The sequence below is a fragment of the Paenibacillus sp. 19GGS1-52 genome (assembly GCF_022369515.1).
Taxonomy (GTDB): Bacteria; Bacillota; Bacilli; order Paenibacillales; family Paenibacillaceae; genus Paenibacillus_AQ.
Map to the genome: position 1 here is coordinate 5,363,097 of NZ_CP059724.1, position 115,343 is coordinate 5,478,439.

General features: G+C 40.6%; 100 protein-coding genes and 5 pseudogenes (2 of these 105 cut by a window edge). 15 read left to right on the top strand and 90 right to left on the bottom strand.

Features of this window, described 5'->3' with window-relative positions; translation table 11 throughout:
- Positions 1–445: the 5' portion of a TetR/AcrR family transcriptional regulator gene (locus H1230_RS24790; protein WP_239712509.1), read on the bottom strand. Its footprint begins 161 nt before the window's first position; 445 of the gene's 606 nt are visible here — the first part of the coding sequence; it begins with the start codon at positions 443–445; the stop codon falls past the left edge of the window.
- A gap of 152 nt (positions 446–597) precedes the next feature.
- Between H1230_RS24790 and H1230_RS24795 the strand changes: the two genes are divergently transcribed.
- A complete protein-coding gene (locus H1230_RS24795) occupies positions 598–771 on the top strand; it encodes a hypothetical protein (protein ID WP_239712510.1) in 174 nt (57 codons plus the stop codon).
- 108 nt (positions 772–879) lie between these two features.
- Here H1230_RS24795 and H1230_RS24800 read toward each other — a convergent pair whose 3' ends face one another.
- Together H1230_RS24800 and H1230_RS24805 are read right to left on the bottom strand one after the other, a co-directional pair.
- Positions 880–1,677: a metallophosphoesterase gene (locus tag H1230_RS24800; protein ID WP_239712511.1), complete on the bottom strand. Its 798-nt coding sequence runs from the start codon at positions 1,675–1,677 to the stop codon at positions 880–882.
- A gap of 194 nt (positions 1,678–1,871) precedes the next feature.
- The gene (locus tag H1230_RS24805) at positions 1,872–2,237 is read right to left on the bottom strand and encodes a LytR/AlgR family response regulator transcription factor (protein WP_239712512.1); all 366 of its coding nucleotides are present in this window, start codon (positions 2,235–2,237) and stop codon (positions 1,872–1,874) included.
- Between the two features lie 253 nt (positions 2,238–2,490).
- On the opposite strand from H1230_RS24805, the gene H1230_RS24810 reads away from it, so the two are divergent.
- Entirely contained in the window at positions 2,491–2,781 is a 291-nt protein-coding gene (locus H1230_RS24810) for a hypothetical protein (protein WP_239712513.1), read from the top strand.
- A 288-nt stretch (positions 2,782–3,069) separates the two neighbouring features.
- Here H1230_RS24810 and H1230_RS24815 read toward each other — a convergent pair whose 3' ends face one another.
- The 3 genes from H1230_RS24815 to H1230_RS24825 all read right to left on the bottom strand — a co-directional run bounded on the left by H1230_RS24815 (position 3,070) and on the right by H1230_RS24825 (position 5,943).
- Positions 3,070–4,353: a DUF1963 domain-containing protein gene (locus H1230_RS24815; protein WP_239712514.1), complete on the bottom strand. Its 1,284-nt coding sequence runs from the start codon at positions 4,351–4,353 to the stop codon at positions 3,070–3,072.
- Between the two features lie 100 nt (positions 4,354–4,453).
- Positions 4,454–5,161 carry a DNA alkylation repair protein gene (locus H1230_RS24820; protein WP_239712515.1) on the bottom strand — a complete coding sequence of 236 codons (708 nt, stop codon included), beginning with the start codon at positions 5,159–5,161 and terminating at the stop codon, positions 4,454–4,456.
- A gap of 296 nt (positions 5,162–5,457) precedes the next feature.
- Positions 5,458–5,943 carry a site-2 protease family protein gene (locus H1230_RS24825; RefSeq protein ID WP_239712516.1) on the bottom strand — a complete coding sequence of 162 codons (486 nt, stop codon included), beginning with the start codon at positions 5,941–5,943 and terminating at the stop codon, positions 5,458–5,460.
- Between the two features lie 460 nt (positions 5,944–6,403).
- Here H1230_RS24825 and H1230_RS24830 point away from each other — a divergent pair, with 460 nt between their 5' ends.
- Positions 6,404–8,281, top strand: a complete 1,878-nt coding sequence (locus H1230_RS24830) for an ATP-dependent DNA helicase (protein WP_239712517.1) — start codon at positions 6,404–6,406, stop codon at positions 8,279–8,281.
- Positions 8,282–8,394: 113 nt separating this feature from the next.
- Here H1230_RS24830 and H1230_RS24835 read toward each other — a convergent pair whose 3' ends face one another.
- Positions 8,395–9,654 (bottom strand): MFS transporter, encoded by a 1,260-nt coding sequence (locus H1230_RS24835; RefSeq protein WP_239712518.1) that lies wholly within the window; start codon positions 9,652–9,654, stop codon positions 8,395–8,397.
- Positions 9,651–10,895, bottom strand: coding sequence for an ATP-grasp domain-containing protein (locus tag H1230_RS24840; protein WP_239712519.1), 1,245 nt, complete (start codon positions 10,893–10,895; stop codon positions 9,651–9,653). Before H1230_RS24840 ends, H1230_RS24835 begins: the two co-directional genes overlap by 4 nt.
- 203 nt (positions 10,896–11,098) lie before the next feature.
- Between H1230_RS24840 and H1230_RS24845 the strand changes: the two genes are divergently transcribed.
- Together H1230_RS24845 and H1230_RS24850 are read left to right on the top strand one after the other, a co-directional pair.
- Complete coding sequence (locus H1230_RS24845; protein WP_239712520.1) at positions 11,099–11,656, top strand: type 2 periplasmic-binding domain-containing protein; 558 nt, start codon at positions 11,099–11,101, stop codon at positions 11,654–11,656.
- A gap of 1 nt (position 11,657) precedes the next feature.
- Positions 11,658–12,068: a DUF2000 family protein gene (locus H1230_RS24850; protein ID WP_239712521.1), complete on the top strand. Its 411-nt coding sequence runs from the start codon at positions 11,658–11,660 to the stop codon at positions 12,066–12,068.
- Positions 12,069–12,313: 245 nt separating this feature from the next.
- On the opposite strand, the gene H1230_RS24855 is transcribed toward H1230_RS24850, so the two are convergent.
- Positions 12,314–13,363: an NAD(P)-dependent alcohol dehydrogenase gene (locus H1230_RS24855; RefSeq protein ID WP_239712522.1), complete on the bottom strand. Its 1,050-nt coding sequence runs from the start codon at positions 13,361–13,363 to the stop codon at positions 12,314–12,316.
- A gap of 119 nt (positions 13,364–13,482) precedes the next feature.
- Between H1230_RS24855 and H1230_RS24860 the strand changes: the two genes are divergently transcribed.
- A complete protein-coding gene (locus tag H1230_RS24860; protein WP_239717549.1) occupies positions 13,483–13,875 on the top strand; it encodes a MerR family transcriptional regulator in 393 nt (130 codons plus the stop codon).
- A gap of 534 nt (positions 13,876–14,409) precedes the next feature.
- Here H1230_RS24860 and H1230_RS24865 read toward each other — a convergent pair.
- The gene (locus H1230_RS24865; RefSeq protein WP_239712523.1) at positions 14,410–15,129 is read right to left on the bottom strand and encodes a TetR/AcrR family transcriptional regulator; all 720 of its coding nucleotides are present in this window, start codon (positions 15,127–15,129) and stop codon (positions 14,410–14,412) included.
- A gap of 161 nt (positions 15,130–15,290) precedes the next feature.
- Here H1230_RS24865 and H1230_RS24870 point away from each other — a divergent pair, with 161 nt between their 5' ends.
- Positions 15,291–16,763, top strand: a complete 1,473-nt coding sequence (locus H1230_RS24870; protein WP_239712524.1) for a DHA2 family efflux MFS transporter permease subunit — start codon at positions 15,291–15,293, stop codon at positions 16,761–16,763.
- Positions 16,764–16,954: 191 nt separating this feature from the next.
- Here the strand turns inward: H1230_RS24870 and sigK (H1230_RS24875) are convergent.
- From sigK (H1230_RS24875) to H1230_RS24920, 10 genes and pseudogenes are all read right to left on the bottom strand, one after another.
- Positions 16,955–17,468: pseudogene (gene sigK / locus H1230_RS24875) on the bottom strand (RNA polymerase sporulation sigma factor SigK); the annotation flags it as partial.
- Positions 17,469–17,537: 69 nt separating this feature from the next.
- Positions 17,538–18,137: an ATPase gene (locus H1230_RS24880; protein WP_239712525.1), complete on the bottom strand. Its 600-nt coding sequence runs from the start codon at positions 18,135–18,137 to the stop codon at positions 17,538–17,540.
- Positions 18,130–18,306: a hypothetical protein gene (locus tag H1230_RS24885; protein ID WP_239712526.1), complete on the bottom strand. Its 177-nt coding sequence runs from the start codon at positions 18,304–18,306 to the stop codon at positions 18,130–18,132. Before H1230_RS24885 ends, H1230_RS24880 begins: the two co-directional genes overlap by 8 nt.
- A 530-nt stretch (positions 18,307–18,836) precedes the next feature.
- Positions 18,837–20,021: a TIGR02679 domain-containing protein gene (locus H1230_RS24890; protein ID WP_239712527.1), complete on the bottom strand. Its 1,185-nt coding sequence runs from the start codon at positions 20,019–20,021 to the stop codon at positions 18,837–18,839.
- On the bottom strand, positions 20,011–20,274 hold the full coding sequence (locus H1230_RS24895; protein WP_239712528.1) for a hypothetical protein: 264 nt from the start codon (positions 20,272–20,274) through the stop codon (positions 20,011–20,013). Before H1230_RS24895 ends, H1230_RS24890 begins: the two co-directional genes overlap by 11 nt.
- Before the next feature lie 120 nt (positions 20,275–20,394).
- Positions 20,395–21,114, bottom strand: coding sequence for an SDR family NAD(P)-dependent oxidoreductase (locus tag H1230_RS24900; RefSeq protein ID WP_239712529.1), 720 nt, complete (start codon positions 21,112–21,114; stop codon positions 20,395–20,397).
- Positions 21,115–21,254: 140 nt separating this feature from the next.
- Positions 21,255–22,334, bottom strand: a complete 1,080-nt coding sequence (locus tag H1230_RS24905) for an alkene reductase (protein ID WP_239712530.1) — start codon at positions 22,332–22,334, stop codon at positions 21,255–21,257.
- A gap of 49 nt (positions 22,335–22,383) precedes the next feature.
- On the bottom strand, positions 22,384–23,136 hold the full coding sequence (locus H1230_RS24910) for an SDR family NAD(P)-dependent oxidoreductase (RefSeq protein ID WP_239712531.1): 753 nt from the start codon (positions 23,134–23,136) through the stop codon (positions 22,384–22,386).
- Positions 23,137–23,277: 141 nt separating this feature from the next.
- On the bottom strand, positions 23,278–24,057 hold the full coding sequence (locus H1230_RS24915; RefSeq protein ID WP_239712532.1) for an SDR family oxidoreductase: 780 nt from the start codon (positions 24,055–24,057) through the stop codon (positions 23,278–23,280).
- A 19-nt stretch (positions 24,058–24,076) separates the two neighbouring features.
- The gene (locus tag H1230_RS24920) at positions 24,077–25,078 is read right to left on the bottom strand and encodes an NADP-dependent oxidoreductase (RefSeq protein ID WP_239712533.1); all 1,002 of its coding nucleotides are present in this window, start codon (positions 25,076–25,078) and stop codon (positions 24,077–24,079) included.
- A 145-nt stretch (positions 25,079–25,223) separates the two neighbouring features.
- Between H1230_RS24920 and H1230_RS24925 the strand changes: the two genes are divergently transcribed.
- Positions 25,224–25,814 carry a TetR/AcrR family transcriptional regulator gene (locus tag H1230_RS24925; protein ID WP_239712534.1) on the top strand — a complete coding sequence of 197 codons (591 nt, stop codon included), beginning with the start codon at positions 25,224–25,226 and terminating at the stop codon, positions 25,812–25,814.
- Positions 25,815–25,897: 83 nt separating this feature from the next.
- Here H1230_RS24925 and H1230_RS24930 read toward each other — a convergent pair.
- The 12 genes and pseudogenes from H1230_RS24930 to H1230_RS24985 all read right to left on the bottom strand — a co-directional run.
- Positions 25,898–26,162: pseudogene (locus H1230_RS24930) on the bottom strand (sigma factor); the annotation flags it as partial.
- A gap of 205 nt (positions 26,163–26,367) precedes the next feature.
- Positions 26,368–27,315, bottom strand: a complete 948-nt coding sequence (locus H1230_RS24935) for a serine hydrolase domain-containing protein (protein WP_239712535.1) — start codon at positions 27,313–27,315, stop codon at positions 26,368–26,370.
- Positions 27,316–27,697: 382 nt separating this feature from the next.
- The gene (gene sigK, locus H1230_RS24940) at positions 27,698–28,264 is read right to left on the bottom strand and encodes an RNA polymerase sporulation sigma factor SigK (RefSeq protein WP_345773445.1); all 567 of its coding nucleotides are present in this window, start codon (positions 28,262–28,264) and stop codon (positions 27,698–27,700) included.
- A gap of 9 nt (positions 28,265–28,273) precedes the next feature.
- On the bottom strand, positions 28,274–28,873 hold the full coding sequence (locus tag H1230_RS24945; RefSeq protein ID WP_239712525.1) for an ATPase: 600 nt from the start codon (positions 28,871–28,873) through the stop codon (positions 28,274–28,276).
- Positions 28,866–29,045, bottom strand: a complete 180-nt coding sequence (locus tag H1230_RS24950; RefSeq protein ID WP_239717685.1) for a hypothetical protein — start codon at positions 29,043–29,045, stop codon at positions 28,866–28,868. Before H1230_RS24950 ends, H1230_RS24945 begins: the two co-directional genes overlap by 8 nt.
- 162 nt (positions 29,046–29,207) lie before the next feature.
- Complete coding sequence (locus H1230_RS24955) at positions 29,208–29,417, bottom strand: hypothetical protein (RefSeq protein ID WP_239712536.1); 210 nt, start codon at positions 29,415–29,417, stop codon at positions 29,208–29,210.
- Positions 29,417–32,428, bottom strand: a complete 3,012-nt coding sequence (locus H1230_RS24960) for a coiled-coil domain-containing protein (RefSeq protein WP_239712537.1) — start codon at positions 32,426–32,428, stop codon at positions 29,417–29,419. Before H1230_RS24960 ends, H1230_RS24955 begins: the two co-directional genes overlap by 1 nt.
- A complete protein-coding gene (locus H1230_RS24965) occupies positions 32,428–33,102 on the bottom strand; it encodes a hypothetical protein (RefSeq protein ID WP_239712538.1) in 675 nt (224 codons plus the stop codon). The genes H1230_RS24960 and H1230_RS24965 overlap by 1 nt, the downstream gene beginning before the upstream one ends.
- A complete protein-coding gene (locus tag H1230_RS24970; RefSeq protein WP_239712539.1) occupies positions 33,086–34,540 on the bottom strand; it encodes a hypothetical protein in 1,455 nt (484 codons plus the stop codon). The genes H1230_RS24965 and H1230_RS24970 overlap by 17 nt, the downstream gene beginning before the upstream one ends.
- Positions 34,516–35,823, bottom strand: coding sequence for a DUF2399 domain-containing protein (locus H1230_RS24975; protein ID WP_239712540.1), 1,308 nt, complete (start codon positions 35,821–35,823; stop codon positions 34,516–34,518). Before H1230_RS24975 ends, H1230_RS24970 begins: the two co-directional genes overlap by 25 nt.
- Positions 35,824–35,989: 166 nt before the next feature.
- Positions 35,990–36,502, bottom strand: a pseudogene (sigK, locus tag H1230_RS24980) (RNA polymerase sporulation sigma factor SigK); the annotation flags it as partial.
- Positions 36,503–37,328: 826 nt separating this feature from the next.
- Entirely contained in the window at positions 37,329–37,742 is a 414-nt protein-coding gene (locus H1230_RS24985; RefSeq protein ID WP_239712541.1) for a MerR family transcriptional regulator, read from the bottom strand.
- A 171-nt stretch (positions 37,743–37,913) separates the two neighbouring features.
- On the opposite strand from H1230_RS24985, the gene H1230_RS24990 reads away from it, so the two are divergent.
- From H1230_RS24990 to H1230_RS25005, 3 genes are all read left to right on the top strand, one after another.
- Entirely contained in the window at positions 37,914–38,858 is a 945-nt protein-coding gene (locus H1230_RS24990; RefSeq protein ID WP_239712542.1) for an MBL fold metallo-hydrolase, read from the top strand.
- A gap of 52 nt (positions 38,859–38,910) precedes the next feature.
- Complete coding sequence (locus tag H1230_RS24995) at positions 38,911–39,888, top strand: aldo/keto reductase (RefSeq protein ID WP_239712543.1); 978 nt, start codon at positions 38,911–38,913, stop codon at positions 39,886–39,888.
- 919 nt (positions 39,889–40,807) lie between these two features.
- Complete coding sequence (locus tag H1230_RS25005; protein ID WP_239711655.1) at positions 40,808–42,166, top strand: IS4 family transposase; 1,359 nt, start codon at positions 40,808–40,810, stop codon at positions 42,164–42,166.
- A 354-nt stretch (positions 42,167–42,520) separates the two neighbouring features.
- On the opposite strand, the gene H1230_RS25010 is transcribed toward H1230_RS25005, so the two are convergent.
- The 8 genes and pseudogenes from H1230_RS25010 to H1230_RS25045 all read right to left on the bottom strand — a co-directional run bounded on the left by H1230_RS25010 (position 42,521) and on the right by H1230_RS25045 (position 53,708).
- Entirely contained in the window at positions 42,521–43,459 is a 939-nt protein-coding gene (locus H1230_RS25010; protein WP_239712544.1) for a hypothetical protein, read from the bottom strand.
- A gap of 308 nt (positions 43,460–43,767) precedes the next feature.
- Positions 43,768–44,555, bottom strand: a pseudogene (locus H1230_RS25015) (aldo/keto reductase).
- 351 nt (positions 44,556–44,906) lie between these two features.
- Entirely contained in the window at positions 44,907–45,473 is a 567-nt protein-coding gene (gene sigK / locus H1230_RS25020; RefSeq protein WP_345773446.1) for an RNA polymerase sporulation sigma factor SigK, read from the bottom strand.
- Positions 45,474–45,991: 518 nt separating this feature from the next.
- Positions 45,992–47,596, bottom strand: coding sequence for an amidohydrolase family protein (locus H1230_RS25025; protein ID WP_239712545.1), 1,605 nt, complete (start codon positions 47,594–47,596; stop codon positions 45,992–45,994).
- A 379-nt stretch (positions 47,597–47,975) separates the two neighbouring features.
- Positions 47,976–51,068, bottom strand: a complete 3,093-nt coding sequence (locus tag H1230_RS25030; protein ID WP_239712546.1) for an MMPL/RND family transporter — start codon at positions 51,066–51,068, stop codon at positions 47,976–47,978.
- A 42-nt stretch (positions 51,069–51,110) separates the two neighbouring features.
- Positions 51,111–51,431 (bottom strand): DUF4359 domain-containing protein, encoded by a 321-nt coding sequence (locus tag H1230_RS25035; RefSeq protein WP_239712547.1) that lies wholly within the window; start codon positions 51,429–51,431, stop codon positions 51,111–51,113.
- Between the two features lie 232 nt (positions 51,432–51,663).
- Positions 51,664–52,992 (bottom strand): sensor histidine kinase, encoded by a 1,329-nt coding sequence (locus H1230_RS25040; protein WP_239712548.1) that lies wholly within the window; start codon positions 52,990–52,992, stop codon positions 51,664–51,666.
- A complete protein-coding gene (locus tag H1230_RS25045; RefSeq protein ID WP_239712549.1) occupies positions 52,989–53,708 on the bottom strand; it encodes a response regulator transcription factor in 720 nt (239 codons plus the stop codon). Before H1230_RS25045 ends, H1230_RS25040 begins: the two co-directional genes overlap by 4 nt.
- A gap of 311 nt (positions 53,709–54,019) precedes the next feature.
- On the opposite strand from H1230_RS25045, the gene H1230_RS25050 reads away from it, so the two are divergent.
- Positions 54,020–55,348 carry an IS3 family transposase gene (locus tag H1230_RS25050; RefSeq protein WP_239712333.1) on the top strand — a complete coding sequence of 443 codons (1,329 nt, stop codon included), beginning with the start codon at positions 54,020–54,022 and terminating at the stop codon, positions 55,346–55,348.
- Between the two features lie 815 nt (positions 55,349–56,163).
- Here the strand turns inward: H1230_RS25050 and H1230_RS25055 are convergent.
- The 8 genes and pseudogenes from H1230_RS25055 to H1230_RS25090 all read right to left on the bottom strand — a co-directional run bounded on the left by H1230_RS25055 (position 56,164) and on the right by H1230_RS25090 (position 61,833).
- Entirely contained in the window at positions 56,164–56,727 is a 564-nt protein-coding gene (locus tag H1230_RS25055; RefSeq protein WP_239712550.1) for an SDR family NAD(P)-dependent oxidoreductase, read from the bottom strand.
- Positions 56,703–56,837, bottom strand: a complete 135-nt coding sequence (locus H1230_RS31445) for a hypothetical protein (RefSeq protein ID WP_275590963.1) — start codon at positions 56,835–56,837, stop codon at positions 56,703–56,705. Before H1230_RS31445 ends, H1230_RS25055 begins: the two co-directional genes overlap by 25 nt.
- 75 nt (positions 56,838–56,912) lie before the next feature.
- Positions 56,913–57,992, bottom strand: coding sequence for an alkene reductase (locus H1230_RS25060; protein WP_239712551.1), 1,080 nt, complete (start codon positions 57,990–57,992; stop codon positions 56,913–56,915).
- Positions 57,993–58,035: 43 nt separating this feature from the next.
- Positions 58,036–58,734 carry an SDR family oxidoreductase gene (locus tag H1230_RS25065; RefSeq protein WP_239712552.1) on the bottom strand — a complete coding sequence of 233 codons (699 nt, stop codon included), beginning with the start codon at positions 58,732–58,734 and terminating at the stop codon, positions 58,036–58,038.
- Positions 58,735–58,958: 224 nt separating this feature from the next.
- A pseudogene (locus H1230_RS31765) lies at positions 58,959–59,803 on the bottom strand (alpha/beta fold hydrolase).
- A 3-nt stretch (positions 59,804–59,806) separates the two neighbouring features.
- Positions 59,807–60,484 (bottom strand): zinc-binding dehydrogenase, encoded by a 678-nt coding sequence (locus H1230_RS25080; protein ID WP_239712555.1) that lies wholly within the window; start codon positions 60,482–60,484, stop codon positions 59,807–59,809.
- 1 nt (position 60,485) lies between these two features.
- A complete protein-coding gene (locus tag H1230_RS25085; RefSeq protein WP_239712556.1) occupies positions 60,486–60,800 on the bottom strand; it encodes an alcohol dehydrogenase catalytic domain-containing protein in 315 nt (104 codons plus the stop codon).
- 31 nt (positions 60,801–60,831) lie between these two features.
- Entirely contained in the window at positions 60,832–61,833 is a 1,002-nt protein-coding gene (locus tag H1230_RS25090) for an NADP-dependent oxidoreductase (protein ID WP_239712557.1), read from the bottom strand.
- A gap of 145 nt (positions 61,834–61,978) precedes the next feature.
- Between H1230_RS25090 and H1230_RS25095 the strand changes: the two genes are divergently transcribed.
- Positions 61,979–62,569 (top strand): TetR/AcrR family transcriptional regulator, encoded by a 591-nt coding sequence (locus tag H1230_RS25095; protein ID WP_239712558.1) that lies wholly within the window; start codon positions 61,979–61,981, stop codon positions 62,567–62,569.
- Between the two features lie 231 nt (positions 62,570–62,800).
- Here H1230_RS25095 and sigK (H1230_RS25100) read toward each other — a convergent pair whose 3' ends face one another.
- From sigK (H1230_RS25100) to H1230_RS25200, 22 genes are all read right to left on the bottom strand, one after another.
- Positions 62,801–63,364 (bottom strand): RNA polymerase sporulation sigma factor SigK, encoded by a 564-nt coding sequence (gene sigK, locus H1230_RS25100; protein ID WP_345773373.1) that lies wholly within the window; start codon positions 63,362–63,364, stop codon positions 62,801–62,803.
- Complete coding sequence (locus tag H1230_RS25105) at positions 63,282–64,952, bottom strand: recombinase family protein (RefSeq protein WP_239712559.1); 1,671 nt, start codon at positions 64,950–64,952, stop codon at positions 63,282–63,284. The genes sigK (H1230_RS25100) and H1230_RS25105 overlap by 83 nt, the downstream gene beginning before the upstream one ends.
- An 83-nt stretch (positions 64,953–65,035) precedes the next feature.
- Positions 65,036–65,257: a hypothetical protein gene (locus tag H1230_RS25110; protein WP_239712560.1), complete on the bottom strand. Its 222-nt coding sequence runs from the start codon at positions 65,255–65,257 to the stop codon at positions 65,036–65,038.
- A gap of 360 nt (positions 65,258–65,617) precedes the next feature.
- Positions 65,618–66,415: a TIGR02391 family protein gene (locus H1230_RS25115; protein ID WP_239712561.1), complete on the bottom strand. Its 798-nt coding sequence runs from the start codon at positions 66,413–66,415 to the stop codon at positions 65,618–65,620.
- Between the two features lie 80 nt (positions 66,416–66,495).
- The gene (locus tag H1230_RS25120) at positions 66,496–67,236 is read right to left on the bottom strand and encodes a hypothetical protein (RefSeq protein WP_239712562.1); all 741 of its coding nucleotides are present in this window, start codon (positions 67,234–67,236) and stop codon (positions 66,496–66,498) included.
- A gap of 34 nt (positions 67,237–67,270) precedes the next feature.
- Positions 67,271–67,435 (bottom strand): hypothetical protein, encoded by a 165-nt coding sequence (locus H1230_RS25125; protein WP_239712563.1) that lies wholly within the window; start codon positions 67,433–67,435, stop codon positions 67,271–67,273.
- Positions 67,436–67,845: 410 nt separating this feature from the next.
- Positions 67,846–68,340 (bottom strand): hypothetical protein, encoded by a 495-nt coding sequence (locus tag H1230_RS25130; protein WP_239712564.1) that lies wholly within the window; start codon positions 68,338–68,340, stop codon positions 67,846–67,848.
- A gap of 166 nt (positions 68,341–68,506) precedes the next feature.
- Positions 68,507–69,409: an ATP-binding protein gene (locus H1230_RS25135; RefSeq protein WP_239712565.1), complete on the bottom strand. Its 903-nt coding sequence runs from the start codon at positions 69,407–69,409 to the stop codon at positions 68,507–68,509.
- Positions 69,410–69,607: 198 nt separating this feature from the next.
- Positions 69,608–70,360 (bottom strand): hypothetical protein, encoded by a 753-nt coding sequence (locus tag H1230_RS25140; RefSeq protein WP_239712566.1) that lies wholly within the window; start codon positions 70,358–70,360, stop codon positions 69,608–69,610.
- A gap of 242 nt (positions 70,361–70,602) precedes the next feature.
- Positions 70,603–73,110 (bottom strand): DEAD/DEAH box helicase, encoded by a 2,508-nt coding sequence (locus tag H1230_RS25145; protein ID WP_239712567.1) that lies wholly within the window; start codon positions 73,108–73,110, stop codon positions 70,603–70,605.
- Positions 73,111–73,473: 363 nt separating this feature from the next.
- The gene (locus H1230_RS25150; RefSeq protein ID WP_239712568.1) at positions 73,474–74,556 is read right to left on the bottom strand and encodes a helix-turn-helix domain-containing protein; all 1,083 of its coding nucleotides are present in this window, start codon (positions 74,554–74,556) and stop codon (positions 73,474–73,476) included.
- Positions 74,557–74,908: 352 nt separating this feature from the next.
- Positions 74,909–76,186, bottom strand: coding sequence for a DUF6602 domain-containing protein (locus tag H1230_RS25155; protein WP_239712569.1), 1,278 nt, complete (start codon positions 76,184–76,186; stop codon positions 74,909–74,911).
- A 116-nt stretch (positions 76,187–76,302) separates the two neighbouring features.
- Complete coding sequence (locus H1230_RS25160) at positions 76,303–76,896, bottom strand: recombinase family protein (RefSeq protein WP_239712570.1); 594 nt, start codon at positions 76,894–76,896, stop codon at positions 76,303–76,305.
- Positions 76,897–77,144: 248 nt separating this feature from the next.
- A complete protein-coding gene (locus H1230_RS25165; protein WP_239712571.1) occupies positions 77,145–77,570 on the bottom strand; it encodes a hypothetical protein in 426 nt (141 codons plus the stop codon).
- Positions 77,571–77,905: 335 nt separating this feature from the next.
- Positions 77,906–78,796, bottom strand: a complete 891-nt coding sequence (locus H1230_RS25170) for a leucine-rich repeat domain-containing protein (protein WP_239712572.1) — start codon at positions 78,794–78,796, stop codon at positions 77,906–77,908.
- A 262-nt stretch (positions 78,797–79,058) separates the two neighbouring features.
- On the bottom strand, positions 79,059–82,577 hold the full coding sequence (locus H1230_RS25175) for a carboxypeptidase regulatory-like domain-containing protein (RefSeq protein WP_239717552.1): 3,519 nt from the start codon (positions 82,575–82,577) through the stop codon (positions 79,059–79,061).
- Positions 82,578–83,263: 686 nt separating this feature from the next.
- Positions 83,264–83,776 carry a DUF3990 domain-containing protein gene (locus H1230_RS25180; RefSeq protein ID WP_275590964.1) on the bottom strand — a complete coding sequence of 171 codons (513 nt, stop codon included), beginning with the start codon at positions 83,774–83,776 and terminating at the stop codon, positions 83,264–83,266.
- Positions 83,766–83,951 carry a DUF3791 domain-containing protein gene (locus H1230_RS31770; RefSeq protein WP_481857190.1) on the bottom strand — a complete coding sequence of 62 codons (186 nt, stop codon included), beginning with the start codon at positions 83,949–83,951 and terminating at the stop codon, positions 83,766–83,768. Before H1230_RS31770 ends, H1230_RS25180 begins: the two co-directional genes overlap by 11 nt.
- A gap of 92 nt (positions 83,952–84,043) precedes the next feature.
- Positions 84,044–84,427 (bottom strand): hypothetical protein, encoded by a 384-nt coding sequence (locus tag H1230_RS25185; RefSeq protein WP_481857191.1) that lies wholly within the window; start codon positions 84,425–84,427, stop codon positions 84,044–84,046.
- Between the two features lie 66 nt (positions 84,428–84,493).
- The gene (locus H1230_RS25190; protein ID WP_239712575.1) at positions 84,494–85,303 is read right to left on the bottom strand and encodes a Fic family protein; all 810 of its coding nucleotides are present in this window, start codon (positions 85,301–85,303) and stop codon (positions 84,494–84,496) included.
- Positions 85,304–85,619: 316 nt separating this feature from the next.
- A complete protein-coding gene (locus H1230_RS25195) occupies positions 85,620–86,951 on the bottom strand; it encodes a stalk domain-containing protein (RefSeq protein ID WP_239712576.1) in 1,332 nt (443 codons plus the stop codon).
- Between the two features lie 27 nt (positions 86,952–86,978).
- Positions 86,979–88,109 (bottom strand): copper amine oxidase N-terminal domain-containing protein, encoded by a 1,131-nt coding sequence (locus tag H1230_RS25200; protein WP_239712577.1) that lies wholly within the window; start codon positions 88,107–88,109, stop codon positions 86,979–86,981.
- A 364-nt stretch (positions 88,110–88,473) separates the two neighbouring features.
- Here H1230_RS25200 and H1230_RS25205 point away from each other — a divergent pair, with 364 nt between their 5' ends.
- On the top strand, positions 88,474–89,166 hold the full coding sequence (locus H1230_RS25205; RefSeq protein ID WP_239712578.1) for a helix-turn-helix domain-containing protein: 693 nt from the start codon (positions 88,474–88,476) through the stop codon (positions 89,164–89,166).
- Between the two features lie 10 nt (positions 89,167–89,176).
- On the opposite strand, the gene H1230_RS25210 is transcribed toward H1230_RS25205, so the two are convergent.
- The 12 genes from H1230_RS25210 to ltrA form a co-directional block, all read right to left on the bottom strand.
- On the bottom strand, positions 89,177–90,064 hold the full coding sequence (locus tag H1230_RS25210) for a hypothetical protein (RefSeq protein WP_239712579.1): 888 nt from the start codon (positions 90,062–90,064) through the stop codon (positions 89,177–89,179).
- Positions 90,065–90,141: 77 nt separating this feature from the next.
- Positions 90,142–90,609 (bottom strand): gamma-glutamylcyclotransferase family protein, encoded by a 468-nt coding sequence (locus H1230_RS25215; protein ID WP_239712580.1) that lies wholly within the window; start codon positions 90,607–90,609, stop codon positions 90,142–90,144.
- Between the two features lie 15 nt (positions 90,610–90,624).
- Complete coding sequence (locus tag H1230_RS25220; protein WP_239712581.1) at positions 90,625–91,635, bottom strand: amidoligase family protein; 1,011 nt, start codon at positions 91,633–91,635, stop codon at positions 90,625–90,627.
- A 223-nt stretch (positions 91,636–91,858) separates the two neighbouring features.
- Positions 91,859–92,653: a class B sortase gene (locus H1230_RS25225; RefSeq protein ID WP_239712582.1), complete on the bottom strand. Its 795-nt coding sequence runs from the start codon at positions 92,651–92,653 to the stop codon at positions 91,859–91,861.
- Positions 92,654–92,697: 44 nt separating this feature from the next.
- The gene (locus H1230_RS25230) at positions 92,698–93,444 is read right to left on the bottom strand and encodes a hypothetical protein (RefSeq protein ID WP_239712583.1); all 747 of its coding nucleotides are present in this window, start codon (positions 93,442–93,444) and stop codon (positions 92,698–92,700) included.
- Positions 93,445–93,480: 36 nt separating this feature from the next.
- Positions 93,481–94,161 (bottom strand): HNH endonuclease, encoded by a 681-nt coding sequence (locus H1230_RS25235; RefSeq protein WP_239712584.1) that lies wholly within the window; start codon positions 94,159–94,161, stop codon positions 93,481–93,483.
- A 34-nt stretch (positions 94,162–94,195) separates the two neighbouring features.
- Positions 94,196–94,738 (bottom strand): hypothetical protein, encoded by a 543-nt coding sequence (locus tag H1230_RS25240; protein ID WP_239712585.1) that lies wholly within the window; start codon positions 94,736–94,738, stop codon positions 94,196–94,198.
- A gap of 14 nt (positions 94,739–94,752) precedes the next feature.
- Positions 94,753–95,274, bottom strand: a complete 522-nt coding sequence (locus tag H1230_RS25245; protein WP_239712586.1) for a hypothetical protein — start codon at positions 95,272–95,274, stop codon at positions 94,753–94,755.
- Between the two features lie 621 nt (positions 95,275–95,895).
- Complete coding sequence (locus H1230_RS25250; protein ID WP_345773374.1) at positions 95,896–96,834, bottom strand: DNA adenine methylase; 939 nt, start codon at positions 96,832–96,834, stop codon at positions 95,896–95,898.
- Entirely contained in the window at positions 96,821–97,624 is an 804-nt protein-coding gene (locus H1230_RS25255; protein ID WP_239712588.1) for a hypothetical protein, read from the bottom strand. The genes H1230_RS25250 and H1230_RS25255 overlap by 14 nt, the downstream gene beginning before the upstream one ends.
- A 1,842-nt stretch (positions 97,625–99,466) precedes the next feature.
- Positions 99,467–104,539: a hypothetical protein gene (locus H1230_RS25260; RefSeq protein ID WP_239712589.1), complete on the bottom strand. Its 5,073-nt coding sequence runs from the start codon at positions 104,537–104,539 to the stop codon at positions 99,467–99,469.
- A gap of 180 nt (positions 104,540–104,719) precedes the next feature.
- Positions 104,720–105,982, bottom strand: a complete 1,263-nt coding sequence (gene ltrA / locus H1230_RS25265; protein ID WP_239712590.1) for a group II intron reverse transcriptase/maturase — start codon at positions 105,980–105,982, stop codon at positions 104,720–104,722.
- Between the two features lie 267 nt (positions 105,983–106,249).
- On the opposite strand from ltrA, the gene H1230_RS25270 reads away from it, so the two are divergent.
- Complete coding sequence (locus tag H1230_RS25270; protein WP_239712591.1) at positions 106,250–106,477, top strand: hypothetical protein; 228 nt, start codon at positions 106,250–106,252, stop codon at positions 106,475–106,477.
- Positions 106,478–106,589: 112 nt separating this feature from the next.
- Here H1230_RS25270 and H1230_RS25275 read toward each other — a convergent pair whose 3' ends face one another.
- The 8 genes from H1230_RS25275 to H1230_RS25310 all read right to left on the bottom strand — a co-directional run.
- The gene (locus tag H1230_RS25275; RefSeq protein ID WP_239712592.1) at positions 106,590–108,179 is read right to left on the bottom strand and encodes a copper amine oxidase N-terminal domain-containing protein; all 1,590 of its coding nucleotides are present in this window, start codon (positions 108,177–108,179) and stop codon (positions 106,590–106,592) included.
- Between the two features lie 239 nt (positions 108,180–108,418).
- On the bottom strand, positions 108,419–109,120 hold the full coding sequence (gene sigK, locus H1230_RS25280) for an RNA polymerase sporulation sigma factor SigK (protein WP_239712593.1): 702 nt from the start codon (positions 109,118–109,120) through the stop codon (positions 108,419–108,421).
- Positions 109,121–109,309: 189 nt separating this feature from the next.
- Positions 109,310–110,359 carry a hypothetical protein gene (locus tag H1230_RS25285; protein WP_239712594.1) on the bottom strand — a complete coding sequence of 350 codons (1,050 nt, stop codon included), beginning with the start codon at positions 110,357–110,359 and terminating at the stop codon, positions 109,310–109,312.
- Between the two features lie 94 nt (positions 110,360–110,453).
- Positions 110,454–112,373, bottom strand: coding sequence for an ATP-dependent nuclease (locus H1230_RS25290; protein ID WP_239712595.1), 1,920 nt, complete (start codon positions 112,371–112,373; stop codon positions 110,454–110,456).
- A 422-nt stretch (positions 112,374–112,795) separates the two neighbouring features.
- Complete coding sequence (locus tag H1230_RS25295; protein ID WP_239712596.1) at positions 112,796–113,638, bottom strand: metallophosphoesterase family protein; 843 nt, start codon at positions 113,636–113,638, stop codon at positions 112,796–112,798.
- Positions 113,639–113,722: 84 nt separating this feature from the next.
- Positions 113,723–114,178, bottom strand: coding sequence for a metallophosphoesterase (locus H1230_RS25300; protein WP_239712597.1), 456 nt, complete (start codon positions 114,176–114,178; stop codon positions 113,723–113,725).
- Positions 114,179–114,219: 41 nt separating this feature from the next.
- Positions 114,220–114,762 carry a hypothetical protein gene (locus H1230_RS25305; RefSeq protein WP_239712598.1) on the bottom strand — a complete coding sequence of 181 codons (543 nt, stop codon included), beginning with the start codon at positions 114,760–114,762 and terminating at the stop codon, positions 114,220–114,222.
- 208 nt (positions 114,763–114,970) lie between these two features.
- Positions 114,971–115,343 carry the 3' portion of a hypothetical protein gene (locus H1230_RS25310; RefSeq protein WP_239712599.1) on the bottom strand. It continues 602 nt past the right edge of the window, so 373 of the gene's 975 nt are visible here — the last part of the coding sequence; its start codon lies off the right edge, out of view; its stop codon occupies positions 114,971–114,973.

Sequence of the window (115,343 nt, forward strand, 5' to 3'; positions counted from 1 at the left end):
CTGTTGAAATGTTAGAGTCGCTTTCCCCTCTCTCCAGCCGTGCAGAAATCATTTCCGTAATCACACTTAGCAGACGATCCCTAAAGACTGTACTTTGTTTCGATGTGAGAATAACCTTGTAAAATTTCGCATGGTCCTGAATATGTTCTAGCATTTTAACTAGCATTTTCCAATATTCTTCATCTGTTGAATTTAGATTTAGCGGATTTCTATTCATTACCTGTCGTATGTCCTGAACCATCTCATCCGCCATCTTTTCCAGCATATCGGGAATATCTCGATAATGCAGATAAAAAGTTACACGGTTGATGGTGGCGCGTTCCGCCAGTCGGTTTACTGAAATTTTCTCGATATCCATTTCCTGAAGCAATTCAATAACGGCATCTTTAATCAATTGACGCGTGCGTAGTATCCGAGGATCCGTGTGAGGTGTCGTATTATTCATCCGATTCTCTCCATTCTTCTATTTTTTATAATAAATAACAATTCATGAATTTTCTTTTCTTTTTCAGAAAAACAGCACTTGATAACAAAAAAATTTCACATATTATCTAATTTATACATTGTAAATTATACAACAGAGTATGTATTAAGTCGATGCGGTATCGCAGTTACCCTTGTGATGTGCGCAGACATGATGCTGCTTCCCTGTACTTTCAGAATGCTCGTGGGTATAACGCATTGGAGTCTGGCTTGCTGATGCCCGTCACTGGTAAGCTGTTCGATAAGTATGGAACGAAATGGCTTGCCCGTATTGACCATCCGATGTGAAGCTGAAGAAGCTAATCACAGAAGAAGCCTAAGAACAGTAAAAGAAAAGCACCATTAACTAACTAAACAAAGCCAACTTACCTTAATCAGAAGGTAAGTTGGCTTTTCTTATATTACTTTCACTTGATTTACCAGGATACTGAATTGACTACCATTGATTGTCAAGGTTGCATCGTAATAACCACGACCGCTTGGGGTGCATTTATAATCCCCTGAACATCCGCATACAAAAAACTTTGTCTTTGCATAACCTGGATAAATATTAGTGAGTTTTCGATAAAATTTATGTCCATGATGAGTAAAAATAGCCAAAACTCTATCTCTGACTTTTGGAGGAATAGCCTTGAAGAACTTAGTGGTTTCCGTTTGATCTAGAACGTGGCTGGAATCTACCGTTATCCCAGCTACCTTCAAGGGCCAATGAAAATCAATAATATAATAATGTTGATCATCTAAATTTCCCAACAATTTTATACTGCTTGGACTAAACTCCCCAAGTGCACAATCTAACCAAACATACTTCACCCTACCCTGTGTTCCCGGGAAATTCATTTGGCCAGTAACAGGCCCTAAATATTGGGTGAATAAAGGTCGAGTGGATGCTTCCCAATTTCCTATCGATGCTTTATAAGGTATGCTTCCTAAAGTTTTTGTAACCGTATCTTTGAAGTCTTTGTAGTACGCATCGGCATGATTTCCATGATCAGCTCCCGCCTGTGCATTATCACCCCCAAAAATAATAAACCTTTTATTCTTGCTACTCACTACTTTTGGCAATAGATTCTTAAAAATGCTCGAACTATTCCCATATCCCACATGGCTATCGCCTACAACTGCGAAGTGAATAACCTGAGCCTTTAGCAGTGGATTCAATGTGCGTGGTTTCAATGTGCGTTGTGGTTTCATCGTGAACCCCCTTTTATGTTTTTTTAAATACATGTAGTATTTATATTCCAATAAAGGTTAACGGGTCTTAGACAAATAGCTGTGTTAGGAACATATAGATTAACCACAACACTCTAAAACGTGCTAAAAGTCAAAGCCACCCCAAACTTTGGAGTGGCTGCTTTGAGTGGATTCCATTTCATTTGTGACAAGGCTTAGTACCGCTGTTCCGCAAGTGCTCTTTGAATTGTTTTATGGAGTCTTTCTTGTATAACAGGCTTTACGATGTAGTCATAGGCATGTACATCAAATGCATCCGACGCATATTCTTTATAGGATGTCACAAATACAATCCTCATTTGCCTTCCGCTTGCTCTTAATCGTTCAGCAAACTCAAGGCCATTCTCTCTGGGCATACCAATGTCCAAAAATAGCAAATCCACATCATGATTCAGCAAATACGAAAAAGCAGCCGTGGTCTCCTGGAAGCTTCCGACGATTTCGATCTCATTTACCTTAGCGAGCATTCGGTCCATGATTACGTGCATAGCCTTCTCGTCATCAATAATAACGACCTTCAACCTACACGCCTCCTCTCGTACCCGATGATAAGCTAAGTATAACCTACGCCAATGATAGCAAAATGACAGAAAATTCTCCTCATTTTTATCATAGGCTTCAATTGTCGCAATAGCATCTATACGGAACGCTTACTGTGTAATCCTATTGATCCGCCGTAGTCCAAAATAACGCCCATTTCTCGCATAAAAGAAAGGCATGTAGTAGAATAATATCTGAGCTGTACAATATAAGTAGAAGTAAGAGGTGTTCACAATGGCTATTAGTTTCACTAAATCTGTCTTAAGCCGGTTAAATCAAGAAATCGCTGAACTTGAAGCCAGAATGTTAGAACAAAAGAAAAAAACAGACAAAGCTCTTCTTAAAATTCGCCAAATAGAGAAAGACTGTAAATTAAGCTCTTCCCCCAGTGATTTAAGCAGTAAAATGAGTCGTATCAGCAAATTAAAAGAAGACATTAAAAAGTTCAACCAGCATCAACTTGAGTTATCCAAAGAATTGGACAAAAAGAAGTTTACTCTTTCTCAGTTGCCGCCAACGGAATAACCGGGAACAGTAAATATCTAAAAGTTATCGAACCCTAAAGCAGCAGGCCAATTGGCATGCTGCTTAGTTCATTTTCACCGCTTCGCCTTATAAAACTTATGCACCCATCGAATAAGCCTGAAAATAACACCGATATATTAAATTAATTCGGACTCTTGCAAAAGCCTTTGCACGATGGTTGCGGCCTCCACCTTTAAAATATACGCTTTGGGCGCAAGCTTACTCCAATACCCGTTATTCCCATTGCTTTCGCAACAATGGCATGTGCCTCAAACTCAGTAAATGACTTTACGTCTGCTGGTAATTCACAGCTACGATCAGGCAAGCCTCGCACAGATATATATAATAAATCCCCTCGCTGAACTCAACCTGCTCCATGTCTATTTGTGCGATAAACTTCATTGTCACTGAACAGCAGGGGCAGACAGGATATTCCGCATCCTGAATCCAGGCCGGATGTCCCCCAATCTGCGTCGCAGGCGCCTCAAGCGTCCAAAACGCATGTTCATAGGTACCCATCTGCTGTTCCGATAGTTGCATGGCACGCCATGATAATTCTTCTATGTCCTTATTTTCAGGCAAAAAATCGGGAACGACATTATATTCACTCCACGAGTACCCGCCATCCAGATCCACTTTCATAAACACCGTGCCATAACAATTACAGTGCATGCAAGCTGCAATCCTTAACCGTTGGCCGGAAAGCTTCATATATTGAATCAGCGGATGCTGCAAATTGTAATCAAACAGCACTGTCAATTTGCTACCGCACCAAGGGCAGGAATACTCACTCGACTGCAGTACAACTACCGCTGAATGAGCCCGATTCATTCCACTTTCCCCTTCTGCGCATACTTTAAGAGGATAACTCTCTGGGTAATAAAGCAGCTTCTTCCTTCCGCCCGTATCTAACTCCCATCCTGCTTCGTGGGAATAGGATTCCGGAGACGTATTTAACTCCGATGCCCATTGAGGCGGATGCTGTCGCCATGTCTCGAACTGTCGAACAACCTCTTCATCGCCAATCCAGGCCAATGCAAGCAGCAAGTGATTACGGTTTGCTGAATTATACTCCAACTGATGAATGAGCTTATCGCGGATATCCTGACTCGCTTCCTTATAGAGAATACCGGGATAATACTTCCCTTTACGAAAAAAAACCTCCAGCCCCCGCTCGATGCGTGCACTTGAAAAACAAGCAAGCGACAGTAGAATGGTTTCAGCTTGGCCAAAATCATCTTCTTCCATCAATGCAATCGCGTAGGTCTCCAATCGCTCCCGATCACTTTCATTCAACTGATGATACAACTCTTGCGCGGTTTTCTGGTAGGTTATTTCGTGTTCGAGCGGGTTGTATTTCCGCGGTTTATGCATGATCTTAAGAATTTCAACTGGATCATTTACACCCGCATACAGATCAACATCTTTCCGATTTTGTTCAATATATGCCTTCTCCTCCAGCGCAAGTTTCTTCTGATGACATGGCATGCAGATTCCACCCGTTTTTAAAGCAGTGGCAGGAAGAATACTTGCCTTGCAGCCTAAGGTTTGGCAGGGCAGACGCTCGCTCATCGTACCTCTCCTATTCTGTAAAATTATTTTCAACTGGTCGGCTGCTGATTCTTCATCTCCGAGCTATCGCCCCGGAATGGACTTAAGCTGATGTCACCTCTCAACATCTTACATGCTTGCGTTTAAAACCAACCCGCCCTTTGTCGACTGCCTTTTGAATATTTTCATAAGCATGAAGAAATTTGCTTTTCCCCTTATCCTCATTGATTTCTACCGGGCCTAGCGTCCTTGCGGTCTCACACGCCTTATCATGAAGAGGCCGATAGGATACCGCAACTGTGTATAAAAAGTTGTTCATTGCGTATTTGGTCCGTTCTGGAGCAAATGAAATCGTATTTTTTACGATCTCAAGCATACCGGCAATTTTACTTTCAGCAAATTCTTCATCTGGCCGGCTGCCAAGCAGCCAGCAGTAACAACTCCAACCCGCTGACATCCTCAGCTCTTCACCGCTTGCGATCCATTTATCGGCAACTTCTTGGGCAATATCCGCTTCTGCCAAGGTTACTGCAACTACATAATCGGACAGCATAAAAAAATAAGCCGCATCCATCCATCTTTCATAATCCGCTTCCGTCATGGCATTGGGGTCGGCAATGATGCCGGCGAAATACATAGCGTCGTAGTTCCCTGTCGCGTAAAGCTGCTCAGCCAGTGGCTGATTTATTTTGGTTTTCTTGAAGATAGGCTTCATTGCGCCAGTAGCCACGCCAAAAAGCGGTTCCTGCGCGCCATTTGAGCTGTATATTTTCTTGGTTCGTTCCTTGCCGAGTGCTTCAAGCTCCTGCATAACCATCTCTACATTCATTATTTAACACTCCCTTTTTCAAAGTACTCTTCTCAAGTTATCTTAGGTAGTACTGAATAAAGAAAGTGTACTGTATGGGATTCCCTGTCGCAAGCTGAGTGTCCCTTCGGACTGCCTGAATTCTATAAATAGCATAACAATAAATTGGTGACATCAGTAATATTGTCAGAAACAATAGGCAACGCAAATAGAAATCCTCGTCAAGAGATTATAAATGTATTAAAAATTCCATTTTAGGGATTCTCATGCATAACCGGAATTCCGGAAGAATGTAGCTTCGAATACTCTGAGTGATCCTATCTTTTTCCCAAAGCCTCAAGAATTCGATACCCATCAGATGAGCGACCAGCATAAGGACCTGCTGAATATACCGTCGGAACTAATGTTACGCAAAGGTTGATGAAGTTGAACACAGCGGCTGCAAAAACTAAATTTCCGAAGAATGGTCTCAATTGAAAAGAGAGATACACAACTAGCATTGCAACAGCCAAGAAAAGTGAAACGAGTGGTCCTCCCAGTGAGATGCCAATAATTTGATTTCTTAAAAGAATTTCTCCATCATCTTTAGTAGACATACTACCGAACAATCCCCATGTTAAGTGAATTTTCAAGCGTCCTAGGCTCAATATTTCTCTTTTGCTTTGTTTATCAGAACCCATATAAACAAGCACAACCTTCTTGGTTAAACATAAGGCAGCGAAGGCATGGCCCATCTCATGAAGAAACACAGATATAGGCACCACAATTATATAGAAAACAAGCATATTTATAATGGAAAACACTGCTACCACATCTCCATGAGAACGAATTATCCCCCTGTCATTTCTACATTTAAAGGGTATGTCTTTTAAATTCTATGATTTGGAAACAAATTCCTTTAATTCAATCCATTTAGTAACGTTAATTTTAATTAGAGACCAGAATTAATCAATTAGAATTTTGTTGTCATGCCTTTTTTATAAACTTCAGATAAGACTTGGCCTAAAAAAATCATTAAGGCATTATATTATGTTCTGTCACTTGACTGTTAGGGCAGCATCGAAGATAATTACAACCTTACTAAAAACTGTATCAGGCAGATTTTGAAAAGGGGCGGTCGTCATTAGCTGGTTAAGTGATCTCTATAAATTACAGCAGCGGGAGCTAAAAAAGGACATCGAGCCCTCTTTAGTCAATGCCATCTTCCGCGGTTATGATAGATTTCCGAGGATTGGTCTTAAAGAGCGGCTCGGCCAGCAGGATATGTCTCTGGATATCGCTGAGGCTTATATCCATGGCCGTAACGCGATGATTGAAGCTGGAGTTGGCATCGGCAAGTCCTTTGCCTACCTCATTCCCAGCCTAATTATTAACCAGATCTCACAGCGGCCGGTCATTATTGCAACATCCTCCATCCAACTTTCAGAACAGATACATAAAGATCTGAGATTCATCGGAAGCCGGCTCGGATTTACAACCGTTCGCACCGTAGTCGGAAAAGGCATGGGGCAGTATGCTTGCCGGTATAGGGCAGCCGAACTGCTCAAGCCTGAGGATTCAAGCTCCGCTCTGTCCACGCTTGTCGAGCGTATTTTGAATTACGAGATTGATGAAAGAGCCGATATTAAGGGCGGAATTAGTGATGCTGTGTGGTCCAATGTTTGTGTGAATGATTGTAAATTCGAGCAATGCCACTATAAAAGCACATGTACGTTCTACGAGATGAGAGCGAAAATGAATGCCAACGCCAGTGACATGGACTTCATCATCGTAAACCAGGACCTGCTCATCCGTGATCTGATTAAGAAAAAAGAAGGAACAAAAGGGTTAATTACGGAATTGCCGTCTCTGATCGTAATTGATGAAGCGCATAATCTGGAAGCAAAGGTTAGAGATGCAAGAACGCTCGAATTCACTTCCCGGGGAACCTGCCGTATTCTGGATGACGCCTTACAGATTCTCTTCAAGCAATCCGCAGATAAGGATCTTATTCCGCAATTCAAATTATTAAAAAGATGCATCGGCCATATTTTCAAACAGGTAGAGGCGGATTTGCTGTATACAGCCAAGCAGGACAATGACCGGATAAAAGTATCGGAGATCACAGGAGTTCCGTTAACACGGGGAGCGTTGTACTTGAAAGAGTTCAGTCTCAGCCTCTCCGTCTTAACTTCCCGGCGTGAGCGGGAGATCGACAATTCTTTTGAAGCGATAAACGGACTAATAGTCCTCTTTGATGTGCTTGCCGGAGTGGAGGACAGCTATCTGATCTGGGCAAGCACTACCCAGGGGGAGAGCACCGTTAGTATCTGTCCCAAAGGCATAAGTCAGTTTCTGAAATACACCTTATTTAACGGAAAGACATCTGTTATCTTAACGTCAGCAACCCTATGCCAAGGCGGAGAAACACTGGAGGAACAATACGCTTATCTGACGCACTCCCTTGGTTACAGGGGAGATTATATGGAACGTCAGGCTTCACCGTTTGATTATGACAACCACACCATGCTGTATATTGCCAAGGACATCCCCTACTATAACCATAAGAACCGGGAAGCTTATCTTGAAGCGGCCTACAAGGAAATGCTGAGGCTATGCAATTTAACAGACGGGCGGACACTGGTCCTATTCTCAGCTAAGGAGGATATGAAGTATGTTCATGCGAAGTTAAACTCCGAGAAGCTTGCATGGGCGCTGCATGTTCAAAGAGAAGGCTCGTCCCAAGACGGGGTGATCGCTGAATTCCGGGGCAGTAAAGGCGTCCTTCTGAGTACGGGTGTATTCTGGGAAGGTGTGAATATCGAAGGTTCCGATTTGTCGCAATTAATCATTTTCCGTCTGCCTTTCCCTGTCCCTACCGATCCTGTCTATGAATATAAGGCATCTTTGGCAGAGAATCCCTTGAAAGAGGTTTTTGTACCGGACATGCTGCTTCGGTTAAGACAAGGAACCGGGCGTCTGATCCGCAGTGAAACGGACCTTGGTGTACTCAGCATACTCGATTCCCGTCTGTCCGCTGCAGCCCGCAAGGATTACCGGGATAAGGTACTGGAAGCTTTACCCTTTAAAAAGGTTACCGAGAATTTCAGGGTGCTGGAGAAGTTTGTACATGAAAAAGGGATAAAAGGTAGGGGCAAGTAGAAACAGCCGTGCCGTCCTCAAAGGGACGGTTACAGTTTCTCTTTACCCTCTAATTTCCCTCAATTAGCTTTGCGCGAATTGCTGATGGTGTAGATATTTTTTCAGGCACATTATTAGAAATCCAATTCTTCATTTACTTTTCCCCTAATTGATCTTTTTTCTAAATACAAAAGTGACAACATACATACAGAATAGATAAGACTGAAGGCTGAAATTATAAACCAAACATTCTCAATATCTATCTTATTTATAAAAATCCCCGTCAAATATGGACTTAAGGTGTATCCAAGACATCCTACAAAGAGCAGTAAGCCATTAAATCTACCTTGATGAGTATCAGGTACACGCGAAGCTATATATAGATTAATATTGGTTTGAATTAATATTTCTCCAACGGTCCAAAGAATTGTAGATAGCGCGACTATTATAAAATTAGTAGAATAGTCAAGCAATCCTAATATACCAAAGCCTAGTCCATAGAATATAGCACCTATAGCTATGGAATTTATAGCAGTTATTTTTTTTGTAATTGATAAGATGAAAGTAGTTAATATAATGACACATATAGCATTGATAGTCATAACAGTCCCATAATAGGCTGCTCCATTTTCACCAAAAGAACTATTCATTTGAATAGGGATACTGAATGATGCTTGCATATAAATGAAGTAGTTGAGAAATGATATGATAATGAAATACGCAACCAAAGGCCTTTTCAATATTATTGTTAATAATGATGAGTTATGCTGGGTATTTTGATTGTTCACACTCTCATTTTTATCTTTTACAAATACTTTGTCATCCACTACTTTAACTAAGCTAATGATTATAATCGTTGAGAGTAAAAAGACGATACTAATACTTGCGAATACAATATTTATGTAATTTTTCATAAAAAAACCAGCTGCGAGAGGTCCAACCGCTATGCCTATATTTGCTCCTAAATACATCAAAGAAAATGCAGATTTCCTTTCTTTCTCTCCCGTAGATAGTTTAATTAATAAAGAATTATAGGCGGGACGAGTAACACTAATGGAAAACATAACTATTATTAAAATATAGGCTACTGCTATTGTTCCTGACCAAATAATGCAACTCATTATTAAGATAGACGATAGAAATTGTCCACCAACTATAATTGTTTTTTTACCCATTATGTCACTAAGATATCCCCCTAATAACACACCTGGACCGCTTATCAAGGCTGCTAGTGATACAAATATTCCCGCAGATACTGCACTCATACCTAATTGTAAAGTTAGATATAAAGTAATCAAAGAAAATACAAAGTCTCCAATACTATTAATGGTACGCGCTAAGCAGAGGAAATAAATTTCTTTTGTGAGTCCCGCATAAGTTTTAACTAAATTCAACGAATCCCCTCCTCTGCCTTAACTTGAATATAAAATCGATCATACATATCTAAAAGAGTATTACTTAGATCTTCGAAAGTATCTCCTTCAACAATTGCAAAGCCTGACCTAGTCATAGTATCTTTAACATCTCCTACTTTCTGTCCAACTTGATAGGAAACATTAAAATCAATTAGACCTTTTATATCTTTAAAATCTTGTATTCCAGATATTTTTTCAATGATGCCTGCACGTGTAGGAAAACATATCATACCAGTGTAATTATTATCTGTCTGACATCTGTTAAATTCAAACACGCCTAATTCTAAATCACTGACGGCTGCAAAAAAATCAACTCCATGAGTATTTTTTATACATGGAGGCATTACCTGTGCCCCGCCAATTCTTGCACCAATTTCACCAAATACAACTTCTCCTTCAGGAGTTAGAAATAGTTCTGCATGTGTTACAGAATTATTAATACCTAGAGCAGAAATAACTTCTTTATTCACCTCTTTTATACGATCAATATATTCAATATTAGAACCTTCAGGTATGGTTATGCTTGCAGGTGGCTTATGACTTGTAGCAATTTCTAAGCAATTATACAAATACTGAGATACTGAGGAAAAAACCACGTTCCCCTTTGATACAAGAGAATCACAATGAAACTCTTTTCCATTTATAAACTCCTCAAGCAAATCCTTCTGATGTTCTTTTCTTGTATTCTCCAAGTAAGAATTCAACTCGTTTATACTAGAAATTTTAAAAGTATTAATAGTCCCAAAGCCACTTAATGGTTTTACAATTATAGGAAAACCATTCACCTCAACAAATTCCATATAATCACTAACCGACAAAGCGATTGCAGTAACAGATGTTCTAATACCTCGTTGATGCAGCATTTGTTTCATAATCCATTTATTTCGCACAGCTTCCGCTTGATTTCTTTGTAAACCTGGAATACCAAAAGTTGAGCGAATTTCTCCTCCTATTTCAATAGCATTTTCACCTGGAGTTAATAGAGCCACAATTTTATGATCCATTCTAATTTGTGCAATATGTTCTTTAATACTGTCTAGAGATTCTAAATAATCTATATATCTTATTTCATCAAAAAACTCACTGAGCACATGTTCATTTTGAAGATTATTTCGTTCAATAATCAGTATTTTTTTGTAATCAACAAATTTCTTTAATGGTTTAATAAAATTCAAAACAAACGGCAACCTAAAATCTGATATGTATACTATTGATTTCATAAATCCTCCCCATAAGTATAAAATTGGATAATTATTCATTGTATAACATTATATCTCACGTTTTTTTCGTTTTCAACGATTTGTTTTTTATATTAAATTTTAACTTAGATATATAAAATTTATTATATAAGTAATTATTTGACATTTACTTTATTTGATAATATCATCATTATCATATACATTAATAGGGAGGATATGGAAATTTGGAGACTATAAAAAGTAGATATGCTATTTTAGGTACACTAGGAGACAATGAAGGATTCTTAACATGCAGTATGCATATAGCCAAAAATCTGAATAACGCTGATACTATCGTTCCCTACCCTCTTTTTGAAGAGGCTGCCAAAGATTTAAAATCCGAAAGAATTTCTTGTTTATTAGTTCCCGGTGCATATCCTAAAATTAATAGTTTTATAATGGATTCCGAATTAGAGGTATCTGAAAGTTTTGTTAAGAAAATCCCTGCTTTAGTTCTAAGCGGTTTTGGGGGGAAATGTCCCGAAAATATTGATATTATATTTCATCATCCTGCTACTACATATTTACTATCAGAAATTACAACTAGCTATAAAGAAAATATTGCTGTATCCTCCAATCCTGAAGGTTGCAGAATGGTAATTAAAAACATAAATCGTTCCATAACGATTACCAACCAGCTTTGTGCTGACCATTATGGGCTTACAACTTACAAAGTTCTGCGAAAAGGCATAAACATGCCATGGGTATGTTTTATCAAAAGACTCAAGGAGAGAGAGCTGTAATATGAAGAGAATAGCCATTATCTTAGAAAAAAATCTTGAAATAGGTGCTGCATCAAATGTGGCTGCCTTATTAATGGGGCAGGCATCCCTTAAGGATCCAAATTTATATTCTGAAGTACCTGTTCTTGATAAAAATAACGTGCAACATGCCGGCATCAAATTTAGCACAGTAATTCTAAAAGCTGGGGAGAATCAACTTCTCAATTTAATTAAATTAATATCAGAGGATATACCTAACTTGAATAGTGTTGTGTTTTCACAAACGGGTCAATTCTTAAATAATGCTTATGATCAATATTCTTTAGAGATATCTATAAAAGAAACTGAAGAAACAAAAGTTGTTGGAGTTATTGTTTGGGGAGAAGACGAGTTAGTTCGAGCGACTACTAAGAAGTATAGTGTCCTAAAATAAAATCCGATTATATTGTGAAGAAATCTGTCTACGCTAAAGGGACACCGGTGACAGAAGCTTTGACTCGCTCTCCTGCTCTTGACGTTTTCACGTAGATTTTCAGCCGTCCGCGTAATGGACGATGCGACGTGCCTCTGGCACGTTGAACAGCAAAAAGCAACTCATCCGCAGATAAGTCACTTTTTAATGTTGTATGGCTTGAGATCAACTTCTTTACGATGCGATGTCAAAAAAGAGGATGATCCTTATTCATTCCCCATCGTACTGATATCGATTACAAACCGATAACGGACATCTGAAGCGAGTACACGTTCCCAGGCTTCATCAATCCGGTCGGCAGAAATTACCTCGATCTCAGATGCAATATTGTGTTCAGCGCAGAAATCAAGCATTTCCTGCGTTTCACGGATTCCGCCAATCATTGACCCAGCAAATGAGCGGCGGTGACCGATCAGCGAGAATACGTTAACTGCCAATGGTTCAGCGGGTGCACCGACATTGACTAAGGTACCATCCAGCGCCAGGAGCGAAAGATAGGCATCAATATTAATCTGTGCGCTTACTGTATTTATGATCAAGTCAAATGAACCGGCAAGCTGCTTAAATGTCTCCAGATCGCTAGTCGCATAATAATGGTCCGCACCTAATTGCAAACCGTCTTCCTTCTTCTTCAGTGACTGTGATAGAACAGTAACCTCAGCCCCCATGGCATGAGCGATCTTCACAGCCATGTGTCCAAGTCCTCCAAGACCTACCACAGCTACTTTTTTGCCTGGAGCGGCTCCCCAATGGCGCAGCGGTGAATAGGTTGTGATGCCAGCACACAAAAGTGGTGCAGCGGCGTCAAGCGGAATCGCATCAGGAATTCGGACCACGAAGTTTTCTGTTACAACGATGTGGGTGGAATACCCACCTTGCGTATATTTCCCATATCGGTCGATAGCTCCATAAGTGCCCGTATTTCCATTTAGGCAATACTGCTCCTCGCCTTTATGGCAATTACTGCACTCTCCACAGGAGTCAACCATACAACCTACCCCTACCCGGTCACCAATGGAATACTTTGTGACTTCGGAACCGACCTGGCTAACAATTCCGGCGATCTCATGCCCTGGAACGAGTGGATAGTTGACCGGCCCCCACTCCCCGCGGGCGGTATGAATATCCGAGTGGCAAATCCCAGCGTATTTAATCTCAATAAGAACATCGTGCGGCTGAAGATTACGGCGCTCAATGGTGGTTAGCTTGAACGGACCTTCCTGACTGAATGTAGCGCGTGCATTAACTTTTATCATAGTGTAACCTCTCTTCTAGTAATATTAATATCTGTAGTACATACTTTACAAAACATATGTTATCACTTAAAGTTAACTCTAAGTCAAGCATGAATTATAATTAAGACTGGAGATACATGATGAAGACATACTCTATAAGTGAAGTTGCAGAATACTTTGACATGACACCACATACCCTGCGTTACTATGATAAGGAAGGTCTTATGCCTTTTATAGAAAGGACTTCCAGCGGGAAACGCATTTTCAAGGAATCAGATATGGACACTTTAAAAGTAATTGAATGCCTGAAGTCATCCGGGATGCCGATTAAGGAAATTAAACATTTTATTGAGTGGTGCTCTGAGGGAGATTCAACCCTGCAGCAAAGATATGACATGTTCCTGCAGCAGAAAGCTTCCGTAGAAGCACAAATGGCAGAACTAAAAAAAACGATGGAAGTCATAGAATATAAATGTTTATATTACAAGACCGCCTTGGCTAGCGGTACAGAAGCTGTTCATAAAAAAAAATAAAAAAATTCTATCCCCTCATTTCAACTTAGTGTCTAGGACTTCCTCTAGTCCTCATTTTCATCAAACTTAAGCAGCACTTGAACATTTTAAGGGGGTGTGACGGAGAATGGCTATTCATCACGCAGCAAGGATTCACCCAAATGAATGGTAGCTTCCGGAGAATTAAGGGCGCATTCTGTGGCTTTGTTCTTTAGCAGAGCTTTCAGTTACTGGTTGTTGCTTGGGCTCTTGCGAATGGCTACGGCAATTTCTCCAACCTGAATTTCATTCCATCCCCCTGTTTGTCCCTGCCTCTTTTACGCAATGTTTTCGCCATATAATTCCCTCACTTGGATTGCCAATATTCGGTGTGTAGCTGAAAAAAGCTGATATGTGTGATCTTCAAAATAACTTAGCACTGGAAGAGCTATACGTGCCTCAACCGGTTGTTGGTGCATGGTTAATGTATTTATCATAATAAAAAACGACAGCTGGCTTAGGACCGGCTGTCGTTTTTCGTTATGATCTCGCTTATCCAAGCTTGTCACGTTAATCCTAGGAAAGCTTCTCCATGATCAGCTTATCCATGATCAGCTTATCCAAAAAGGCTTCAATGTCAGAATCATTTTCACAAATCCACTTTTCGTAAAAAATCTGGTGCTTCATCGCTTTATAGAAACCCATCAGCGCTTGCTTCAACGTCATATTTTGCATCATCAGCCACTTAGGGTCCATCAGTTTTCTTATCATTAGATCCATCTGCACTAGATAAATTTGAGTGTTGGCGATGGGATAAAACATACCAAACTCAATGCCGCTATCGAAGTAGGCGACGAGTTTTTTCTGAAATTGGTCTAAGGCTTGGGTAAGTTTGACCGACAATTGGGGATATGACCCATTTAATAAATCCTGAAGCAGTATATCCGTTAGGAAGAACGTCTGCTTAATCATCATCCTAAACACCTTGGCGAAAGATTCGTTGTAAACCTTCAGCTCTTCTTCGGACGGCTGCGATATCCTCTCAGATGACAGGTTTTGGGGAGCTTCCAGCAGGATCAGATTGGAAAGAAATTGCACATATTGTTCAAGCAGACGCCCTACAATTTCATCCTTGGAGTCAAAATATTTATACAGGGTTGCCTTGCTGATATCCATACATTTAGCCGCATCTTCCATCTTCATCTGGCTGATGCCCTGTTTTTGGATATAGGGGATCAAACGTACGAGAAGCTTTTCTCGTTTCGAGGACAACGGATCGTAATCTACCTCCGACATGTTCCAACACCTCCTGTGTTGCCAATTTCATTATAAAGCAATCCACTAATTATTTAAACCATGTATGCGAATTGAACTATTTTTACTAAAATCGTTTACTTCGTTTATAATTTGTGTTATTTTCTTTTTAAACAAATTACGAATAGTTAGGAGAGATTAACATGCCAGAAGCTTCCACAGTTAGTGAGTCCGCATCACTCCGTTCACTCATTGCTCCATTGATCGCTATTGTCGTAGGATTGTTCATGGTTATTCTAGACAGCACAGCGGTTAACGTCGCCATTCCGGTTATTGCTGAAGATTTTAAAAGCTCATTGACCCTTATTCAATGGACAATTACTGGTTATGCGCTAGCCCAGGCTTCCGTTATTCCGTTAGCTGGGTGGATGTCCGACCGGTTCGGAGCCAAGCAAATTTTTATTATTTCCATCATCTTGTTCATTGGCAGTTCGATCTTATGTTCGTTCGCGGGCTCGACCGAGATGTTGATATTCTTCCGAATCTTGCAAGGCTTGGGTGGAGGTATGGTTACTCCTATCGCCTTCGCAATGATCTACCGAATCAGTCCTGCCGAATCGGTAGGCAGGATCATGGGCATCATGGGAGTTCCAGTTCTGCTCGCACCTGCACTCGGTCCAATCGTATCCGGGTATTTGGTTGACTACGTGAGCTGGCGATGGTTGTTTCTAATCAATATTCCGGTCGGCATTGTTGGGGTTATCTTAAGCATCCTGTTACTGCCTAATCTACCGAAAAAGGCTTTTGCTCCGCTAGATTCCTTAGGATTTATGCTCGCTCCGTTAGCATTCGGTGGCCTTTCATACGGGTTAAGCGAAGGGGGAGAAGGGTGGACTACGGTGAAAACGATCACTGGTCTTACCGTAGGTGCAGTCGCTTTGATTCTGTTTGTCATCGTTGAACTCCGGAGCAAGAAGGAGCCATTGCTAGAGCTGAGAGTTTTTCGTTCCATGCAATTTACCCTTGGGATTCTGGTGCAATGGGTTTTACAACTCGCTTTGTTCGGCATGATTTTCGCTGTTCCATATTTCATGCAGCGACTTATGGGAATGAGTGCTTTTGAAGCTGGCTTCTGGTCATTGCCCCAGGCCATTGCTTCCGGTGTCATGATGCCGTTCAGCGGACGTTTGTTCGACCGGGTCGGCGCACGCCCCCTAGTGGTCGGCGGCTTGATTCTCATAACGGTTGGCGCCTATATGTTCTCCATGATCGATCCAAGCGACAGTTCGTGGACATTCCTGTTTCCACGCATACTGCTCGGACTCGGTTCTGGCATGTCTTTTATCGCCTTGAATACACACTTGATCCAAACGGCACCTAAGGAGTTGGTCGGAAGAGTCACTTCACTGACAAGTGCCGCCCAGCAAGTAGTTTCATCCTTCGCTATCGCAGGATTGACAACGTTCCTTGTCAGCCGTACCGATCATTATGCGAGCAATGGCGAGGCACCAGTGCCAAATGCGATGACGCATGCATTTCACAACACCTACCAATTACTCGCCATCATTGCAGTGGCTGGGTTATTGCTGGCAATCACATTAAAGCGTCCCGCTGCTAAGAATGCAGGCCTTACGCCTGGTGAAGCAAACAAAACACCTGTGATTGCAATAGAGTAGATATCAGGAAAAACTTATTACAAGCTGCAAGCGAAATGAACAGGAGGACTGCGCTTTGTGCGGTCTTCCTGTTTTATTGTGAAAATCGATTTGCCGCAACTTTAGAGAAATACAACTAAAAAAGCCGTCGACCCATTATGCAGACGGCGCTTTTTTGCAAATATTATTAGATTACAAGACGACTTTCTTTCCTAGTTGAAAAGTAGAAATTGAAGTGTTATCTCATGATACAGCTTCATGAGCGCCTCTTCTCAATCCGCGATACATAGCTCCGCGAGATCCCCAGTTCCTTCGCAATCTCCCGCTGCGTCCGCTCTTCTCCGCCGGTATCCAGCCAAACCGTCCGACCACAACTTCCTTCTCCCGATCATCCATAATATCCAGGTTCCGGTAGATTTTGCTCTTCTCGATCTTCAGATCTACTTCCTTAATGACATCGTCGGCTTCAGAGCCTAGAATATCAATCAGCGTGATCTCGTTCCCTTCCTTGTCCGTCCCAATCGGATCGTGCAGGGACACGTCCTTACGGGTCTTTTTAAGGGAACGGAGATGCATCAAGATCTCATTTTCGATACAACGGGCAGCAAAAGTGGCCAGTTTGGTGCCATTGTTCGGGCGATAACTCTCAATCGCCTTGATCAGTCCGATGGTGCCAATGGAGATTAGGTCCTCCATATCCTCACCAGTGTTATCGAATTTTTTGAGGTTGTAGACACGATATGATGTCAAAAAAATAAACCAATCACGATCGTTTCCGATTCGAATTGGTTATTTTTAAGTTTTGTATTTAATCTGTAATTGTTTATCGATTATTTTGACCCATTCAGGTAATTCATTTAAATAATATTTTATCCCGCTTGTATCCGCTTCAAGAATAAACTCACCATCTGCTTTACTATTATCAACAACAATTAATTGATCAATCAAGTCTAAGTGAGATACCAGATTATTCATACTTGTTACATTGCGTCTAATAATATCCTCGGTTTCAATATGATGACCACCGTTCTTTACTCGCATAGCAACACGTTCAATATTAAGCCGAACATCCCCTAGCCCCACATAAAACATAATGATTTCGAAACCTTGTTCCTTTGCATCTCTCATCTGTCGAATAACGTTACCACCCGCCAGAGTAGTTTCCACAGTGAAATCCCACTTATTTCGGATACACTCCCTGGCTATTCTTATAGCTTCTTTCCCAGCAGATACTTTACTCTTTTCAAGATGTCCATTATTAATTTTACAGGCTAGTGCATCCGGATCAATATTTACACTTACTCCAAGCCGGTCAACAATCAAGTTGCGGATTGTGCTCTTACCACTTCCATTATTACCTGCAAACACAAACATCGTTGCCTTTGTCTCATTCATGGATGAAATCCTGTTCATTCATTTTCTCGATCTTACCCGTACTATATTCTCTAACAATTTGCCCCTCATTTGTCTTATATACTATATATGTTCCATTTGCTTTAGCATCCAACTTCGCCCGGTCACCCGTTAGTCGGATCAATTTGGCAAGATCCTTCGTAAGGTCCATCAATATAGAAACACCTCATTTCCACTTATATTTCGAGTATACCACAGTACAGTGTAATTTATATCTGCTTAAGTCCGTGTGCATCGTATGAGCAATTAACCTGTAAGATTGAGAATTCAATATCTCATGCATACAGGTTGTCTACAGATTTCCACTAACACTGGTGAATGCCAGGTGTTTGTGGCTGCTCTCTGTCTCCTTAAAATTCTTCTGACGAACCGAGAGAACATGTTACTCTCAACTGTTACTTCATCGCTAGGCGAGCTTTCGTACAAAGTTTGCTTCTTCAATTTTGTCAGGCTACTATAAATTCTCTATTCATATCTAAGAGTTTCATTGCTTCTTAGCGTATTTGGTTTCATTTGAAATAATTCACTAAAAAGAAATGTAATATATGTTTTAAAGCCTCCCCCAATAAATACAGGTAAAATCGAGTAAAGATACATATCAAAGATTACAAGTTAAATTAAATTAACAATAGTTTGTTTAATTCATTTATCATCCTGATTAACAGAAAACACAGCAGACACTCATGCATAAAACTCTGCTGAGAATTGTTCCTTCATATTATTCATCATCTGAATGCCTGGAACATCAAGATCTCCGGAATAATAAATAACACAGTTTGGGTTTGCTTTAAGACACTTTTCTATAAATACTTTAGAGGCGGTTCTAGCCTGACCTATAGTACAAAGTAAAGCTGGAAAATCTGATGGCAGTTGTTCCAAAGTTAATTTGTTTAGATTAAGAAAATGAATAGTTTCATCTACTAGATAAGAAATGACAGGCGGATTTTCAATAATATACATTGACGAGTACTTTGGAAGTTGTTTCATCTCTTCAAATTCACGTAAGTTTAATGTTCGAGGAGAGATTCCAATAACTAGGTGTGGTACAAAAACATGTGAAATCGAACTAAGATCATCATCTAAAATGTCGAAATTCCTATAAATTTGACGTTCTAGCAAATAGTCTGGTATGACTGTCAAATGACTATCAACATTCTCGCCTAGCATTAGACTTTGGCTACTTATATCATTGAGAGCATTCAATAATAATCTTCCTATTACATTTGTTTTATCAAAAGCGTGTGAATCTTCGGTGACATACGCAGCGAACATAGGCAATCTAATTTTTCCAGTAGATATTCCACAAGCTTTGAACATCTCGTCTTTTCTCATTAGCAAATGCCATAGAGCGCTTATACAGGTGAATAATTCAGAACCAACATTTGCATCTCTGTCAAATGCAATACTCAAAATCCTATGACCTTTGACCTCCCCTTCCTTTAATCTTTCAAACCAATTAAATGTTTTCTGAGAAAAACATTTTTGTTCAGAATCAGAGATATTAAATTGAATAATAAAATCTTGTTCTATGCTCACAAAAAGGTTCTCCCAGGCTAAAACCTTCAAGTCCTTTTGTTCACGCTTAGTGAGCAATTGACGGCCATAATAGAGCTCTAGCAATTCAAATAGAGAAATTGAGTAACCTGCTTCTATGACCGCTTTTTCAAAGTCTGTTGCTGGAAAACGAGGCCCCTTGTATCGAACGCCAAGAAACCCCCGTAGTGCTTTTTCCTCTTCTTTAGTAGGCAGCATTTTAATGGTGCCGAATGCTCCATAGCTTTCAAACTTCTTACGATACAAATCGAAGAAGCGGCTGAAGCCGCCACTACGCCGAAAAATCTCGATTAGTTGCCACTTATCCTGCATCGCGAGAATACTCCTCTATATTTTGCTCAAGCGATAGAAGATGTTTTTCTTTGCCGTCCCAATAGTAACGTGCAACAGCGAGCACTGGAGAATCTACAGAGCGTAGAATTTGAGCAATGGAGAGTTCATCTACCGTATCGTAACACCCCCATAACACCTGGGAATTCATAATATAATCGGATTCAAAGTCGTGTACCAGTTGGAACATTTGTGCAATATTGTGAATTCCCATAACGCCTACTAAATCATGCATTGAAGTTTTCCCGTAACCTTGCATCTAGAACTGTTGTATTGCTTTGTCAAGCACTTCATTAACTTCAAATTCTTTGGTTCTTACCAATGGAATCACCTCAAGCAATTCATTATACAACGATCAGGAAATAAATTGCATGATTCCCTTGGGGAAAGTATCCTCTGCCTCTGACTTTTTCTCATATAGATTGTACCAAGCTTCCGCGACTTGATCAGGATCAAAACCTGTACCCTTCTTTATCAAAGGACTAATGGATAAATGACCAACAAATACCCCGAGAGGAAGCAAACGCTCGTGTAAATTAAGGATATAGTTTCGCAACCCTGACATGGCTATACCTGAATTCCCAAACATCGAGCTTGGAATCATTGCTGAAAGATCGCTTGTAAAAAGCAGCGCCCCTTCACCTCGTTCAGTCATTTCTGGAATGACTTGTCTTGCTGAATTAATCGCTCCAATTACAACATTGTTGAAAATTTGAAGTGCGCTCTCATCTGTCGTATCCAGAACAGATGTCGTAGATACATTTCCACTATGTGGGCTAAATTCCATGACATCTATTGTACCAAATGTATTCTTAATTTCTTGAAAAGCACTGGTAAGCTTCATTTTGTTTGTTATATCAGCAGCAAAACCCTGAGCTTCAATGCCCATCTTGTTTAGCTGCTCAGCATATTGGTCCAACTTCTCCTGTGTTCTTGAAACCATAGCGATACGGAATCCGTGTCTTCCAAAAATCTTGGCCAGTGAGAACCCCAGACCTGGTCCTGCACCGATTATGACCATTGTTTTCAATTCATATTCACCTTCTTTCAAGACAATATTAAGTTCGGCATTCAAGGTGTTTTTTTCCATAACCCGATGATTTGCAGATAAATTAATGGCGTACAATTTTTCAGTCGTACGCCATTTTTAAGCATTATTGTCCATTTGTAATATAAATGTCTGTGAAACATTGATTTTTTCGAAACAACCTATACTTAGCCCTTCTGCGATTCCAACTCTTTCAACGTAGGATAATCCGTATAACCTTTGCTTCCACCACCATAAAATGTTGCAGGATCTGCTTCATTTAATGGAGCGCCTGTTTTAAGTCGTTCCACAAAATCCGGGTTAGCCAATGACCATACCCCAATAGGTGCCAGATCAGCAAGACCACTCTCGATATCAACACCAATATTCTCCAGTCCCCGTCCAGCCCGATTGACTAACAACGGATTCGTCCACAAGGAACGAATATCTTGAAGCAATTCATCGTTTCCGAGGTGCATAATATGAAGGTAAGCTAAATTCAAATTTGCTAATTTTTGCGTCAGATAACGATAAAGATCAGGACCTTGTTCACCATCTTGAATCCCACCAAGATGGGTCCCTGGCGAAATGCGGAAGCCAGTTCTCTCTGCCCCGATCTCGTCAATGATGGCTTTGGCTACTTCAATCGCGAAGCGAGCACGATTTTCTATAGATCCACCATATTCATCCGTCCGTTTATTGGAATTTTCACCGATAAATTGGTTGATTAGATAACCATTTGCTCCATGAATTTCAACGCCGTCAGCGCCTGCTGCAATAGCAGCGGCCGCAGCTTTACGATAATCTGCAATGGTTACTTGAATCTCTTCTTTACTCAACTCACGTGGTACGGGGATATCCTGCATGCCTGTAGCCGTAAAAGTTTCTACTCCCGGTGCAATTGCAGAAGGTGCAACCGGCTGCCGATGATGAGGTGTATTGTCAGGGTGCGACACACGACCGGCATGCATTAATTGAATATAAATATATCCGCCTGCTTCATGCACGGCATCGGTAACCTTCTTCCACCCTTCAATATGCTTTTCCGTATAGATCCCAGGTGTCCTTAAGTAACCTTGACCATCATCTGAAGGTTGTGCTCCTTCACTAATAAGTAATCCCATAGATGCTCTTTGAGCATAATAAAGGGAAATGAGTTCTCCCGGTGTACCATCTTCCTCAGCTCTGCTGCGTGTCATTGGTGACATCGCTAAGCGATGTGGTAATTCCAGGTTTCCAATTTTCGTTTTACTCCATAATTTCCCCATTCTGATACTCTCCTCTTCTAATGAAGCTACACGGATATATTAATTCGATTTAAAATTCTGAAATTACTGGATAGATTTGACCTCTCAGATTGAAAACATAGTTCTGGTCCACAATACCTACCACTTCGTTGCTATCATAAAGATCCACCATGAAGCCCGCCATTTGTTTGGCAGTGTGGTACTTAGGCATGTTTGCTTTGAAATCAAATTCTTCAGCATCTATGGATTTCTTCACAAATTCCGTTTCGGTTATTGCAGGTGCTAGAACTTTCGCCTTTATTTTCGCACCTTTAAGCTCTAGTTCTTTTGCGAGCCCTTCGGTGAAGGCACTAACATAATATTTAGATGCAGAATAAGCAACACTCCCAACAGCGATGGCATATCCGAGTGCGGATGATACGTTAATTAACTGAGTTCCTTCTACATCAGCATAATCTCGCACAAATAGTGTAGAAAGGATCGTCAAGGATTCGATGTTAACACGTAACATAGTTTCAACTTTATCTAAATTCTGTTCTGCTATAAAAGAAGCTTCACCAAGCCCAGCATTGTTAATCCATGTCTCAATTTGGTATTCCTTTAAAGCGTTATACAGTGTGTAGGCCTGTTCTGTAACAGACAGGTCACTTGAACAAACAATAACATTTACATTAGGATCCATATCCTGAATTTTTGATTTGAGCTCTTCTAATTTGTCTAATCTTCTTGCTACCAAAATTAAGTTTTTGCCGCGTGCAGCAAACGCCAACGTAGCCTCATATCCTATACCTGAGCTTGCTCCTGTGATCACTGTGTACTTCATCGCTATTCTCTCCCTTTTTCTATAAGTATTGTGATTAAGAATTTGAGAATGATCATTCTAATTAAAACAAAAAAAACTACACTGTTAGATCTAACTTGCATTAGTATACCAAAACTAGAACGATCGGTAAAGAATTAATTATTAACTTTGTTCTTTAAGAATTATTTGACCCCAGGTATGCGTGATGAAATCCGGGGCGAACTTCATTGAAAAGCGCATAACTTTGGCAAAACCTGCGTTCACTCGTAGTTTGTTTTTTTCCATCCCTTTAATACCAGCATTAACAAGCTTCGCTAATGGCAAAGAGATCATCTTATTCAGGAACCCTTCATCATACGTGTCTGTGAGATTGGTTTCAGAAATAACGGGTGGGCAAAGTTCCATCACATGAATATTTTTTCCTTTGGCACGGATTTGCTCGCGTAATGCATCACTGAACATGTGGACTCCAGCCTTCGTTGCAGAATAAGTCGGTGCGTTAGCAACTGTAATATTAGCAAGCAGTGAGCTGACGTTAACAATCATTGCCTCCTGTTGCTTGGCTAACAGTGGCAACAAAGCCTTAGTGACATAGATGGTGCCGTTTAAGTTTGTAGTGATTTCTGCTGCGAGGTACTCATAGGTAATATTTTCATCAAATAAGTCAAATTCGTGCATTATACCAGCATTATTAAAAACAATATCCAGTTTCGGATAGTGTATAGCGAGTTCTTTGGCAAGCTGCTCAACGCTTGAGGGATCACTAACATCTGCCGCCATTCCAATGAGTCCCGGATTGTTCTTTACTGCTTGGTCGATGCGTTGTTGTGAACGCCCCGTAATGATCACGGTATTTCCCATCTCAAGAAAACGTTTGGCAAAAGCAAATCCAATCCCGGATGTCCCGCCTGTCACCAAGATCGTTCTATTTACTAATTTCATTCTTCATCATCTGCTCCCTTTAAAATTGGATAATGACTTTTCCTTTGGGATGACCTGTTGCAACAAAATTCAGTGCTTCGTTAATATCTTCAATGTGGAATTCTGTCGGGTCCACCGCTGGTACAATCCCGTTATCTTCAATAATCTTCGTAATTTTCTTTAATTGTTCGCCATCACTGCGCACAAAAATGAAATGATATTGAATTCTCTTTTTCTTCGCTTTGTAATCATACTTAGCTCCGGCAATGGTGAAGAGCTTTTGCTTCCAACCTGGCAAGCCCATATGCTCGGCGAAACGTTTGTTAGGGCCGGTCCGCAGAGAAAGAAGGCGACCTCCTGCTTTAATAATGGAAAGTTCATGATCAAATTCGCTTGGTCCCAACGTATCCATCACATAATCTACATTACTAAGCTGCTCCCAATAGTTTTCAGTCGTGTAATCAATATATTGGTCTGCTCCAGCCGCCATTGTCCGTTCACGCGCTTGCGGATTTCCACTAACGATGACCCTCAGACCCATGCTTTTGGCGATAGGAATGGCCATTTGGCCAAATGAACCCGAACCTCCAGGAATAAACACGCTTTCGCCAGCTTTAGCAGCTAATTGTTCATGTAACCCTTGATAAGCAGTCAATCCTGTTAATGGCGCAGCAGCACCAGTCACAAAATCCAGATTAGCAGGTAAGTGCCCGATAGCATCTGCACTAATCGCCGCGTACTCAGCAAAAGCACCGATTTTGTGTAGTGGCAGGCGTGAATAAATGGCATCGCCAACTTTAAATTCATGGACGTTCTTACCGACCTGTTCAATAACACCTGTCAGCTCGTTACCCAGTACCAACGGGAACTCATAATCCTGGATCAGCTTCACGCTCCCGGTACCAATGAGCAATTCCAAATGATTAACCGCTGCTGCCTTCACCTTGACCAAGACATCGTTATCACTTATTTCCGGGACTGGAATATCATTGACTTCTACTTTGAATCTTTTTGAATATTTGGTGATCTGTGCTGCTTTCATAATTAATGGCCTCCTTTGCACTGAATAATAAGTAACATTTATTAGTTTTTGTAACTTACACAACAAGCATAATACCGCAGGTTACAAAAGTCAACAATTGTTACTCACTATTGTATATGCTAAAATACAGGCAGGTGTATAAACGATGATTAAGGAATTTATTGAAGAAGAAAGGGTTGGCAACAAGATGGCTAAAATCACACAAGAGCTCATTATTGAAACAGCCGAGGCATTAATGGAGCGCACGGAAAAATCCGAAGTGACGCTCTCCCAAATTGCAGATGAATTAAGTATCACCCACGCAGCACTCTATAAACACTTTAAAAATAAGCAAGAGCTCTGGGCAGCCGTCTCTAAGAGCTGGTTCAACCGGATGATTTCAGAACAAATCCAAATAGAACTGACTAACTCGGCTAATCCAAAGGAATTACTCCACGATTGGCTCTGGGCATTTGCTAATGCCAAAAAACGCGCCTATAACGAGAATCCCAAGATGTTTGCCTTGAATACGCAATACGTAGATAGCAATCCTCTCGTCTTACGTGACGTTCTCTGGGATTCCTACCAAATTATTGACGGCATCATGGATTATCACGATCCCCGCTTCGAACGGGCAGAGGCGATTCTCTCCGCGTTTGCAGTGTTTAGCCTCCCGTCCTTCAAAGAATCCTGGAATTTACCAGACTACCAAGACAGGTTCGAACGTATCTGGCGTTTAATCAAACAGGGGCTTTGAATCCAAATCCCTCTAGTTGGATTCAATGAAAACCGCAAAAGAACTCTATCTACTAAAACCAAGAATGTCCAAACTGTATTGTAGCTTCGGGGAATTCTAGCTTCGACTTCTTTGATCATATCATCGGCTTCAGAGCCAAGAATATCTATCATCCAGGAATACGTCCTTGCGGGTCTTCTTTAAAGATCTAAGGTGCATCAGGATTTCATTTTCGATACAACGGGCAGCAAAAGTAGCCAGCTTCGTACCTTTGTTGGGGCGGTAACTCTAGATAGCTTTGATCAGCCCGATAGTGCTGATGGAGATGAGATCCTCCATGTCTTCGCCGGTGTTATCGAATTTTTTGAGGTTATAGACACGATATGATGTCAAAAAAATAAACCAATCACGATCGTTTCCGATTCGAATTGGTTATTTTTAAGTTTTGTATTTAATCTGTAATTGTTTATCGATTATTTTGTGACCCATTCAGGTAATTCATTTAAATAATATTTTATCCCGCTTGTATCTGCTTCAAGAATAATCTCACCATCTGCTTTACTGGTTCCCCGTTTCATTCGTTACTCATCGACTTCACCAAGAATTCCCTTACAAATTCCAAAGGTTTGATGGTATTGTCCAGTGTGCTTGTAAACACGACTACCGTTTGCAAACTTGGAATGATAATAATAAATTGTCCGTTTCTTCCCATTGCAAAGTACATCCTATTGTTCAAAGAAAAATCATCATCATTAGTATCCAGCTTTGCTACCCACCAATGAGAAGCATAGTGACCAATATATTCATAAGTTAACAAGCAGGGCTCTGTAGATTTCTTGATCCACTCTGCAGATACGATTCTCTTGCCTTTCCATATACCGTCCTGCAAGTAAAGCTGACCGAATTTGGCTAAATTATACGGATGTAACCGTAGACCATCAGAACCATAACTAATGCCTTTCGCATCCTCAAACCAACGATAATCCCCGTCTATACCTAAAGGTTTAAATAAATACTGCTCAGCAAACTCCGAAGTCTTCATACCGGTGGTTCTGGTTAATATAGCGGAAAGTACATGAGAACAACCCGAATTATAGTTCATTCGTTTTCCCGGATCATCCACTAACTCCCTGTCGAATACAAACTTTACTACATCATGGGTAAACATAGGGGGCATATAGTTCCATTCGCCGAACTCCGGCCAATCCAGCCCTACGCTCATCGTTAGCAGCTGTTCTATCGTAATGTCTTTTTTGCGCGGGTCTGCTTGATGGTTAACAATATCAGGAAAATAATGTTCCATGGTAACGTCAACCGAAGGTATAAAGCCTTTATCAATCGCTATCCCTATCAATATGGAAATGATACTTTTCGTACATGAATTAATCCTCTGTAGGTTGTCTCTAATTTTATTGCTTTTGTAATACTCATGAATTATAGTACCTTCCTTTAAAACCAGACAGCTCTTAATTTTCGCCTTCTCTACAGCCTTCATGAATTTACTCATTAATTCCATATTCATGTTGTGCTCTTCCGGTGTAGAAATAGGCCACCTATTTTTGTTTTGTATTGGTTACAACTCCCTTTTAGTTAACAAGTTGTTCCATCTCTTAGATCAAAAAGTCCCCTTCATTCTTATGTTTTCGATAAATGGAAGAGTAATTTGGTTTCTCAGCCTCTTGAGCACATCCGTTATTTCATGGCCCATCCTAGAATTCCATCCATATAAAGCGGATTTCCACGTACACCTCGTAAAATTAACTTCCTACATTTCCCTATATTAGTTTTCAATAAATTTCTGTAATATCCTTCTAATATATACCAAAAAGCAACTCATCCTGGATAAGTTGCTTTTTAGCGTTCTATTCTTATGAAATACTACTTTGTAATTATCTTTCCACTTCTCACCGCTTCACCTTATAAAACTCATGATACAGCTTCATGAGCGCCCTCTTCTCTATCCGAGACACATAACTCCGCGAAATCCCCAGCTCCTTCGCAATTTCCCGCTGCGTCCGTTCTTCCCCGCCTGTATCCAGCCCAAACCGTCCAACCACAACTTCCTTCTCCCGATCATCCAAAATATCCAGGTTGCGGTATATTTTGCTCTTCTCGATCTTCAGATCCACTTCTTTAATCACATCATCGGCTTCGGAGCCTAAGATATCTATCAGTGTAATTTCATTACCTTCCTTGTCAGTCCCAATAGGATCATGCAGAGATACATCCTTGCGTGTTTTTTTAAGGGAACGAAGATGCATGAGGATTTCATTTTCAATACAACGGGCAGCAAAAGTGGCCAGTTTGGTGCCTTTGTTGGGGCGATAACTCTCAATCGCCTTGATCAGCCCGATAGTGCTGATGGAGATGAGATCCTCCATGTCTTCACCAGTGTTATCGAATTTTTTGAGGTTGTGGACACGATATGATGTCAAAAAAATAAACCAATCACGATCGTTTCCGATTCGAATTGGTTATTTTTAAGTTTTGTATTTAATCTGTAATTGTTTATCGATTATTTTGACCCATTCAGGTAATTCATTTAAATAATATTTTATCCCGCTTGTATCCGCTTCAAGAATAAACTCACCATCTGCTTTACTATTATCAACAACAATTAATTGATCAATCAAGTCTAAGTGAGATACCAGATTATTCATACTTGTTACATTGCGTCTAATAATATCCTCGGTTTCAATATGATGACCACCGTTCTTTACTCGCATAGCAACACGTTCAATATTAAGCCGAACATCCCCTAGCCCCACATAAAACATAATGATTTCGAAACCTTGTTCCTTTGCATCTCTCATCTGTCGAATAACGTTACCACCCGCCAGAGTAGTTTCCACAGTGAAATCCCACTTATTTCGGATACACTCCCTGGCTATTCTTATAGCTTCTTTCCCAGCAGATACTTTACTCTTTTCAAGATGTCCATTATTAATTTTACAGGCTAGTGCATCCGGATCAATATTTACACTTACTCCAAGCCGGTCAACTATCAAGTTGCGGATTGTGCTCTTACCACTTCCATTATTACCTGCAAACACAAACATCGTTGCCTTTGTCTCATTCATGGATGAAATCCTGTTCATTCATTTTCTCGATCTTACCCGTACTATATTCTCTAACAATTTGCCCCTCATTTGTCTTATATACTATATATGTTCCATTTGCTTTAGCATCCAACTTCGCCCGGTCACCCGTTAGTCGGATCAATTTGGCAAGATCCTGTGTAAGTTTCATCATTTATACAAACACCTCATTTTTTCTTATAGCTCGAGTATACCACAGCAAAGCGGAATTTATATTAGCTTAAGCCTATGTTCATCACAGAACAAATCAGCCCGAAAGAATTATAATTAACAATGTTTAGCTTACTCTAACGGGCCAATCTATTCTCCCACTCCCTTATTCATGCTTTAGAATTAACCCCGTCACTTTACTCCATGGTACAGTAGGATCATGATGCACAATGTATGCTTTGGAGAACCGATTCAGGTAAGAGTTCTCATGAGACTTCGGAGACAGGATAATTAATTTCCGCTTTAGCTCGCTGGCATAGAGATCAAATACCTTTAACTTCCGTTGCTCATCTAACGCACTATCGAATTCATCCATCACAATAAAGCCGGGTGCCGTTTGCAAATTCTGTAACAAAGCGAGCGCAAACAGAAGTGAACTAAGCGACTCTTCTCCGCCAGAGACACCTTTGCCAACTCTTCCCCCCGTGCCTTCACACTGACATCCTCTAACGTACCGCGGTGCCCTTCCTTACGGGCTCTTATGAATAAATGGAACAGTACCCGTCCCTTACGATCCTCTTGCTGCTTCCAATCTATCTGCCCCTCGAATTGAAAATCACTCATATAGTTCTTGAATCGCTGTTGAATTTCAAGCACTCTCATATTAATGGTTGTCTCCAATTGATCCCTCAACGTCTCAGCCCGTTCTTGATTCTCTTCAAACAATAAGCTTGTCCGCTTATACTCATCGTGCAACCGATGAACCTCTTCTTCAATGACTTTGTAATTCTCGGGTGCTGCAGGGTCTAGACCCGATTCATACCTGGCATTATTAAATATAACTTTCCCGGACTCATACTCTTGGCGGAGCTTGGCAAGCGACTGCTGCTTCCTGATAATATTAAGTTCTGCCTCAGGCTCGCTAATCAACTCATCATAAATGAACCGTGCTGTTCCTTTGAAATTCTCAATCTCTTCGATAACCGTAAGCAGATTTATCCGGGATGCATCAAGCGCCTCATTTGTATCTTTTAATTGAACATTCATTTGCTGTAACGTACGCGTTACCTGTTCAACTTCGTCTTGATTCTTGGAAAAATTGCGGTTTTGTCGGCGTTCACTGTCTTCTGCACGATCAAGCTGTTCTTCGAGTATGGCAGATTGCTGTTTCATCGTATCCTGCTGCGCGGATAAGCTCTCGTGGTGTTTCATCTTCTGCTGCAACGTTTCATACTGTTCCTTCTGCTGCCCTAATCGCACATAAAAATCTGCTTCATGCTGCAAAATATCCTGCGTATGCTCCAGCTTGACCTGTTTCTCGATGAACTTTTTGTGCACAGCCTTTAAATCCTGAAGCTGTAGCTTCTGCTCGTCAAGATGCAGCACCTCTAGTGTATATTTCGCGACCCTTCCTTCACGCTCATGCTTCTTGGTGAGGAAAGCTTCAGATTCACGAACAGATTGAATAATCGCATGCAGTTCCTGCATAGTCTGTGTATCACTCTTAATGGAGTCTTCGATATCTGCAAGCGCTGTATTCAATTGGCTAATGTTCTTCTGAATTCCCTCTTTACGTTTCTGCAGAGCCTTCTGGCTTAGGATATAGTTCTTCTTTTCCTGAGGTCCACGAATCCCCTTCGAGTCGATCAGCAGAGCATTCTCTACGCGTATTTCTCCTGCCTGATAGAATTGCTCAACCCACCATAGAACTTTAACTGCATGCGGGAATACATCATCACTGATGCCATTTTTCACATGGATCTGAAGCTCCTGAATGTCAGTAACCGAACGATCCGGCACAATACTCCGCAGAGGAACATGATACAAATCATTCGGAGCCTGTACATGCATACCATCAAAAAATACTGTATATTTAATAGCTTCGAATTGCTCCTCTGCTGCCGGCCGGGCGGAATCGTTTAATTCGACCAGCTCATTTAAGGTATAAGCACGTACTCCATTCGCTTTGAATAGTGCAAGTGAATCCCTTTGGCGGTCCGACCATAATTTATTATGCTCAAGCTGAAGTCCCTCTTCAGTTAATTCCTGAAGCAGCTTCGCTTTCTTGTCTTGCTCATGCTTGAAATCGCGAATTCTTTGCTCTAATGCTGCAATATCCATATTCACATCATAACTGCTGTGATATTGCCATAACCGTCCCTGGTGTTCATACTCAAGTCCCTTATCCTGCTGAATCTGCGCATTCAGGATATAGCTTGAATTCATTAATTGCGCTATAACAGTCTCTGATTCCTGAATGTCTGTGTCGGCTTTCGCTAAGTCACGATTCAGTTCTTGATGCTGTAAATTAATTGCCATGAGCTGCCCCTGTACCTCATCTTCAGTACGTGTAATTCCAGACTTTTCTTGATTAAGCTCCTTCAGCTGGTTGTTCAATTCATTAATAACGTTCGTGATTTCATTTATTTCATTATTTACAAGAGATAGCTTTTCCTGCAATAAAGTGATTTCCTCATTGATCCGCTCTTTTTCCGTTTGAACCTGCGTTATTCCATAATTGATGCGCTCGGCTTGCTCCTGCAATATGTCAAGACTATCCTTCGCTGCTTCCTGGTCCACAAGCAATTGTTCTTGCTTAGCCACTAAATGCAGTTGCTCCTGCTTGTAATAGGACTCTAATTTCAGCAATGCCCCAGCGTACAGCCGGCCTCCTTCTACAAGGCGTTTGCGATTATCCTCATACCGTTCCAGCGCTACCTTCGCCATCCCCAGCCATTGCTTCTTATTGGCTACGTTAATGTCAGCTGTCCTTAGACTCTCCTGCACTTCCTTCAACTTCTCCATACTTTCTTCCCAGTTGTGCTGTACCTGATCAATACCATGCATTTCAGCAAAAATACGAAACCTCTCCTGCGGGTCCATGACCGCGAATTGATTCACCTCCTGCTGATACCAAATCAGGTAGAATAGGTCCGGATCAATTTTGTATTTGTACTGGAGATCTTTCTTGTACGTAGTGAAATTGTATTGCCGGTCACCAGAAGTATATTTAACAGTCTCATCCCACTGCTCCGGATCATCCCCCGATTGTATAATAAATTCCTTCTTGGGCGGCTGTCCCGGTTCCTGCAGAATATAAATTGAGAATTCGATAAAGGCAGGAGCATCAATGCGCATGCTCCCCTCGTTCTTAAACAGCAGCCGAATGTGAGCTTTCCACGTATCACCAGGAAGGAGATTGCGGGATTTCAGCCCTTCTATATCCACCTTGGAAGAATACAAAACAACCCCCATACAGTAAGTTATGGTAGATTTTCCAGCTCCATTCGGGCCGGTTATTAAGATATGTGACTCTTTTCCTGACAAGTCCATCATCGTTGGCTGATAATCCCGAATGCCAGTAAACCACATTTTCCAAGGTATCATTACTCTTCGTCAGTTCCTTCCTGATACAGATTATATCTTTTGAAAAACTTCAGTACTTCTTCTTTGTTTAATTGATTGGATTGACTAAACTCAACCGTACGCCGCAGAAAGGAATCCGAGAACATATTGGCGCCAATTCCAGTGATGATATATGCCTTCTCATTTGAATTTGTATCATATTCTTCAAGTGCCCCGATCTTTTTCAATTGGTCTATATTCAGAATCAAACGCTGATTAGCCTTCGTCGTCTCATGTCCTAGGGCATTTAGCAACTGATCGAATAGCGTGAACTCATGCTGCAACACTTCTTGCTGGTAAAAAATAAACAGAAGAATAGCCAGACTTTCTTTGGACAATGTACTGCGTGCCGATCTGGCAGGAACCCGCATCATTACGATAACCTGATCTCTTTTCACATCATAAATTACTTTAAAATACCGGCTTACCGCCTGATTAACCCGCATTAAAAATGAATTGAACTTCTCGTCATCATTAGATATCTTTAATTGTTTCTCGACATCGCGCCGGGATAAGCCGAAATTCCCCGCACGTATTGTTGCAGAAGACGAGAATAAAAGATTCATAAACACGATCTCTTCAGCTTCAGTCATCATGCCTTTGATTGCCTGCATGACATTAAGCGGATTTACATTTAATTCATCCGTCAAGCTCATCGTCACTCCTCTTCTGCCTGTTCACTGAAGCCTTGTTATATTTAACTACTTGATTGACATCATTCGGATTCATCCAGTCCCATTCCTTGTCATGTAGCGGGGCTAAAATACTTGAATTCTCTGCGGCTTCCTCCATTGTCAACTTCTTGCTGCCTATTAACGCAGATAAAGCTGTCAGTGCATTAATCGCATCGCCCCACTCTGCAGATGTTGCTTCAATGATTACCGTCTCCAGCGGAGCTTGCCCCACTTCCTGCATGAATATTTCAATGACGTCCGTCTCAATCATAGATTTAGTCAACAGCCATTGCGAAGCTCCCATCATATCCTCTAATTGTGCTATATCTATTTCTTCATTGATATATTCAATGTCCTGGATATCTTCCTGCATCCTGTCAACCAGAGGCTCATAGTCCTCCAGATACTGAATAGCATCACCAATGGCTGCACCTGACAGCGGTGCGGCGAATTTAACAGGCATCCACAGACCATCCATGGACTCCCCCTCGTATTCATTCTGCTCCATAAAGCTCATAATCTGATGAGCATTAGGAATGTCTGATTCTTGAGGCGGGTCATACATTTGTGTAATGAACATCCTGACTTTCTCCGGATTAATTGAGGACAAGAGCATCGTTTGCTTCATCATCGTAAATTTGAGATATTTATTAATCATCCCCATGCTCAGATTCGTGCCATCGGCAAGCGCAGAAGTTCCTGCCTGCATTAAATGACTGAGCACGAGACTGTCTTCTAACGTATGGAATTGGCGGAAACGCTCTGTCAGCTTCATCTCCAGCTCCTGCATCAACTGATGAATAATCTCTAACTGGGGCAGTGCATTACGGTCTGCCAGCATTTCTAATTCACGTTCTTTCATCAATTGTATAGCATTTTCCACGTTACGAATCATACTGGCAATTTTGTTGCCACCGGAAATACCATGATCATCATAGGCTTCGCTAAGCTCGGCATCCCGTCTGGCCTGGAATAACGATCGGCCAATATCATCATGCATGTAATAGGCTAAGGAATCATTGGCAAGTCGTATGAGCGTATCCATCATACGCTTCCCTACATCACGCATTTTTAGCTGCCTTGTTTGTTTGGATATCCAGTTATACTTCACCAGGACATTTATAATTTGTTCAACCTTTTTTTTACTTGGCGGTTCAAGATCATCAAAGCGGTTCCGATAACGAAAATATAGCGTATCTGCATTTTCAATCGATTCATCAAGTCCCAAAGCTTCTTCATTAATCAATTGAATAATACGAAGAAATCGTAAAATTTCGATAGGTGTTTGCAGAAAGTTTTGTGAGTTGAGATCATTCAGCACTCCTGATAATAGTGCAATATCCCTCAATGCCTGATGCATTTCCGGTTTTGATTCGTTCGTCTGAAAAATCGAAATTAATGGTTGATCCAGCTTCTCCAATCCTCTGCCTCCCCTAACACAATCTCTTGTTCCAATTTCATATATTGCAGCAGGCTCTCCATGCGCTGCTGGTACTCCGGCCAATTGGTTATTATCGAGTGATCAGGACAGATCCATTTACACCTCATAGCGTGTCCCATTAGCGATTGAAGCATTTCTCTTGCAATTTGCAGCCCTGCTTCATCATAGTCGCTCCAAAAGATCGTTTGGTTGATGCAACTATTCAGCAGCAATTCTCTGATGAAATGCTTGTGCGCACTTCGAAGATGACCGTCTACACATATTATCAACGATTGAGTCTCCTGTAAAAAATACGGTTCTACTGACATCCGGGTCAAAACGGCCCGATTCTCAACTAACCAGAGTGTTGTTGCTCTAGTTGAATAATGATCCTGTGAAACCGAAATATTAGTTAAGGCATGCACAGGACCTGCACGAAAATTCGACCACGTTCCTTCGAGATCTCCGGCAAAATAAACTGATGTAATTTGACCACTACTGATCATCCCTAACGTTTCCGGAGACTGACCACTTATCGTTTCCAACAGGATAAGAAACTCTAATTTATACGCATCAAATGATTTAGATCCGCCAATACCCGGATAATACTGCGAGCCAATTTCTTTCCAATCAAATATCTCTTTGTTGCTGGAAATCATGAGAAAAGCCAATAAAAAGTTTAAACCACTGATCCTTTTAGATATACTCCAATTCACAGGAAAAATAGACTGAACTCCTATATCATTTAGGCCCCACTGCAAACTACTAGACAACAATAATGCCAAATCTTTCAACTGAAGTAATCGCTCATCATGTAAGTACGTAATTCGCTCCATTTTCTGGGCTGCATTCAATTGGTAGAGTGTAACTTGATTTGTGAAATCCTGATATTCATCTTTTTGCTTATTAAGTAAATATACATATAATAAATAGCCTATACGATACTGAATTCGTTCTACAGATCTCCCATCATGTTTAAAGCGAACTTCTTTCAAAATCCATCCTTTATGAAGCCACTCAAACGTTTGTTGATTATCGTCTAGCAAGGCACGCCTTCCCACTGTCCAACTTAAAAGTTGCTGATCTGGGAGAGTTTCAACATTTGAGGAATACTCCCTGGCAACCGTAATGATCCCGACTCTTCTTATCGTTCGTGCTGTTCTTTTTACAATATCTATATCTATAAGTGAAGCTTCACCTAATACCTTAGGTATCTCTAGCTGCTCATCTTTTTTCAAAAAAGATTGGTAAATAAACGAAATAATATCTTCAAAATTTTGCATTGGAGCCTCCTACACAAAATGCAATTGTAAGCTACTTGTACAAGTATACTAGAAAGCAAGAATCCCAACGATGATTTCCTAATATTGTTAATGATACAGAAACACAAATAACCTGTAGCATTGAGACTTCACTATCTCATTCCTACAGGTTATTTTAATTTCCCAATTACCGCTTCACCTTATAAAACTCATGATACAGCTTCATGAGCGCCCTCTTCTCTATCCGAGACACATAACTCCGCGAGATCCCCAGATCCTTCGCGATCTCCCGCTACGTCCGCTCTTCCCCGCCTTTATCTAGCCCAAACCGCCCAACTACAACTTCCTTCTCCCGGTCGTCTAGAATATCCAGGTTGCGACAGATCTTGCTCTTCTCAATTTTGAGGTCGACTTCTTTGATGACATCGTCGGCCTCGGAGCCGAGGATATCTATAAGGGTTATTTCATTACCTTCCTTGTCAGTCCCAATCGGATCATGCAGAGATACATCCTTGCGTGTTTTTTTCAGGGAGCGCAGGTGCATCAAGATTTCATTCTCGATACAGCGGGCGGCAAAAGTCGCGAGCTTCGTGCCCTTGTTGGGGCGGTAGCTCTCGATAGCTTTGATTAAACCAATCGTCCCTTTGGAGATGAGATCCTCCATATCTTCACTAGTGTTATCGAATTTTTTGAGGTTGTGGACACGATTCGATGTCAAAAAAAATAAACCAATTACGATCGTCCCGATTTGAATTGGTTTACTTTGGCGATATATATTTAATCTGTAATTGTCTATCGATTATATGTGCCCATTCAGGTAATTCATTTAGATAATATTTAATCCCGCTTTTATCTGATCTAAGAATAATCTTACCATCTGCTTTACTATTATCTACAATTTCAGGATGCCCATTACTAAACCTGCGAGCGAGTGCATACTGCGTTATCAAAGCACCAATTTCCGTCACCAGCACTACTTGGTCATTCCGCTCCCTCCAGACTAACGTAAGCATGGGCTGATCTTGAGAACCGGCTGATTCAGCTTGCACGTCGCCAGCGCGTATACAGGTGCTAGAGTAGCCGGCTGTCCCACCCGATGACGCCGGTTTCGCCCGGAAGCAATTAAGTGCGCGGTGTTGCAGCAGCCGGTCATTCCCGCCCGACGTCGGTGCCGTCCGTCCAACTCCATAGCGGTCTGCCAGTCTACAACTTTATGATCTCAATCTATCTAATACTTCATTTTCCTAGTTTATCAAGACCTAAATTTAAGAAATTCAGATATAGTAAAGGGTTTCACATATTAGTCATTACTAATATGTGAAACCCTTTATGTTCAACTATAGTTCACCGTTAGTTGAACGGATGATGTATCATTTCGGCTGTTTAAAGCATCGCGAACACGTCACTAGCTTTCTGAATTTGAGCGAATTCCTCATGTAAGTTCACCAACGCATCTCGTGGATTTGCTCGGGAGAGTAATATGTCCCGTCAGGACCGAGGCGACCGAACGTAGCCCAGGCATCCCATTATCTAGTATTTACTATGTCTTCTTTCGTAAGTTCTTGGTATAGGGTAAGTTTCTCTTCGGCGAGATTAATCATGTAATCAATTTCTTGTCGCCTGGATTCCAGTCCCATCAGATGCTTCTCAAGGATTTCAATCCGCTTTTTTAAGGTAGGATTATAATTAGAAGGATTCTCCCCTTGTTGAATTTTATCCATTACACAGCCCTCACGAGTAAATTCCGTAATCTCCTCAAGCGATAAGCCCAATTTTTTTAGTTTATTTAGACATTGAATGTAGGAAACCTCGCTTTCTTTGTAGACACGTGCCCCTCCATTACTACGCTTGGGTTCATGTAGTACCCCGATTTTTTCATAATAACGTATCGTATAAGGAGTTAATCCCGTTTTTTCTGACACTTGACTTATTGTAAGCATCCGATTTCTGTCCCTCCTTTTTAAAGCTGATATTGAAAAATATTATACAGCTTTCAGTCAACTCAAAGCGAATGTTTACAATTGCCCCTAACTTCACCCTGAAAAATCTCTTGACTTCCAGTTGACTCTAACTTGTAAGTTAACTTTACTAATTGTTAAAGGGGTGCAACAATGAACAACAAATATTTCACGATTCAACAAGCATCGGAAGGAATCTGGGGGGCTATTTCGGTTCCAGGCAGCGGTTCTCTGGGGAATGCAGCAATTATTGATCTTGGGGATTTAACCGTTGTAGTGGATACAACCAACCTGCCGCAATCTGGTGCTTTCTTACGTCAAACGGCTGAACAATTAACAAACAAACCGGTTAAATATGTAGTGAATACACATTTTCATGGAGATCATGTTAACGGCAATCAGGAATTTATGAAAAGCGAATTTATATCTACCGTTTGGACAAGAGATTTGCTATCTGATATGGGCGAAGTGAATATTGATCTCATGCAACAAAACACTCAGAAGTTAATAAATAGCCTAATTCAAGTACGTTCACAACAAAGAGGTCCGCACATGCTTACCGAAATCGACTATGATCTTTCCGTGCAGAAAACCTTGTATGATGCTATCCCTTCCCTTCGAAGGGTGATACCCACGATAACTTTTGACGATAAACTAGTTATTAAAGGAACAAAGCGCACTATCGAAGTTTTATCCTACGGAGGCGGCCATTCTTTAAGCGATGCCGTTGTGTACGTTCCTGAAGAACGAACCTTGATTACTGGTGATTTAATAACCAACAAGACGATTCCGGTCATGCCACACGGTAATCCATACGCTTGGATACGCATCCTTCGGCGCATTCAAAAAGACCTCAAAGTAGATACTGTCATTCCGGGGCATGGAGATGTGTCCACTCCAGCTAGAATTCCAGAAGTCATTCGCTTTCTGGAAGAAACAATCAGTTATGTGTCTAAAGCTGCAACGAGCGGGAAATCAGAGTCTTACTGGTTGGATCAAGGCGTATTAAAAGACTATGAAGATTGGCATCTACCCCAATATTTCAGATGGAACTTTCGCTGGCTCTTCAATAGTATGCTTATTCAAAATAATAGATGAGATACAACAAGTACCACTCGTTTGCAAATGAAATATAGAAAAGAGGGTAAGTATGGAATATGTGAAGCTCGGCCGTACTGGTCTGGATGTATCCCCTATCGTACTTGGTTGCATGAGCTATGGCATTCCCGAGCGTGGAAACCATACATGGGTAATTGAGGAGACACATAGTCGCTCTTTTATTAAAAAAGCTCTGGATTTAGGCATTAATTTCTTTGACACAGCTAATATATATTCTGACGGAACAAGTGAAGAGATTTTAGGAAGAGCATTAAAAGACTTTGCGAAGAGGGATAAAGTCGTGATCGCAACCAAAGTAGGCAATCCCGTTCATACTGGACCCAATGGGCGCGGGTTGTCGCGAAAAGCAATCATGACTGAGATCGATAAAAGCTTGAAAAGACTCAACACCGACTATGTAGATCTCTATCAAATCCATAGATGGGATAGCACCACGCCGATCGAGGTAACGATGGAGGCTCTTCACGATGTTGTCAAAGCTGGAAAAGCCCGATATATTGGAGCTTCCTCCATGTATGCCTGGCAATTCCAAAGGGCGAATCACGTCGCCCAAATAAATGGTTGGACGCGATTTGTATCGATGCAGAATTACTTAAACTTACTGTATCGGGAAGAAGAACGTGAAATGCTGTCTCTATGTCAAGCAGATGGAGTGGCTGTCATACCATGGAGTCCTCTGGCTCGTGGACGATTGACTCGGAAATGGAACGAAATAAGTGAACGCTCACAGAAGGATTTCTTATTTAAAACTTTATCCTCAGCTATGGAGGAATCAGATAAAAAAGTCGTTGAAATAGTCGGTGAGATTGCAACAGAACACAACGTTCCCCCTGCTCAAATTGCACTGGCTTGGGTTATGCAGAAATCAGCCGTAACTGCTCCAATTATAGGTGCAACAAAGCTCAATCATCTTGATGATGCAGTTAAAGCGTTGGCAATCAATCTTACGCCTGAAGAAGTCGCACGTCTTGAAGCGCCTTATGTTCCTCATCCTGTGCTCGTAATCTGAGAGGAACAAGGTCATTACATCGTAGCTCTTCTCTTCGCCTCATTCAGAGGTGGAAGGGGCGGACTGTTGGAGTGTAGCTAATCTTTTTAGCTACACTTATAATCCTTCTGCCATATACTTGGCATTTCTACGATCTAACCGGTAGCTAATCAAGGTCAGCATGGTTGCGGCGATGGCAACGATTCCTCCGACCCAGGAAACATCTTACAGAGGCTTTTCGGAGTATGCAGATGTATCCCCTATCGCCGACCATTGCATCTACCAGAGGATGATGACGAGAAGACGAAGCTTGTCCATACGCTCAAAAAAATCTATGAAATGAAGACCTTCCCTGCACAGGGGTGACTCTAAAAAAGAACTCCGTAAACCCATGAATGTAGTGAGTTTTCGGAGCTCTTTTCATACTCTCATTCGATCGTCGCCGGCGGTTTGCTCATAGTTACGTAGAAGACGTGAGGCATTCTTGTCGGTGAATCGACAGTGGAATTGACAAACGTTCGCTGCGTCACATCTGAAGCTCCGAAAGTCACTTTTCCGCTTTCAAACGGCTTGCGCAACAACCCTACAAAGTCAGCAAGATTCTTAACTCCTGCTTCTTTATAATCTATCTTCCGCTCTTCAAGATAAGTGAAATACTTTTAATGCATAGCAATAAGTCTTCAGGGTATTGTTGCTTTTTCCTGTCTGATCTAGGTATTTCATCACAGTAACAACTGGAACACCTACCTCATCCAACAGTAAATATCTCTTTTTATTATCATTATCTCAACTTTCGCAGAGTCAAAATTGAGTTGACCCCAAGCTGGGGTTAAGGTGGAGTCGGTTTAAGTAAGGATCTTGCCAACATAGAAAAACACCACTTCGTTTGGTAAAGTGAGATTGTCGAGATCCACTAAACCACAGAAGAGGTGTCCCTTCTATGATAAATCAAAAGTCGTCCCTAGATCAACTCCCACCTGAAATGAGACCTGCTTTTCAAGAGCTCGGTGTGCTGAAGCATCTGAGGAATGCCGGGTTCAAAAAGACGTTTGGCTATACCTGTTCCCATCTGTTCATGCTCGTTTTTGTCTTGCTCTTTCATCAGAAGAATTGGTTTCGTCTGCTCGAAAGTGCCAAGGGTGAAGCCTTTCCTGGCAAAGATGCCGTCTATCGCTTTCTCAATCACAGCGGATTCGCTTGGCGGCGTTTCTTGTCTTCTCTAAGTAGTGACACTGTGCAGCGAGTCGAAACCTTGACCTCCGTCACGCGGACCTCCGTATTCATTGTGGATGATTCCATGTTTGAGCGGAATCGGAGCAAAGCTGTGGAATTGTTGGCTCGCTTTAAGGATCACGCGACGGGGGCTTACTATAAAGGCTTTCGCATGCTCACCTTGGGCTGGTCAGACGGTCATACGTTTCTCCCTTTGGACTTCGCCTTGCTGAGTTCCGTGAAGGCTGGACTCACCGGCATACATCCGGGAATCGACAAGCGATCCTCTGGATACAAACGCCGGAAAGAAGCTCTGCTTTCTGCTCCGCATCTGGTTTCTGAACTGCTGGATCGAGCCATTACTTCCGGGGTTTCTGCGGCTTACGTACTTATGGATAGCTGGTTCACGCATGCCCCCCTGATTCAGCGGATTATAGATCGCAAACTGCATGTGATTGGCATGGTGAAAAACGACAACAAGCGATATCTCGTTCACGGTCAACGGGTGGATCTTAAAGGTCTTTACCGAGCTGCTTTGCGCGTCGAAGGAAAGCACCGGAACCTCTTGCGTCAGATTCACACCGAACTTGTTCCTGGCATTCCAGTAGTCGTGGTCTTTGTTCGCCATCGCTCCAAGAAAAACGAGTGGCTCGCGATTCTATCGACGGATCTAACGCTGACGGCACCGGAAGTCATTCAAATCTACGCTCTTCGCTGGGACATCGAAGTCTTTTTCAAATGCGCTAAATCCTTGCTGCGCCTGCAAAAAGAGTTTCAAGGCCGCTCCTATGATTTGCTCATTAGCCATACAACGATTGTCTTTTCCCGCTATATTCTGCTGGCTTGGCAGCATCGACAAAGCACGGATCAGCGGACGCTCGGTGGACTCTTTTATTTGCTTTGCGATGAAGTCGGTACCTTGGACTGGGCCGTAGCATTACAACAATTGGTGGAATTGATGAACGAAATCGCCAATCAAGTCGGTAAGAAACTATCCGCTATGATTAAAAGTCAACTCCAGCACTGGATCTCTGCTTTGCCCAGCTACATCAAGGCCTATCTGCCGATTTCATGCTGCGAAAGTTGAGTCATTATCACAAAAATGATCTTTTTTCTTTGCAAAATCTTCACTCCCATATGATTTAATGAAAGATCAAAGTATTCGAACGACGGCACTCAAATCGATAATCTTAAAGAAGAGTCGGTTGATATCCGAATTTTCTTTTTCACATTATCTCTAGTTATTCGGAGACCAGTATAGCGTTAGTATCTGAAATGCTTTTTCCCACTTCCCAAATTTGGGGAAACCCATGCTTTTTTCCGGTATCCGATAAGAAGAATGAAACACACCAAATTAGACCATTGAAATGAAAAGTACGATAGCTGAAGCACAATCAGACGCAAATAAATAAAGGGTCACCGGACTGCCGCGGCTACCCTTCTACTGATATTTTTTGCTTCTCTCGTAACCATAAGCCTTCAGATATTCATCGTCTGTATAAAGTTCGGTGAAATTTGAATATGGGATAATAACGTTCGGTCGTAAATAGGAGTAGTTCTCTCTTATAGATTGATGAAAAAAGCCATCAATGATATTTGATAATGTTACATTCATCATCCATTTTCTTTTCTTTATTTCGATTTCTTCATCGTCAAGGCTGTCAATTTCCCATGAATTCATAAAATTCCAATCCGTATATTCGCTTATCGGAGCAATAAACTTAATAACATAACATTTATTATTCCGCTCCCAATCATAAAGTAAATTCGGTATATCGAGGAACTCTGCTAAGTTACATAAGAATTCTGGTCTTCTATTTACGTATCCACCGTAAGTCAACATATTATCATAGGAGTAGAAGCCATTTATTTGATTATCCTTATATAGTTTTCGTTCTAGCGTTTCGAGTTGTTGTTCCTTATCATCAGTTGAAAATGCATTAAATTTCTTACTTAAATCGTATGTTTTATTCTTGTGTGTAAATTTCTTCTGAACTAAATCAAACGTGATTCCAAATTGCTTTAAGTATTGATAAAACTGCGTAACTAAGGAAATGGCTTTTTGAATGTCCATCAATCCATACTTTTTAAGAGAAGCACAATCATCATTGTTAGTGGTCACATGTAATGAAGTAAGCCATAAATCTTTTTCGAGCAAAGATCTTTCATCAATATTAAATTCCTCTAGGTAGTGATTAGCAGAATAATCCTGCAAATTTAAAATAATGTACTCTTCAATTTCCCTTTCATTCTGGTTTGTAAGCTGGCTTAAGGAATATAAACTTTCCTGATAAGCTGTAATATCGTATTCAAGTTTTATACTAAGGATGGTTTCCTCTCCAATTGATTTACATTTATTGTAACACGAACTTACTTCCAATAATAAGAATTTCGTTTTTACCATCGATGCATTAAAAAGTGTGAATACCTGGTGAATCACTTGGATCACAGGGTATACTATTAATATCAAAAGATTTGACGTTTGGTTGACGTGTTGCGAACCGCTTCTAAACTCCGCAGTACGTGCCCAATGTTTCCCTGCGCGGAAATTAAAATTATGGAAAAATAATGAAATATTGAAGATTCCCTACGTTCAATTACCGTTCCCCATCGTAATCCCCCACTGAACTGCTGAATGACGTAAATCACGTATTTGTCATTATTATTTCCTACTTGGCATTCTTCGGCCTAAAATTTATAGTAGCTGAACGAACTCATGAATTCCGGATCGGCATGGGACAGGAACAAGCTCTGTTTCGTATCCTATGCTGCAATGATGATCATATCCTCTTGCTTTAATTCAAAGTCAAAAATATTAGAATTCTCAATAATCCGTTCCTTATGAACGGACTTGGGAATCGCCACGATGCCTCTTTGGGTTAACCAGCGCAGAACGACCTAAGTAACGGATTTGTTATATTTTCCGGCTATGGAGTCTAAGTCGTCATTCTGTAAGAAGTTGTTTTCCCTTCTACAAAAGGTCCCCAAGACTCGATTTGTATGTTGTTCTCCTTCATATCTGGTGTTACTTCGTTTGTGAATCATCAAATCAATCATATGATCCATTTGAAAATTACTTACCCCGACAGCTCTTATTTCCCCTTCCCGGGACAACTCTTCCATCGCGCGCCATGAGCAATATACATCGCCAAATGGTTAATGGATCAGATACAAATCCAAATAATCCCACTGGATTAGCCAATAATTTCTCAGAAGCTATTTTTGTCCGTTCATAACCGGCATTCTGAATCCAGAGTTTGTTTGTAATAAACAGCTCCTCTCTGGGAACACCGCTTCGTTTAATGGCTCTGCCAAAAGCTTCTTCGTATTGATATGCGGAAACGGTATCAACTAGATGATAGCCTGCCTTAATAGCGTTATAAACACTTTGTTCATACTCGATTGGATCAGGGATCTGGTACACACCCAAGCTGAGTATAGGTAACTAAACCAGTTGTTAAAATGAATTTCTGCATAGCTTAACCTCCAATTGAAGTTTCATGTTCTTCTATCGTTTTTTATATTTCCTAGATGAGATGTTTAAGTAACTAGCGGTAGACGCCAATTCCCTAGCAGCTCACGCCTATATTCGAGCTATAGATTCCCTCATTTTACTAATTTCGGCAATAACAATAGACCTGACAGCACAGGTCAATTCAACTCTTTTAACAGCTTGTTTTTTAAACCATGATTTACTTACTTGTTATATATGGAGCAGTTGAACAGTAGAATCATATACTTCTTTTTATGTAGTCATTATTACGGCCCTATTAAAGCAAAAAGCAACCTATCCGAAGACAAGTCGCTTTACTTTGTAATTTTGAGACTTATCTTTTCGCCTTATAAAACTCATGGTACAGCTTCATAAGCGCCCTTTTCTCAATCCGCGACACATAGCTCCGCGAGATCCCAAGCTCCTTCGCAATCTCCCGCTGCGTCCGCTCTTCCCCGCCGGTGTCCAGCCCAAACCGTCCAACCACGACTTCCTTTTCCCGATCATCCAAAATATCTAGGTTGCGGTAAATCTTACTCTTCTCAATTTTGAGGTCGACTTCTTTGATGACATCGTCGGCTTCAGAGCCAAGAATATCTATAAGTGTAATTTCATTACCTTCCTTGTCAGTCCCAATCGGATCGTGAAGTGATACATCCTTGCGGGTCTTTTTCAGCGAACGAAGATGCATTAAAATCTCATTCTCTATACAACGCGCAGCAAAAGTCGCCAGCTTCGTGCCCTTATTCGGACGATAACTCTCAATCGCCTTGATCAGGCCGATCGTACCGATCGAGATTAGATCCTCCATATCCTCACCGGTATTGTCGAATTTTTTGAGGTTATGGACACGATACGATGTCAAAAAAATAAACCAATTACGATCGTTTTCGATTCGAATTGGTTATCTTAACGTTTTGTATTTAATCTGTAATTGTTTATCGATTATTTTGACCCATTCAGGCGATTCATTAAAATAATATTTTATCCCATCTTTATTTGCTTCAAGAATAAACTCCCCATCCGCTTTACTATTATCAACAACAATTAATTGATCAATCAGGTCTAGGTGAGATACAGATTATTCATACTTGTTACATTGCGTCTAACAATTATCCTCGGTTTCAATGTGATGGCCACCGTTTTTCACACATAGAGCAACACGTTCAATATTTAGCAGAACATCCCCTAATCCCACATAAAACACAATAATTTCAAAGCCTTGTTCCTTTGCGTTTTTCAGCCCGATTTTTCAGCCCTTTTTATAGATGACATTCTATATCAGATAACTGATATTCTGCAGGCTGTACTCCGTAAGAATATAAAGATACGTTTCGGCTGCAGAATCACCAAGTATTTACACTAATACTATTTAGCGGAGTGGTACTTTCACATCCACTTCTTTACATACCATTTTTATTATTTTTTCTCAAACTTATCCTTAATCGCATTCAGTTCGTCTTTATCGTGATAGGAACCTGCACGTATAACAGAGTGAATCTTATGAAAATTTTGAACACTCTCTACTGGATTTGCATCCAGAAGTACTAAATCAGCATTCTTGCCAACTTCTACAGTGCCCATATCATCCAGGCGCCCCAGAAACTCAGCTCCGTTCAGGGTCGTCATCTGAAGAACATGAAGCGGGGAGATACCGGCTTTCTCAAGCTCGTCAAATTCCTTGTGAATAGCGTCACCTTCGCTTCCATCGGTCCCAGCCATCATTTTTACGCCTTCCAGATCGTAGGTCCTGACGAGACTTAAATATAGGTCATAGAGCCTCTGCGCAGTGGCTTCACTGCTCCCTTTGAACAGGCCGGAAAGCATGCGTATCATAGTCGGGCATTGCCATGTATTGTATTGGACATAGACATCGGCAAGCTCTTTTGCCTTTTCTTCATTATAAGTGTTAATGAAATGCGTCAGCTGCGTTTCATCTTTTGCGCCTCCAGAGGTCTTAGTCCCCCACTTTATGAATTGCTCGTTCACAAAGTTTTGAAGTCCCTTAATTCTCATGAGATGCACGAATATTGGATTTTCCATGATTGTGGTGGGAATTCCTGTTGCCTGCGCTCTTAAGGCTTTCTCGTCAGTCGAAGAAGAAATCAGAGCTCCAAAGTTGATGCCAAAGTGCTCGACACTGTGAAAACCATTTTTAGAGACTTCTTTCAAGTCCATATCGGGAAGTACGTGTCCCTCGACCGGAATACCCAGCTTGTTCGCCTCTGCTTGAATGGCATTAAAGACATCCGGCGAAACACCGCCGATTTTTATAAAGTCGGCCCCTTCTTCTTGCTGCTGACGGACAAATTTCACGGCAATCTCGGGTGTTGGTGCATTCATGGGTGTCATGATATCACCGGGCATCGTCAGCAGCGCCGGTTCGTTCGTAGAGCTGGTAAAGGCACCGGATCTCCATTCCTCGAGAAGTTCAACTGAGCCGCTCATTTGTCTGAATCCGGTTACGCCGTTGGCAAGCAGAAGAGCCAACGATTCCGAGGTGTTCTCCTCACCAATCACATGCATATGCATGTTTAGGTACCCGGGAACCACATACCTTCCGGTTGCATCAATGATCTTTGTGTCATTGTCCGCTTTGATCGTACCAGCCGGTGCAATGTCCTTGATTTTCCCATTGACGCACAGAATGCTCATATTGGAAGTTAGATTACCAGTCCGCGTATCCACAATTGTAACGTTATTCAGTAAAAGCTGATAGGAAGCGCTGGGCTGCTCCAACTTCCGCGGGGTGTAAGGTTGAATATTCGTTGAAGGCTGACCGGCAAACAGACCAGTCCATGCAACAACAATCGCTAATATCCAACAGAGCGGAACTCTCCATCCGCGCCAAAATTTCGTACTTCTCAGGAACACAAGCAAGCCAACACAGGCCGCCAAAATCAGATAAGCAAACCAGCGCTCTTTACTGCTGATCATCAACACTAGAACTATGCCGAATAAAAGCACTAATAGTAGTGAAAAACCTATTGTCTTTTGGACTTTTCTTTTTACGTTTTTTGTCATAGTATTAAACCTTTCTTTATCTCTATTTTCATATCTGCTTTATGTAGCTAAAACGAAATACTTAAATCCCGAACTTAACCAAAAAGCAATTGTAAAAAAAACAGCCAGTTGCCTGTTTTTTTTATATCAGCAATGTTCGATAAACTTTTTTTGCAGGGAACCGCATTCCTCCGGCTTGTCCAGCTACCGAAGACGCCAGATTCCGGTATAAAAATACGCCGGGATTCATATTTACTTCAAATCCACTCTTTTTAAGAAGAAATATGAAAGATGGGCGTAAATAACCTATGCCCTCCTGGGCTTATGCAGGTACAACGTGGTCGCTGATATTCTGCAGAGAAGACCGTGCTTCCAAAAGCAGGAAGCGCGGCCTTCTCATTTATTCTCTCTTCTCCCGTATGGAAATACAAGCCGGGATGAAGATCGGCAGGAATAGGGCGGCCAGCAAGAACAAAGCAATAATAACTACGGTAGCCATTTGCACCAAGGTGAGCACACCTGACGGGTACATGGCGGCGAACGTTCCCGAGAGGATCAGGACCGCAAAAAGAATGACGCCGCCCGTATGCTGCATAGCCTCATAAATGGCTTGACGGGGATTCCGGTCCTGAAGCTCCAGATATCTGCGGATCAGGAAGATGCTATAGTCTACACCCAGAGCGACGATCATAATAAAAGCAAAAAACGGGATCGTCCAGGTTAACTGGGTATGGGTTGTAAAGGCCCCGAAGATCCACTCGGTAAAGGTCAGAGCGGTGAAATATGCCATGACGAGCGAAGCAATAATGGACGCCGGAATCCAGAACGACCTGAAGATGATGATCAGGAAGACTAGAATGCTCCCCAGCATGATGAATACTGTCTTCGTAAAGTCGCCGCCCGATACCATGCTCAGATCCTGATTCTGGGAGGATATGCCTCCGACTCCAAAAACGGATCCGGCAAAGCCTGATTGCTCCGCAAGCTCAGAGAACCGCCCCTGAATGGCCGTTACGGTCTCCATCACTTGTGTCGAGTATGGGTCATCCTTCAGAATAATGCTCCATTTCACTTCATGCCTGTCATCAGACATATAGGTATCCAGCGATTTCTTGAAAGTCTCCCCGGTCCGGACTTCTTCCGGAATGAAGAAGGTACCGGCAGCCTCCGCCTGCGCTACCTCATTCAAATACCCGGTGGTCGTTGTTAAACCATCTGACACCTGCTGTAATCCATCGACACTGTCTTTGAGGCCTTTCTGCAAGGTTGGCAGATTGACGGAAAGCGAATGCAGGCCTTCGTTAAGCTGGTTCTGCCCCTGCTGAATCCGGTTCAACCCGTCCGATAAGGCTGGCATCTTCTCAACAACCCCGTTCTGGCCTTCGCTGGCCTGAGACAAGCCCTTGTACAGCGAAGCAGAGCCCGCCTCCAGCTTGTGCGAGCCTTCAGTGATCAGAGTCTGGCCCTGCTGAAGCTGCTGCATTCCCTGCCCGATAAGCTCAAGCTTGCCGTTGGCCGCACTGAATTCAATGTTCAGCTTAGTCATCCCACTGCTTAACTGCGACAATGCGTCTTGTAGCGTCGCCGAGGTCTTACGGAGCGTCAGAAAGTCATGATTCTGACTTAACTCCGCATCGGCTTGCTCCAGCCGGGCAATGGATGAATTCATCGCTCCGGCCGTGGCTTCCAGGGTATGGAGTGATTGCTGTATCTGCTCATATTGCGCGTACAAGGTACTATATCCGCCTGAGATGGCCTTCAGGTTAGCTGACAACGAGCCTGCCGAGGCGCTCAGCTTCGTCATTCTACCATTCAGCTCCTGTAGTCCCCGCTGCAGATCTGCCGCTCCGGCAGTCCCCTTGTCCATCCCGTCCGCAATCCTGCCCAGCGCTTCTACCGACTGGTTGATCCCCGCTTGAACCTGAGCAGTGCCTTCGATTAATTCCCCGGTGCGCTCCAAATCGTCCAGCGGGACAGCGCTCACTTGGTCAGCCGCGTCGGATAACCCTTGCTGAATGGTCCCGATTCCGGCATTTGCTTTGCCGATTCCTTCTTCCAGTCTGGCCGACTGGTCCGCAGTGTACAGCTCTGGAATGAGCTCACCCTTGGGCCGGGTAGCGCTGTAAACGCGCTCTACGCCTTCAACAGAGGCGAGTTGTTCGGTTACCTGGTCGACAAAAGCCAGATTCTCCGCAGAGTCCATGCTCTCCTCTGTTTGCATCACAAGTGTCGCAGGCATAGCCTGTCCGGCAGGAAAATGATCATACACGATCCGGATGCCTTTGACCGACGGATAAGCATCGCTGATTTCATCCAGAGAGTTGTAGCTGAGCTGCCCGGAATACAACAGAGAGACCGGAGCGGCGATAACCAGCGTAATCACAATTCCCAGAATCGGACGCTTCACAGCAAAGCCCGTAATCCGGGAAAAGAGTTTATTCTCGCCATGTCCGCCTGCCGCTTTGGAAGGCCAGAACAGCTTGCCGCCCAGCAGCCCCATGAATATGGGGAGAAGGGTAAACATCGCCAGCAGCAGCACCCCAACTCCAATGCCTACAGCCGAGGCGGATTTGAAAAGTTGGAATTGTGCCAGCCCCAGTACGCTGAATCCGATAAACACCGTAAGTCCGCTGTACAGTACCGTTATCCCGGCAGTTTTGTACGTATGAATGACGGCATCCCGTGTGGTCTCCCGCCTCGCCAGCTCTTCCTTAAACCTCATAAACAGGAGAATATTATAGTCCGTTCCGATACCGAACAGCACAAGCACCAGGAAGATCTGCGTGAATCCCGAGAAGGGAAAGTTCAGCTTATCCACCAACTGGGTGACGACGCCAAGCGAAACCAGAAAGGATAACGCAACCGTAAACAACGACACCAGCGGCGTAAGGGGGGACCGGAAAATCAGGATCAAGACGACAATGATGAACACTACCGCAACGCCTTCGGTTTTTTTAACCCCTTCCTGCGTAGTTGTGACGAAATCCTCCGAGATCAGCTCCGGGCCGGTAAAATAATGATCCACCCCGATATCCTGCAGCGTCTCCGTAAAATTCCCGCGTACCTCTTCTTTCGTCTGTTCCGACAGGTCCACCGAAGCAACGGCAAGGACGGTTGATCCATCCCCGGATATTAACTGCGCTTTGGCATCCGCATTATTCACATGGGACTGTAGCGAGGTGATTCCAAGCTTCTCCTTATTGTCCTCCAGCATCTGGATGCCCTGCTCAATCTCTTGCATTTGCGTAACGTTGAGCTGTCCCGTGCTTTCATTAAAAACAATTATGACCGACATGCTCTTCTCATCTTCCGGCCTGTCCGCAAGCTCTTTAAGCAAATAGCTGGCCTGCTTGGAGGAGTAGCCCTCCGGTATCGTGTTCTGCCCCTTCTCCCGGACAAGCATCCCCAGGCTCGGCATCAGCGTTATCAGCAGCACCGCCGCAGCCAGCCATGCTGCAAGAATCGGCCATTTCCACTTCAGTATCCATTTCATAGATGTGCCCCTGTCTCCTTCTCCATACTCTTTTGCTCTCTGTTAACCCGTCTGCTCCGGTTTTCCCAGCGGAATGACCATACCGAGAATCCCTATTGCCTTAATGCTCCTCCCTTGGAATTCCGTGTGAAAAATTCTGGCGACTCCGTAATCGGATGCAGTGGTGCCTTTCCGGATCATCTGTTCGCCGAACAGGGCCAGTCCCAGACTCTTCAGTGAATCTTGCCCCGCGGACCTGGAAGCAACCTTCTCCATCACCCATTGCTCATACTTTTCCTGCGTTGGCTTGGTGGTGTACAGCAGGATCGACAGCCCCAAGAGCACTGTTGCGGACACCGTCGCTATTTTCATAGACTTCTTCATATTTTCCCCTTCCAGTAAAGCGCTTTGCTTACGCTAGAGTAGCACCTATTCCTAAAGTGAATGTGAAACAAAAATAAAAAATTATAAACTGCATCAACCATCAATTTTGCCAGCGGAATAACAAGAATAGCCGTTTCAATGCCGACCTTCCTCCAACGCAAAAACTCCCTGTCCGAAGCAGACAAGGAGTGAACTCTGCAGACTCAATACCCATATCCGCAGTTAATCGTATTTACATCAGTGGAAGGATAAAACAGATTCCAAGCCCTCCCCTGGACGATGGAAAAGCGCTTATGAAACCGCCATGCCGTTCAATAATGGACTTGCAGCTGGCCAGTCCCAGCCCGCTCCCGCCCGCTTTGATCTGCCTGGATGAATCCACTGTGAAAAACTTCTGAAACAAAGAGGACAAATGCTCCTCCGGCACACCGGTCCCATTATCCTCTACAATAATGATTGCCTGTCCGTCCTGGATCTTCCCGCTCATGTAGATGTGCAGCCCTTCCCGGGCTCCATATCTTACGGCATTTCCGATCAGGTTGGCGAATACTCTTCTCAGCATGGGTTCATGGGCCCGAAAGGTCTCCCCGCCGTGCAGAGCATGGCTCCAGGTGAACCCGATATCAAGCCCCGACAGCTCTTCTTCATATTCAACAGCGGTATTCTCGAAGTACCGTTTGAAATTGACCGGGTGGAGCGCTATATCGGCGAGGATGACCTCATTTTGAGTGAAGGCCGAGAATTGCTGGACCAGTTCCGTCAGATGATGGGATTTCTTCTCAATTAACCGCAGGTAATCCCGGCGGTCCTGTTCCGTCAAGGCATCCTTGGTTAAAAGCAGCTCGACAAAGCCGTTCACTGAGGTCAGCGGCGTTTTGAAATCATGGGTAATCGCAGCTATCATATCAATCTGTTCCTTATTGGACCGCTGCAGCCGGTCCTCCATCTCACCGACATGCGCATACAGCTCCCCGATCTCGTCCCTTCGCGCTGTCGTCAGCCTTCGGGTAATTGAGGAGGGTTTAATCCCGCCCAGGCGGTTGTTGAGCCGTTCAATCGGCTTGGTAATCTGGTGATGAAGATACACGGTCAATCCCACGAAGATAATGGACAGGCAGATAAACAGAAAGATGAACACTTTGATAAAAGCGGTATCCAACTGGATATCCTCCGCCCGCAGCGGACGCCGGATGCTAAGGAGCAGTACCGTTCCCCCTTCGCTGTCACGGATCTGGTACCACTGGCGCTCACCCGCATCCTCCGTGTTGTCAGTGGAAGGCGAGGCCGCAAGCGGATGGAAGCCGGCATCGAAGAGTTCAGCCGCAAAGCCCTGTTCCCGGTTCACCTTTTCTAAATATTGTTCAATCGGGGTCAGGTCAGGGTACAGCTTCTCCACTTGGCGCTGAATGACCTCCTCCTGCCCCTGCCGCTCGCTTCTATGCTCCTTCACATTCATAATGACCCCGCCCAGGATGGAGGCCTTGATATAAATGGCCATAAGGCCGGCCAGAACCAGTACAATGATGGAGAATAGAATCGGCAGCTTGACCTTCAGCTTCATGACATCAAGCCCTCAAGAACAAATTTATAGCCCACGCCCCATACCGTTTTAATGCACTCGGCATAGGCGCCCAGTTTTTTGCGGATATTCTTGATATGCACCGTCACCGTATTCATGTCCCCATACTCATCGCCCCATACACTCTCGTAGATCTGCTCCCGGGTCAGCACCTGATTAGGACGTCCAAGCAGATAGAGAAGGATCTGAAACTCCTTCGTCGATAAGTCCAGCTTGCTGCCGCCCAGTTGCGCTTCATAGGTCACTTCATTCAATACCAGCGCGCCTTTTGTATGAATGGACGAGCTTTTGCCCGGATATTCCTCCTGTCTGCTCTCCCATTCCTTATGCATCCGTTCCATTTTGCGGAAATATGCTTTGACCCTGGAGGCCAGCTCACTGAGGCTGAAGGGCTTCGTCATATAATCATCGGCACCGATTTCAATCCCGATAATCTTATCCATTTCCCGATCCCTTGCACTAAGGAACAGAATGGGTGTGTTGTACTGTTCGCGGATGATACGGCATACCTCCAAGCCATCCTTTCCTGGCATCATAATATCCAGAATGACAAAATCTATGCCGCCCTTGTGCACAGACTCCAAAGCTTCGGAACCCGAATATGCCGGTTTGATCTCGAATTGCTCATATTTCAGCCCGTCCGCTATCAGTCTTACAATATCCCTGTCATCATCGACGACCAAAATCGTTTTTGTCATCCCTTATCTCCTTCATGAGTGCTCTACACCATATAAATTTATTATAGCGGTAATCCATAAAATAATTATAAAGTAAACCTGAAGGTTTATGAAATTGAAAGCCGCTCCCCGTTTCAATTCACTCCCCATACCGTTCATTAAGCAAAAGAACTCAGCACCAATAGTGGCTGGAAAGCCGCCGTACTGATAGGATAGTGTAGTTTTGCTCATCTTTTAGAATACACTGGTACCCATAGACTGGACACTTTAAAAAAAGGTGTTCAAGCTGTGGGTACCTTTTTGTATACTGAAAGAACAGCGGAGGGGATTAAATGAGTAAGAAGCGATTTACAGAAGAAGAACGTGAACAGATGTCAAAGAACAGATACGTCGTTAGAGTGAGTGACAAGGCGATAACCTATGCGGATGAATTTAAGCAGTTATTTATTGACCAATACATGACAGGCAAAACCCCAAGAGAGATCTTCGAAGCTCACGGATTTAACGTGAGTGTAATGGGTATGAAGCGAATCGAACAGTCTGCTGACCGCTGGAAGAAAGCCTATGAACAAGGAGGGATTGTAGGACTATCCGACTCTCGAAAGGAAGCCACTGGGCGTCCTTTGCAGCGGGAGCTATCCCCGGATGAAGTCATTGCAAAGCAAGAAGCGAGGATTAGACTGCTCGAATCTCAAGTCGATTTGTTAAAAAAGCTAGACACGAAAGAAAGGTTGCTGGTAGCCAAAGGAATGAATCTAAGCAAAACTAAGTTATTCGAACTCATTAAGAACGCTGTGGATCAAGGTCTAGGACGTATGACAGGCTACATTTGCAAGTTGCTTAACGTTTCTCGTTCGGGATACTATAGCTACTTAGGTTCCGCAGATACACGCTTGGAGCGAACTCGTTCAGATGCTAAAGCGGGAGACTACATCAAGAAGGCTTTCCACCGAAGAGGATACAAGAAGGGCTCGCGCTCTATCAAGATGGTTCTAGAGAACGAGTTTGGCATCCTTTATAACCTGAAGAAAATCCGCAGGCTTATGAAGAAATTCAACATCGTATGCCCGCATAGAAAACCTAACCCCTATAAGCGTATGGCGAAGGCTACGAAGGAACATCGGACCCTTCCAAACCGTCTGCAAAGGGATTTTAAAAAGGGTATTCCGGGTCTGGGGTTGCTTACCGACATCACCTATCTCCCGCATGGTCGCTCGGAGATCGCGTATTTATCGACCCTGCTAGATGCCTCGACGGGCGAGATCCTCTCTTACAACGTATCTAACCGGCTCACATTAGATATTGCCACGGACACGATTGACGCTCTCATGAAACAAAAACGTGTGAAGTTACACAAAGATGTCTTCATCCACTCCGATCAAGGCAGCCATTACACGAGTCCAACCTACCAAGCACTGCTGAAGAAGTATGGGATAGGTCAGTCGATGTCCAGGCGTGGGAATTGTTGGGACAATGCCCCTCAAGAATCATTCTTCGGCCATTTAAAAGATCATGTGGATCACCGCAGTTGCCGATCTTTACAAGAGCTACAGTTTGAAATTGATCGCTATATCCGTTATTACAACCACCACAGATATCAATGGGGTTTAAAAAAGATGACCCCTGTTCAATACAGGAATCACCTATTGTTAGTTTCCTAATGGTTCTAAACCACTCTTTTTTCAAGTGTCCTTGACTAAGGGTCCAGATTAGAAGCTGCACAAATCAACTACCACTGTTTCGCACCGTCAAGCATCTATTTGAGCAGCGCAACCTTATTTAGTCTGCTTAACATAGTTGGGATTTGATTTAGAAGGCATTAGAAAACACCTCAATCACATATTCTCTTAATCAAAGCAGACTATGCTATACTCAAACGTCTCGTCAATTACAATTTTCCATGTTGCCCTCGCACTAAGATCATCCATGACTTCACCTGAATTGTTATAAAGAAACTAAAACAGAGCACAGAATGTTAATTCTGTGCTCTGTTTTCTGCATATAGAATAGGGTTAGGTCAATGCATCATTATTATGTTTGGATCCGTTCCATCTCTTTCGAGTTCGTTACCCTCTTCAGCATGCGGCTAGCCAGGAATTAAAGAGAACGCCGGTACTACGGTTCCAATATGTGTGGTTAATTAAATTATATCGGTATAACTAGAAACGATGACATTGAGTGGATTCATATTCTCTGCTGACTTAAATCACTCCTCTGCATGCCTTATATCTTGAACTCAATTAAACACTTCACTATCTGCGCTCGTTCCTTCTCATGTATTTTTACAAGTTGATTTAATACAAATATATTTTGAACTACATCCTCCGTTAGAAAAAATTGTCTTTTAAAATAATTTATTTCTCTCTGATATTGGCCTTGATATTTTTCATATTTTTCATACGTATGTAAAAAAGCCCTATCGGGCTTAATGCAAATCATATATTATCATTCTGTTATATGCATGAAGATTTGCTTATTAAGATATATATTGCAAGATGCCCTTGGGAAAAGTATCCTCTACCTCTGTTCTTTTCTCATAAAGATTGTACCAAGTTTCTGCAACCTGATCAGGATCAAAACCTGTACCTTTCTTGATCAAAGGACTAATAGACAGATGTCCAACAAATACTCCAAAAGGATGTAAACGATCATGTAAATTAAGAATATAGTTTCTTAACCCAGACATAGCTATGCCTGAATTTCCAAACATGAGGCTCGGACTCATTGCCGAAAGATCGCTCGTAAAAAGAAGTGCCCATTCACCTTGTTCAGTCATGTCTGGAATGACTTGTCTTGCTGAATTGCTGGCTCCAATTACAACATTGTTGAAAATTTGAAGTGCGCTCTCATCTGTCGTATCCAGAACAGATGTCGTAGAAACATTTCCACTATGCGGGCTAAACTCCATGACATCTATTGTACCGAATGTATTCTTAATTTCCCCAAAAGCCCTGATAAGCTGCATTTTGTTTGTAATATCGGCAGCAAAACCCTGAGCTTCAATGCCCATCTTATTTAGCTGCTCAGCATATTGATCCAACTCTCCTGTGTTCTTGAAACCATAGCGATACGGAATCCATGTCTTCCAAAAGTTTTGGCCAGTGAAAAGCCCAGACCTGGTCCTGCACCGATTATAACCATTGTTTTCAATTCATATTCACCCTTATCAGTATTTAATGGCGCACAATTTTAAGTTGTACGCCATTTTTTTCATATAATCTATACTTAGCCCTTCTGAGCTTCCAATTCTTTCAATGTTGGATAGTCCGTATATCCCTTGCTTCCGATTCCGAAGAAAGTTGTAGGATCTACTTCATTTATTGGAGCTCCTGATTTAAGCCGCTCTACTAAATCCGGATTAGCTAATGACCATACACCGACAGGTACCATATCAGCCAGACCCTTATCAAGATCGATACTTAGATCTTCCAGAGCACGTCCAGCCCGATTTACTAAAAGTGGATTTGTCCAAATGGAACGAATATCCTTAAGTAGTTCTTCGTTTCCGAGATGCATCACATGGAGGTAAGCTAAATCCAGTTGAGCTAACTCTTTTACAAGATAGAGATACAGTTCAGGACCTTGTTCACCATCTTGAATCCCCCCAAGAGGTGTCCCTGGCGAAATACGGAAGCCTGTTCTATCTGCTCCAATCTCTTGGGCGACGGCTTTGGTGACTTCAATGGCAAAACGGGCACGATTCTCAATAGATCGCCCATATTCATCCGTCCGTGTGTTGGAATTTTCTCCGATGAATTGATTAATGAGATATCCATTTGCTCCGTGAATTTCAACGCCATCCGCACCGGCTTCAATAGCTGCTGCTGCTGCTTTTCGGAAATCGGAAATGGTCGTTTGAATATCCTCCTTACTTAATTCGCGCGGAACAGGTATGTCCTGCATTCCTGTGGCCGTAAACATTTGAACCCCGGGAGCAATAGCAGATGGTGCAACGGGTTGACGATGATGGGGGGTGTTGTCAGGATGCGACATGCGACCGGCATGCATTAATTGGATGTACATATATCCACCTGCTTCATGCACTGCATCCGTAACCTTCTTCCACCCTTCGATATGCTTATCCGTGTAAATGCCAGGTGACCATAAGTACCCTTGACCGTCATCGGATGGTTGTGCACCTTCTGTAATAAGGAGTCCCATCGATGCTCTTTGGGCATAATACAGGGAGCTTAATTCTCCCGGTGTACCGTCCTCTTCCGCTCTGCTGCGTGTCATTGGCGCCATCGCCAAGCGATGTGGTAATTCCAGATTTCCAATTTTCGTATTACTCCACATTTCCCCCACTTTATACACTCCTCTTTAAATTAAGTTAACATCGAAATTGTGATTACGAAAGTTGTGGGTATAACGCAGAAACGCCACCTGCAAGTCCACCTTGTATCATCCGGCTGGTATCATCAGCAAGAATTTCAAAGCTGCCTGATTCTATACCATCAATAGCTATTTTTGCGATATCAGCAGGGTTCGATTTGGGAGCATCTATACCGGTTGTCATATCTGTCTCCATAAAGCCTACATGTAATCCTGCTACTCTAACATTATGAGGATACAAGTTTAAACGTAAATCGTTCGTCAATGCCCATTCTGCAGCCTTCGCAGCTGCATAAGCACCCGCCGTTCCCGAACTAAACCAAGATAATGCGGAAAGAATATTCAAAATCGATCCTCCCCCGTTTTTTTCAATAACCGGTGCAAAAGAACGAACCATGGATAGCGTACCGAAGAAATGCGTATCAAATTCCAATTGTATTTTTTCCATATCCCCTTCCAGCAAAGATGCGCCTGTTGATGATCCTGCATTGTTGATTAAAAGCGTAACATCCTTAGCAAGGATGGCAGCTGCTGCTACCTCGTCTGGTTTTGTAACATCAAGCTTTACAGGTATAACACCTGGAATATCAAGGGTCTCCGGATTTCTTGCACCAGCATAAACTTTAGCCCCTCTAGATAGAAGTTCAAGGGTAAGCTGGCGGCCAAGACCTCTGTTTGCTCCAGTAACAAATGCTACTTGTTCAGAAATGTTCATTGTATTAGCTCCTTTTTGTTTTTGATTACAATTCTTCATAAAATTCAGTAAACTGTGACTCATTCAAGAACGATCATACTAGAATAAACACAGGCAACTATACTAATATCTTTCTAGGCTGAATCTTTGCTTCTTGCCATTCAATTCCCTCTCTGTGATTCAATATAACATATTGAGAACGATCGGTAAAGAATTTATCTAATAGTAACAACAGCCTCTTATTGTTATTTATCTAAAAATGCTAAGACTGATTTCACAAATTCATCATGATTTTGAAAAATCCCACCGTGACCGGAATCTTTATAAATAATGAGCTTGCTATTTGGAATCCGTTGAACCAAATCATCGGAGTTTGGTGTTGGTACCATTCTGTCATTGTCACCGTTTACTACAAGTGTAGGTTGCGTAATTCCTGACAAATCAGCAGGTTCTGCCATTCCCCATTCGTGGATAGCCTTGAGTTGTCTACGATATCCTTTGAAACTAATTATCTTATCTCGTGCCTCTTTGCGTTCTTTGATACGTACCAAAAATTCTTTTGCTTTCTGTTTGCCATTATCTGTTCGCGTGAAGAATAAATAGGTTTTAATATCTCTCAACGTGAAGATGGCACGCATCAAATCACGATCAGAAAGTTTCGTAACATTCTCAATGCCTTTACCACCACGAGGACCAGTTCCTGACAAAATAAGTTTACGAACAAGTCTTGGTTCGATGGCCAAGAGTTCTTGGGCAATCATCCCCCCATAGAAAATGATAAAATATCGATTTGCTCAAATCCCAATGTATGAACGAACGTCAACGCATCTCTTGCCATTTGTTCAATCGTATCTGGAACTTTCCCACTAGAAAGTCCAACACCCTTATTATCAAATGCAATGACCCAATGCTTTTTGGCAATACCATCCACTACGCGTGGATCCCAGTTGTCGAGATTAGCAGATAGATGAGTGAAAAAAATGACTGGGATACCCATTTTCTCTCCTAGTTCACGGTATGCGTAAACTGTTCCATTAGCCGTCTTAATACTTACATTTGGTGCTTCTACATATGAATAGTTTGTTGTCATAATTTATTCACCTCCATCCTCTACGTTTAACAAAACTTTCCCTTGGCTATGCCCTGTCGCAATCTTAGCAATCGCGGCATTCACTTGGTCAAAGGGGTACTCGGAATCAATCACCGGCTTAATGTTTGTTTTTTCAAGATACTGTGTGAAAGCTGCTAATTGCTGACCATTCGGCTGTACGTATAAGAAGTCATAACTTTTCTTTTGCCATTTGGCAATTCCATCAAAAGGTGCTCCCAGTAAACTGAAGAGGATTTTCTTCGCTGTTGCCAAGTCTGTGCTTTGATTAGCGAAACGGGCATTGGGACCAGCGTTTAACGACAGTAATTTACTACCGGGCTTCAGTATCTTCATTTGTTTGCTAAATTCACCAGCGCCCCGGGGATCAATAACGTAATCATAGCCTGTCAGCATGTCAGTATAGTCCTGTGTTATATAGTCGATAAACTCATCTACCCCGAGTCGCTCCGCCAAGGCACGTGCTGATCCACTACCACTAACAGTCACGAACAGTCCCTGTGACTTCGCATAAGGGACGACAATCTGACCAAATCCACCCGTACCCCCAGGGATAAATAATTTATCGCCTGGACGTGTATCTAAAATAGCTAGCGCCTGGACGATCGTCAAAGCAGACAATGGCACGGCCGCTGCTTCTTTAAAGGAAAGATGGGCTGGCATCTTAGCCACAATCTCCGCATCTACTGCGACATATTCGGCAAACCCCCATCTTATCTAGCGGTGGCATGGTGTACACGTGATCACCGACCTTAAAATCCATGACACCGGCGCCGACTTCGATCACCACTCCAGCAAGTTCGTTACCCAGAGTCAGTGGAAAGTCGTAATGATCAAACAACTTCACTTTGCCTGTAATCGCCAAGACAAGGTGTGGATCGACACCAGCTGCCATAGTCTTGATTAAAACCTGCGTAGGTGTGATCAATGGAACAGGGATACTATTGATTTGCGCTTCCAGTATTTTGGAATACCGCAAAATTTGTGCAGCCTTCATAAGGTAACTCCCCTTAAAATCGGATAATGACTTTTCCTTTAGGATGGCCTGTAGCAAGAAGCTTTAGTGCTTCATTGATATCTTCAATGTGGAATTCTGTCGGGTCCACCGCTGGTACAATTCCGTTATCCTCAATAATCTTAGTAATTTTCTTTAATTGTTCTCCATCACTGCGGACAAAGATAAAATGATATTGAACCTTCTTTTTCTTCGCTTTGTAATCATACTTAGCCCCGGCAATGCTGAAGAGCTTTTGTTTCCATCCCGGCAAGCGCATGGCTTCGGCGAAACGTTTGTTAGGACCGGTCCGCAGAGAAAGAAGACGGCCGCCTGCTTTAATAATTGAAAGTTCATGATCAAATTCGCTTGGTCCCAGTGTATCCATCACATAATCTACATCACGAAGTTGTTCCCAGTAGTTCTCCGTCGTGTAATCAATATATTGGTCTGCTCCAGCCGCCATTGTCCGTTCACGCGCTTGCGGATTTCCACTAACGATGACCCTCAGCCCCATGCTTTTGGCGATAGGAATGGCCATTTGGCCAAATGAACCCGAACCTCCAGGAATAAACACGCTTTCGCCAGCTTTAGCAGCTAATTGTTCATGTAACCCTTGATAGGCAGTCAATCCTGTTAATGGCGCAGCAGCACCAGTCACAAAATCCAGATTAGCAGGTAAGTGCCCGATAGCATCTGCACTAATCGCCGCGTACTCAGCAAAAGCACCGATTTTGTGTAGTGGCAGGCGTGAATAAATGGCATCACCAACTTTAAATTCATGGACGTTCTTACCGACCTTCTCAATAACACCCGTCAGCTCGTTACCGAGTACCAGTGGAAACTCATAATCCTGGATCAGCTTCACGCTTCCGGTAGCGATAAGCAATTCCAAATGATTAACCGCTGCTGCCTTCACCTTGACCAAGACTTCGTTATCACTTATTTCCGGGATTGGAATATCGTTGACTTCTACTTTGAACTTTTTTGAATATTTGGTGATCTGTGCTGCTTTCATAATTAATGACCTCCTTTGCACTGAATAATAAGTAACATTTATTAGTTTTTGTAACTTACACAACAAGCATAATGCCATAGGTTACAAAAGTCAACAATTGTTACTCACTATTCTATATGCTAAAATACAGGCAGGTGTATAAACAATGATTAAGGAATTTATTGAAGAAGAAAGGGTTGGCAACAAGATGGCTAAAATCACACAAGAGCTCATTATTGAAACAGCCGAGGCATTAATGGAGCGCACGGAAAAATCCGAAGTGACGCTCACCCAAATTGCAGATGAATTAGGTATCACCCACGCAGCGCTCTATAAACACTTTAAAAATAAGCAAGAGCTCTGGGCAGCAGTCTCTAAGAGCTGGTTCAACCGGATGATTTCAGAACAAATCCAAATAGATATGACTAACTCGGCTAATCCAAAGGAATTACTCCACGATTGGCTCTGGGCATTTGCTAATGCCAAAAAACGCGCCTATAACGAGAATCCCAAGATGTTTGCCTTGAATACGCAATACGTGGACAGCAATCCACTCGTATTACGTGACGTTCTCTGGGATTCCTACCAAATTATTGACGGCATCATGGATTATCACGATCCCCGCTTCGAACGGGCAGAGGCGATTCTCTCCGCGTTTGCAGTGTTTAGTCTCCCCTCTTTTAAAGATTCATGGAATTCCCCGGACTACCAGGACAGGTTTGAGCGTATCTGGCGTTTAATCAAACAGGGGCTTTGAATCCAAATCCCTCTCGTTGGATTCAAAGAAAACCGCAAAAGAACTCTATCTACTAAAACCAAGAATGTCCAAACTGTATTGTAGCTTCGGGGAATTCTAGCTTCATTGTAAATCCCTGAGTTTTCCCATAATCATCAGGGGTTCATCTAAAAAACAAAAGCAACTCATCCGCAGACAAGTCGCTTTCTATTGGCTCTATTGTTAACGAATACCGCCTTTGTAATTTTAATCTCACCGCTTCACCTTATAAAACTCATGATACAACTTCATGAGCGCCCTCTTTTCTATCCGCGACACATAACTCCGCGAGATGCCCAGCTCCTTCGCAATCTCCCTTTGCGTTCGCTCTTCCCCGCCAGTATCCAGCCCAAACCGCCCAACCACAACTTCCTTCTCTCTATCGTCCAAAATCTCCAGGTTGCGGTATATCTTGCTCTTCTCAATGTTAAGATCTACTGTAATCAGCAGATCGTCGGCTCCCGAACCTAAAATATCTATCAACGTGATTTCATTACCTTCCTTGTCCGTTCCGATCGGGTCGTGTAGGGACACATCTTTACGGGTCTTTTTCAACGATCTTAAGTGCATGAGGATTTCGTTCTCGATACAACGGGCAGCAAAAGTAGCCAGCTTGGTTCCCTTGTTGGGGCGGTAGCTTTCAATAGCCTTTATGAGTCCAATCGTCCCTATGGAGATCAAATCTTCCATATCCTCACCTGTATTGTCGAATTTTTTGAGGTTGTGAACAAACTCCCGAGTAATCAACCTCCTGATATAGCTTATCAAACAAACCAATTGACGTAATATTCACATTAATACCATCTACAGGATTCTCTGAATTATCTTCTTCAAGTGTAATGATTATTTCATCGAAAAGCATCTCTATTAATTTCCTTTTAGTTTCAAAGCTAACTTCAGTTCCATCAATGAGTTCATTTCTGAGCTTATTCACCATGAAGGTGATCTGCTCATTACTAAGCTCCTCCATTTTAAAGGACTCCATTTTGAACCGATATGATTCAATCTCTTCTTTCACAGATTGAATTTCATTAATATATCGTTTTCGATAGTTATCATAGCGTTCAACATCCGTATCAGATTCCGTCTCGAAGAATAAGGAATCCACTTTAAATAAAGCATTTTCCTTTTTTCTAAGTTCCTTCTCGAGCATATCAACCTTTTCCTTTACAACTGACAGGGAACTTTCATCTTTATTATTAATTTTTGTAATGAACTTCTCAGGTGTCATGGCAATTTCGAGAACCTGTCCCCAAATATAGTTTTCTAATACTTCGGCATTAAATGATGGAACAACACACTTATGGATTTCCGGTCCATATTTTTTTGGAGCTTTATTGGGACAACGATAACTCCGCGACTTATCTTTAATCCCTGTATCCAAATTCATTTTGGAGGAGTACGTTGTCGCATCGTAAGCTCTGCCACAGTGTCCACATTTTAATATTGATTTTAGTAAATATTCATACTTTCTATTACCTACGTGCCTGTTAGTTGTATTTTGAACTCTTTGTTTCTGAGCCATTTCCCACATATTAGAATCAATGATTGGTGGAATCTCGACCACTAACCAATCTTTTTTCTCCCTGAATTCGTATGTCTTTTTAGGTTTCCCACTTGCTGTCACTTCTCCACGAATTTTCTTAGTAGCTCTACGATTATAGTAATACTTACCAATATATAATTCAGAGGTTAATATATTTCTGATACTAGTTGCACTCCAGTTTGGACTTTCAGCACGTTTAGGCATCACTGTACCGTACAATCTTTCACCAATTTGTCTTAGGGTTAGTTTTTCCAATACATACCATTCATAAATCATTTGAACATATACTCTCTCTGTTTCATTTATTATCAATTGCCCTTCATTGTCTTTGTCATACCCAAAAGGCGCAACTCTCATTGGCATAATTTTCTTAGAGTCTCTAACCTTTGCTATCCGTCCACGCACAGTTCTTTTTCGAATTAAAGCCAGTTCATAAGCAGCGATACATGACATAACATTAAAAAATAAATTACCTTCTGGAGTATCAGCAAACTCAGCGTCTGTAAAATACAATTTCGAGCTATCTTTCTCTAACTCACGACAAACAATTAACTTGTCAGTAAGATCACGGCTGAATCGGTCAGGGTGTGTACAAATTACAGCAGTCACAATACCATCCGCTACATCTTCCCTTAGTTTTGTAAGTTCTATTCTCGTATCAATATCCTCGCCACTACTTCCTTCCTGATAGATGCGAATGTTTGAATCATAAAAGCCTAAACTGTACGCCTTCTTTTTGCATAACTGCAACTGTTCATTAGGACTGGTACCATCCAATTGACTGACAGTAGAAACACGAGTATATATAGCAATAGCCATCCCTTTAGCACCTCGTTCATAATTGAGTTGTTTGATTATAAACAAACTACGATAAGAAGTAAATACAAGATAATCCAATTGGATTATCTATTTGTATTGCTCAAGCAGTGTTCTACAACAAAATCTAAAAACTGTTCTTCCTTTACGATTAGTTGCTTTAATTCTTGTTCAGTGTATGCCTCTTTTCTAGGTACGTAAGTAAAGTGTATCTTTCCCTTCTTCTTCTTTTTAACTTTTGATTCTCGCTTACAGACAGCTGCATCCTTTTCATTTGCATTTTTTAAAGCTTTGCTATCCTTTTTCACTATGCCCACATCCTGATATGCAATTTTGAGCGAAACTCAATATCTGCATAGAAAGATGTAGTTCTCTAGCTCTCCGAATGAAAACTTCAGACCACAAATTGAAATGAAATATCCGTACCTGTTTCTTATCTCTGCATAAATAACAAAAAAAAACACCTTAACATTCTAGATGACCAGTAACTAGTCAACTCAGAACGGAAAGGTGTCTTATTTTTGGATAATGTCTCAACACTTCACATACTCTTCTATTTTTAAATTAATAATATTTTCAATAGTCTAGGTATTAATCACTCCATTGGTTTTGAAAAATAAAGTTTTGTCTTTATTCTGTTCCCCATAGATTTCAGTCCTCTGATAAGCTTAACTATTCTCAATTCTGCGCAAAACATATGATGCTAAAGTAAATAAGTCTATAGCATCCTCTTCTGACATACTCCATTCTATTTTAGCAGAATGCGCTGTAGGATTTCTAAAGGTTCCAAACAAGCCCTTAGTCAGACTGACAAATCCCTTCTGTTCACTGATCTCAGATTCCGTCTTATACCCATTTATTTTAATTAGAGGATCATTTCCCGTAAATGCTTCATCAACAAGTTTTGCTCCATCACTTACCAAACCAGTTTTATTCCTAATCATAGAAGCAATACTCTTCGTAGCTTCTAAGACTGCGTGAAAGTAGTTATTTTGAAGCAATTCAGGTTTACAGTACCTAAGGAGATGCGGGTGCAGTTTTCGAGATGCTATTTTTTCTGATAGTCTTGACACTCTAATTTCTGCTTCGCTAAGAGTGTTTGCTACCTTCACCTTGTGAAACTTCCCATCTTCTTTATACTCTAGTCCACGAAAAATTAATATTTTGTTCATCTGCTCCAGTAAATCAAGATATACATCTAATTGACCCACGTATCGGCTTGGGGCTAGAGCTTTCGTAATGAAGGATAACACACAGTTTCCTGATTGAGTCTCATTCTGCCTGTTCACGAGAGAATTATATAATCTCTTCCACTTCGTCATAAGTGGATCAGTATCCTTATATTTCAATGCCTCCAAGTAGTGCTCAATTTGAGATCCAGTAATGCCGTTGTTGGTATCGGCAATTATACGACATAACGCTTCCAGTTCTACATCTTTAAATGATCTCAAGTTTATACTTACCATAACTTCCACCTCATGCCTTCATTCTATTCAACCAAATAGATGCTAATCTTAGGCTTATCCATTCTAGTGGTAAAGGTAAATTACTTTTTCATGATTAGTATTCTCTCAAAATGTATATAGCTTTGCTTGGTAACATCGAACAAATAAACATTCGTAGGATAATGCAGATTTTCATTATCTTCTGAAAGAACAAGTTGAGTAGGTGATAATGAATACAGGACATGCAGGTACCTTTTATCTACATCCTCTGGTGTTGGTGAAACCACATACCCCCAATGTCTTTTCATATATCCCAATAAATACGTCATCGCCTTTACAAGAACACATGTTAATACAAAAAACTGAACTATACAGTATAGAATGTCTCCAACAAATTCTACTTTAGTCTTTCCTGAAGTGAAAAATGTGTCGCTAAGAACCATTGAGTATATTACAATGTTTAGAAATACAACAACGAAAATCAACCGAAGAACTTTCTTCTCAGAAATATTGTAAGGTAAACCGCTCTTCTTCTCCTTGAAATATTTCATCAAGCAAACAATACTTACTATGATAAGTCCAATCAAATAAAAAACTGCCAGAATCCCAGAAACAGCTTCGGTATACTTATAACTTTTCACCTGAAAATAAAGCGCACCTAAAATCATCCCATATACTATAAAAAGTACAATCAGCAGGATGAAGATGCAAAGAGTCTGTAAAGCCTTCTGGTGTTTAGGAACAAATAGCTTATCAAACTTACTTGAGGTTAAAGTCTTAAAAACGAAGTTTATTGCAAATATAAGAGTACTGCTCAGTAATAGCTTCAGAAAAAAATCCATGTCGATCTCCTTTTTTAACTCTATAATTAATTTATTACTTTTCCTTGCGAATACCTTTAAACTTCCCACCCGAAGTTTTCTGATCCATGATACGTCCAGTGTCTGGATCACGTTTTGCCCAGTTCCCGTTAGGAGTTTGAAATTGAGTACGTTGTTTAACTGCACCCTTACGAAATCCGCTACCTGTATTTTTAGCCATATTATTTCCACCCTTCTCATCTAAATTCTTATGATTTGTCTGCTACGAAACAGTGGTGCTCATTGTTCTCCTACTTACTCTCCTTCTCCGCTTTCTTTTTTCAAGATATGATTGATGCTGCTGTTACAATGGTTCCGTCTTTTCGGCGAATAGACTTTCGACAAATTAACATTTCACTTCTCTCCCTTTATTTTTAAATTTTGTAATATCCACACTTGAGCATTTTCCGAAAAAAGTTTATTCCAGGTATACACTCTAAATTTTTAATGAGGATTAAGATACCTTCTATTTAGTCTAGTCCTCCACCGTTTTCAAAATTAAATTTGAAAACGAAATAATAAAAAAGAGTTTGACATGGATTTCAATTTCTATTTTGAAACCCTTCTTTAGTTTAAAGGGGATTTCTCCCCTTAGAACAAGCTGCTATATACAAATTGTCTGCCGCCCTCTTCGAGCTGGTCTTCTTGCCGCTGCAACAACCTTTGATCATGAAGCTTAATAAGTTGTGTACTAACTGAGTTGTTTTTCTTACCAAGCACATCGGCAGCAGTTCTAGCTGTAATTTTCTTATGCTGATAAGCCAATTCCAAAAGTTCTCTTGAAGCATCACCGAGATCACCAATAATCTCTACTGATGTTTCAGTTTGAGCGACCAAAACCACTTCTTCGCCCTGCAAGCTCTTTCGTAAATTGTATAAATGATCTTCTTCTTCATTGAGATTAATTAAATACAAATACTTATTATGGGTTTTGGACTCTTGTAGAATCCATTTCAAAGGCTTGATGATCACTTCATCAATTCCAGACCCATTCATACCTTCTACTTGCTCCATATCATAAACCAAAATTGATCCATATGGAGCTTCTTCGATCTGCTTCATGACCTTCTGGTTCAGCGGAATCATTGATCTTCTTCCGATTAAGCTTACCTTCGTGTCAATAGCAGGAAGTAAGTTAACCTTTAGCATAATGATCCACCATTCTTATTAGATTTGAAGACCCGATTTCAATTCCGGATTTGAAATCGTCCTTTCCTCTAATTTATACCACCTCTAGAAAGATGTCAACCCCTCACACATTAATTATTATGTAATAAAATGTTCCTGGAAAATATCTCCCCTTATCTAAAAGTTCTAACCGATTTTCGTAAATACGATACATACTATCGTGAGTTCTAACATAAAACTCAGCATCTGAAGACCAACCAAATGCAGTTCTACGCACATTATTAAAGCCTTTACCCCGATCCTGCTCAGGCAAACGACTGGCTCTGGTGAAAATAGCCTTTTCAACAATCCTGTCATTTGAAGATCCAACATCAACATGATCTCTAAGAGAATCGACAATACCCCGGCCAGTATCAGAAATTGCAATCTCGACTCTGCCTGGTTGAGTACTCGTTTCTTTGTAATACTGTACGCATGAATAACATTCAGCATCACTTATTTCATCTGCATGTTCCACGGCATTCTGCGCCAATTCAGTCACAATTTCTGTAATATCTGAAATTCGATTAATATGAAGCCCTTTTCCCCTCATTATCCGTTTTATTGACCGCTCCAACTCTTCAATATCTCTATCACATCGAGAAATACGTAATTCATCAAGTTCTTTTTCTTTACGGTTACGATTTCGGTTATAGTAGTAATCCATGTTGATCATTTTCTCAAACGACAATTTCACATCTTCAGGACATGAACTTAGAAAATTCATCCGTTCTATATAACCAACAATGTCGAACTTGTCAGTTCTAGAGTCGTACTTTGGTGGTATTGTGTCTAAATAGTAAAAACGATCCAAATAGTTTAACGTGGACAGGAGAACAGTAAATCCTGCAGGCGTTAACCATTTCAATTGACCCAAATCTACCTTTAAAGGACCATATTCCATTACTTCATCAAATATATAAGCACAATTGTCCAGCCATGAGTGAATATGATAGATGTTTTTAAATTTCTCAGTGGTTTCTAACAATAGTCGCTTCTCCCAGCATTTTGGTCTGTAATCATTTCCATTTTACTCCCATTTAATAGATGGGTCAAAGACTTATTTCTAGTATTACTTTCAGTAGTTTTTATTTATAAGTAGGCAAATAATTCAAACCACTCCTTATTTCTTTCATATTATCAAGCAAACCGAGAAATATTTAGTACAAGAATACAATTTTCTCATTCACTTTTTACTGGTCTTATTACAAAATTCAAAGAACCCATTGATCTCAAATATTTCAGTAAGATCAATGATTCCATTCAATTTTTCATATTTTGCAATTTTGCTTTTTTCTTTTTCTACGAACTGCTTAAGAGCAGGTTGTAAGACTAATGAGTCCCAGTAATGCAACTGTCCCTTTGCATGAGAGAGACTATAAAAAATATCACTTTCATTAATTGGAGTAAGTGTCTCCCGTAAATGTCTAAGACTATGATAACTTGTCTCGTTAGATATGTAAGTATATTTCTCTTGATAGAATTTAGCGCGCATCTCAGAACGGGTTTGAAAGTATGCAATTAGTATACCATTATCACTAAGGTTAACTTTATACTTATTGGAAAAATGTGCACCTGAAATTATATAATCATAGTAATGTACCAACTCATGTACTATAACTGACTCTTTAAAAACTTGAGGAGCATTTCTCAACTTGGCCAAATTGATAATAATTATTGGTACACCCTTATTCACATATGCCTCACTCTGATTATAGGGAGCAATAAATGAAGCATTTGGATAACCAATGTCCTCATTGGAATGATGAACTTTCTTAGCATCAGTAATATAATCGAATGACATTAAAAAGTGAACTTTAAAGTCTCTAATATCTATAATTAGCTCTTTACATAAAAAATATGCAGCGTTTTTTATAAGATTCATAGCAGCTACTTCATCACTTGAACATATGTCCATAGAGATATTCTCATATTTCATTAGATATCTGCACTCCTTACATTTCCTCTTAGATACATAACTTCATAAATCAACTGATACTGAGAATTCCTTATAAACATCCCCCCCTATAAATCTCGGTTTAGTTTTCAATTTAGTGGCACTTACTCTACACTTATTTCTCCCCTATTATTAAATAATTTAACAATAAAATAAACACCTATCCTTTTAAGTTGATCATCGATTGATCATCAAAAAAGAAAAGGTGCCTCTTTTATAAAGTCTTACTCTTGTACATCAAAAGGAACTAAATAATGAGTACTGATACGATCATATCGAATATTTGAACTCCCAAGAAGACGATTGCATTCGGTTTCCAGATTTTCCGCATCAAGTTGTGATTCACATAAAGTAGATATTAAAATTCGAGCATCTGAAACCATTGATGCAAGCTTTTCAAATATCAGAGCATGGGATGCCCCCGCAACGGCAGAGGGCGTTGCCTGATTTTTAGGATGAACGCTTACCCTTACACATTCGTATCCTGGATATTTGCCCGTAAACCACTCAGCTGCAACAAGAAGTTGCCCATGCTGTTCTTTGGTTAGTGCATTCTTACTTTTCTTTCTACTTTTCGCCTCAATAACAAATCCTACTTTATTGGGTAACAACCAAAGCACATCTGGCCCTTCTCCCTGTATATCGTGCCTTTCAGAATTTAGTCCAATTATTACAGCTAAATCACTAAGAGCTTGCTCAAAACGATTTGCTGATGCATCAGGATGTAAATGTGAAACTATTTCCTCAAAGGATTGCATATACCCTTGGCGAAGACGATAGCCTCCTATTTGCTGGACAATAGCTTTAGCTTGTGGTCCTGGTATCGAAAGGGCTCGATATGGTGGAAGAACCCTTGGTCTAATTAGGTTTCTATTATTAGCAAAAGCCTGTCGCTGCAGATCTTGAGCTCTCTCCGAATTCCCCCATTTATCAGCGATTCGAGCGGCCAACTGCTCTATCCAACCTCGCATCTGAATGTCTAATGGTTGTCTCCCATTCACAACTTGTTCAAGCTTAGCAATTGCTTGCTCATGATACCCATCATTCCATAAATTGATCGCTTTTCTTTCAACTGCTGCTTGAATAAAATGAATACCATTTGCATCTTCTTCATCGACTAGTTCAGCAAGAGTTTCAGCATGATATTCTGTCCAATCCTTTTCTCGGTCAAAACTCCTCTGTATGGTCTGTACCAGGTCTTTTAAACTTTTCACTTCCTTACTAATCTCAATGCCCATATCAAGTTGAGCTCTGGTAGCACTGGTAAGGAATCGAAAATTAGCTTCTTTAGCAACCCAAGCTGAAATATCACTTCCAACTAATAGAACCACACAATGATCTCCAGAACCACGTGATCCTCTTCCGATACCCTGCTCAATACGTTGGGCTATCATTCGAGTTATTGTAGTCCCCCCATAAAGTGCAGATGCTCTAAAAAGCTCATAATTGGAAGTTCCAGAGGGAAGTCCACTCATAACAAGAACACGACAAGAATCACCAGGCAAATCTATTCCATCATATCGATTGGCAAAGACAACCGGACCTCTTATCTCTTCATTCTGCAATTTAACAACTAAATTTTCAACATTTTCAGAACCTTTTGCTACAGTTGCAACATCTGACCATTGTTCCGCTATTTTATCAGATGAAACAAGAACGATAGTTCCTAACTTTTTCGTATTGGCCGACCACTCAATTATCTTGTTTAGCTCTTCTCGTTTAAACTCAAACGACATTAAGTCTGGAATAAGCGTCATTCTTTCGCTTATTCCAGCCAAGGATCGAGATTGAAGAGCATTTTTCAATGAATCTGGATTTGCATCGAATGTACGAATAATCTCACTATCATCTGCTATAGTCGCAGACATATAGATTCTTCGTGGAGCTTCATAAAATGTAGGAAATGCATTAACCAAAGGAAGTATTGGGGTTATTGAAAAAGAGTTTCGGCTAATTAGTGCATGACAGAGATGAAGTTGATCCCTCAATAAAGGCCAAACCAAAGCATATTTATTGGCATCTGACCTCAATTGTTCTCTTACTGCATCTAACTGCTCATGCCACGCCCAGTAAGGAACTTCTAAAACAGAAAAATCCGAACCTGCAACTATATCTTCTAATGTTCCCAGTTTATCTGTCTCTTTAAATGATTTACGGAACAGATCTATTAGGTCTTCATAACGGGCTTTGTTATCCTTTATATTGACATCTAGGGTAAATGAATCACGAACTACTGAGAAAGCAGCATGTGCATCATCAAGAATAACTGCTGAAACCTTCTGCGGGTTAGCTTCTCCACGAATACCAAATTTACTTTTACCATGAAAAAGTGCGCTATACGTTCCTACCATAATTGCATTTCCATTAATAAAGTCGTCATTGAGAGGTTGTTTTTTTATGTAAGGAACTGCAGCAATGCCCATATCCGCCGCTTTTTCAAGTGTCTGCTGGACAAGTTGTGTGGTCGGAGTTAAATAAAGTACTGGCTCACCCGTTTCATTCATTGTCGATTGAGCTATAAGTAGACCAACTAAAGTCTTTCCGCCTCCAGTATGCAACTTAAGAACAATATCACGTTCTTCACGACGATCATACCAAGCATTAAGAATTTCTGTTTGGCTGGTGTACAGATCGTTAATTCCAGGCGGTTTTGGTAAACGTCTAAAAATTTCACAAGGATGAATTGATTTTGGTTTTGATTTTTGTGACTTTAATTTTTTGAAATCTACCACAAATACCGCTCCTTAGTGACTGGAATGAATTTCTCATTTTCCTGTTCTAATAATTGCATATTCCAGAACAAATTAAATATACTATATTCAGGAATAATCAATTCTCATACTAACCTCTCTCTACCTCAATACTAATAAATTATATAGTTCTTAACTCATAAGTATTCTATATTATAGAAAGGACTATATACCTAAAACATTTCTTCTCCACAACTCCTATAATTCGGATATTTTCTCTATCATATCATATTAATGGATGTTATTGGTATGAACAATGCCATAAACAGCTCCTAAGAATTGCTCGGAAGAGATGAGACAAACAAGAAAATAAAACAACCCCGACAATATTGTTTGAGCACAATATTACTTTTCACTGGATAGTACAGACTCACCATTTTCCACATCGATCCATTTAGTCAGATACTTTGTATCTGTAATATCTAGTACGTTCATTAACCTTAAGAGGTTTTGGCTATCTGGTGTAGTCTCGCCACTTTCCCATTTTTGATATGTGCGAACAGAAATTCCAATCATCTCTGCAACTTGTTTCTGCGAAAGTTCTGCATTACTTCTTTCATACTTTAAAGCAGATGAATCGAAATGCATTAGTTGTGGCCCTAGATATAATGGGTACCAAACATCGTTTCCTTCACTATCTTTTCCCCAGCAATTCCTACCCCAAATAGCCGTTTTCGGTGATACCTCTACATATAGATAGCCTTTCTGCTTCTTATCAACTTTCGCCCAAATCTTAGTTGCATTTTTAATTTTCACACCTACCCATCTTATAATAGGACGACCTTCTGTATCACAGGGAAAGGTTCCACTAAGCTCAAAAACGTTCCCACGACGGTAAATATATTCACTTATAAAAGTCTCTCCAAGTTCGAATATTACCGGCTCTAACCCCACCTTTTCTAGAGCATTATTGTAATCAATGATAAGACATTCTGGTGTTTTCTCGGCAAGATTCAATTGCTCAGCCAATTCCAAATAGTGGAACCAATCAAAAAACACTTGTGTTTGACACACATATCCCGTTTGATCAATTGTGTATTGAAAGATTGTGTTTAAATCCAATTTGTAGTAATAAAACAATTTTTCAAGAGAAATATATAAACGTTCTAAACATTCCTCAGAATCTTTGAAAATAGAAGGTTCTCTTATAATTCCCATTGTATATTGGCTTAGCTCTCCTATATCGCGACTATTTTCCTTTGGCTTATAGAAGTAAAAGGGAATTCTCTTAATAAAGACTTCTTTTGGTAAAGCGCAATAGGAATTTCTGTCTCCAAAATGAATAATTAGCTCCTTATGTCCCTCTCCAAGATAAGGGAATATTTCTTCACCAATTATTTCATGCCTTTCTAAATAAGAAATAAGCTTCTTATACGAATACTTATCAGTAACATACTGTTTAATAAAATCCTCATCTATTATATTCATTGGTTAACCTCCATTCTTCCTACATTTAATTTTATACGAAGATAATGAGTATTTATAGATGACAATGTATTCGTTATTAATAAGTCTATTTCACAAATAAATCCCTAGAAATTAAGGAATCCCTAAAATACCTGAATGCAAAACGACAAGTTATTCGTTAGGCAATTAATGTTTAACAGGGATTATACCCATAATATTGATCCCCACTTCAATGTAAAAAAGCCAAGCACCATGCTTGGCCGTTTTATAGTCCTCAAAGTTAAATTAGTGGTTCTTAGACAATAGCATAAGCTATCAGTCTCATCCCGATTTAAACTCATACAAAGTTACTATTGTTTATTACAAATACATTTTATTCATTTTCACCTTGCATCAGCATCATCTTGTTAACCCAATTAGTCAGTCTACCTGATTTATTTTCGGCAGCATACCACTTACCGTTAACAGTAACAACCGCACACTGATCAGTCAACAAATGAAATGTATCTTTTTCAAAAGTAGTCAGTCTCTTCCCAGAAAGACTCTTAATAAGGTCTTCTAGTCTCGCACCTTTTTGATCCAACCATTTTTGGAAGCCCGGTTCCTCTGTATTAAGCTCTTGATGTAAGCAAAGCCAATTGATTATAAACCACTCTATTTCATCAAGTTCCGCAGGCTGCCACTCAAAAAACAAAGGCTCATGATCAAGTCCTTCTTTTGGGATAAAAATATAACTTGTCTCCCAGCCTATTTTATTATCACTCTTTTTAGCCTTAGTCCGCAAAAAAGGATGAAAAGCTTCAAAATCCAGATCTTCGCCAAAGATATCATCACTAAGATTGTATCTGTAGCTTAGCTTTGTCCAAATAAACTCTAGAAGAATTAGGAACGGATTATGTGTTGTTGAACCATAGAAATTCCAATTCCCTTCTCTATCTAGTGGACTTATGTAAGGCATAGCATCCAGCTTTGCTAAAACACTATTATTACATATAATAAGATCGGGAAAGATAGTTGGACTAAAGCCCTTAATACCCGAGTTTTTTTCTATATATTTATTGAACGCTTCTCTTAGGGAAAATTCAGACGAATATCCATAATAACCAAATACTATTCTAACCGGCATCATTTCTTCTATTAACAAACTGTGATAAATCATTTGCTCATGTAAAGGCAGTTCTGTAACCTCTTCATAGTCTGGTAGTTCTTTCTGCGCTATATGTCTGAACGCATCTCTAAACGCTTTCATATTTAGAAGTTCATTGCTAGGATCAGTGATTGTGTATATTTGTCGCATTTTATTATAGGCATCTATTAAGTCATCTTGATACAAGTTTTTTTTAACTTCTAGAACTGCAATTACTTGAGAAAGCTCATATATGAACTTCCCGGTATACGGAATGGCTTCGCCTTCTCCATCTACTATCATACAGTCTATTTCATTACTAAAGGTACCTACTTCATTTCGTATTTTTCCAGACACGACCCTTATATCTAATCCTTCAAATATAGCCTTATTCAGAAGACTTGCTGTAAGTCCTTCATACATATCTCCAATTGTAGGACCATGCTTAATTATGCTGTATTTTTTCAATAATTCTTTTTCCTTGGTCATAAGAGAATTCAATAGATCGGCTACTGTTGTAATCAATTTAAATCCACCTCTCAACTGCATTATGCTTCCAGTATACTATAAAGAGAGAGCGTATGTTTGCTGAACTAATGATAATATTCTTATACTTTTTAATAGTTTTAGCTGGGCTAAATTCAGATGAAGTTTTCTGGTAATCCCCTTCTTCTTCGGAGCTCTCTTTTAAGAGTGCTCTCACTAATCCGAGTAATATCAACAACTTCTCTCATTGTGTGTGTTCTTAGCATCTCAGTGGCATAATCCATTTGTCGCTTAGTGAACTTTAGTGGCCTTCCCTCTCGATACCCCTCTTTTTGCCTAGCTATTGCTTTACCGGCCTGGGTTCTTTCAAGGATCATAGCTCTTTCAAATTCTGCAAATGCGAATAGATTGGTTAATAGCATCTTTCCGACTGGTGTATCCTCAACAAGACCCATATTCAAAATGTGTATTATTACACCTCTCCTATGCAGATTTTCAACATACCGTAACCCCTCCGTTACAGTTCTACAGAAACGGTCAAGCTTGGTAACCACTAAAATGTCTCCGGCAATTAAACCAGCAACTACGGAGTTGAATTTAGGCCGATCTTCTTTAGCTCCGCTATACTGCTCCTCGATAATAAATGCATTATTGTACCTGTTTCTAATCTCCATGCTCTGTTGCTCCAAACTATTGCCGTCGAGTTGTGTTCTTGTAGAAACCCTGCAGTAACCAATAATTTTACCCATTTACCCCCAACACCCCTTTAAAAATCATTTGATTTATGACCCCCAGTTATGACACCTGCTGAACCCGCATTATACCGTCTGGTTTTCACTACAAAAGGAAGGGGCCAAAACTCAAGAGTTATGACCCTCGCGAGTGACCCTGAATACAATACAGCAGTCCGATGTAACGGATAGTGTTCCTTTAAAGCGAAAAGCATCATTCTTGGGCTCTGCCCAATTTAGAAGATGTTGCATAACGCTTTCTCAATTCAGTAAGGCTTGCTAAGCATTCTAGTTATTTGATGCTTTAGCACGTTTGACTTATAGTGCACCAATGCTTTAGATACACCACTTTCATTCCTAGCTAAGTCAATATTATTGATAGTTTCAGCACCAAGAAACGTTTCCATTTTTAGTTCAATCTCTGAAAGAATCGCTCTAACCTCTTCAACATCTAAATTGAGGAAGGCAGCTGTTAAAATGGGGCTGCCAATCGAACAGTCGTACTTAACACATTGGCGAGAATGGTCAGGTAAAGTTTGCAAAAAGTCTTCAAACATAAAAAACTCTATAGTTCTAAGGGCATTATATTTCTGCGTTAATAATATCCTTTCTTGAATGTCAATGTGGTCGGAAAAGATCAACTCAGAATAACGTGCGTGTTGACTTTGTAAAGTAAGAAGAATCTTCAACATATCTCCCCCTTCTTGATTTATACCAAAACACTAAAACACACCTGTTTGATACCCCTTAACATAGGACTTTAACGGTGTACATCTATGTATTTTGGTCCCGCCTCTACTGTGGAAATTGAACTTATGTCCAGAAATAACTTGGGTAATTCATGCTTACAAAAAGGCAAGCAGTATAGACTCAGCGCGGAATATATACTCTTCATTTTTAGTCGATGTCATAATTCTCCGTCTCCTTCAGTCTTTATATGGAGAAAAGACACCTCTATAATACTAGGTGTCTTAAGGTATTGAATATTGCCGGTAGGCATTACACTATTTCCGCTTAATACATCAAACTACGTTCTTTTTCTACGGGCACTATAACCTTCAACGTCATGACTACTAATATGCATCCTTTCCAAGACAGTATAATCAGTAATGGGATTATGTCCCAAATAAAGTTTGTTCACCTCTGACATATGAACCAAAGAAGTAATGTCTACAATATTGTTATGACGCAAATTTAAATAATTAATATTCGGACTATTATCTCTAATAAAAGACAAATCAGATAGGCAATTATACCTTAAAGTTAAACTATAAAGACTTTGAAGACCCAACAAAGAACCAAACTCGGTGATATTGTTATGAGATAAATCCAGTTCGGCTAACCACTGACAATCGGCTAAGGGTGATACGTCATTAATATTGCAATGCGTCATGCATAAACAGGTAAGCCTGTTATGCCAAGTGGTCAACTTCTCACTTTTAGAAATTGATTCATTTTGAGTTACCGATAGTCTCCGCAGTATCTCAAGATCAGAGAAGGATACCCCATTTAAAAATAGATAAGTCATGTAGTGTAAGTCCTCTAAAAATGACCAATCATGAGTAGTACTTCCCTTCGCTACATAAAGATCACTCAAATTCGAAAACTGTCGAAGATAATCAAGGTTTCCAACAGGTACAAATAAGTAAAGCGACGAGATATGCTTAAATAACTTCAGATCCTCCTCCCATAGGCCATTCTCTGATTCAGTTACATTAAAATATAGGTTTGGTTTGTGCATATTAAACGCTGACCCATCTAGAACCCAAGGGATTGGAAGAATTTCCTCTGATGATGTACTTACAACAATACCCGTGATATTACTAATGTTCTGTGAGGTCATTATACTTTGTGACAATCCCAATTGTTTCTCAACAGCTCGTTTAAAGCCATTATCTTTAAATTCAAGATAATTCATTGATTAGATCCCCCCCCCTAATTAAAGATGTTTTAACTTTGACATAATAACTTCCTTGAAGGGAATAAAAAAGAGGTTACAGAAAAAATATATTTCTGACTTCATCACTCTAAAAAACAACATTTAGCATTTGCATAAGCTACAGAACATCAGCTTGATAAGGATTGCTCTATAAATTATTTAGATTTGCACAATTCAAATTACACCTCTAAATAAAATAAAAGGCACCTCACGATTTATGAGGTACCTCAAGACTTAGATATTATTCTGCAGGATTGACGAGGAGGAAGTTTTGTTCCTCTTCCAATGTAACCTCAGATATTTTCTGACCAATTCCTACATATAAGTTAACCTCTCTAAATTTTTTAACATCTTTAAAAACAACCTTGAAGGACTCAGCTTTCAAGTTGGAAAGATCAATAAGAGTTTCCGGTTTGGGTTTTACCCTTAACTTCTTCAATAGCACCCCCTTCTCGTCATATACCAGTACGTTCTTTCTTCTCAAATAAATTACCAGTAGAAGAATTAGTGGTACTGTTACTGTAATCGGAATAATTGGAGCTACTGGATCGCTGCTGCTAGGAGTTTCTACATTTTTAAGTGAAGGGGGCGGACTTACGGTTACGGCAGGCTTTTGAGGTATATTTTCTTTGCGCACCACAATTTCGATAACAAAATCTATCCGTTGCTTCTTCTTGGATTCTGCTAGCTCAATTGATGTAAAAACCTCTCTGTCATTTTGATACACTGCAGTATGAGTACTCCCCTGAACCACATCGTTTTGATAAACAATAACCTCTATTGCTGCATCCTCTTCAGATCTAGGGTTAGTTAAGATTACCTTGTGTTGTCCAAGCTCTACATTGTCAAATTGATATTGCCCCTTCTCATTTGTGACAGTACGCATGGGTATGGAGTACAACTCAACTGTTACCCCTCTAATCGGCTGACCAGCTTTATTAGTTACTATTCCATAAACCGTTCCATAAATCTTCGTTTGTTTGTTCTTTACCGACAGACTTGATTCTGTGGTAGAAGAAGGGGTGGAAATTGAATGTGGTAACTGTACAGGCTTTGATACTATAGGTTGAATTTCTGATTTCGGTGCCGGTGTTACTACTGTTGTGGATGTTGCCATTGCAGTGGGTGTGGGTATGGGTATGGGTATTGCTGTTGGTGCTTCTGTTGCTGTTGGTGTCGGTGTTGCTATTGGTGAAGCTGTTGCTGTCGGTGTTTGTGTCACTATTTCTGTTGGTGTTGGTGTTGGTATTGGTGTTGGTGTTGGTGTTGGTGTTGGTGTTGGTGTCGCCGTTGCTGTCGGTGTTGCTATTGGTGTCGCCGTTGCTGTCGGTGTTGCTATTGGTGTCGCCGTTGCTGTCGGTGTTGCTATTGGTGTCGCCGTTGCTGTCGGTGTTGCTATTGGTGTCGCCGTTGCTGTCGGTGTTGCTATTGGTGTCGCCGTTGCTGTCGGTGTTGCTATTGGTGTCGCCGTTGCTGTCGGTGTTGCTATTGGTGTCGCCGTTGCTGTCGGTGTTGCTAATGGAGTAGGCGATGGATTTATACTAGAGGTCGGTTCAAGATCTCTTTTCTTGTAGTGAAATGTAAGCCCTTGGAAACTATTTTGTTCAGTTAGGACAACTATTCTCGTGGCTTCACCTACTAGCGTATACCCCTCTATTACAGATTCAGCTGTATATATTTGCTCACCCAAGGAAAGGTTTGTTAATGAAACTTTTTCTTTAACTGGATTGTTGCTGCCTTCCTCTAAAAACTCTACCTTTATTCCACCCTCGATTTTAGAATACGTGAAGAAGACAGTTCTATATTCATTTCTACCCAAAGCTACATCGACTATTGAAGAAGATATTAATCGATAACCGCTTATATTCCTGCACTGGAAGATGTAATACCCCACTTCATATTGACTATATTCCGGTGAGAGTAAGTCATTACCGGTTCCGTCAACATACTTAATAGTTATGCCTCCTGTCGCTTTTACAAAATGAGCAACTGCTGTCTTGTCTGCATCCATTATTATGCTTAGTGATGAAGTATAGTAGTCCGAACCGTTCACAGTCCATTTTTCAAAATAATACCCCTGTGCAGGTGTAGCGCTTAATACCGCAACTTTTGATTCATCGAGCATCTCTATACTTCCATCTCCAGGAGTTGTAGTTCCTTCACCAATTTTGCTGACTGCTAAAGAATGTTTAGGCATCTCTATTTTTTTGTAGTAAAAGGTTATTGTTCTAGAACCAGAATCTGCTTTTACAACATCGGTAGGGTAAGTACCAAGAAATACCCCATCCTGATAAATGGATAGCTCCACTTGACCTGTACCTACAGCAATTACATTTTTAATATCATCATTAACTTTGAGAATCGTAGGATCAGAAGATATAAAGCTGTAGTTTGAAACAACATCTGGTCGAAGATAGGAATAATTACCATAATAATCCAACCAAGTGCGATACAAGAGGTCAGGCTGTGTAAAGTTGTTCTCAAATTCCACTGTCTGGTTAGTAGACTCTATCGCTTGATACCCGGGAATATTTTTTGGCGCATAAGTGAGCGGAACTCCAACAGGAGCATCATATACAATTTCACTGTCCAGCATCCTTTCACCGTCATCTACCTCTCGATAATATACACTTATTGAATTACGGGCTGTACCTTGCTTCAGTAGAAACCCATTCTGCGGATACATATCGATAAGTTGAGAAGTAAAGGGGATTTCATCTGATGCATTCCTGAGGTAATTGTAGTTTCCATAAAAATGAAAACAACTCAGTGTATTGTTTAATCCATTCAGACTAGTCAACTTGTTGTTCCCTACATTTAGCGTATATTTAACAATAGCTAAGCTATTTAGTGCACTTAGATTAGTTAGGTTGTTATATGAAAGGTTAAGCGTAGCCACTTTACTCAACTGACTAATACCAGAAATATCAACCAACTGATTATTGCTGAAATCCAAACTGAAGTCACAGGAGTTTTCATAATTGTTGATACCAATTATAAAGCGATCAAACGGAGTTAATTTATTTATGCCATTTAGATTTGTGAGTCTGTTATATTGCAGATAGAGCTTTTCCACATGTTCTAAATCCCCCAACCCCTCTATTGAGGCCAACTCATTATTATTGAGAAAAAGAGACTGTACACTCTGCAGATTCTCCAAACCATTAACATTCGTCAATATATTATGACTAATATCAATAGTTCCGACTGAGACAATTCCTTCAAGTCCATCAACCGAAGTAAGCAAGTTTCCTGACAAGTCTAGATCATAAGGAGTTATAGTTCTAGAATTAAAAATTTCCATACCGGTTAAACTCACAATTCCTTTCTCCGGTGCATTGAAAAAATAGTCCTTCAACCCGATACCCCGAAGATCCTCTTCACTTATCGTGCTGCTGAGATCTCCAGACCATCCATTCTTATTGAGCCACTCCACTACATATGCCGCTAAATTCCTGTCAGCGAAGAGTGTTTCTATTACAACTGATCTTCCTTCGTTAAAATCATTTAAAGCATCTTCCGGGGTGGTTATAGATACTGCCTTGTACACATCGTTTGTGACTGTCGGCATATTCTCGTAGACTGCTTCTGTTACCGTACGCTCCCCCGCAGGAGAACGTTGTTCACCATACAGTTTAATGCTTTGTGCCTCAGCTGATACCCCGAGAGGAACGCACAATAAAGACGCGATCAGCAAATATACGATGCGCTTTACCATTCTCTTGTTTTTTTGAGCCTTCAAATTATCCATCTCCCCCATCAATTCATTTACCGCCTATAATTAATGAAGGGGATCATGGCTTAAGTGTGGAAATGAACTCGTATCTATAGAATGTAGCTAAGATCGCAATACAAAAAACAGTTACCCCTCACGCAGCAACTGCCCTGCAAAAAGATACTACCGGTTATGCATAAGTAAACAGAACTTAAATAAGAAACTTCCCACATTGCAAGAAATACGGATGGCACCAACTCATAGAGTTCCAATCTAAAATTACATCTAGTGTTAAAGCTAACCATAAGATGACCAGAGCAATAATTATTAGTCTTACTTTTACATACAACTGAGGTTCACTCTTTTCAAATTGTACGTAGGAAACAATTAAATAAAGAAAAAACCATTTCTAAAAGAAAGATCCATGGCTAAAATGCCATGGATCTTTGATGATTCTTCCTCTGCTATCCCTCCGCGAGATTAACAGACCCAGTAGTAACTCCGGATAGATTGCTATAGCTTAATCCCCTTCTCTAAGAGAAACTCATCAGCTATATAGTAAGGGCTTTCTGACCACAACATAGTACTCCTATCACTCAATAACTCATAGGTTAGGGAAGTGTAAAACACGTTCAGCACTTCAAAATTCGGTAAGTTCAACCACTGAGCTAAAATTATGATTGTAGCCGTTACCTTTGCACGAACTGAAAAGTTGAATTTTTTAGTGTCCATTAGCCTACGCTTCCTAGAAAGGTTAAGGCCTTTATCGCTTTTTCTGAGGAAAAATAAATCTGCTCCTTAAGTTTTATAGATCCCATAAGTTCTATAAATAGCATTTTCCCGCTGATGTCAAAACCATAGATGCCTTCTTGATACCCATCTAGAAAAAATCTTGCATCGTCATCTGCTACTGGCCCTTTTACAATATCGTAATTATGGCATACCCCTCTAGTTGTTCTGCACTTTACTACAAAACCCAACCACTCAATATTTGCAGACTCGAAGACTTTAACTGATAAGTCCTCTACCCCTTCAAGTCGGTACTTGGAGACTGTGGGAGTTCCGTTTTTCTTCCTATTAGTTGCCGACTCTGCCCAAAGAATCGCCTGTTTCTTACTTGTAGTGGTGTAGAAGCCCTTTCCGAAGTCCAAGAAATCTCTTTCCTTATCTAGATCGATAACAGGCAAAAAAATATTACTTCCATGATAAAGAAAGGCGTCTGAGCTAAGTAAACTAGAGTGCATCTATATCTACCCCTCTTTCCCTTAAGACATCTTCTAACCATCCTATCAAGTAGAAATTACCTACGGTATGCAACAATTCATAGCAATCTTCTATAAGAGGTAAGAGCTTTACGCTGTTGAAAATTTCTAGTACTTTATTTCCCCTGATACCCCACGCCACTTTACACAGCTCTATGCTGTCTACTTTTTAGCTTAATATTCATTCTTCCGTACTTCGATGCCGCATAGGTCACCGTCCAGTCATATACGTTTGTTTAATTAATACACTTACACCCTATCCAATGTATTTGCCGAAGTGAAAATATTACGCATGCGAAACTCATAAGGCGACTCTACGAGTAGAACTATTCGCAATGTCCCTTTAGCATCAAGGCTGAATACTGGCTTGTCTAGGAAGTACTTAGGCTTGATTACCCACTCTGGGGGTCTTACTTTATAATCGAAGCAGATTTTGTGTACTGTTCCTGCTAGAAAGGCATAGTCTCTTTGAGTGATGTTTTCGTATTGGTCTGGTTCATCCGCTACCAGTGCAAACCGCTCTTCTGATGTTAGGGCTGGATAGTAAAAAGCATCAAGGAAGTTACCCAAATAGTGCCATAGATTGATATTTTCATTCTGATTAGACGAAAATAACTGCACCAACTCTTTCATTGTTGTCAATTTTATCTAACCTCCTGAATATTTCCAATGTATATGTCGACAAACTGCAACTGAGTGCTAGTCATCCTTCTTTCTCAAATCAAAAGACCTTGATTTTGTTATCTTCGGCTGGTATGTTAAATTATTTACCATTTGTCTGTAAGAAGACACAAACCAAGACATGTACTTTCCATAACTACCTGTATTGCAATAATTCGAAATAGCCTCAAGATAACCACTACTCTCTTCGTAGCCCGATAATAAAGGCATTACCCCACTGTTCAGCAAAGAAAGGGTTTGAACCATTCTTGCTGTCCTTTTGTTTACATCTTGAAAGTATTGCAAGTAACACAGATTGAGCTTCAGGTAGATGGCGCGTTCAAATGGATTATCGATAGTAAGGGCTGTATTCAGCAGACGATCTAACTCTTCATTTAAATAATCCTTCCCCATAGGCAGGGAATAACCACCTCCACATATTAGAATCGAATCCTCTCGTGGAATACCACAACTTGAATCAGGTAATATATCTCTTGAAAGTATTGAATGTATGTCTGATACAAGATACCTTTCTAAAGCTTTACCCCGTAATGTGAGTACAAAATTATAAGCATCCCATAAATTCAAAAGCATTTTCGCATCAGAGTACAACTTTCCTGCTGCTGTTACTCCGAGTTTAAGAAGATTTATTCCATCCACCAAGGAATACTCGTTTCCCACCAACTTAGCCGAAGAATATACAAAATCAATTCCTAACTCCTCTACATTTCGGTAATTCATAAGGAAGTCAGACAAGGGAAGTTTTAATGCCACTTCCCTAAGCTGCTTACCCTGAACTGCCGTAAACTGTGGGACTTTATTTAATCTATTTGGATCATAACTCGACAACTCAACACCCCACCTCGCAATAGTACTTTCATATACCGAGACGAAAAAAACTTCACTTATCCGTAAGTGGCAGTTCTGAAAAAAGCGAGGTTTATATAATTCTGCAAAATGTATTCATAAGGTAAACGCCTAATTTCGACTTCAGGCTTACCCGCTGTACGACAAGCATTGTCGTATCTCAAGCCAACTTTCATTAGTGTTGTTGTGCTCAGCTTATAGCACAGCACAAATGTTAACACATGTTATAATAGGGTGATTACTGTAAAAACCCAACACAAAGAACCTTGCTGAATAAACAAGGTTCTTTGTGCTTTTATTACTTTGTATCGATACTAACTATATAATTTTTCTGATCCCAAGCTACTGAAGCCCCTAAAGCCTGACTGACAAAACGTAAAGGAACAAAGGTGCTGCCCGATTTATTAACGAATGGAGCTGAGGAAAGAGACACTGCTTTTCCATTGACAAAAGCCTTCGTGCTGCCGATAGTAAGCGAGATGGTGGTGCCGTCCTCTATAATCGAGATTCCCTTTGTTTGAGCGTTGTAAGTTAGTGACGCTCCGAGCTTCTCTAACACCCCACGTAAAGGTATGAAGGTGCTGCCCGACTTAAGGATTGGCTTAGGGTTAACAGATACAATGGCTTGGTTGATTCTAACCGCAATGTTATCCGCTGAGTACTTGGTGCTGCTACCGTTTCCAGTGGCGGGAATTGTATTGGTTGGTTGCGAGTTACCTCTGTCCGGCGTGGTGGTTGAGCCTCCGGCTGAGGATGAAGCTGCTGTGGTGAAAGACCAAGTCTGGTTGAATGTCTGCCCTTGAAAAGTACCGTAACTAGGAGTAAACGAAACCGAAGCGGTGTACGTCTCGTTACTTTTAAGTTCGTTTTTAGGGATTAAAAACAAAGCTCCAGTGTCATTCATTACAAAGAAGTCTACGTTTCTACCTAGGCTGTCAACAAGAGTAGCCTTAGAATTTTCTGTTGTGATTGCTGCCTTTCCCTTTGAAATCGAAATAGGGTATCCTGATGTTTTTAAACCAAATTGCGTCAGTGGATTTGGATCTTCCAAACCGTCAAAAAGGGTAGGTACATTTGTTTGCCCGTTGTAAGGATACATAGCTGTCTCAGTGCCGCCCACTAAGGGAGCGGAAAACAAAATCGTTACGGTTTTATCAACAATACCAAAACCAACTTCTGCTGAGTTGACACTTGTAAAAGGAACTCTGTGATATACTGACTCAATCAAGTCAAGAGACGCATCTTTTAAATTACTTTGCCTGTAGCAGATAACTTCTGTTGCTCGAAGACCTGAATTAGAGTACCCGAGAGATGCAAGCCGTGAGGACATATCAATACCAGTAAAACCAATATTTCCAGTAGTCTCTGTATGCCCTGTTACCCCATTCGAAACGATATAATTTGCATGATTCTCCGCAGCCTTAGTAAGGAACGGATTCAATTTTACTGCTTGCAGACCCATGTTTGCTCTGATACCATTTAAATGGTTTAGGGCATCCACGACCTCGCTGGAGTATGAATACCCGTCTACTGTTACCTGTGCTGCTTCTGTCCTTACAGGCGCTACCGAGATACCTCCGAGAGCAACTGCTGCCGCGACTAAAATTGTCGCTAGTTTCTTGAATTTCATTGGTTGACCTCCTCTATTATACTTTAGCTAGTTAAACGAACCTGTGGTAGGCTGGGTGTAGACGTAAAGACCCCGAGCAGCAAGATCAGTTACTGATTGAAGACGAAACTCTCCAGCCGTTACTCCATACCATTTACCTTGAATTTGCACAACCATATCCGCGTGATCAGTTCTTGCAATAATTGCAGTGTTGTAGCCAAAAGAGTCAAAAACAGCAGAAAATACGTTGGCATCAGAGTCACAATCACTCTTTTTAAGCACTAAAGCATCGTATGCTGAGGATGGAGTGCCATCACGAGGATCGTATAATCCCTTTACGAGTATAGCTGCTATTCTACCTATCTTGTAAGCTTCTTCTGCTTTAGAAGCACTTACTCCATTATCAATTAGAGCGCTCAAGGAATTTTCGGCTTGAGTTAGACCGTGACTTTCTAGAGTATCTTCTGCATATTTAGAAGCACGATCACCAGTTAGGTAGGCTTTATACATTGCTTCGTATCTACCTCCACCGTCAAGCTTCATAAGCGGATATGTTTCCTTTGCAGCCCCAATAATTTGCATAACCGCTGTGTACTGTTGGAAATTATCTGAACCGTAGTCATGAAAACCATATGCATATCCTGCACCTGCACGTGGCAGGATAATTGCTGCTTCATCACCTGAAATAGTGACTGTTAACGTAGTCGAGTTAAAACCCACCGTTGCGCCAAAGGCTTCCGCTACAAAACGCAAAGGTATCATTGTCGTGTTATTGATTGTTAGTGATTTGACATTTAGGATTACCATCATTCCATTTACAGTGGCTATATCAGTTCCGACAGTGTGCTTGATAGTTATATTTTGTTTTGTTGCCGTTATCAACTGAGTCTTTGCATCAAACTTGATATTTGCTCCTAGCTTTTCAAAGATGGATCTCATGGGAACCATGGTCGTGTTATACATAGAAACTGGTGGTTGGGTGAAACTCTGAATTACCCCGTCTATTTCTACTATGTAATTTTGAGAAAGTGTACTTTTAGCCTCGCTTGGAACTGCAACCTTTGCATATACTGAGCTTAATGGAAGCAGCAAGGCTGCACTGATTGCTATACTTAATATTCCTCTCCTGTTCACTAGCACTTGAACCCCTTTGTTGGGATGACCTATTTTATTATTCATTCATTTACCCTCCGTATAATATTTTCTATTTTTATTGAACCAAAGGCACTATATTATTCCAATGAATAAATAACAGTTGTCAGTATAGCAGATAAAGAATGGCGTTTAAAGGTATATATCGCAATATGTGCTACATGCTTGGTAAATTATTTTATAGGAATAATTCTCATAGTTTATAAGACCATTTAGTCCTCTTCTAAAAAATTTTATACCCCTGAAAATCATAACAATATAAACGTATAATCTCTACGGACTATGAGTATCATTTGTCGAAATCCAGAAAAACCTCACTTCCTTCGATCAATTAAATTGGTATAATTAACCTACTGCGCATTCAGTATTGCAGGAGGGGTAGGTGAGGACAATGGATATACTTACTGATTTTGGACAACGTATTAAGGCACTACGTTCTCGCAGTGGTATGAGTCAAGAAGCATTGGCTGAGCGCTGTCAGCTAGACCGTACTTACATTGGAGGAATAGAGCGGGGTGAGCGAAATGTGAGCTTGATCAACATTGAAAGAATTGCTCATGCGCTTAATGTCTCCGTTTCATATATTTTCACAGAAGAAAGATTGACACCAATTGCAGCATATCAGCAAAAAGACTTCATAGTCCCGTTTTCAGAGCGGTTCAAATACTGCGTTGACCCCGGTAATAAGGTATTAGCCTTTCAGGTCAATGGTCTACTTACAGGTGAGAGTGTTGACTACATGTCAAAAACCTTGAGAGATGTATGTTCTGTATACGAACAGGGTGAATTAAATATCATTGTCGATCATCGGGAGATGAAGACTGCAAATGGAGAAGCTGCTGTTTACTCCCCGGAGGTTGCTGAGCGGGCGGTACTGTTTCAGCAAATGTTGATGGATTATAGTAAGAAGGCAATAGTACTCTGCAATTCAGATTTTATGGTCCACCAGATGCATCATGTAACCAAGATCAGTGGAATTTACGACAAGACGGTGCCTTTGTTTGCCAAGGATCGTACTATGGTTGACCAGGCCTATTCTATTGCTGGAGTGAACGGAAATGAGCTTATCACTTACACAAAATAAAGCTAGAAGACTAATGCTCTTTATTATTAAAGTATTCTGTAGTGTCAGCTATTACTGTTACAAGTAATTCTTTGACAGTATCATAACTTTGTTTAGCTAGTAGTTGTGGTGTCGAACCCGGATGTACGTTTGCGATTAATACGTAAACCACGGTAGATACCAGTGCTGTGATTATCAGCATTTTAAGTAAATTCCCAAGAAAGCTAAATATGTTAAGTAGACCATTGTGTATTGTACGGAATATGGCCTTCACGGGTGCAACTATAAAGGTATCGGCAAGCCACTTCACCGTAATACCGAGTCTATCCGCAAATGATTTTTTATTGACTTCAACTTCTACAATTTTCTCTTTTACAAGCTTGTTGGCATCTTCATACTGCTCCATCAGTAGCTCAATATTATAGGGGAATATGGCATCATTATTAACTATGTCCATAACGTCATGAACAGTGAATTCTGATGATAAATTATTATCGGCAGCGGTGCTGGGCTGTTCTCTAGGATTTAGAGCTTCTTTAAACTCACTGTAGATTTTATTTAATCGGGCTTTTGAATCTTCAAAGCTTGAGTTAGTCTCTTCTATCTGTCCTTCTATTGAATCAACTGAGGATAAGAAATTATTCAAAGAAACATCTGAGATGGTGGGTGGAGTGGGTTCGTGGTCAAGAAATGAAATTCCTGACGAAGTTTCAGGTTCATCCTCGGTTTCAACTTCAAAGGTGATATTATCAACAAACTGCTCCGTGGGCATAGAGAAGCCCAAGCCGATATCGCAGCTTGCACTATCAGAGATTAGGGAGAAGCTTAGTTTAGGAGAATCAGATAACTTTCTATCAGGTGTTGTTTTTCCCGTTATTGACTTCTCTTCTTCCTGTTGTTGTGTTGGCTTAATCATCATTGTTCGCCTACCTCTCCCTACTATAAATGATTAAACTGCGGAACAAGCTCATAAAAGTAATTCCATTTCCCCAATGGCTAGAATGTGTCTTTGCCCTCATTACTTTGAAATCCAGCCCCAGCTTTGATAGCGGCAATTGCTAATGGCTTTACCTCAATGCCATTTTCTTTATACCCCTCTAAGATGGAACAATAGTATGCGGGGCTTGGAGAATACAGCATTTCTGATTTGAAATCCATAACGTATACCATAGCCTGTACCTTTTTCCCATCTTGAAGCGTTACTGTAAGGATTTCCTTCCGATACAGTCCTTGAGCTACCCCTTCGTAGTAATCAAGATTTTTCACATCGCTCTCGGAGATTCTCCATAACACAATAGGAACACTGAAGCCAAGGCATTTCGTAATTGTAGCCAACGGATAGAACTCAAGCTCATAATTCTCAATTACACCGCAGCCAACTACCATCGCAATGTTACAACGTGAGGTCATTTGTTTGACACTCATGTTTGATCCATATGCAGCATATAGTATGCTTCTCTTCATTAATTACACCCGTTTCTAATAGGTTATAGGGTTTTCTTCAAGTTCCAGCAATCTATGCTCCTCAAGTTCAACAGCAGTCTCGGACACATCTTCACTTGCTTTGGGTGGAGTACGCCATGCCGCATTGCCATTTAAATGCCCTATAAGATAATGCCGCATCGTCTTAAACTCATCTCCAATTCCTCCAAGCTTTAATAACCAGACACGTAGAGCATACTTGTCATTCCCTGACTCCTGGGTAGAAATACGGCTGGTAGCTTTCTTTTGATTTAACGCCTGTGCTGTAATCAATAGAGATAGTTGAATATATGATTTGATAGCTTCATGATCAAGGCTCCCATTAAACAAACGAAATTCAATTGTGTTCTGCCTCCCCCCAAGAAGTGGATGCAGATTCAAAATCCGGTATCGGGTTATGTGATAACGTGCACTCCTGCTGTTAAGCCCAGAGTCAGTTCCGCTATACCATATATCAGCGAATTGCTCGAATGTTTTTGGCTTACGCTTATTAAGCAGAGTTATGAGATTCTCCGGTAAGTTTTTGCAATACCACTTTCGAAACTGAGTTATTTGCACTGACTTATTCAGCAATAACTGCTTAGCATAGAGAATATTGCAAAGAACCCGCAGGCTGTTTGGAGTGAATCTTTCCGCTCCAATATGAATATGAAGACCGGTACTTTCATTGGTGCCGGCTCCGTTTGTGACTAAGCAACAAATTAGTTCCTGAAGCAGAGGTATATCTGTGTATTGAAGAATAGGAGATACCAGTTCACATTTATAATCATCAGTTCCCACCATCAGGACTCCAGTCTCCAGCCTTTGTGGCCATATAGATGCATCGCGTTTAATTCGCCATATACGATTTATAGAATCTCGTATTTCGTAGCCGTCATAGTATTTCTGGACTAACCCCGAAGTAGTACTGAAAAATTTAGCTATAACATCTGCTGCCTCCTTCCGAGTCAGTCTTGTAAATTCAATCTCTACTCCGATGGTCAAATCGCTATACTCTACAGGCAACATTGGATTCCCCTTTAGTGATTTAGATTAGAATTCTTTTCCTAAAAGAAAACAGGTCTCCCTGATATAAAAAAGTGTATTACCCCAAAGGAGCAATACACTACATGATGGTTCGGATACGATCTCGCAAGCCACTATAAAATCCACCTAGGTTTTTTTGTTGCCGTAAGATGTACATGAAAGTTAGGAAAGGTCTTGAAAAATTAGTCGTCTCTATATCGTTGATCTACTCATTTTGCATAATTAACTTTGCCTGAACAACGAGACGCTTTGTAGTGCCTGCCGGACCGTAACAGGTCGATAAGGTTATGAACTTGTCCTGTATTGAGAGTGAGTTTGTTGTGAAACGTGCGACTTGATTCTTCTCCCGGATCATATGAATAAAGCTACTTTTTGCTGCATCATCAATAAAACTAGACTGAATATACTCCCAATCTTCACTGTCTGTTACATAAACAGAGCAAATTTGGAATACCATTTCATGATATTCAGTAGTGAACTGAATAAGTTCACCATCTTCAGAATAGCCTTCTGCAAGACTTAATAGCTTTTTTAGACTACCGAACATTTGCTGATTCAGCGCATTGTGTCCATAAATAGTGGTATTCATCCCCATATGTTCAATGTTGCTACGTGTATCGACAAAAATCCAACCCAATTTATTTTTTTGTCGGTCAAGATCATGTGTCAGATAGAAACTATTATCTGTAGTTTGAACGATGGGTATATCCAGATGAACTAGCGGAATTTTAATCCACGCTATAATCTCCTCATTCCTCGCTTGAAGTTTTGAAAAGTCTACATTTAGATATGGAGAAACAGTTGAAGTCTGTTTGGTAGAGGACTCTGCAGCAATGTTACTACCCCTAAGCGCTGTTGGATTTGTTTCTTTAATTATTACTTCCAATTTCTTGGTATCGTCAAACCATTTAGCGATCTGTAATGAGGTATAACCAAGTACAAACAATGAACTCCAAAGAAGCAATAAATAGCACCAGTGTGTGCGTTTAAAGGATTTCATTTCATTCACCAACCTAACTCGACACTGTATTTCATTTCCTTTCATTAAAATTGTTCCAAAATGCTTACCGGGAAATACCTATCTTCACGCATGCTTGTTGTCAACTCGATGATTTCTTCCCCCATTTCCCTTAACAAGCTTGAAAAATCTATCACGCCTGATCTGAATAAACCAAATAAATTCTGCACTTCGTAAAATACTGGATCAGAATGCGAAAGAATGCCTTCAATTAAGGAACTATTTGTAATAGGTGTGTCGGTTAAGTACTGGTTTTCTTTCAGTGGATCAATAAACTGCTGATACCTGGCCTCTTGCGAATACACCTCAATAGTGCCGATAATTATGTCTTGCATACAAAAAGAAAGCATTTCAAACAAAATAGAAAGCTTAAGTTTTCTGATCTTACTATTAGTTCTAAATTGCTCTACTACTGATTCCAAGTCTTCTTTACACTTGGCATTTTGAAGTAGTCGAATAGTATTATTGCCCACTAGTTTCGTTACAAAAACATCAAAGTCATTTACGATTTTAGTAATCTCCTGTTTGGGAAGGAAACCGCTCTTAATAGATACAAAAAGTCCTTTACCTCTACTAATCCATAACTGATATTTCAGTTTAAAATGATCGTTAGGCTTATACCAGCACAATAGGTGAACCATGAAATAGAGAACTTCGTCTAAGGCTTTGAGTCTGCTCAACTCCAATTCTCTTTGTGTATCAGACAGTTCTAAGTCTTCTAACCGTCTACTTATGACTTCTGACAAATCCCCGCTTTTTAGCAATAAATGCATTTCTATCAGTCTCCTAAGAGTCTTTATGGGAATCTCTTATGCAAGAATTTCACTATATTTGCTCAATACCGGATTAATGATTACTTCCCCCTTCCTACAAACAAGTAGATTGATCTTCGTTATATATCTATCTCTATGCTTTCGGTTTGCTTCGATCGTAACAACTTCAAGGTTATTTGAGGCGTTATTTTCATGATCACCGTCTATGTGATTCACTTCGTAAACCCTGTTATCCCCTATCGCCAGAAGTGCAATCTCACCATATGTTAACAAGGCTATAAGCTGATGATCCCTAATGATAATATTCTTATATATTGTGAAACATTTGTACCTCCCTGTACCAGCTCTTTGCCCACTTTGCATTAGCCAATTATTTTTAGTGATGATAAATTCCCCATCCATATATACTTTCCTCAATAGCTCCGGGTGCCTTTTATTACTTAAATACAATGTCTTGCCTTTAATGTACAAGTCAAACTTGTTATTGTTAAACCTCGTCATTGGGCTTTGATTGCGGTCATACAGAAACGAGTAGTTTTTATACTGAGTAACATACACCTGATCGAAAAGATGGACAGTGTTCCCCAACAGTTTCCAAGAGGCCTCCATTTTTGAATCAGGGATAACTGGAATAGGCACTCCTTCGTAATTATTCACAAACTCAGGTAGTTTTGAAATTCCAGTGTTGTCAGGAACTACAACTAGTGAAGGTGTCATTCTACATACCCCATTTCGGATTTTTTAAATAGCATTAAGCCAACTCTAAAATCTGCAGCGCATGAGCATTGCTTAGAATATCCATGAGTAGCTCTTGCATTGAGTATTTATTCATCAAGGTAATGATGTTTTCCACCCTTGAGGGATCAGCAAATTGAAGGCTAAGTTTTAACAGGTGATATAAACTTTTTCCTTCCTCAATAAGTATAAACTCCTGCATTTTCCTAAACTCTTCCACTACATTCTGAAGATTCAAATGCTCAATAAGAAGATCGAATTCTTTCTGTTCATAGGGTATTCTGGTTTCAAGGACTCCTACATATCCTCTTTGATACTCCTCAGCCGATAACAAAGGAGTTACATTTCTGTAATCACAAAAAACTTTATTATATTCACATTTAGCCGTATATGCACTAATATCAAAATTATCTTCACTGTTGAATCGACAACCATTAAGCGATTTGAAGAATAGTTCACTCACCCATTCTCTTTCTAATGAACTTTTAGGGAGTTCCTCAAATAGGCTGGCTGCTGTCATCACCTCTCCAATGCTTAAATCTATAGAGAAAGTTAGCATCGTTCCACCTCCTATCAGGCCTCAAAGAGTCGTACCATCTGATAAAACCTTTTTTCACTTACCCCAAGTTTTAATGCAGCATCAGCTACTTTTGACTCTTTTTCATAATAGGAAAGGTACGCCTTGTAAAATCCATCAGGGTAATTCTGTAAAGGACGGCCCAATTTTTTTGAACGTAGAGCTTGCATTTCGTCTTTGGTTTTTATAAACTCCTCAAGATACATAGTTCCTTCAATACCGTGAGGGGATAACAGCATTGCTCCATCTGCTTCATTTAAAAGAATGAGATCTACCGAAGCATCTTGGATAATCCTTAAAAAGGAGCTTAATTCAGCTACACTATCAGCCACATCCTTTAAGCCCCGTATTGTTAACTTGTCTGCTTTTTTAAGTTTTTCTAGCAAAGAAGAGAGCTCTGTTCCAAAGGAAACATCAAACTCATCAGTTAAATCGAAATAAACCTCTTCTGTATCTGCCACTTTTATAAATTCTTCAAGTTCCTTTTTTCGTTTAACACGTAGATAGCCCATTTTCATTATTCATTCATCCTCTCGCTCAACTGATTAGTACATACGCATGATTGCCTACTTTATCTACTACTCCCATATAAACAACTGAATTAGACACGCAATAATGTTATTTTTTGTATTATTTTACTTATTTAGTGTTCATATGATAGCTTGAAAAAACGGAAGAATCAAGTCCTTTTAGAGGATAATTCTGACTTTATGAAAGAAAAGAAGAGACATTTAGAAATAGGAAACACTGGAGGAGAAAGCATACGAACCAACCCGTTTAGCAGCCTGTATGCCCCTGTAAGGGCGTAAGAAACTTAGAGTAATATAAGGAGAAGGACTAGCGATGGGAACGCCTGTTTGGAAGCACTAGAGCGGCGTAAGAGCATACCCAAAAACACCCCGAGAGGGAGACAAGGAACTAGCAAAATAATATTGAAACGAAAGACAATGAGCGAACAACTTTGAAATAGTGTTCCTGAAGCCCCCATAAGAAATCCTTGTCGCATGGGGGCTTCAGTTATTGTAGTTTCATTATCTGGAGGACGCATCACAGTATACTCAACGAAGTGCTTCATAAACAGCATTAAAGCAGTTATTGAATAAATTCACGATATTTATTGCTTTGAAGCCCACCTCTATTTACCAAAGGTAACCAGAGGTGATCTGGTCTTCTAGTTCGAAGGGAATTTCAAAATTTATATACAGGCATTCAGCCCCCTTTAGGTTGGCGGTTCCTCCCATTGATACATTCTTCATCTTTAGAAAAAGCCTCTGCCATCCATGTTGCTCACACAACCGATCATATATATCGCAAGGATAACTGCTTAAAGCAACTTTCATGCATGTACCTACCAATTTATTGGTGAGTTCTTCAAGCATCTCATGTGTACAATTATATTTATAATGGTTTCCCCCTCTCATGGTTTTCTCTGGGTAGGGCATATCAATATACATGAAATAATCAAATCGTTCATAGTATTGATCCACGAGATCAAGGCAACTCCCATGAGTCACGGTCACTCCCTCCAGCAGAGGCTGAAATGTATATAGACTGTTGATCTTATGGAAATAGCCATCATAAAAATCCGTTTCCTTTTCTCTAGCATAACTCTTCATGTTCGATGCAAAGCTTTGGTGAGCACAAATAAAAGTGTACGCTGCAGCGTCTACAATGTTTGAGGTGCCTTCGTAAATTCTTCTATCAGCTAGTTCTGCATCTAACTTACGATCAAGAACTGCAGCTTCAAAAACTTCTTTTGAATACTCTAGTTCATTCAATCGCATTATTAGATCATAATTTAAATCTTCATCACTAATAGCTGCATAGAGCTTGGCTAGTGAAAGATCCAAATCATTAAGGATTCTCTGTTCAAATAACTCTGGTGAAGTGTTAAGCATTATGCGAGCCCCTCCTGCCGCTCCTTCAATTAGTCCTGTCAGTTCATATGCTTCCGCACACCATTCGATAAGCGGAATTATATGAGAGACGAGTCCATACTTACCACCTATATATGGGATTATGGAATTAGGCACATTCCGTTTCTTACTTCCAGACGTTTTCATTTTAGAGTGCGCCATTTTCTATCAACCTCGCATTGACTTTCGGACAGTTGATTACATACATTCTCAGGTGCTTTTCGGCCATACCTTTTAGCTTAGGTATTGTTTCTTGATCTCGCACCTTATCACGTGAGATACATATTCCAGTAGCAATCCACCCTTTAGTGATTAGCTTAAGCCGACTATCAATCGTGTTCTTTGAATTTTCTTCAGAAGTTTCAAGAAACAAGTCCATTAATAAATCCTTAGATGCGGCAACAGTAACAGCCCCATATTTTTCAATTGAGCTTTCTTTATCTAAAATAAGGAATCCATATTCCTTAAACTTTAAATCGTCCTTAGATTGAAGTGGTGCACCTTCAAGGTTTTCCAATATATATTCTTCGAAATTCTTGAGGTACTCTTCAGCATCCGAATAGTTACATACCTCTCCCAATAAAATGGATAGGTTGTCTACCTGCTCGAATATTGCATCCAGCTTCATTCTATTGGCTCTAGCAATCATTTGCTTTAGCATCTCTGTAGTTATAATACTGCTCACCTCCAGATCGGAGTAAGCAGCATTAAATGCCAGGCTGTTAGTCTTTCTGCTAAGCTCATGAATAAGATAACGGTACGTATAATTTCCAGCAAGTTTTGACCGAAACTCAACTACGTATGTTTCTTGAATAAAGCGTGGATGTTTCCCGCGATACAATTTAATATTATAGATCTCTTCAAAATGCGGTTCTTTTTCTTCTAGTTTTGAATTTCCTCCTTTCTTTTTTCCGTCATTTAAAATTATAATTTCTGACATATTGCGATCCATAACTTACCCCCGCAAAAAAGATTTGCCTGAACTAACAAGCATATGCCTATAGACCCTCTCTTCTGCGATGTCGGTAAATTTATCTCATCTCTCGGGGAAATCTTCTCAGACAGTAAATTTATTTCTCGCCTCACACCCCACACTGTGAATGTTGTAAAATAAGGAATTGTGTTTCAACATTTCCCAATCATCTCAACAAGATTTTTTTAACAACCTTCCTCTTTTTTTTCATAAAAGCTTTAAAATAAACACGCTTTGAAAGGAATATAATTGTGCTTAAGCGAGAGAAGCGACGTAAATACGTAACATTATCCTATTTAATTAAAATTGAAGGCATCTTACCCGCTTGCTTCTATTAGAATTGCGATTGACTATGAAACCCTAAAAATAGTCGCCCCATTCGTTGGCAAACATTAGACGTTGCTCGTACTCCCGTTAGAAAAAGCGTCAGTCTTACCTTCAGACTCATTACAAAGAATATTTTTTCAAGAGTAGCTTGCAAGTCGAACAGCTTACTAATAAAGATAAAGCACACAACCTTTCTCGTTTTAAACCGAAGCAAACAAAAGCCAGAGGGAGACGAGAGGAACTATATACGGGGACAATTAACTTTGCGAAAATCGGGGTTTTAGGGCCGGAAAAGCCGGAAAATCAAAGTAAAAGGCAGTTGTAAACTTTGCATTGGCCCGTAACTTTGCATGGCTACTTTGCATTATAGAAAAAGGCGGCCCCATAATTTTAAGAATGAGATAATGTCATATAGGCTTTCCCTGGTTCTCCGCAATAGATTTCGTAATAGTCAGTACTAAGCTTTTTCCACTTCGCAATTTTGTGCGGAGAGTTCATCTGTTTTTGATTTATTTGAATTATGCAGACTAAACTGGATTAGTTTAGACAATATTGCAAAGTATCGAAGGCAAAGCCTTATTTACATACCGAAAATAATAGATGCACTGAAATTGATTCTTTACACGTAGATGTAAACCATGAAGAACCAAGAAAGATCTTCTGTTCAGTTTTTTATAAGAACGATACTTCTCCTGATATACTCCTATAACTCCTAATGGTAAATAGCCCTATGATGTAGTTAGTACTTTCTCATACTGAGAATAAACAAATCGGGTTTTAGTGACTTTTTAGAACTTAGGCAAAAAAGGATAGTTGGAAGTAGTAGGGAAGGTGAATCCCAACAATATCTTCCTAAAATCGTCTTACCCCTTTGTAACAACATGAATGCTTTTATAAATCACAGTCTGGAATCGTTATAATTCGAAAAAATAAATTTATAACACCCTGTCCTGGCTTGTTATAAAACCCCTCCAATCCAAATGAGATGTTTCTCCTGCCTTGTAACATACTCTCAGATTTTTTATAAAACCGTCTTTTCAAGTTATAAAATAGTCCTGGAACGTTATAATCTAAAAATGGTTTTTATAAATTATTGTCCAAAGTTTTATAAAACGGACTCTTATCCTGACAAGCAATATCTTTGACCTGCAATTTAGTCTCGAAATCATTTGTAAATTAGTCCATCCAAGATATAAATTAGTCTTCTATCGTTGTAACAATATTGAAGACTTTTATAACGAGAAAATCATTGTTTTATAAACAGAGGTCAACAAGCGGACTTTCAGTTTTAGCTAATTAATTCCATAAGTTATAAGCAACTACCTGTGCTCAAAATCTCTGGTTCAGGTATACAGGGAAAGTGCTCGTCGTTTAGGCATTGTCCGTGTTTCCATGGGAAAATTCAGTTTTATGTTCATTGCAACGATGAAGAAATCGCTCATAAAAAAGAAGGTGCCAATTTTCTCAGCACCTCCAAAATGAAGATATCAGTAGTTACCTTTGGAAAGAATCAAGTACAGATACATTTCCAACCACAAACTCTATAGAACGTTTACCCCCGAAATCTCCCTTCGAACTATCAAAGATCATCTCAGCATCATTCACTTTGAGGATAAGCTTACTATGACCTGTTAGTCCTTTACTGAAGAATTGATTCTTGTTCACATCAGCGGCTAACCCTGGAATTTCTAAAGGGATCTTGTCTACTGCTGCAAATTGAGGAAGCTTGAATCTGTTAATGTACTCACGCACAATTAATGTCGTTACGTCCTCATTATAAAACCCCCGCCCTATCGCCAGATCATTAGTACCACGAAGGGCATTACCCAAATTAGCAACTACACTCTCCGTCAAGTTTGAACCTGAGCCATGTTCAAACGCCCCAAAGATATTTTTGTCCCCAAGAATCTTCATCTGAGTTAATGCTTGTTTCAGTTCGGCAGAAAGGCTATTTAGATTAGTAATACCATCAACACTGACCAGCTTTCCACCCCGAATAAGTAATGTGTGTTCTGCAATTAAATTGGATATCTCTGTAACAGGAAGCTTAGTGGATTGACCTCCATAGTCTTTATTGTTAATGACCAGTTTACCCTGAGCATCAAAAACGACCTGCCATTTACCTGTTGATGCATTTTTATCAGCGTATTGACTCAGGAATGACTCATTGATTTTGTCAGTCGAATACCCCAAGCCGGGATTCCATGCGTTCTTGAGAGCAGTAGAACCAATATCGAGTGCAAAGGTCTTTAGCTCCAATTCGCCTGCGACCTTAAAATTAGTAGTAACACTGCTGCCTTTATAAATAACTTCCTTTCCTGCAGCTCCCAAGCTATTGGCGAGTTTTTTAGCATTGGCATCTGTAGCTACAGACATCCCGCTAATTGCAGGTTGGATATTTACGTTTACAAATTCTGCTTGATTATAGCTTATCGGTTGGATAGAACGGAGCCTGTCACCAGCAACGAATGCAACACTTGTATTACCTGATTCATCATCAAAAGCCATAAGCACTTCTGGATTAACTTTCAGGGTGGATTCCTCCGGATGGGTTGACCAATACAATCCATTTGTAGAAGCAGAATCTTCCGCGAAAGACTTCTCTGCTGCGCCATCTTTGGGAATATACCGCTGGAAGTTAACCGTAGTTTTATAATCTGCTGACTGATAACTGACCGGAGCCGGACTTGACCAGCGATAAGGTTCACTATGGCTGCCCGTTAACTTCCCATTTTTATCATACTCTTTGACCATCTTGTATCTTGTTTCGCTGTATTGATACGATGTGAACGGACTCTTAACCCCATATTTAAAAATATTACTCTTGATCACTTGGGCCTGTTCTTCCACTGCACCCCGGCTTGCGGCAGCAATATGTCCGTTGAACAAGCTAAAGTTATTTACCCATTCCGCTATTTTGATGTTAGATACAGACTCATTATCTCGAATGGCTAAGAGATCACCCGTAAGATTAAAGAAATTGGTCGGACGATAAGCTGTTATTTCTTTTGTTACTGTGTCATTTACCAATTTTGCTGTACTGGTTGCCCAATTGATAGCACCAAGATCCGGGTTAACTAATGAAAAGATAGTCATTCCTGAAGGTGTAATCTGTGGATCGGAAAATGTACTGCTAGGCAATGATATAGAGAAACGAGCTTGGTCACTGCCTGCAGGATTCATAGTGTCCCAGTACTTAGATAACCGCCATTGAGGAACTATATATTCGGTGGTGATCGGCTCAGGAGAATCTTTGGTGGCCTTCACATATAACGTTAATCTAGCGTTTGAATATACCCCCTTCCCATTATCCTTAACCCCTGCATATTTGTTTTCCACAGACGAATCGCTCTTACCATCACCGCCTAAATACTGATGAAGTTTTACAGGAAGTGGTGTATCGAAGCCCAACTCAATTTCCCATGTGTCTCCATTTACGATAGCAGGAATTGCAATTGAACCATTCTTGCCGGCTTCTGATTTTATAAGCGTAGACTTGTTGATATTTTCTTGATCCCGCTTATCCTGTAATGTAAACTTGGCATTTTTGTCTTCCAACACTTCATACAGCTTACCTTCATGTTCGAGAGACATGCTCCCTTTTACCACCTTATCTCCAGCACTTATCTGTCCCAAATACTTCTGGCTTTCCTCTGTCCAGCCGCTGACTGCTTTCGTGAAAGATTTCCCTGTGGCTATACCCCGGGCATCTACCACAGTTACATTAAGATTAATATCGATTTCCGGTTTATTTCCATTCACTTTCTCACCAGACCCATAACCCCAAGGCTGATACCCCCATGAGCCGAAAGGATTAATAGAGACTGTAGATGACAATGGAACTTTAGTGGTTACCGGCTTTAATGTACGGGTGTAGTTATCTCTGGCATACATTTGAAATGTGTTCGGTAAATTACCGTTTTCCTTATACGGAGAAAGATATGCTTGTTCAGATGAACTTGCTCCTCCTTTAGTAACTGCTTCAAATTCCCGATTAGCCGAAAGTTGAGCCAATGTATCATCCGTTGGACGAGCTGTTTGCCGTATCCAGAGATACCAATCAGTAGCATCATGCATCGGCATAAAAGCATAATCGCGATCATACGAACTATTATTGTCCTTAACACTAATTCCAACAACAGTTTGAAAAAACAGTACCAACTCATCTTTGTCGAATTTCTCTTGCATCATTTGTTCGAAATTTGAATACGCTTTGCCAGTAAGCACCCCCTTCTCCTTAATTAAATCCATGTAACCATCAAACATCATACTGCCAATAATTTGCGCATCTATCTTGTCAAAATTGTCTTCGCTGCCGTGCTTTAAGATATAGTCCTCAATCATATCCTTAATTGAATCTCCAACAACCTGTACATTTCCATCCCCTGCAAGATTACGATTAGGGTCATTGGGATCAATGTTGTACAGTGACTCTCCAATAATCTGTTTGAAGAGATTACCCCCATCAGAGATAGCATTGTCGGCATAGTCGAGTGTACGTCTTAGCAATTGCTCATGAGGAGAACCTGTAGAGCTATTGGGATAGAGCGGATTTTCACCGTATAGTGCCTTTACCTTACTGCTTGATCCGTTACGTTCAAACGTAATCAAGCCAGAACTGCTTTTTCGAAACAAGGCATCAGATGTTTTGTTTGGAGCCATGTAAAACATCAGATTTTCGTAGTCAAACTTAAAATCGTCCTGAAGATCGACTTTGCTGGAAGTAGATGATAATACCCCTATTCGGGAGCTACTCATCTTGTTAGGAATGAAGCCAAACTGCAGCACTGCTACGTTGTCCGAAGTTTGAAAGGTACCTGCAGCCGTAGTTGAACTGCTACTACTAGTTGCGGGTGGAGTCCCACCTACGTTTGCATCTGAAGTATCAGCAGCCGATACCCCATCTCCTCCAACAGGCAATAAAATAGAGGTTACTGTACTTAACGTTAGTAAGATGATCATAACGGAAGATTTAACTGTAGAATTTCTTCGGGGTTTCCTGAGTGCAAATACACTCCAAGTAGCTAACCCCATAGACAACAAGAAGGCAGCAATCATATAGATAATGCTATCTCCTGTATGGGGATTGGTTGAACTGCCACCCATAACAACTCCTGCACCCAATACTAATGTTGTCACGGGGGACTTATCATCAATAAGAACTGAAAATACTTTACCTGTTTCGTTATCCCTAAGCATATAGGATTCATTGGGTTTGACCGCAAAAGAGACTGTAGCTTTACCCTTGAATTCTTTGTCTGCAATCGAAGCTACATTAAGCACAGAAAAATTGTAGCTTTGACCACCTTTACTGACATTAAATAAATACTTAGGGGTAAGAGAGACCTCAAGCTTACCCACCCCATTCTTGACAGTAATAGAAGAAGCAGTGGGTTCACCAACTGAATACTTGCCTCCAGCCACTGATACCTTGTATATTCCGTCAGTCACTCCAGGAATAATTCTATCGTCCATACTGACAAAGTAGGTATGGGATTTTCCGACAGCATCGGTAAGTAACACATTTACCCCTGACCAATTATTACTCAGCGAACTGTTACTTGCTGTTGAGAAGTCTACAGCTACTGTCCCAACAGAATGAATATTTTCCACTGTTATAAGAATTTTGTGAAGAGTTTTAGAATTCCCTGCAACGATATCAGTTGGCAATTCGATCTCTGCTTTATTGTTCACTCCGTTTACAACTGTTCGTCCATCTATCCCAACAAGGAACTTCCAAGTCAACTTGTCAGTTTCAACCCAAGCGATTCCCTTATCGTCTGTTGTTAGATCAAACGTACCTTTACCTTCCTGTAGCTTGATAGTTAATTTAGTATTCTTTAGCATATTATTGGATTCGTCTTGAAGTTGCAATCCAATCTTCTTATTGTTTACCTTTAATACACCACTGATAGGCCTAAGAGAAGTACCTGTTAGATCCCTAAATTGCTGCTCATCATTAGCTCCCCCAAAGTAATCAAAAGCTTCAACGAGAAACTTGAAGTGTGAATTTAACGTCAGGTTATACTCAGTTCTGGAAGAAGCAGTTTCCTGTCTAACTAGAGTAGTAAAAGTAATACTCTTGAGTAATGGGCTGGCTTCCCTCAGAATAAAGGCTAACTCATCTCCAAGCTTATACCCCGGGTGCTTGAAGAGCAGTTCATACTTCTGTTTGCTTACATTATAGTTCTCAGTACTTCCTGATACTGAACTGATTTTTTTGTTGTCTTTTACCGACCAGAGTTCCAGAGTGAATTCTGGAACGAATAGCGTCGAACCACTGCCGAGATTGTCCTCTCCTTGATAATAGATGTCTACGTATACACCTTCAGTTACTGTACGCATTGAAATATCATTAAGCGCAGGATTTGAAGTGGTGGTTGCAGTGGGTACAGTGGGTACAGTGGTTTCAGTGGGTTGATCTTCAAGTAACAAAAAAGCTTGAGGAACCTCGCTACCTGATGATATATTCCCAGCTTGGCTCACACCCTCTTCTGCAGATACCATCGGCGCGGACAACGAAAGGAGTAATGTGCAGGATACAATTAAACTTAGCATTTTTCTCATCTTTACTAACCTCCTTGAATTCAATATTGATCTAGGGTTTGCTTTATCGTTGACCTCCTATGTACTACTTTTCTTCTCTGAAAATAACTCAGTAACTAAAAATAACTCAAATCGAGTAGGAGGAGGCTGTAAGCCCCCGACCTCTCACACCACCGTACGTACCGTTCGGTATACGGCGGTTCATGAAATATTCCGTAAGGAGTTGTATCTGTCCAATAAGCTCCTGAGTCCATTGGATTCCCAGTATTGGTTATTCAATGCTCGTTGCAGAATTGGACTTCCTGCTATTCGCCAATACCCTTTTCGGGTATTTCCCCATTCATAGGCTTTATTCTTAGGCATGCCTAAGGATACAAGCCTTTTGACTTTGGTTCTAGGGTTCTTCCATTGCTTCCAAAGGCACATTCTTAGCCTTCTTCGTATCCATTTATCCATGTCCCGAAAGCTACTCGGCGTGTCGGCAAGCGAGAAGTATCCGCACCATCCCATTAGATAATGGTTTAGTTCCTTCATTCGTTCTTCCATCTTCATTGATTTCTTTCGGGAGGTTATCTCTCGAATTCTGACCTTCGCTTTCTGTAAGGACTGCTGTGCAATTCTCACTTTCGGCTCTTTGTCTATGCTAAAACTAAACCCTAGAAACTTCCGTTTCCAGGGTCGGTCTACCGCGCTCTTGGCTTGATTGACCTTCAGTTTTAGCCTCGTCTCGATGAATCGGGTGACGGATGCCTTGACTCGTTCACCTGCTCTTGACGTTTTCACGTAGATATTGCAGTCGTCCGCATAGCGGACGAAGCGGTGTCCACGTCTCTCTAGTTCCTTGTCCAATTCGTCCAAGACGATGTTGGATAATAATGGACTCAACGGACCGCCTTGTGGCGCGCCTTCCGTAGTCGGATGAACTAACCCGTTCTCCATCATGCCCGACTGAAGGTACTTACGTATAAGCAGAAGAACTTTCTTGTCCTTCACTTTCTCCGCAATCTTCATCATTAGACGGTCATGGTTGACACGGTCAAAGAACTTCTCCAAGTCCAGATCGACTACGAATCGATAGCCTTCTCTCATGAATGTTTTAGCTTCCCTTACGGCATCATGTCCCCGCCTTTTGGGGCGAAATCCATAACTGTGCTCGGAAAAGGTTGGATCGAACAATGGGGTTAACACCTGGGCGATCGCTTGCTGTAGCATTCGGTCGGTCACGGTAGGAATGCCTAACTTCCTGACACCTCCGCCATTCGGTTTCGGGATTTCGACCCGACGTACGGGGCTCGGCTCATAGGTTCCTTCTTCTACCGCTTGTCGTATCTTCTGCCAGTTTTGTACAATGTGTTCGCGTAAGGATTTTACGGACATCCCATCTACGCCATGGCTTCCTTTATTCGATTCGACTCGCTTTAACGCTTGTAGAAGATTTTCCCGTGACAGCAACTGCTCCAACATTTTATTTTACCTCTCTTTACGTGATTTGTGCCCTCTTCTTGTGCCAAAGATGAATTCTGCCCTGCCGAAGCTCCACACGGGATTCACCGCTTCCTTCTTCAGTCAGGTCCTTTCGGATTTTCTGCTGTCCTTACTCATCTTGAACGCCTAGATACACAAATGCCTATTTCATGTTCAGCCCTTCCGCTCGTGTTGCAACACGAAAGCGTACTATGGCGTCTGCTGACTTCTGTACGTTCAGCCTGTCCTCACGGGCAGGGTTACGAAGTGTCTTCGTGTTTCGTACAGATCTCCCCAGGTAAGAACGCTATCTTCCTCTCCATCTATCTGCTTCATTTACTCTCGTACGCCTTTGGCAGTATGGACTTTGGTTTGTTTGGCAACCTCATCCAACGTACGCTAGCCTTGTATGAAGTTCGTGTTCCTCAGACCAGAGATTTGCCGCTGGCTTCCTTCAGATTCCTCCTCGCGGAGGACACCCTTGCCTTAAGCTAATGACTACTACTGCCTTCGCCATTCGGGACTTTAACCCTAGAGATAGCGCCCATGCTGGGCGCACCAAAAAAAAGAACGAGCCCATTTGAGCTCGTCCTAGAAGGCACCTGTACTAAATCGAATGTACTACGTCTATCAAATCTCCGAAAGTTGGTTGCACCAAAATCCTACCATCTGTAGCAAGACCCTTAACTGGATCTACTCTCTCAAATGTTCCTGAAACCGTCTCATACCAAAGACCGTTAATTTGAAATGCCATTTCCGCATGATTATTTCCACAGTATACAATTGTATTGTATCCAATTGAATCAAAAACAACTGATTTTACGTGAGCATCAGATACGCAATTCGAGATATTATTAAAAAGAGCATCATAAGCGGAATAACTCCCTTCTCCTGGATTAGCAGCTTTATTTAATAACCTTATAGCAATACTTTGAGCCTGATACACACGTTCAATTTCCTCTATACTTACCCCATCCGTGACTAATACCCCTATGCTGTCCTCTGCGCTCTTCAAACCACGATTTTCTATGGAACGATCTGAAGTATTACCGGACCATCTTTGTCCTTCTATATACTTATAGTAATATTCCGAGTACAGTTCACCTAATTTTATGGAGTCTCCTTCTTTAAGAGCACCGGCCACTACATTCATAACCTTTGTATACTCCGTTTGATTGTTAGTTCCGTATACATGATTCCCGTATTTGATATAACTATCACTCACTGAATTTACATTTAATGTTGCTGAGGTTGATATAGACGGAGATTCAATATTCGCAGTCATAGTTTCTGCATTCCATTCTATAGTCGCCCCTAAAGCCTCACTAATAAAACGCAAAGGTACCATGGTTATATTGCGAATAGTCTGAGCCTTAACTGATAATGAAATGATCTTTCCATTTACCGAAGCAGATGCCGCTCCTAGAATAATGGTGATTTGAGTTTCATCCCTTTTTGCATGGATTGTCTTATCTTTCGCATCAAATACGAGGTTCGCACCCAAAGATTCGAATATCTCCCTCATTGGAATAAGCACTGTTCCACTACTCATCACTGGAGATTCAACGTAATGCTGCTTAACACCATTAAGATATACTGTGATTTCCTTTTTTGAAGAAGCCAATACTGCATTACTCTTTGTTTCCGAAGCTTTGGATCGTAATAAGGATAATGTAACCTTTTCCTCAGCAGAAGAGATTCCAATCTTCTGCTTGATTTGATCCAATACAGCTTTCGCTCTTTGTTCCTCAGCAAGTATATGCCTATCTCTATTGCTGTCAGGACTTTTCACCATAGAATCCTCTGTCTCCAGAATTACACTACGTAGAGCTTCGATATTTAGAAAGTCTACATTTCCAGATAATTTCTTTTCAATTTCCATGAGACTGTTTGATACCAATCGTAGTCTCGTAAAGTTCCAACCATCCGCATTCAATGATTGTACTGCCATTCGTAAATTCTGAAGATAAACATCATCAATGAAGCGATTAAGCAAAGTACCTGAGGAAACCGATTGGCTCAAACTATTTTCTGATTGTACTGTGTTATTCGAAAGCAATCCGCCTATCAAGTTGGAACCCAACATCATTCCACAAACTACTATGCTAAATGAACGCTTAGCAAAACTCTTTCCATTTACTTTGCTTCGAGAATACGTGGATGACAAGTGGATTGCTGTAGTTTGATCTGTCCTCATAATTATCCTCCCCCTCTATTACTTATAAAATAAAATTGTCTTATTTCAGTTCCTAAAATTATTACGGAGCATCAGCTAAAACTTTGAGCAAATTAATCTTTAGTTTGGATATACTAATTAACTTTCTAATGATCCTTCCTTCCATTCATTCACATAAGAAAAGCATCTATCCAAGTACGACCCATTTGGAGTCATACTTTTTGATAGATGCTTAGTTATAAACTATTATTTTCCGTAATCTAACGCTTTGCCTTATAGAATTCATGATAAAGCTTCATCAGTGCCCTTTTCTCTATACGCGACACGTAGCTGCGCGAGATCCCCAGATCCTTCGCGATTTCCCGCTGCGTTCGCTCCTCACCGCCGGTGTCTAAGCCAAAGCGCCCCACTACCACTTCCTTCTCCCTCTCGTCCAGAATATCGAGATTGCGGTAGATTTTGCTTTTTTCAATCTTGAGGTCAACTTCCTTAATAACATCATCAGCTTCAGAGCCAAGTATATCGATTAACGTAATTTCATTGCCTTCTTTATCCGTACCTATAGGATCGTGTAGAGACACGTCCTTGCGGGTTTTTTTTAATGAACGCAAATGCATCAAGATTTCATTTTCGATACAACGAGCAGCAAATGTCGCAAGTTTCGTCCCCTTGTTTGGCCGATAACTTTCGATTGCTTTGATTAATCCGATGGTACCGATGGAGATCAGATCTTCCATATCCTCTCCAGTATTGTCAAATTTTTTTACTATGTGGGCAACTAATCTCAAATTATGTTCAATCAGCAAATTCCGTGCTTTAGCATCCCCCTCAGCCATCATCCCTAAGTATTTGCTCTCCTCCTGCTCCGTGAGCGGCTGTGGAAAAGCATTATTCCTTACGTAAGATACCAGCAGCGTCAGTTCTTTGATCAGCAACGCAATCGTGCTTATAATTCCTGGCAACTTAGCGACACCTCCCGCACATGTACAATGAAACCGATCTGCATTTGAGAACTACGGGTTCATGGTCCTTTTATTGTATGTGGGTAGGTGCCTAGAAGTGCATGTACGCGGAAAATAGGTACAAACTCAAGAACTTTTTTATCTTCTCCACTTAAACTTCATAATCTAATGGATTCAATGTAAATTCAATTAAGCTCTGCCCCTTCCTTGTAGCCAATAACGAACCTTTTTGGTTGAACCTTTCCCACTTGGGGTATCATTCAGAATTTCGATCTCTACGTCCTCAATACTTAGCATTGCATTGCAAACTGAAGGCATCCTGTTCGACAACTTCAAATCCTTATGTATATCACCTGATGTCAGATCAATATAAGCTAAACCTCGTACCGTTGCATTCACAGTAACATCGAATATGTATTGCCTTATTTCATCAGTAAGCCCCCTCTTACTTATTGATTCTGCTTTCTCCGTAAATGAAGGGACTTTTCTTCGACTGTTATAGACAGCAGATTGTTCTTCCGCAAATGCCATAATCATATCTAGCTCATTTTGTGGGAATCTATTAGGCTCACTCATCATATAGCCAACTTGCCAAAAGTACATATCGACTAATTTCATAGGTGTATATTCACTATTCCCACTTGTAAACATGTCCTTACATTTTAAAAACTCAACTTCATTGTCCAAATAGAAATCAACTAAAGTAATAAGTGACTCCCGGTTAAACGATGTATTATTTAATCCATGCAGCTTCATTGCACTTACAAAAAAACGATCATAGGCAGGAACAATACCAAAGAGTCCTAACAGTATTTTTGATGCAAGTGTATCACTAACAGAGATAGTATCCTTTCTGCCACCAATCGGTGTAACATTATATGAATAGGCATCCCTTACCTCTTTTATTAGCATATCGATTCCATCATAATATTGATGCAAAAGAGTATTACGAAACTCAGGAGCGTAATACTGTTTGTACTTATCGTCCATAAATACTTTTTCCAAAAGATATTCATGAACCTTGTAGTCTTTCTGAAGTAAAAACGTTCCTCCTCTAAGCATACCCCAACTGGCCAGATAAAAAGCCAAGTGTAAAGAAGCATGATCCAATACTTTTTCTTCATTAAAGAGTGCATGATTGTCTTTAAAAAAACTGTAGCAATGCTGCCAGGATAGGAACCTATGATGTTTATCCAGCAGAGACTGTGTATGATACTCTGAAATAATATTAAAAATCACCTCAGACCCCTCCTTACTTCTAATTTTTTGTACTTACAAACAGCGGCTTAGCAACCTGTACTGTTTGATTCGAAGCTAAATTTTAATCCCTACTTTAAGGTTGTTGTGGATTTTCTGCTGTTGCTGCAACCATATCAACAACAACTTGCCTATCGTTAGGAGCTATAAGACTAAATGAATCTTTAAAAATGGTTTCAATAATTAGTCTCCAATTAGGTGAAATTGATTCCCAATCCTCAGTCCAATGTTCAGTAATATGTTTGTAAGCCTTATATGGCTTCTCATTTGAGGGAGCCGGGTAACCAAGAATGTCCTCAATACAATTTGTCAACATGATTCGATTCTCTTCTATTCCGACAGCTGCTAAAATCGGCTCATTAAATACCTCTGCTCGTGGAACCCCTTCATCTTTATCATGAATAACAATTGGGTTAATCCCCATTGCCCTGAGATATTTCACTAGAGCGATTATAGCTGCCTTCCCCCTTGCTTTAACAATCTGCCAATTACATTCTATGTCTTTCTTTACAACAGGTGGCATCCGATTGATAGTTTCTCTAAGAACTATATCCTCTGTATCTCCTTCAACGATTAAAACGTTTTTGGAGAAGAACACTCTTGAAATATAGTCATCAATTTTCAGCAACATCTTAACGTAAGTCTTATCTTCTCCTTGAAGCTTTTTGAACTCTTCACTGGTATTGAAAGATGTGCATTTCAGTCTTTCAACGTTTAGTTCTCGTTGCTCTACTGTAAGCGTAGAGTTAGTACGTGAAAGACAATTTAGAATTTGCAGCGGTTTTTTACTTAAATCAATCATATAAGGCGAGTGTGTCGTACAAACAATTTGATTATTAGGTGCACTGGCCAATTCATAAATTGTTTCTCTCATTTGTTTAGCTGCATTTGGGTGCAAATATATCTCTGGCTCTTCAAAGCCAATTAACAAAGGTCTACTTTGACCTGCCCCCCGTCTATTCTCCCTTATATTTCTATACCTTAACATTGCAAATACTGCTGAACGGATAATACCAGTCCCCTGCATATTCACTCCCGTTGTAATATTGCTGAACATCGAGATTTTAAACTGAGGTTTTATAACTTTATCCGCTTCTGCTAAATTAGTAATTGCCTTAAGACCAGTATTCGGAAACACATCGCTAATAGTTCTGTTAAGTTCCAACATCATTTGACCAAATTCGCTTCCCTCATCTTCCGGGTCTAACTCTGCAGCCAATAAATCTAGATGTAATTGTGCCTGCCTAAAATTAGCAGAGGCATCCCTGACATCATTAAACAAATGCGTTAAAGTGGTATTCAACGCACCGCCCGCTGCAGATAACTCCTCTATTTTATCTTGAGCCGGTATGAGTAAGAATTTAGGTAACCTTGTTAGTACATTTGCAGGTATTCCACCTGGATTAGTAAACCAAACTTCATTTTGTTCATCAAAATCGTATAAGTCCTCCAATTGTTTTATAGGTTCATGCTCTTTTTGAGTTAATCTTTTTGTTGAATCTATATGTGCAATTCGCTCTGTTATTCTCGAAGTGTCTAGACCTGCATCAATATAATCTTGAATCGTCTGGCACTGCCCGAACTCATTTTTCAATGTTTTTGATTGCTCACGCATCTCAATAACACAGTCAATATTGGGTTTAAATGTCTTTCTATAGATAATTCTATAGTCTTGCTCACCTTCATCATTAATGAAATTGAGCACACGACCTTTAAATCCAATCCATCCCTTTGCGTCTTCTGGTATCTCGCGGAATTCAGCTATTAAAGTAATGGTATCCACACCACGAGTATTGACAGTAAGTCCTTCTTCTTGCAGAGCGAAAAAATCCTCTTCAGTTAGTTTTTTAAAATCATTGAGTAGGATATTCAAAGCAGTTAGTATTGAACTTTTCCCAATATTGTTTTCACCTATTAAGAATGTTGCATCCGAAAATAACACCTCTGTTTCCAAATGTCTTCTAAATCCTTCTATTTTTAAGCTATGTAATTTCATACTCTGTCCTCCTCGTAGAATGTTTTCCACTATAGGATAGAGTTCGACAATTTATTTCATAATCCTCCATAATAAGTATATTCACGATACATCTTACTTAAAAAGACCAAGCTTGTCCCACTTAAACTTTCCCATCCACTAAAACCTATTTACTGTTCCTTAACAGAACAAACTGATGCTGCCTACCCATCTTTTTAAGCACTAAGTGTTCCGAAAAGATAACGATTTTACGCTGGAATTAGCAGGTTTCGTGCTTTGGCATCTCCCTCGGCCATCATCCCTAAGTATTTGCTCTCATCCTGCTCCGATAGGGGCTGGGGAAAAGCGTTGTTCCTTACGTAGGATACCAGTTCAGCAGCGCAATCGTGCTTATGATTCCAGGCAACTTGGCACCCTCCCCCCCGCACATAGGTACAAGCTCATCATTCTGCTCCTCCATAACACATGTCATTTAACCAAACCTTTATAATTTTCGCTTTTTTGCGTTCATACGGATACCCCAGTGCATTATTCACAAAAGTACAGCCATCTTTCTCGTAAGCACCATAATAAGGATGACAATGTCCAAAGCACCATGTCTTCCCGTGTAACCGGGGTAACCATGCTGCACCATCAAAGAAATAGAAGCTTTGTATAATATCCTCCTGATGTTTCAGCGGAAGTTGACTCCAGTCTGGTCCCATATGAGTGACAATAACATCGCTTTTATCGATAATGGGGTCAAGAAGCTCCCACTCCTGCTGGAAATCAGGTGTTTCCGTAATATAATTTATATCGTTCATTCTTGTCCGCCATACCTCATGAATCCATTTGAACTTCTTCTTCAGTACTTGTATGCCATAGCTATAGTCGTACCACATCCCGGTGCCACCGAATGTAATTCCATCGATCTGTAAGGTCTGCCCTTCAAGCACATAAACACTGGGTATTTCTGCTGCCAAATCTTTCATATGGAGCCAACGTAACTGCGAAGAGTTCTGATACAATGCCTTTTGACTATTAGAGATTAAGTATAGATCATGATTTCCCCGGACGAAAATGATATGATGATAGTATTCTTTTAAAACTCCCAGCATTAGTGCATTCTGTTTATTGTAATGACCCAGATCACCGGCAATAACAAGTGTGCTGGAAGGATCATCAGGAAGAATGCCCTTTACAAACCGGTTAATACGCCACTCTAACCGGTGCACATTGGTATTACTCACATAAAAGTCCAAATGGACATCCGAAATCAGATCAAATGTTTTACCTCCCGGTATCATGATATCGCCTCCGAAACTCGTTATTATTGCTAATTAATTGGGCTAAAGTAACAGGAAAGAAAAAGTTAATATCCACACCTGCATTTAACATTCTCTCTTCCTCCAGATACTGTTGAACACCGGGCTTTGCGTGCTATTATGGATGTGCCCAAATATATGAATACTGCCTTGATAATATCTCGCCCATTCCCCAATAGGATAATGAAAGAGAATAATATGCTTATCCTCGTCGTTAGTTTCAAGATATGTACTCACACTCTCAAAGTATTTCTCCACATCCACTTTTTGGGTCCATTGCTCATGGTTACCTCGTATTAAGTGCTTTCTCCCTTTAAGCTGGTCTAAATAATAGCCTGGAGTGTTACTGCTTCTAAAAAGAAAATCGCCGATAATATACACCTGATCTTCTGATTCCACCACACTATTCCAGTTACAGATCAGTGATTGGTCCATCTCTTCAATGGAAGCAAATGGACGATTGCTATGCTTAATAACATTCTCGTGCCCGAAATGAGGGTCCGCTATATAAAATTTACGCATTACCATCTGCCCCTCTCATATGAAAACACTACCACTATATCCTATAAAGTAATTAGTTTGGGTTCTTCGGCCGGTTGATCTATTGTAAGCGGATATTTATATGACTCTCCAAATCTGTCATAGTTCGTTCTAATGATAGTTCTCTTCTGTTTACGTACTAATCTATATACTCTACCTTCGATGACATAGTCCCGTCCTGCCTCCGGTTTGAGAAATGAGCATGCATAAATAGTATTTTTATTTAATGAATAACCTTTAGAATTATACCCCTTTGCGATTGATGAGAGTGAAATACTCCTATTCATAACCAGCACTCCCTTCTGCATCATCCCAGCTAAACATGCCACGATAAAATCCTTATTTCCGCCTTTAATCCCAGATTTGACGATTACTTTATCCCGATTTTGCATCCACCACCGCTTATTCTCTGTCGCAATATGTGACTGGTCCTTTTTCAAGAAATTAGCCTGTACGGAGCTTAACACAATAGATAATGATTGTACTTCCTCATTTCCGAATAAATTACTAAATCTGATCCCTTTAATATGTTCCATGTCCATAAATACAATTGTTTCTGTTGTCATGATAATAACCTCTCCTCTTCACTTTATTGTGATTGTTGCTGGCTAAGTCCGATTCATAAACACAGTATACAGACCCGCAACCTACTCTTGGGAAGAGGGTTTTTGAAATAATTCACAAGAAATTTATCAGCAATGCTGAATACAAAAAGGCGACAGCCTTCCGGATTACTGCGGGAGTGAATCGCCTTAATCATTACTACTAGAAGTTTTATTTTTTGCCGTTTCGTGTTCTGCCTGCCCCGCTTTCTAACTGTTCAGGCTGATTCTTCAAAAGAACAGGTGGCGGCTGTAAGCCAAACTTCTCTTCAGCCACTTTTTTAATTTCTTCAATTGGAATGCTGGAGAGTGAATATTCAAAATCCTTGTCAGACAAATACTCATTCAGTAAGTAAACTGAGCAAGATTTAATTTTTATGTAGTTTTTTTCAAGGTATGTATTATAAATTTTATTATATGCTTCAGCGGAAAGCCCTTGACGAAGATCATTAATATATGCTTCAAATGCTTCTCCACTAAGAGTTCCTTCCAATACAGCTTTTTTCTTATAATCGTTCAAAATCTCACTGTTATTACCCAGTACC

Excerpts from the sequence above, each read along its gene's own strand:
- H1230_RS24795 (WP_239712510.1), top strand. The coding sequence starts at position 598 with ATGCGGTATCGCAGTTACCCTTGTGATGTGCGCAGACATGATGCTGCT.
- H1230_RS24800 (WP_239712511.1), bottom strand. The coding sequence starts at position 1,677 with ATGAAACCACAACGCACATTGAAACCACGCACATTGAATCCACTGCTA.
- H1230_RS24810 (WP_239712513.1), top strand. The coding sequence starts at position 2,491 with ATGGCTATTAGTTTCACTAAATCTGTCTTAAGCCGGTTAAATCAAGAA.
- H1230_RS24815 (WP_239712514.1), bottom strand. The coding sequence starts at position 4,353 with ATGAGCGAGCGTCTGCCCTGCCAAACCTTAGGCTGCAAGGCAAGTATT.
- H1230_RS24820 (WP_239712515.1), bottom strand. The coding sequence starts at position 5,161 with ATGAATGTAGAGATGGTTATGCAGGAGCTTGAAGCACTCGGCAAGGAA.
- H1230_RS24830 (WP_239712517.1), top strand. The coding sequence starts at position 6,404 with ATGTCTCTGGATATCGCTGAGGCTTATATCCATGGCCGTAACGCGATG.
- H1230_RS24840 (WP_239712519.1), bottom strand. The coding sequence starts at position 10,895 with ATGAAATCAATAGTATACATATCAGATTTTAGGTTGCCGTTTGTTTTG.
- H1230_RS24850 (WP_239712521.1), top strand. The coding sequence starts at position 11,658 with ATGAAGAGAATAGCCATTATCTTAGAAAAAAATCTTGAAATAGGTGCT.
- H1230_RS24855 (WP_239712522.1), bottom strand. The coding sequence starts at position 13,363 with ATGATAAAAGTTAATGCACGCGCTACATTCAGTCAGGAAGGTCCGTTC.
- H1230_RS24860 (WP_239717549.1), top strand. The coding sequence starts at position 13,483 with ATGAAGACATACTCTATAAGTGAAGTTGCAGAATACTTTGACATGACA.
- H1230_RS24865 (WP_239712523.1), bottom strand. The coding sequence starts at position 15,129 with ATGTCGGAGGTAGATTACGATCCGTTGTCCTCGAAACGAGAAAAGCTT.
- H1230_RS24870 (WP_239712524.1), top strand. The coding sequence starts at position 15,291 with ATGCCAGAAGCTTCCACAGTTAGTGAGTCCGCATCACTCCGTTCACTC.
- H1230_RS24880 (WP_239712525.1), bottom strand. The coding sequence starts at position 18,137 with ATGAATGAGACAAAGGCAACGATGTTTGTGTTTGCAGGTAATAATGGA.
- H1230_RS24885 (WP_239712526.1), bottom strand. The coding sequence starts at position 18,306 with ATGGACCTTACGAAGGATCTTGCCAAATTGATCCGACTAACGGGTGAC.
- H1230_RS24890 (WP_239712527.1), bottom strand. The coding sequence starts at position 20,021 with ATGCAGGATAAGTGGCAACTAATCGAGATTTTTCGGCGTAGTGGCGGC.
- H1230_RS24895 (WP_239712528.1), bottom strand. The coding sequence starts at position 20,274 with ATGCATGATTTAGTAGGCGTTATGGGAATTCACAATATTGCACAAATG.
- H1230_RS24905 (WP_239712530.1), bottom strand. The coding sequence starts at position 22,334 with ATGGGGAAATTATGGAGTAAAACGAAAATTGGAAACCTGGAATTACCA.
- H1230_RS24910 (WP_239712531.1), bottom strand. The coding sequence starts at position 23,136 with ATGAAGTACACAGTGATCACAGGAGCAAGCTCAGGTATAGGATATGAG.
- H1230_RS24915 (WP_239712532.1), bottom strand. The coding sequence starts at position 24,057 with ATGAAATTAGTAAATAGAACGATCTTGGTGACAGGCGGGACATCCGGG.
- H1230_RS24920 (WP_239712533.1), bottom strand. The coding sequence starts at position 25,078 with ATGAAAGCAGCACAGATCACCAAATATTCAAAAAGATTCAAAGTAGAA.
- H1230_RS24925 (WP_239712534.1), top strand. The coding sequence starts at position 25,224 with ATGATTAAGGAATTTATTGAAGAAGAAAGGGTTGGCAACAAGATGGCT.
- H1230_RS24935 (WP_239712535.1), bottom strand. The coding sequence starts at position 27,315 with ATGAATATGGAATTAATGAGTAAATTCATGAAGGCTGTAGAGAAGGCG.
- H1230_RS24945 (WP_239712525.1), bottom strand. The coding sequence starts at position 28,873 with ATGAATGAGACAAAGGCAACGATGTTTGTGTTTGCAGGTAATAATGGA.
- H1230_RS24950 (WP_239717685.1), bottom strand. The coding sequence starts at position 29,045 with ATGATGAAACTTACACAGGATCTTGCCAAATTGATCCGACTAACGGGT.
- H1230_RS24955 (WP_239712536.1), bottom strand. The coding sequence starts at position 29,417 with ATGGATGAATTCGATAGTGCGTTAGATGAGCAACGGAAGTTAAAGGTA.
- H1230_RS24960 (WP_239712537.1), bottom strand. The coding sequence starts at position 32,428 with ATGATACCTTGGAAAATGTGGTTTACTGGCATTCGGGATTATCAGCCA.
- H1230_RS24965 (WP_239712538.1), bottom strand. The coding sequence starts at position 33,102 with ATGAGCTTGACGGATGAATTAAATGTAAATCCGCTTAATGTCATGCAG.
- H1230_RS24975 (WP_239712540.1), bottom strand. The coding sequence starts at position 35,823 with ATGCAAAATTTTGAAGATATTATTTCGTTTATTTACCAATCTTTTTTG.
- H1230_RS24985 (WP_239712541.1), bottom strand. The coding sequence starts at position 37,742 with ATGCTTACAATAAGTCAAGTGTCAGAAAAAACGGGATTAACTCCTTAT.
- H1230_RS24990 (WP_239712542.1), top strand. The coding sequence starts at position 37,914 with ATGAACAACAAATATTTCACGATTCAACAAGCATCGGAAGGAATCTGG.
- H1230_RS24995 (WP_239712543.1), top strand. The coding sequence starts at position 38,911 with ATGGAATATGTGAAGCTCGGCCGTACTGGTCTGGATGTATCCCCTATC.
- H1230_RS25005 (WP_239711655.1), top strand. The coding sequence starts at position 40,808 with ATGATAAATCAAAAGTCGTCCCTAGATCAACTCCCACCTGAAATGAGA.
- H1230_RS25025 (WP_239712545.1), bottom strand. The coding sequence starts at position 47,596 with ATGACAAAAAACGTAAAAAGAAAAGTCCAAAAGACAATAGGTTTTTCA.
- H1230_RS25030 (WP_239712546.1), bottom strand. The coding sequence starts at position 51,068 with ATGAAATGGATACTGAAGTGGAAATGGCCGATTCTTGCAGCATGGCTG.
- H1230_RS25035 (WP_239712547.1), bottom strand. The coding sequence starts at position 51,431 with ATGAAGAAGTCTATGAAAATAGCGACGGTGTCCGCAACAGTGCTCTTG.
- H1230_RS25040 (WP_239712548.1), bottom strand. The coding sequence starts at position 52,992 with ATGAAGCTGAAGGTCAAGCTGCCGATTCTATTCTCCATCATTGTACTG.
- H1230_RS25045 (WP_239712549.1), bottom strand. The coding sequence starts at position 53,708 with ATGACAAAAACGATTTTGGTCGTCGATGATGACAGGGATATTGTAAGA.
- H1230_RS25050 (WP_239712333.1), top strand. The coding sequence starts at position 54,020 with ATGAGTAAGAAGCGATTTACAGAAGAAGAACGTGAACAGATGTCAAAG.
- H1230_RS25065 (WP_239712552.1), bottom strand. The coding sequence starts at position 58,734 with ATGAACATTTCTGAACAAGTAGCATTTGTTACTGGAGCAAACAGAGGT.
- H1230_RS25080 (WP_239712555.1), bottom strand. The coding sequence starts at position 60,484 with ATGCCAGCCCATCTTTCCTTTAAAGAAGCAGCGGCCGTGCCATTGTCT.
- H1230_RS25090 (WP_239712557.1), bottom strand. The coding sequence starts at position 61,833 with ATGAAAGCAGCACAGATCACCAAATATTCAAAAAAGTTCAAAGTAGAA.
- H1230_RS25095 (WP_239712558.1), top strand. The coding sequence starts at position 61,979 with ATGATTAAGGAATTTATTGAAGAAGAAAGGGTTGGCAACAAGATGGCT.
- H1230_RS25105 (WP_239712559.1), bottom strand. The coding sequence starts at position 64,952 with ATGGCTATTGCTATATATACTCGTGTTTCTACTGTCAGTCAATTGGAT.
- H1230_RS25115 (WP_239712561.1), bottom strand. The coding sequence starts at position 66,415 with ATGGTAAGTATAAACTTGAGATCATTTAAAGATGTAGAACTGGAAGCG.
- H1230_RS25120 (WP_239712562.1), bottom strand. The coding sequence starts at position 67,236 with ATGGATTTTTTTCTGAAGCTATTACTGAGCAGTACTCTTATATTTGCA.
- H1230_RS25125 (WP_239712563.1), bottom strand. The coding sequence starts at position 67,435 with ATGGCTAAAAATACAGGTAGCGGATTTCGTAAGGGTGCAGTTAAACAA.
- H1230_RS25130 (WP_239712564.1), bottom strand. The coding sequence starts at position 68,340 with ATGATTCCGCTGAACCAGAAGGTCATGAAGCAGATCGAAGAAGCTCCA.
- H1230_RS25140 (WP_239712566.1), bottom strand. The coding sequence starts at position 70,360 with ATGAAATATGAGAATATCTCTATGGACATATGTTCAAGTGATGAAGTA.
- H1230_RS25150 (WP_239712568.1), bottom strand. The coding sequence starts at position 74,556 with ATGAATATAATAGATGAGGATTTTATTAAACAGTATGTTACTGATAAG.
- H1230_RS25160 (WP_239712570.1), bottom strand. The coding sequence starts at position 76,896 with ATGGGTAAAATTATTGGTTACTGCAGGGTTTCTACAAGAACACAACTC.
- H1230_RS25165 (WP_239712571.1), bottom strand. The coding sequence starts at position 77,570 with ATGTTGAAGATTCTTCTTACTTTACAAAGTCAACACGCACGTTATTCT.
- H1230_RS25170 (WP_239712572.1), bottom strand. The coding sequence starts at position 78,796 with ATGAATTATCTTGAATTTAAAGATAATGGCTTTAAACGAGCTGTTGAG.
- H1230_RS25175 (WP_239717552.1), bottom strand. The coding sequence starts at position 82,577 with ATGGGGGAGATGGATAATTTGAAGGCTCAAAAAAACAAGAGAATGGTA.
- H1230_RS25180 (WP_275590964.1), bottom strand. The coding sequence starts at position 83,776 with ATGCACTCTAGTTTACTTAGCTCAGACGCCTTTCTTTATCATGGAAGT.
- H1230_RS25185 (WP_481857191.1), bottom strand. The coding sequence starts at position 84,427 with ATGAAAGAGTTGGTGCAGTTATTTTCGTCTAATCAGAATGAAAATATC.
- H1230_RS25195 (WP_239712576.1), bottom strand. The coding sequence starts at position 86,951 with ATGAAATTCAAGAAACTAGCGACAATTTTAGTCGCGGCAGCAGTTGCT.
- H1230_RS25200 (WP_239712577.1), bottom strand. The coding sequence starts at position 88,109 with ATGAATAATAAAATAGGTCATCCCAACAAAGGGGTTCAAGTGCTAGTG.
- H1230_RS25205 (WP_239712578.1), top strand. The coding sequence starts at position 88,474 with ATGGATATACTTACTGATTTTGGACAACGTATTAAGGCACTACGTTCT.
- H1230_RS25210 (WP_239712579.1), bottom strand. The coding sequence starts at position 90,064 with ATGATGATTAAGCCAACACAACAACAGGAAGAAGAGAAGTCAATAACG.
- H1230_RS25215 (WP_239712580.1), bottom strand. The coding sequence starts at position 90,609 with ATGAAGAGAAGCATACTATATGCTGCATATGGATCAAACATGAGTGTC.
- H1230_RS25220 (WP_239712581.1), bottom strand. The coding sequence starts at position 91,635 with ATGTTGCCTGTAGAGTATAGCGATTTGACCATCGGAGTAGAGATTGAA.
- H1230_RS25225 (WP_239712582.1), bottom strand. The coding sequence starts at position 92,653 with ATGAAATCCTTTAAACGCACACACTGGTGCTATTTATTGCTTCTTTGG.
- H1230_RS25230 (WP_239712583.1), bottom strand. The coding sequence starts at position 93,444 with ATGCATTTATTGCTAAAAAGCGGGGATTTGTCAGAAGTCATAAGTAGA.
- H1230_RS25235 (WP_239712584.1), bottom strand. The coding sequence starts at position 94,161 with ATGACACCTTCACTAGTTGTAGTTCCTGACAACACTGGAATTTCAAAA.
- H1230_RS25240 (WP_239712585.1), bottom strand. The coding sequence starts at position 94,738 with ATGCTAACTTTCTCTATAGATTTAAGCATTGGAGAGGTGATGACAGCA.
- H1230_RS25245 (WP_239712586.1), bottom strand. The coding sequence starts at position 95,274 with ATGAAAATGGGCTATCTACGTGTTAAACGAAAAAAGGAACTTGAAGAA.
- H1230_RS25250 (WP_345773374.1), bottom strand. The coding sequence starts at position 96,834 with ATGGCGCACTCTAAAATGAAAACGTCTGGAAGTAAGAAACGGAATGTG.
- H1230_RS25255 (WP_239712588.1), bottom strand. The coding sequence starts at position 97,624 with ATGGATCGCAATATGTCAGAAATTATAATTTTAAATGACGGAAAAAAG.
- H1230_RS25260 (WP_239712589.1), bottom strand. The coding sequence starts at position 104,539 with ATGAGAAAAATGCTAAGTTTAATTGTATCCTGCACATTACTCCTTTCG.
- ltrA (WP_239712590.1), bottom strand. The coding sequence starts at position 105,982 with ATGTTGGAGCAGTTGCTGTCACGGGAAAATCTTCTACAAGCGTTAAAG.
- H1230_RS25275 (WP_239712592.1), bottom strand. The coding sequence starts at position 108,179 with ATGAGGACAGATCAAACTACAGCAATCCACTTGTCATCCACGTATTCT.
- H1230_RS25290 (WP_239712595.1), bottom strand. The coding sequence starts at position 112,373 with ATGAAATTACATAGCTTAAAAATAGAAGGATTTAGAAGACATTTGGAA.
- H1230_RS25295 (WP_239712596.1), bottom strand. The coding sequence starts at position 113,638 with ATGATACCGGGAGGTAAAACATTTGATCTGATTTCGGATGTCCATTTG.
- H1230_RS25300 (WP_239712597.1), bottom strand. The coding sequence starts at position 114,178 with ATGCGTAAATTTTATATAGCGGACCCTCATTTCGGGCACGAGAATGTT.
- H1230_RS25305 (WP_239712598.1), bottom strand. The coding sequence starts at position 114,762 with ATGACAACAGAAACAATTGTATTTATGGACATGGAACATATTAAAGGG.